This is a genomic window from Desertibaculum subflavum (assembly GCA_003576705.1).
Lineage (GTDB): Bacteria > Pseudomonadota > Alphaproteobacteria > Ferrovibrionales > Ferrovibrionaceae > Desertibaculum > Desertibaculum subflavum.
Genome location: QOZS01000021.1, coordinates 1 through 88,375, shown reverse-complemented (window position 1 = coordinate 88,375; position 88,375 = coordinate 1). Strand labels below are relative to the sequence as shown.

General features: G+C 67.8%; 86 protein-coding genes, 1 tRNA gene, 1 pseudogene and 1 riboswitch. Of the genes and pseudogenes, 43 read left to right on the top strand and 45 right to left on the bottom strand.

Translation table 11 applies throughout. The annotated features are described in order from the left end of the window. Together DT074_RS13180 and argS are read right to left on the bottom strand one after the other, a co-directional pair. Nucleotides 1–519, bottom strand: a pseudogene (locus DT074_RS13180) (hypothetical protein); the annotation flags it as partial. Beyond that, nucleotides 519–2,276, bottom strand: a complete 1,758-nt coding sequence (gene argS, locus DT074_RS13175; protein WP_119420314.1) for an arginine--tRNA ligase — start codon at nt 2,274–2,276, stop codon at nt 519–521. The gene argS and the pseudogene DT074_RS13180, both read right to left, overlap by 1 nt. Nucleotides 2,277–2,375: 99 nt before the next feature. On the opposite strand from argS, the gene DT074_RS13170 reads away from it, so the two are divergent. Beyond that, a complete protein-coding gene (locus DT074_RS13170) occupies nt 2,376–3,530 on the top strand; it encodes a GNAT family N-acetyltransferase (RefSeq protein WP_162914875.1) in 1,155 nt (384 codons plus the stop codon). Here the strand turns inward: DT074_RS13170 and DT074_RS13165 are convergent. From DT074_RS13165 to DT074_RS13145, 5 genes are read right to left on the bottom strand one after another with little or no spacing between them, the layout of a single operon-like run. Continuing rightward, a complete protein-coding gene (locus DT074_RS13165; protein WP_119420312.1) occupies nt 3,511–4,122 on the bottom strand; it encodes a 2-hydroxychromene-2-carboxylate isomerase in 612 nt (203 codons plus the stop codon). The two genes, DT074_RS13170 and DT074_RS13165, sit on opposite strands and share 20 nt — an antisense overlap. A 3-nt stretch (nt 4,123–4,125) precedes the next feature. Continuing rightward, nucleotides 4,126–4,734, bottom strand: coding sequence for a thiamine pyrophosphate-dependent enzyme (locus DT074_RS13160; RefSeq protein ID WP_119420323.1), 609 nt, complete (start codon nt 4,732–4,734; stop codon nt 4,126–4,128). A gap of 28 nt (nt 4,735–4,762) precedes the next feature. Next, on the bottom strand, nt 4,763–5,284 hold the full coding sequence (locus tag DT074_RS13155; protein ID WP_119420311.1) for a thiamine pyrophosphate-binding protein: 522 nt from the start codon (nt 5,282–5,284) through the stop codon (nt 4,763–4,765). After that, entirely contained in the window at nt 5,284–6,213 is a 930-nt protein-coding gene (locus DT074_RS13150; protein ID WP_368744649.1) for an NAD(P)-dependent oxidoreductase, read from the bottom strand. Before DT074_RS13150 ends, DT074_RS13155 begins: the two co-directional genes overlap by 1 nt. Beyond that, a complete protein-coding gene (locus DT074_RS13145) occupies nt 6,213–6,869 on the bottom strand; it encodes an NIPSNAP family protein (protein ID WP_162914874.1) in 657 nt (218 codons plus the stop codon). The genes DT074_RS13150 and DT074_RS13145 overlap by 1 nt, the downstream gene beginning before the upstream one ends. Nucleotides 6,870–6,957: 88 nt before the next feature. Between DT074_RS13145 and DT074_RS13140 the strand changes: the two genes are divergently transcribed. Then, entirely contained in the window at nt 6,958–8,109 is a 1,152-nt protein-coding gene (locus tag DT074_RS13140) for a M20 family metallopeptidase (protein ID WP_119420309.1), read from the top strand. On the opposite strand, the gene DT074_RS13135 is transcribed toward DT074_RS13140, so the two are convergent. The 4 genes from DT074_RS13135 to DT074_RS13120 form a co-directional block, all read right to left on the bottom strand. Next, nucleotides 8,110–9,000 (bottom strand): S1 family peptidase, encoded by an 891-nt coding sequence (locus DT074_RS13135; RefSeq protein ID WP_119420308.1) that lies wholly within the window; start codon nt 8,998–9,000, stop codon nt 8,110–8,112. Nucleotides 9,001–9,007: 7 nt separating this feature from the next. Continuing rightward, nucleotides 9,008–9,424 carry a DUF350 domain-containing protein gene (locus DT074_RS13130; RefSeq protein WP_119420307.1) on the bottom strand — a complete coding sequence of 139 codons (417 nt, stop codon included), beginning with the start codon at nt 9,422–9,424 and terminating at the stop codon, nt 9,008–9,010. Between the two features lie 127 nt (nt 9,425–9,551). After that, nucleotides 9,552–9,628: transfer RNA gene (locus DT074_RS13125), tRNA-Pro, on the bottom strand. A 101-nt stretch (nt 9,629–9,729) separates the two neighbouring features. Continuing rightward, on the bottom strand, nt 9,730–10,746 hold the full coding sequence (locus DT074_RS13120; RefSeq protein WP_119420306.1) for a polyprenyl synthetase family protein: 1,017 nt from the start codon (nt 10,744–10,746) through the stop codon (nt 9,730–9,732). A gap of 192 nt (nt 10,747–10,938) precedes the next feature. Here DT074_RS13120 and DT074_RS13115 point away from each other — a divergent pair, with 192 nt between their 5' ends. Beyond that, nucleotides 10,939–11,556: a cysteine hydrolase family protein gene (locus tag DT074_RS13115; protein WP_119420305.1), complete on the top strand. Its 618-nt coding sequence runs from the start codon at nt 10,939–10,941 to the stop codon at nt 11,554–11,556. A 125-nt stretch (nt 11,557–11,681) separates the two neighbouring features. Here the strand turns inward: DT074_RS13115 and DT074_RS13110 are convergent, their stop codons facing one another. From DT074_RS13110 to DT074_RS13080, 7 genes are all read right to left on the bottom strand, one after another. Continuing rightward, complete coding sequence (locus DT074_RS13110) at nt 11,682–13,196, bottom strand: amidase (RefSeq protein ID WP_119420304.1); 1,515 nt, start codon at nt 13,194–13,196, stop codon at nt 11,682–11,684. A 52-nt stretch (nt 13,197–13,248) separates the two neighbouring features. Beyond that, nucleotides 13,249–13,962, bottom strand: coding sequence for an ABC transporter ATP-binding protein (locus tag DT074_RS13105; RefSeq protein WP_119420303.1), 714 nt, complete (start codon nt 13,960–13,962; stop codon nt 13,249–13,251). Then, on the bottom strand, nt 13,959–14,678 hold the full coding sequence (locus DT074_RS13100) for an ATP-binding cassette domain-containing protein (protein ID WP_119420302.1): 720 nt from the start codon (nt 14,676–14,678) through the stop codon (nt 13,959–13,961). The genes DT074_RS13105 and DT074_RS13100 overlap by 4 nt, the downstream gene beginning before the upstream one ends. Further along, on the bottom strand, nt 14,675–15,718 hold the full coding sequence (locus DT074_RS13095; protein WP_119420301.1) for an ABC transporter permease subunit: 1,044 nt from the start codon (nt 15,716–15,718) through the stop codon (nt 14,675–14,677). The genes DT074_RS13100 and DT074_RS13095 overlap by 4 nt, the downstream gene beginning before the upstream one ends. Then, complete coding sequence (locus tag DT074_RS13090) at nt 15,718–16,584, bottom strand: branched-chain amino acid ABC transporter permease (protein WP_119420300.1); 867 nt, start codon at nt 16,582–16,584, stop codon at nt 15,718–15,720. The genes DT074_RS13095 and DT074_RS13090 overlap by 1 nt, the downstream gene beginning before the upstream one ends. Nucleotides 16,585–16,609: 25 nt before the next feature. After that, nucleotides 16,610–17,866, bottom strand: a complete 1,257-nt coding sequence (locus DT074_RS13085) for an ABC transporter substrate-binding protein (protein ID WP_119420299.1) — start codon at nt 17,864–17,866, stop codon at nt 16,610–16,612. 103 nt (nt 17,867–17,969) lie between these two features. Then, a complete protein-coding gene (locus DT074_RS13080) occupies nt 17,970–19,031 on the bottom strand; it encodes a substrate-binding domain-containing protein (RefSeq protein ID WP_119420298.1) in 1,062 nt (353 codons plus the stop codon). Between the two features lie 340 nt (nt 19,032–19,371). Here DT074_RS13080 and DT074_RS13075 point away from each other — a divergent pair, with 340 nt between their 5' ends. Together DT074_RS13075 and aceB are read left to right on the top strand one after the other, a co-directional pair. Next, nucleotides 19,372–19,800 carry a MarR family winged helix-turn-helix transcriptional regulator gene (locus DT074_RS13075; RefSeq protein WP_119420297.1) on the top strand — a complete coding sequence of 143 codons (429 nt, stop codon included), beginning with the start codon at nt 19,372–19,374 and terminating at the stop codon, nt 19,798–19,800. An 83-nt stretch (nt 19,801–19,883) separates the two neighbouring features. Continuing rightward, nucleotides 19,884–21,485, top strand: a complete 1,602-nt coding sequence (gene aceB / locus DT074_RS13070) for a malate synthase A (RefSeq protein WP_119420296.1) — start codon at nt 19,884–19,886, stop codon at nt 21,483–21,485. Nucleotides 21,486–21,617: 132 nt separating this feature from the next. Here aceB and DT074_RS13065 read toward each other — a convergent pair whose 3' ends face one another. The 3 genes from DT074_RS13065 to DT074_RS13055 all read right to left on the bottom strand — a co-directional run bounded on the left by DT074_RS13065 (nt 21,618) and on the right by DT074_RS13055 (nt 25,731). Next, nucleotides 21,618–23,045 (bottom strand): aldehyde dehydrogenase family protein, encoded by a 1,428-nt coding sequence (locus DT074_RS13065; RefSeq protein WP_119420295.1) that lies wholly within the window; start codon nt 23,043–23,045, stop codon nt 21,618–21,620. 64 nt (nt 23,046–23,109) lie between these two features. After that, on the bottom strand, nt 23,110–24,345 hold the full coding sequence (locus DT074_RS13060) for an MFS transporter (protein ID WP_119420294.1): 1,236 nt from the start codon (nt 24,343–24,345) through the stop codon (nt 23,110–23,112). Nucleotides 24,346–24,381: 36 nt separating this feature from the next. Further along, nucleotides 24,382–25,731, bottom strand: a complete 1,350-nt coding sequence (locus DT074_RS13055) for a nucleotide sugar dehydrogenase (protein WP_119420293.1) — start codon at nt 25,729–25,731, stop codon at nt 24,382–24,384. Nucleotides 25,732–25,932: 201 nt separating this feature from the next. On the opposite strand from DT074_RS13055, the gene galU reads away from it, so the two are divergent. From galU to DT074_RS13000, 11 genes are all read left to right on the top strand, one after another. Then, nucleotides 25,933–26,811, top strand: coding sequence for a UTP--glucose-1-phosphate uridylyltransferase GalU (gene galU, locus DT074_RS13050; RefSeq protein WP_119420292.1), 879 nt, complete (start codon nt 25,933–25,935; stop codon nt 26,809–26,811). 15 nt (nt 26,812–26,826) lie between these two features. After that, nucleotides 26,827–28,155 carry a UDP-glucose dehydrogenase family protein gene (locus DT074_RS13045; protein WP_119420291.1) on the top strand — a complete coding sequence of 443 codons (1,329 nt, stop codon included), beginning with the start codon at nt 26,827–26,829 and terminating at the stop codon, nt 28,153–28,155. Nucleotides 28,156–28,160: 5 nt separating this feature from the next. Beyond that, nucleotides 28,161–29,561, top strand: a complete 1,401-nt coding sequence (pgmG, locus tag DT074_RS13040) for a phosphoglucomutase/phosphomannomutase PgmG (RefSeq protein ID WP_119420321.1) — start codon at nt 28,161–28,163, stop codon at nt 29,559–29,561. Between the two features lie 111 nt (nt 29,562–29,672). Continuing rightward, entirely contained in the window at nt 29,673–29,945 is a 273-nt protein-coding gene (locus DT074_RS13035) for a helix-turn-helix domain-containing protein (protein WP_119420290.1), read from the top strand. Next, nucleotides 29,942–31,951 carry a hydrogenase 4 subunit B gene (hyfB, locus tag DT074_RS13030; RefSeq protein ID WP_119420289.1) on the top strand — a complete coding sequence of 670 codons (2,010 nt, stop codon included), beginning with the start codon at nt 29,942–29,944 and terminating at the stop codon, nt 31,949–31,951. The genes DT074_RS13035 and hyfB overlap by 4 nt, the downstream gene beginning before the upstream one ends. Continuing rightward, entirely contained in the window at nt 31,942–32,898 is a 957-nt protein-coding gene (locus DT074_RS13025) for a respiratory chain complex I subunit 1 family protein (RefSeq protein WP_119420288.1), read from the top strand. The genes hyfB and DT074_RS13025 overlap by 10 nt, the downstream gene beginning before the upstream one ends. Next, entirely contained in the window at nt 32,899–33,561 is a 663-nt protein-coding gene (locus DT074_RS13020; protein ID WP_119420287.1) for a hydrogenase-4 component E, read from the top strand. It abuts the gene before it with no gap. Then, a complete protein-coding gene (locus DT074_RS13015; protein ID WP_119420286.1) occupies nt 33,558–35,009 on the top strand; it encodes a hydrogenase 4 subunit F in 1,452 nt (483 codons plus the stop codon). Before DT074_RS13020 ends, DT074_RS13015 begins: the two co-directional genes overlap by 4 nt. A gap of 19 nt (nt 35,010–35,028) precedes the next feature. Further along, nucleotides 35,029–36,540, top strand: a complete 1,512-nt coding sequence (locus tag DT074_RS13010) for a hydrogenase large subunit (protein WP_119420285.1) — start codon at nt 35,029–35,031, stop codon at nt 36,538–36,540. 12 nt (nt 36,541–36,552) lie between these two features. Continuing rightward, complete coding sequence (locus DT074_RS13005) at nt 36,553–37,086, top strand: NADH-quinone oxidoreductase subunit B family protein (protein ID WP_119420284.1); 534 nt, start codon at nt 36,553–36,555, stop codon at nt 37,084–37,086. Between the two features lie 32 nt (nt 37,087–37,118). Then, nucleotides 37,119–38,030 (top strand): pseudouridine-5'-phosphate glycosidase, encoded by a 912-nt coding sequence (locus DT074_RS13000; protein WP_119420320.1) that lies wholly within the window; start codon nt 37,119–37,121, stop codon nt 38,028–38,030. 27 nt (nt 38,031–38,057) lie between these two features. On the opposite strand, the gene DT074_RS12995 is transcribed toward DT074_RS13000, so the two are convergent. Then, nucleotides 38,058–39,236 carry a D-alanyl-D-alanine carboxypeptidase gene (locus DT074_RS12995; RefSeq protein ID WP_119420283.1) on the bottom strand — a complete coding sequence of 393 codons (1,179 nt, stop codon included), beginning with the start codon at nt 39,234–39,236 and terminating at the stop codon, nt 38,058–38,060. 155 nt (nt 39,237–39,391) lie between these two features. On the opposite strand from DT074_RS12995, the gene DT074_RS12990 reads away from it, so the two are divergent. The 4 genes from DT074_RS12990 (at nt 39,392) to clpA (ending at nt 43,864) form a co-directional block, all read left to right on the top strand. Then, a complete protein-coding gene (locus tag DT074_RS12990; RefSeq protein ID WP_162914872.1) occupies nt 39,392–40,102 on the top strand; it encodes a hypothetical protein in 711 nt (236 codons plus the stop codon). A gap of 308 nt (nt 40,103–40,410) precedes the next feature. Further along, on the top strand, nt 40,411–40,914 hold the full coding sequence (locus tag DT074_RS12985) for a phasin family protein (protein ID WP_162914871.1): 504 nt from the start codon (nt 40,411–40,413) through the stop codon (nt 40,912–40,914). Between the two features lie 209 nt (nt 40,915–41,123). After that, complete coding sequence (clpS, locus tag DT074_RS12980) at nt 41,124–41,450, top strand: ATP-dependent Clp protease adapter ClpS (protein ID WP_119420280.1); 327 nt, start codon at nt 41,124–41,126, stop codon at nt 41,448–41,450. A 56-nt stretch (nt 41,451–41,506) separates the two neighbouring features. Next, nucleotides 41,507–43,864, top strand: coding sequence for an ATP-dependent Clp protease ATP-binding subunit ClpA (gene clpA, locus DT074_RS12975; protein ID WP_119420319.1), 2,358 nt, complete (start codon nt 41,507–41,509; stop codon nt 43,862–43,864). A 10-nt stretch (nt 43,865–43,874) separates the two neighbouring features. Here the strand turns inward: clpA and DT074_RS12970 are convergent, their stop codons facing one another. Continuing rightward, a complete protein-coding gene (locus DT074_RS12970) occupies nt 43,875–44,690 on the bottom strand; it encodes an undecaprenyl-diphosphate phosphatase (protein ID WP_368744648.1) in 816 nt (271 codons plus the stop codon). Between the two features lie 164 nt (nt 44,691–44,854). Between DT074_RS12970 and DT074_RS12965 the strand changes: the two genes are divergently transcribed. Genes DT074_RS12965 through DT074_RS12935 form a run of 7 tightly spaced genes read left to right on the top strand, consistent with a single transcriptional unit; the run spans nt 44,855 to nt 49,618 of the window. Next, nucleotides 44,855–45,145: a YggT family protein gene (locus DT074_RS12965; RefSeq protein WP_119420279.1), complete on the top strand. Its 291-nt coding sequence runs from the start codon at nt 44,855–44,857 to the stop codon at nt 45,143–45,145. Nucleotides 45,146–45,162: 17 nt separating this feature from the next. After that, a complete protein-coding gene (locus DT074_RS12960; RefSeq protein ID WP_368744647.1) occupies nt 45,163–45,462 on the top strand; it encodes a DUF167 domain-containing protein in 300 nt (99 codons plus the stop codon). Then, nucleotides 45,459–46,334: a bifunctional methylenetetrahydrofolate dehydrogenase/methenyltetrahydrofolate cyclohydrolase FolD gene (gene folD / locus DT074_RS12955; RefSeq protein WP_119420277.1), complete on the top strand. Its 876-nt coding sequence runs from the start codon at nt 45,459–45,461 to the stop codon at nt 46,332–46,334. Before DT074_RS12960 ends, folD begins: the two co-directional genes overlap by 4 nt. Before the next feature lie 43 nt (nt 46,335–46,377). Then, nucleotides 46,378–46,776, top strand: a complete 399-nt coding sequence (locus DT074_RS12950) for a YybH family protein (RefSeq protein ID WP_119420276.1) — start codon at nt 46,378–46,380, stop codon at nt 46,774–46,776. Further along, the gene (gene hemB / locus DT074_RS12945; RefSeq protein WP_119420275.1) at nt 46,773–47,837 is read left to right on the top strand and encodes a porphobilinogen synthase; all 1,065 of its coding nucleotides are present in this window, start codon (nt 46,773–46,775) and stop codon (nt 47,835–47,837) included. The genes DT074_RS12950 and hemB overlap by 4 nt, the downstream gene beginning before the upstream one ends. A 33-nt stretch (nt 47,838–47,870) precedes the next feature. Continuing rightward, nucleotides 47,871–49,043: a CaiB/BaiF CoA transferase family protein gene (locus DT074_RS12940; RefSeq protein ID WP_119420274.1), complete on the top strand. Its 1,173-nt coding sequence runs from the start codon at nt 47,871–47,873 to the stop codon at nt 49,041–49,043. Between the two features lie 8 nt (nt 49,044–49,051). Then, nucleotides 49,052–49,618 carry a DedA family protein gene (locus DT074_RS12935; protein ID WP_119420273.1) on the top strand — a complete coding sequence of 189 codons (567 nt, stop codon included), beginning with the start codon at nt 49,052–49,054 and terminating at the stop codon, nt 49,616–49,618. Here the strand turns inward: DT074_RS12935 and DT074_RS12930 are convergent. The 3 genes from DT074_RS12930 to hppD are packed head-to-tail and all read right to left on the bottom strand — an operon-like array spanning nt 49,602 to nt 52,845. After that, nucleotides 49,602–50,591, bottom strand: coding sequence for a fumarylacetoacetate hydrolase family protein (locus tag DT074_RS12930; protein WP_119420272.1), 990 nt, complete (start codon nt 50,589–50,591; stop codon nt 49,602–49,604). The genes DT074_RS12935 and DT074_RS12930 overlap by 17 nt on opposite strands. A 4-nt stretch (nt 50,592–50,595) precedes the next feature. Next, on the bottom strand, nt 50,596–51,741 hold the full coding sequence (locus DT074_RS12925; RefSeq protein WP_119420271.1) for a homogentisate 1,2-dioxygenase: 1,146 nt from the start codon (nt 51,739–51,741) through the stop codon (nt 50,596–50,598). Between the two features lie 36 nt (nt 51,742–51,777). After that, nucleotides 51,778–52,845 carry a 4-hydroxyphenylpyruvate dioxygenase gene (gene hppD, locus DT074_RS12920; protein WP_368744646.1) on the bottom strand — a complete coding sequence of 356 codons (1,068 nt, stop codon included), beginning with the start codon at nt 52,843–52,845 and terminating at the stop codon, nt 51,778–51,780. Nucleotides 52,846–52,914: 69 nt separating this feature from the next. On the opposite strand from hppD, the gene DT074_RS12915 reads away from it, so the two are divergent. Together DT074_RS12915 and DT074_RS12910 are read left to right on the top strand one after the other, a co-directional pair. After that, the gene (locus DT074_RS12915) at nt 52,915–53,400 is read left to right on the top strand and encodes a MarR family winged helix-turn-helix transcriptional regulator (RefSeq protein ID WP_119420270.1); all 486 of its coding nucleotides are present in this window, start codon (nt 52,915–52,917) and stop codon (nt 53,398–53,400) included. A gap of 25 nt (nt 53,401–53,425) precedes the next feature. Beyond that, nucleotides 53,426–53,905 (top strand): PAS domain-containing protein, encoded by a 480-nt coding sequence (locus tag DT074_RS12910; protein ID WP_119420269.1) that lies wholly within the window; start codon nt 53,426–53,428, stop codon nt 53,903–53,905. A gap of 21 nt (nt 53,906–53,926) precedes the next feature. Here DT074_RS12910 and thiS read toward each other — a convergent pair whose 3' ends face one another. From thiS to DT074_RS12880, 6 genes are all read right to left on the bottom strand, one after another. Further along, nucleotides 53,927–54,925, bottom strand: a complete 999-nt coding sequence (thiS, locus tag DT074_RS12905; RefSeq protein ID WP_119420268.1) for a sulfur carrier protein ThiS — start codon at nt 54,923–54,925, stop codon at nt 53,927–53,929. Between the two features lie 60 nt (nt 54,926–54,985). Next, nucleotides 54,986–55,094: riboswitch (TPP riboswitch) on the bottom strand. A gap of 38 nt (nt 55,095–55,132) precedes the next feature. Continuing rightward, a complete protein-coding gene (locus DT074_RS12900) occupies nt 55,133–55,942 on the bottom strand; it encodes an enoyl-CoA hydratase/isomerase family protein (protein ID WP_368744645.1) in 810 nt (269 codons plus the stop codon). Then, nucleotides 55,929–56,822: a 3-hydroxyisobutyrate dehydrogenase gene (mmsB, locus tag DT074_RS12895; protein ID WP_119420266.1), complete on the bottom strand. Its 894-nt coding sequence runs from the start codon at nt 56,820–56,822 to the stop codon at nt 55,929–55,931. Before mmsB ends, DT074_RS12900 begins: the two co-directional genes overlap by 14 nt. A 20-nt stretch (nt 56,823–56,842) precedes the next feature. Next, a complete protein-coding gene (locus tag DT074_RS12890) occupies nt 56,843–57,904 on the bottom strand; it encodes an enoyl-CoA hydratase/isomerase family protein (RefSeq protein ID WP_119420265.1) in 1,062 nt (353 codons plus the stop codon). Further along, nucleotides 57,901–59,055 carry an isobutyryl-CoA dehydrogenase gene (locus DT074_RS12885; protein ID WP_119420264.1) on the bottom strand — a complete coding sequence of 385 codons (1,155 nt, stop codon included), beginning with the start codon at nt 59,053–59,055 and terminating at the stop codon, nt 57,901–57,903. Before DT074_RS12885 ends, DT074_RS12890 begins: the two co-directional genes overlap by 4 nt. Before the next feature lie 23 nt (nt 59,056–59,078). After that, nucleotides 59,079–59,987: a helix-turn-helix transcriptional regulator gene (locus DT074_RS12880; protein ID WP_368744644.1), complete on the bottom strand. Its 909-nt coding sequence runs from the start codon at nt 59,985–59,987 to the stop codon at nt 59,079–59,081. Between the two features lie 103 nt (nt 59,988–60,090). Here DT074_RS12880 and DT074_RS12875 point away from each other — a divergent pair, with 103 nt between their 5' ends. The 3 genes from DT074_RS12875 to DT074_RS12865 are packed head-to-tail and all read left to right on the top strand — an operon-like array spanning nt 60,091 to nt 62,220. Continuing rightward, nucleotides 60,091–60,564, top strand: coding sequence for a flavodoxin domain-containing protein (locus DT074_RS12875; protein ID WP_119420262.1), 474 nt, complete (start codon nt 60,091–60,093; stop codon nt 60,562–60,564). After that, complete coding sequence (locus DT074_RS12870; protein WP_368744642.1) at nt 60,561–61,334, top strand: alpha/beta fold hydrolase; 774 nt, start codon at nt 60,561–60,563, stop codon at nt 61,332–61,334. The genes DT074_RS12875 and DT074_RS12870 overlap by 4 nt, the downstream gene beginning before the upstream one ends. Before the next feature lie 19 nt (nt 61,335–61,353). Continuing rightward, entirely contained in the window at nt 61,354–62,220 is an 867-nt protein-coding gene (locus DT074_RS12865) for a DMT family transporter (RefSeq protein WP_162914869.1), read from the top strand. On the opposite strand, the gene DT074_RS12860 is transcribed toward DT074_RS12865, so the two are convergent. Together DT074_RS12860 and DT074_RS12855 are read right to left on the bottom strand one after the other, a co-directional pair. Next, entirely contained in the window at nt 62,217–62,945 is a 729-nt protein-coding gene (locus DT074_RS12860) for a class I SAM-dependent methyltransferase (RefSeq protein WP_119420259.1), read from the bottom strand. The two genes, DT074_RS12865 and DT074_RS12860, sit on opposite strands and share 4 nt — an antisense overlap. Before the next feature lie 88 nt (nt 62,946–63,033). After that, nucleotides 63,034–63,303, bottom strand: coding sequence for an HU family DNA-binding protein (locus DT074_RS12855; RefSeq protein WP_368744641.1), 270 nt, complete (start codon nt 63,301–63,303; stop codon nt 63,034–63,036). A gap of 79 nt (nt 63,304–63,382) precedes the next feature. On the opposite strand from DT074_RS12855, the gene denD reads away from it, so the two are divergent. Beyond that, complete coding sequence (gene denD, locus DT074_RS12850) at nt 63,383–64,360, top strand: D-erythronate dehydrogenase (RefSeq protein ID WP_119420258.1); 978 nt, start codon at nt 63,383–63,385, stop codon at nt 64,358–64,360. A gap of 2 nt (nt 64,361–64,362) precedes the next feature. Here the strand turns inward: denD and DT074_RS28055 are convergent, their stop codons facing one another. Both DT074_RS28055 and acdA read right to left on the bottom strand, forming a co-directional pair. Next, nucleotides 64,363–64,926, bottom strand: coding sequence for a hypothetical protein (locus DT074_RS28055; protein ID WP_162914868.1), 564 nt, complete (start codon nt 64,924–64,926; stop codon nt 64,363–64,365). A 69-nt stretch (nt 64,927–64,995) separates the two neighbouring features. Beyond that, nucleotides 64,996–66,192, bottom strand: coding sequence for a 3-sulfinopropanoyl-CoA desulfinase (gene acdA, locus DT074_RS12845; RefSeq protein ID WP_119420257.1), 1,197 nt, complete (start codon nt 66,190–66,192; stop codon nt 64,996–64,998). Nucleotides 66,193–66,271: 79 nt separating this feature from the next. On the opposite strand from acdA, the gene DT074_RS12840 reads away from it, so the two are divergent. The 4 genes from DT074_RS12840 to DT074_RS12825 all read left to right on the top strand — a co-directional run bounded on the left by DT074_RS12840 (nt 66,272) and on the right by DT074_RS12825 (nt 70,477). Then, nucleotides 66,272–67,087, top strand: a complete 816-nt coding sequence (locus DT074_RS12840) for an enoyl-CoA hydratase/isomerase family protein (RefSeq protein ID WP_119420256.1) — start codon at nt 66,272–66,274, stop codon at nt 67,085–67,087. Between the two features lie 114 nt (nt 67,088–67,201). Further along, a complete protein-coding gene (locus DT074_RS12835) occupies nt 67,202–68,716 on the top strand; it encodes a flavin-containing monooxygenase (protein ID WP_119420255.1) in 1,515 nt (504 codons plus the stop codon). A gap of 86 nt (nt 68,717–68,802) precedes the next feature. After that, a complete protein-coding gene (locus DT074_RS12830; protein WP_119420254.1) occupies nt 68,803–69,150 on the top strand; it encodes a RidA family protein in 348 nt (115 codons plus the stop codon). Nucleotides 69,151–69,310: 160 nt separating this feature from the next. Next, a complete protein-coding gene (locus DT074_RS12825) occupies nt 69,311–70,477 on the top strand; it encodes an acyl-CoA dehydrogenase family protein (protein WP_162914867.1) in 1,167 nt (388 codons plus the stop codon). Nucleotides 70,478–70,504: 27 nt separating this feature from the next. Here DT074_RS12825 and DT074_RS12820 read toward each other — a convergent pair whose 3' ends face one another. Then, nucleotides 70,505–71,026 (bottom strand): hypothetical protein, encoded by a 522-nt coding sequence (locus DT074_RS12820; protein WP_119420252.1) that lies wholly within the window; start codon nt 71,024–71,026, stop codon nt 70,505–70,507. 275 nt (nt 71,027–71,301) lie between these two features. Here DT074_RS12820 and aroQ point away from each other — a divergent pair, with 275 nt between their 5' ends. The 4 genes from aroQ to aat are packed head-to-tail and all read left to right on the top strand — an operon-like array spanning nt 71,302 to nt 74,227. After that, a complete protein-coding gene (gene aroQ / locus DT074_RS12815; RefSeq protein WP_119420251.1) occupies nt 71,302–71,739 on the top strand; it encodes a type II 3-dehydroquinate dehydratase in 438 nt (145 codons plus the stop codon). An 11-nt stretch (nt 71,740–71,750) separates the two neighbouring features. Next, entirely contained in the window at nt 71,751–72,221 is a 471-nt protein-coding gene (locus DT074_RS12810; RefSeq protein WP_119420315.1) for an acetyl-CoA carboxylase biotin carboxyl carrier protein, read from the top strand. A gap of 12 nt (nt 72,222–72,233) precedes the next feature. Next, nucleotides 72,234–73,577 carry an acetyl-CoA carboxylase biotin carboxylase subunit gene (gene accC, locus DT074_RS12805; RefSeq protein WP_119420250.1) on the top strand — a complete coding sequence of 448 codons (1,344 nt, stop codon included), beginning with the start codon at nt 72,234–72,236 and terminating at the stop codon, nt 73,575–73,577. Further along, the gene (gene aat / locus DT074_RS12800; RefSeq protein ID WP_119420249.1) at nt 73,574–74,227 is read left to right on the top strand and encodes a leucyl/phenylalanyl-tRNA--protein transferase; all 654 of its coding nucleotides are present in this window, start codon (nt 73,574–73,576) and stop codon (nt 74,225–74,227) included. The genes accC and aat overlap by 4 nt, the downstream gene beginning before the upstream one ends. On the opposite strand, the gene DT074_RS12795 is transcribed toward aat, so the two are convergent. The 4 genes from DT074_RS12795 to DT074_RS12780 are packed head-to-tail and all read right to left on the bottom strand — an operon-like array spanning nt 74,220 to nt 79,441. Continuing rightward, nucleotides 74,220–76,052: an adenylate/guanylate cyclase domain-containing protein gene (locus DT074_RS12795; RefSeq protein ID WP_119420248.1), complete on the bottom strand. Its 1,833-nt coding sequence runs from the start codon at nt 76,050–76,052 to the stop codon at nt 74,220–74,222. The genes aat and DT074_RS12795 overlap by 8 nt on opposite strands. Continuing rightward, nucleotides 76,053–77,600 (bottom strand): acyl-CoA carboxylase subunit beta, encoded by a 1,548-nt coding sequence (locus DT074_RS12790; protein ID WP_119420247.1) that lies wholly within the window; start codon nt 77,598–77,600, stop codon nt 76,053–76,055. A 42-nt stretch (nt 77,601–77,642) separates the two neighbouring features. Continuing rightward, nucleotides 77,643–78,920 (bottom strand): acetyl-CoA hydrolase/transferase family protein, encoded by a 1,278-nt coding sequence (locus DT074_RS12785; RefSeq protein ID WP_119420246.1) that lies wholly within the window; start codon nt 78,918–78,920, stop codon nt 77,643–77,645. Next, the gene (locus tag DT074_RS12780; protein WP_119420245.1) at nt 78,917–79,441 is read right to left on the bottom strand and encodes a SixA phosphatase family protein; all 525 of its coding nucleotides are present in this window, start codon (nt 79,439–79,441) and stop codon (nt 78,917–78,919) included. The genes DT074_RS12785 and DT074_RS12780 overlap by 4 nt, the downstream gene beginning before the upstream one ends. 108 nt (nt 79,442–79,549) lie before the next feature. Here DT074_RS12780 and DT074_RS12775 point away from each other — a divergent pair, with 108 nt between their 5' ends. Together DT074_RS12775 and DT074_RS12770 are read left to right on the top strand one after the other, a co-directional pair. Next, the gene (locus DT074_RS12775; RefSeq protein ID WP_119420244.1) at nt 79,550–81,718 is read left to right on the top strand and encodes an RNA degradosome polyphosphate kinase; all 2,169 of its coding nucleotides are present in this window, start codon (nt 79,550–79,552) and stop codon (nt 81,716–81,718) included. Nucleotides 81,719–81,721: 3 nt separating this feature from the next. Further along, on the top strand, nt 81,722–83,233 hold the full coding sequence (locus DT074_RS12770; RefSeq protein ID WP_119420243.1) for a Ppx/GppA phosphatase family protein: 1,512 nt from the start codon (nt 81,722–81,724) through the stop codon (nt 83,231–83,233). A gap of 11 nt (nt 83,234–83,244) precedes the next feature. Here DT074_RS12770 and DT074_RS12765 read toward each other — a convergent pair whose 3' ends face one another. The 4 genes from DT074_RS12765 to DT074_RS12750 form a co-directional block, all read right to left on the bottom strand. Beyond that, nucleotides 83,245–83,715, bottom strand: a complete 471-nt coding sequence (locus DT074_RS12765) for a nuclear transport factor 2 family protein (protein WP_119420242.1) — start codon at nt 83,713–83,715, stop codon at nt 83,245–83,247. After that, the gene (locus DT074_RS12760) at nt 83,712–84,095 is read right to left on the bottom strand and encodes an EthD domain-containing protein (protein WP_119420241.1); all 384 of its coding nucleotides are present in this window, start codon (nt 84,093–84,095) and stop codon (nt 83,712–83,714) included. The genes DT074_RS12765 and DT074_RS12760 overlap by 4 nt, the downstream gene beginning before the upstream one ends. 45 nt (nt 84,096–84,140) lie before the next feature. Further along, nucleotides 84,141–87,380, bottom strand: a complete 3,240-nt coding sequence (locus DT074_RS12755) for an error-prone DNA polymerase (protein ID WP_119420240.1) — start codon at nt 87,378–87,380, stop codon at nt 84,141–84,143. Then, a partial coding sequence (locus DT074_RS12750; protein WP_162914866.1) for a Y-family DNA polymerase occupies nt 87,377–88,375 on the bottom strand: 999 nt, incomplete at its 5' end. The genes DT074_RS12755 and DT074_RS12750, both read right to left, overlap by 4 nt.

The following is an 88,375-nucleotide window of genomic DNA, read 5'->3' as shown; positions in this document are numbered from 1 at the left end:
CGCCGGCGTCGGGCGCGGCGCCACCTCCACGGTGGCCACGGGCGGCGGCGCGGCGCTCGGAGTCTCGACCTTGGGCGCCTCGGCCTTGGGCGGATCGACCTTGGGCGGATCGGACGGCAGGGCGGCGAGCGGCTTGGGCGGCTCGACCGGCGCCGCGCGCTCGGCAAGCTTCCGTTCCGCGGGCGCGCGCTCGGCCAGCGGGCGCTCCGGCGGCGGCAGAATGTCCTCGACCTTGCTGCCGCGGCCGGCGGAGGCGCGCGGCATCTCGCCATCCACATGCGGCACTTTCAGGCCGCCGGCATCGGCGGGCGAGGTCTTCACCGGCCCGCCCTCGGCGGTGATGACGGGCAGAGCTTTCAGGTCGCCGCGGCGGACGCCGCGGTCATACACGTACCAGATGCCGGCGACGAAAGCGGCGATCACCACGGCCGCGACCGCAATCCCGATGCGTGGGCTGCGCCGCTGGTCCTCTACCGCTTCTCCCAAACCGAACACCGGCCGATCGGCCAGATCGGGCATCAGCGCATCTCCTCCAACGGCTCGACCCCGAGGACGGCGAGGCCGGACGCGATGGTCGTGGCGAGCGCCCGCACGAGCGCGAGCCGCGCCAGGGTGACAGCACGATCCTCGCGGCGGATGAACCGCAGCGAATCGTCGTCCTTCCCCTGATTCCACAACCCATGGAAGGCGGCTGCAAGCTCGGTGAGATAAAAAGCGATTCGGTGAGGCTCGTGCGCCAGCGCGGCCGACTCGACCGTGCGCGGCCAGCCGGCGATCAGCTTGATCAGGGCGAGCTCGGCCGGGTGCGCCAGCGGCGACAGGTCCTGGCTCGCCAGGGCGGCGGCGGAAACGTCTATTTCCGGCAGCTCCGCCACCGCGCCGCGCAGCACCGAATGCGCCCGGGCATGGGCGTATTGCACGTAGAAGACCGGATTGTCCTTCGACTGCTCGGTCACCTTGGCGAAGTCGAAATCCAGCGGTGCGTCATTCCGCCGCGTCAGCATGATGAAGCGGACGACGCCGCGGCCGACCTCGTCGACCACATCGCGGAGGGTGACGAAGCTGCCGGAGCGCTTCGACATGCGGACCGGCTGGCCGCGGTCCAGCAGGTTGACCAGCTGGCACACCTTGATGTCGAGATCGACCTTGCTCTCCGACAGGGCGGCGACCGCGGCCTTCAGCCGCTTCACATAGCCGCCGTGATCGGCGCCGAAGACGTTGATCAGCGAGGTGAAGCCGCGCCCGATCTTGTCGGCGTGATTGGCGACGTCGCCGGCGAAATAGGTCCAGCTGCCGTCCGACTTTCTCACCGCGCGGTCGACATCGTCGCCGAACCTGGTGGAGGCGAAGAGCAGCTGCGGGCGCGGCTCCCAGTCCTCCACCGTCTTGCCCTTCGGCGGCTCCAGCACGCCGGTATAGAGCAGGCCCCGGTCCTCCAGGATCTTCAGGCCCTTCTCGACGCCGCCGGCCTCCTGCAGGGCGCGCTCGGAGGTGAAGACCTCGTGGGCGATGCCGAGCACGGCGAGATCCTCGCGGATCAGCGCCATCATCGCCTCGATCGCCCTGGCCCGGAAATGGTCGAGCCAGGCGCTCTCCGGCTGATCGTGCCATTTGGCGCCTTCCTCGGCCGCGATGGCGGCGCCGACCGGCTTCAGGTAGTCGCCGGGATAGAGGCCCTCCGGAATGGTGCCGATATCGTGGCCGAGCGCCTCGCGGTAGCGGAGATAGGTCGAGCGCGCCAGCACGTCGACCTGGGCGCCGGCATCGTTGACGTAGTACTCGCGGACGACGCCATAGCCGGCCTTCTCCAGCAAGGCCGAGAGCGCGTCGCCGAACACCGCGCCGCGGCAATGGCCGACATGCAGCGGCCCGGTCGGATTGGCCGAGACATATTCGACATTGACCCGCTGGCCGCGCCCGATCGCGGCATCGCCATAGGCAACGCCCTGGCGCAGCGGCGCGCGCAGGGTCTCGCGCCAGACCTGATCGGTCAGGCGCAGGTTGATGAAGCCGGGGCCGGCGATCTCGACCTTGGTGACGCCGGGAACAGCGCGGAGCTCGGCGGCGATGCGCTCCGCCAGATCGCGCGGCTTCTGCCCGGCCGGCTTGGCCAAGACCATCGCCGCGTTGGTCGCGAGGTCGCCATGGGACGGGTCGCGCGGCGGCTCGACCGCGACATGCGCGGTGTCGAGCCCGGCCGGGACAGCGCCGGCGGCCCCCAAGCGGGTCACCGCCTCGACCACATGGCCACGGAAGAGTTGATAAGGATTCTGCATGCTATTGTAGTCCGAATGCGGGGCGGACCCTAGTCGTGGTGCCGGAGAGGGGCAAGACGGCGATCGGCCGCCCCGCTTGCGCCGTCAGCCCGCGTGATCATGCCTTCGCCTGAGAAAATCGCCGTCAGCGTCGAGCCGTTCCCCGGCCTTGCCACCATGACCGCGTGGTGGACCGGGCTGGAGCCGCGCGCGGCGCACAATTTCTATCTCACCTGGCACTGGATCGGCGCGCTGCTGGCCGAGGCCGCGATCCAGCCCCGCGTGGCGGTGGCGCGCGCCGGCGGGCGCATCGTCGGCCTCGGCCTGCTGCCGGCCGGCGAAGAGCGCCGCCACCGCGGCCTGCTCAAGCTCGGCAAGGTCTATCTGAACGAGACCGGCGATCCCGAGCAGGACATCAACTGCATCGAGTACAACGGCTTCCTGGTCGATGCCGCGCTGGGCGAGGCGGTGGAACGGGCCATGCTGCGCCATGTCGCGCTCGGCGATCCGGCGACGGTCGGCCTGCCCGCGTGGGACGAGTTCCGCTTCGGCGGCGTGCCGGTGCGCTACCGGGAACTGGCCGCCGAAACCGGGCTCCGCCTGCATCTGGTCGGCGAGCGGCCGACGGCGCGGGTCGACCTCGCCGCCATCCGCGCCTCCGGCAAGGGCTATCTCGACTGGCTCAGCTCGAACACGCGCTATCAGGCGCGCCGTGCCATGAAGCTCTATCGCGAGCGCGGGCCGCTGGCGCTCGACGTCGCGGCCACGGTCGAGGAGGCCTATGCCTTCCTCGACGGCATGGCGACGCTGCACCAGCCCTACTGGATCGCGCGCGGCAGCCGCGGCGCCTTCGGCTATCCGTTCCTGGTCGCCTTCCACAAGCGGGTGATCGCGACGGCGCTGCCTATGGGCGAAGTGGAGCTGCTGCGCATCCGCGTCGGGGATGAGCCGATCGGCTTCCTCTACAACTTCGTCCATCGCGGCTGGGTCGGCACCTATCTCTCGGGCTTCACCTACGAGGAGGACTCGAAGCTGAAGCCCGGCTATGTCGCCTATACGCTCTGCGTCGAGCGGCATCTCGGCCTGGACACGCAGGTGGTCGATTTCCTGGCCGGGGAGAACCGCTACAAGATGAGCCTCGGCCGCCGGGCCGAGGACATCGTGCATTTCGACCTGCAGCGCCCGCGCCTCAAGCTTCGCGTCGAGGACGCGGCGCGCGTGATCCGCAACCGCTATCTGCGGAAGGACACGGCGACTACGCCGGAGCCCGCCTGAGCGCGGCCGCGACGAGGTCGAGCCGGTCGTTGCCGAAATACATGTCCGTGCCGTCGACAAAGACGGTCGGCGAGCCGAAGCCGCCGCGCGCGATCAGCTCGTCGGTATTGGCGCGGAGCCTCGCCTTGGCGTCGTCGCCGGCCGCCGCCGCGAGAATCGCAGCCGGATCGAGACCGGCCTTCGCCGCCACATCGGCCACCACGTCGTCCTGGCTGATGTCCCGCATTTCACCCCAATAGGCCTCGAACGCGGCGCGGGCAAAGGGAACCAGGCGGCCCTGCGCATCGGCGAAGAAGCAGGCCCGCATCGCCTTCACGCTGTTGACGGGGAAGATCTTCTGCGGCCAGCGGATGGCGAGGCCGTAATGCCGCGCCCAGTCGGCCAGGTCCTTCAGCATATAGGCCTGCTTGGCCGGCACCGGCGTCTCGCGCGAGCGATAGACGGAGGGGTTCACGGTGTTGAACACGCCGCCGACCAGGAACGGCCGCCAGGTCACCGGCTGATCCAGCTCGGCCGAGAGCTGCACCATCCGGTGGAAGCCGAGATAGGTCCACGGGCTGGAACAGTCGAAGAAGAACTCGACTGTCGCCATCACTTAGAGCTTCGCCGCCTCGGCACCGAGAACCGCGGTGCGGAAGCGGTCGCGGAGGTAGTGGCCGTCCTTCGGCGGCAGGATCATCTCTTCCTGCTCCGCCTTCACCTTGATGACATGGAAGCAGGGACCGGCGAATTCGAGGATGGCGGGCTTGGCCGCCTCCAGCTCCGCCGCCGTCACCACTTTGCCGACGACCCGGATGCCGCAAGCTTCGGCGACGCCACAGAGGTCGACCCGGGCGGATGTGTGTGTGGTCTGGCCGCCGGTCTCGCCATAGCGCTCGTTGTCGAGCACGACGATGGAGAGGTTACCGGGCGCCTTCACTGCGATGGTGGCGAGCGCGCCCATGCCCATCAGCATCTCGCCGTCGCCGGTGATCACCAGCACGCGCTTGGAAGGCTGCGCCAGCGCGAGGCCCATGCCGATCATCGCGGCACCGCCCATGGCGCCCCAGAGCGGCATGAAATTGGGCCGGTCGCCGACCGCGGCGATGTCGTTCGACGGCGCGCCGAGGCCGCCGACAAGAAGGAGATCGGTGCGCTGACCGATCAGGCTCGCCACCACCTCGCGGCGGCGCAACGGATAGGCTTCGGCGCGAGCACGGTCCATGGTCATCCGATTATCTCCCAAAGCCCAATTAACGACCAAAACTCTTCGCGCCGATGACGCGCTGGCCGATCTGCACCGCACCGATGGCGCAACCCTCGAACACCATTCGACAGGCGCCGTCGACCACGTCGGCGGTGTCCTTGGCGTCGTCGATGCGGAAGACCAGCGAGCCGGATTGCTGCAGCACCGGTGCCGTCCCCTGCCCCATCGGGATCTGCCAGGGATTGAACTCCTTCCACTCGCCCCGCATGGTCACCAGCATCAGCAGTGGCAGGCCGCAGGTGCGCGGCAGGCTCAGCATGTTGATGCAATTGCCGACGCCGCTCGACTGCATAAGCAGCACGCCGCGCTCGCCGCCGAGCCAGGCGCCAGCCAGCATGGCGACGCCCTCCTCCTCGGTCGACAGCACCACCGTCTTCATCCGGTTGTCGGCCGCGCAGAGATCGATCAGCCCGGCATGGCCGGCATCCGGCACATAGGCCACCTGCTTCACGTCATAGGCCTTCAGCACGCGATAGATCTCGCGCTGCCAGGGCGTCGCTTCTGCCATCACTTCTTCTCCGGACCGGATTCTTTCAGGCGCGGCGGGCTCAACCCCGCCAGTGAACAGACATGATCGAGCAGCGCAGAGAAATCGCGCCCGGCGAAATCGCCGCTGCCCTTGGCGAGGCCCAGGCATTCGCGGATGGCCGCACCGGCGAAGACCGGCACGCCGGCCTTGCGCGCCGCCTCGACGCCGAGCGACATGTCCTTGTGCGCCAGCGCTATCTTGAAGCCGGGCGCGGTATCGCCGACCAGCACCTTGTTCGGCCAGGCCGTCTTCAGGTGGCCGTTGGTCGCGGTGGTGCCGTTGACGACATCCAAGGTCGTCGCGAGGTCGAGGCCGAAGGCACGCGCCAGCGCGAAGGCCTCGGCGTCGATCTGGCAGACAGCGATGGCGATGTAGTTGTTGACCAGCTTGGTGCGGATGCCGGTGCCGGGCGCGCCGCAATGGTGGATGGTGGTGCCCATCGCCTCCAGCAGCGGCCTGATGCGGCCGAAATCGTTGCCGCTGGCGCCGACCATGAACAGGCTCTCGCCGCGCTCCGCATGCATCACCAGCCGGCCGACCGGGGCGTCGGCAAAGCCGACGCCCTTCTCGCCCAGCGCCGCCGCGACCTTGTCGGTGGTCGCCGGGTCGACGGTACTCATGTCGACCACCAGCAGCCCGTCGCGGCCGGCACCGGCGATGCCGCCCTCGCCCAGCGCCACGGCCTCCACATCGGGCGAATCCGGCAGCATGGTGAAGACGATGTCGGCGCCCTCCACCACGTCGGCCACGCTCTTTGCCGCCTTGGCGCCGGCGGCGACCAGCGCCTGCACCGGCGCCGGGTTGACGTCGAACACGGTGAGCGCGAAGCCCTTGCGCACCAGGTTCGACGCCATGGGCCGCCCCATGGCGCCGAGCCCGATGAAGCCGATCCGCTCCATCGCTGTCATCAGCCCTTCGGCTGGGTGAAGCCGGCCGGTACGATCAGCGCGTTCTCCATGCTGGTGAGCAGGGCCGAGCTCTTCTTGCCGTATGCCTGCCAGGCCGGATCGGCGACCATGGCGGCGCGGCGCTTGGCCCGCTCCTCGACGCTCGGATAGGCCCAGAGGTGCAGCACTTGGTTCTGCATGCCGATATGGCTGGTGAACCAGCCGATATTGTGGCCGAGATGGCCGTTCTGGATCGCCATTCCCTCTTCCTGATAGAGCTTGACGAATTCCGGCAGCCGGCCGTGCTTGACGTGATAGGTGCGGAAATCGACCACGCCGATCGGGCCCGGATTGGTGTTCTTCATCGGGTAGAACGGCGCCGAGACCAAGATCTTGTTTTCCTGGGCGACCAGGGCGTCCTTGTTGCCGCCGATATAGGCCTGCCAGGCCGGGTCCTTGCCCATCGCCGCCCGCTTCTCCTCGCGCTCCGCCACGCTGTCCCAGGCCCAGAGATGGATCGAGCGGTTCAGGACGCCGACCTCGGTCGTGTAATAGCCGAGGCAGTTGAAGCCGTGCTTCTGCTGCACCGGAAAGCCTTCCTTGGCATAGCGCGCGACATAGCCCGGCAGCGCCCCCGGCGGCAGCGAATAGATCCGCACGTCCACGAACATCGTCATTCCTCCCCTGCACGGCGGCCCATATGGCCGGCGCGGAGTTTGCTTTAGAACCTGCCCCGAGACAACGCGCAGCTGATCAGGACCACCCATGCAGAAACCCGCCGTCAACGAGCCCCGCATCGACCCCGAGGAGATCCTGGAGGGCATCCGCCGTTGGGTGGAGGTCGAGACCCCGAGCCATGACGGCGTGGCGGTCAACAAACTGAACGACATTGTCGAGGCGGAGTTCGTGGCGCTCGGCGCCAAGGTCGAGCGGGTGCCCGGCCGCGACGGCTTCGGCGATGTGGTGATCGCCCGCAGCCCCTGGGGCGGCGACGGCCCCGGCATCCTGGTGCTGAGCCATCTCGACACCGTGCACCCGCATGGCTCGATCGACACGCCCGAGCTCAAATGGCGGCGCGAGGGCGACAGCGTCTTTGGCCCCGGCATCTACGACATGAAGGCCGGCGCCCATATGGCCTTCTATGCCTATCGCCACCTGCTGCGCCTGAACGAACAGAGCCAGCTGCCGATCACCTTCTGCTTCGTGCCCGAGGAAGAGGTCGGCAGCCCGACCTCGCGCGCCACCATCGAGCGCCTCGCCCGCAATGCCAAGCACGTGCTGGTCACCGAGCCCGCGCGCGACGGCGGCAAGATCGTGACCAGCCGCAAGGGCGTCGGCCGCTTCGTCATCAAGGCGCGCGGAAGGCCCGCCCATGCCGGCGTGCGCCACCAGGACGGCCGCAGTGCCATCCGCGAGATCGCCCATCAGATCCTCGCCGTCGAGGGCATGACGAATTACGACCGCGGCATCACCACCAATGTCGGCCTGATCACCGGCGGCACCGGCGTCAACGTGGTGCCGCAGGAATGCACGGCGGAAGTGGATCTCCGCGTGCCGGATCCGACCATCGCCGAGGAGATGTGCGCCCGTATCGGCGCGCTCACGGCGCGCGACCCGGACGTGCAGCTCAAGGTCGAAGGCGGCATGAACCGCCCGCCCTATACCAAGGATGCCGGTATCGCCGCCCTGTTCGACCACGCCAAAGCATTGGCGGCCGAGGTCGGCTTCGACCTGCAGGACGTGCCGCTCACCGGCGGCGGCAGCGACGGCAACTTCACCGCCGCGCTCGGCGTGCCCACGCTCGACGGGCTCGGCGCCGACGGCAAGGGCGCCCATACCGACTACGAGCAGATCTATTTCTCGTCGCTGGAGCCGCGCACCCGGCTGTGGGTGAAGCTGTTCGAGACGCTGAAATAGCTATCCGAAGGGCCGCGGCCGGCGCGGCGCCGGCGCGCCGGCATCGAGCCGGCAGTAGACCTGGCTGACGGTATCGGCTTCGCGCGTCCGGGTGGCGACCGCGCCGAAACTGGCGGCGTCCAGCCGGATCGGCGCGGTGCTCTGGCGTTGCGGCAGCGGCGGCGCGATCTCGCGCAGGCTTTCGGAGACCGCCGTGGTGACCCGACCGCGGCGCGGCGAGGCGGCCGTGGTGACGCCGACGATCCGGCCCGCGTTGTCCAGCACCGGCGCGCCGCTGATGCCGCCGATCGGCCCGTCGAATTCCGGCACGCGCGCGACTTCAGCCCAGACCAGCGCACGTTCGGGACGCGCGAGCCTTCGCCAATGCACCGTGGCGCGGCCGAGCAGCTCGGTTTGCACGCTGCCCGGCCGCGATTGCGGGTAGCCGATATGGAAGCCGTGCTGCGGCAGGCCGAGCGGCCGGTCGGAGAAGGCGAGCGCCGGGGCCGCGGCGTCCAGGCGGATGACGGCGACATCCGCGGCCACATGCGCCCGGATCTCCCGCGCCGGCTGCCACCTTCCATCGACGCTGACAAAAACGCGCCCGCATTCCTCGACGACATGCCGCGCCGTCGCCCAGATTCCCGGTCCGATGGCGAAGGCGGTGCCGGTGCTGTCGCCGGTTCGCGGTCCGCTGTCGCTGATTGCCACCGTCGGATCCGCCGGCGAGGGCGGCGGCAGCGGGCGGAGGCCTTGGGGCAGCGGCGGCGCGACAGCGATCTCGGTGCTGGCGGGCGGCACCGGTGGCGGCGCCCGGCGTGGTGCCTCGGGCCGGTTCTCCTCCGGCATCTGGAACCAGAGGAACAACAGGAAGACGCAAACGAAGACGATCTCGCCGAGCCAGCGCGACACCCCTGCCTCAGCCGGAGATCGCCGCCGCGTTGAGCGCGGCGGTGGCGAGGTTGGTCGAGGCAAGCGCGATAGCCGCCGCCACGTCGCCGGATCTGATCTTGTCTTCCAGGTTGCGGAAGACGAAGGCGGTCACGAGATAGGCGCCGATCTGCAGCACCAGCGCCACGACGCCCCAGACCGCGATGTCGAGCACGTTGACGCTGGCCTTCAGGCAGAAGGCGAGCGGAATGGCGAGGCCGAGCACCGCCGCGCCGAAGGCGATCGCGGCGGCGACATTGCCCTGCCGAATCAGCTCGGTCTCATGCACGGGCGTGACCCGGATATAGACCATCACCCCGATCACCAGCATGCCGAGCGCGGTGCCAAAATGGCTCAGGAAGACCGGCAGCGAGTTCCAGGCATTGGCGATCAGGGTTTCCAGCATCCGTTCCTCATGGGGCCACACGACCCGATTCCGGCGGACCGGAAGCTAACACAGAAAATTTGTGCGGAACGGGAACGGCAGATCCGGCCATTAAAAAGGCAGCCATGCGGCTGCCTCGCGCAAGGAATGGTCGGAGTGAGAGGATTCGAACCTCCGGCCCCTACGTCCCGAACGTAGTGCTCTACCAGGCTGAGCTACACTCCGGCATTCGGGATCCGACATCGCTTGCCGGCGGCCCTCGGGAAGGCGGTTCGTATAGCCGCTTCGCTTGCGGCCTTCAACGGGTTTCCGGGGGCTTTACCGGCTCAGTGCGCCCGATCGATGGAAAAGTCGATCGCCTCGATCATCGCGCTCTTCAGCTCGCCGTCCGGGAACAGGCCGAGGGCATCGCGCGCCATGGCGCCGTAATGCCGGGCCCGCTCGATGGTGGCGCGGAGCGTGCCGTGCCGCTCCATCAGCGCCAGCGCCTGTTCGAGGTCGCCCTCCTCCTGCTGGCGGCGTTCCAGGGTGCGCTTCCAGAAGGCCCGTTCCTTCGCGTCACCGCGGCGGAAGGCCAGGATCACCGGCAGGGTGATCTTGCCCTCCTTGAAATCGTCGCCGACATTCTTGCCGAAACTGGCGCTTCGCCCGGCATAGTCGAGCGCGTCGTCGACCAGCTGGAAGGCGATGCCGAGATTGCGGCCGTAGCTTTCCAGCGCGTCGCATTCGGCCTTGGGCCGGTCGGCGATCACGGCACCGACCCGGCAGGCGGCGGCGAACAAAGCCGCGGTCTTGGCCGCGATCACTTCGAGATAGGCGTCCTCCGAGGTCGCCGTGTCGTTCGAGGTGGTGAGCTGCTGCACCTCGCCCTCGGCGATCACCGCGGAAGCATTGCAGAGGATGCGCAGCACTTCGAGCGAACCGTCCTCGACCATCAGCTGGAACGAGCGGGTGAACAGGAAGTCGCCGACCAGCACCGAGGCTTCGTTGCCCCAGACGGTGTTGGCCGTCTTCTTGCCGCGGCGGAGCTCGCTCATGTCCACCACGTCGTCGTGCAGCAGGGTCGCGGTGTGGATGAATTCGACGCAGGCGGCGAGCAGCACCTGGCGGCTGCCGCGATAGCCGCAGAGCCGCGCGGCCGCGAGCGTGAGCATGGGGCGCAGCCGCTTGCCGCCGGAGGCGATGATATGGCCGGCGAGCTGCGGGATCAGCGGCACCCGGCTTTCCATCCGCTTGACGATCTCGACATTCACCCGGTCGAGATCGTCGCGCACCAGCGCGACCAGCGGCTCCAGCGAGGGCTTGCGTTCCGCCCCGCGATCCAAGGCGACGATAACGGCCACCCGCCCGACCTCTCCGGCTGTTGTGGCCGCGGCCGGAAAGCCGCGGACCTGACACTTCGGCCGGAGCATAGGCGCCGGCCCCGGGGGGTCAAGGCGCGGGGCGGAGGGGCCGGCCGGTACGGCATCACCGTTGCATGAGGGACGCCGGACCGAGAGGATCACCGGGTCGGGGTCCGGCTCCGGGAGGACGGCATGGATTGGGGCGAGGCACGCTTTCGCAACCACGCGCTGCTGGTGGTCGACATGCAGAACGACTTCGTGCGGGTGGGCGCGCCGCTCGAAGTGCCGGAGGCGCGGGCGACCATCGCCGCCAACCGCCGGCTGATCGATGCCTTCCGCGCGGCCGGCCGGCCGGTGGTGTTCACCCGCTTCCTGGCGACGCCGGAGCCGAGCCTGCTGTGGAACTGGTCGCCGGTCTGCGCGCCGCCGGTCAAATGCTGCTGGTCCGGGCATATGCGGCACTATCCCGATATCGACGGCACCCGCGACTGCGCGGCGGTGATCGACGAGCTGGCGCCCGCGCCGGGCGAGCTGGTGATCGACAAATACGGCTATGGCGCCTTCCACGGCACGCGGCTCGCCGGCGGCTTGCGCGAGCGCGGCATCGCCTCGCTCTTCGTCACCGGCACGGTGACCCAGATCTGCGTCGAGGAAACCGCGCGGGAGGCGTTCCACGAGGGCTTCCTCACCACCATCGTGTCGGACGCCGTCTCCACCTATCTCCCGCATCTCGGCGCCGCCACGCTGGAGAATTTCGGCCGCAAGTTCGGCTGGGTCGAGGCAAGCGCGGCGGTGCTGCCGCGCATCTGAGAGCCCCTCCCCCGACGAAGTCGGGGGAGGCTGGGTGGGGGTTTTCTTTTTTCTGAAGACTGTGCGGCGGCAAACCCCACCCCGGCCCTCCCCGTCCGGCGACGGGGAGGGAGAGGCAGAGGCGATCAGAACGTCTTCCAGTCGCCGGACTGCTCGAAGGCGAAGGCGGCGCGGTAGATGGTCGGCTCGTCGAAATGCTTGCCGATCAGCATGCAGCCGGCCGGCAGGCCGTCGATCATGCCGCAGGGGATCGACATCGCCGGATGGTGCGTCAGGTCGAACGGCGCCGTGTTGCCGATCATCTCCAACGCGCGCGCGACATATTCCTCGCGGCTGCAGCCGGGCTCCGGCAGCCTGGTCGCCTTCATCGGCGTGGTCGGCATCAACAGCAGGTCGTAGCTTGCCAGCGCCTTCTCGTAGGCGGCGGTGAGGCGGCGCACCAGGTTGATCGCCTTGCCGTAATAGCGCGAGCCGTGCTGGTTGCGGATATAGGTGCCGAGCATGGTGAAGAGCTTGGTCGTCTCCGACAGCTCGTTCGCCCGGCTGCGCCAGCCATGGTGCTTGTCCATCAGCGAGGTGACGTAGAGGTCCGGGCGGCTGACGCCATAGCCGTCGCCCCACATCATGGTCTGGGCCAGGCCCTCGGTGCCGATGGGCGTCCAGATCGCCGGGCCGACCAGGTGCATCGGGATCGACACTTCCTCCACCGTCGCGCCAAGCTTGGCGAAGCGCTTGGAGGCTTCCATCACCTTGGCGTCGACCGCCTTCTCGGAGACGGGAAGGCCGAAGCCTTCCTTCACCACGCCGATCTTCAGGCCCTTGATGTCGGCTTCCAGCGCCTTGGTATAGGGCTTCACCTTCGGCGCCTTGATGCGCGGGTCGTAGCCGTCGTCGCCGGCCAGCACTTCCAGCATCAGCGCGTTGTCGGCCACCGTCGCCGTCATCGGCCCGGTGTGATCGACGAAGATCTCGATCGGCATGATGCCGGTATAGGGAACCAGGCCCCAGGTCGGCTTCATGCCGTAGATGCCGCAGAACGAGGCGGGCATGCGGATCGAGCCGCCCTGATCGCCGCCGATCGCCATGTCGACCTCGCCGAGGCCGACCAGGGTGCCGGAGCCGGAGGACGAGCCGCCGGCCGAATAGCCCATCTTATGCGGGTTGTGCACCGCGCCGGTCGAGTTCGTGTGGCTGCCGCCGGAGAGGCAGAAATGCTCGCAATGCGCCTTGCCGAGGATGGTCGCGCCCTCGTCCAGCATGCGCGTCACGATGGTCGCGTCGATCTCCGGCACATAGCCTTCGAGCGTCGCGGCGCCGTTCATCATCGGCACGCCGGCCAGCATGACGTTGTCCTTCAGCGCCACCGTCTTGCCCTTGAGCTTGCCGGATGACGCGCCCTTGACCTCCGACTTCCAGTACCAGGCGTTGTATTTGTTCTCCTCCGGCGCCGGGCGGTAACCGGGCGTGCGCGGATATTTCACCGGCGGCAGCTCGTCCGGCATGGCGTCGACGATGTTGTAGGCCTCGACCGAGCCGGCAATGAGGCCGATGAAGGAGGCGATGTCGGTGTCGGTCAGGGACAGGCCCACCTCGGTCGCGACGGCTTTCAGCTGCTCCGGTGTCGGCACCTTCACGGTCATGCTGGCTCTCCCTTGCGGTTTGCCGCCGGCCGCAGCCGGCGGGTTGCGGTTGTCAGTGTCCGAAGCCCACGAATTCGCCGATCATGGCGGTGTCCTTCATCGCCGCCGCCTCGACCTCGCGGGTGATGCGGCCCTTCTGGATCAGCAGCACGCGATCCGACAGTGCCGAGATGAAGTCGAGATTCTGTTCGACCAGCACCAAAGTGAAGCCGGCGCGGCGATGGCGCAGCGCCAGCAAGGTGTCGATGATCTCGTCGATGATCGAGGGCTGGATGCCTTCGGTCGGCTCGTCGAGCAGGATCAGGCGCGGATCGGCGCAGAGCGAGCGCGCCAGGGCGAGCAGCTGCTGTTCGCCGCCGGAGAGCGCGCCGCCGGGGCGGTCGAGCAGCCGCTCCAGGCGCGGAAAATCCGCCAGCACGGCATCGAGTGCCTGGCTCTCGTTGCCCTGCCGCGCCGCGAAGCCCATGCGCAGGTTGTCGCGAACGGTCAAGGTCGGGAAGATCTCGCGCCCCTGCGGCACGAAGCCGAGGCCCGCCCGCGCCCGGTGATGGGTCGGCGCATGGGTGATATCGGCGCCGGCAAAGCGCACCTCGCCGGCGGTGGCCGGCAGATAGCCCATCAGAGTGCGCAACAGCGTCGTCTTGCCCATGCCGTTATGGCCGAGGATGCCGACGAACTCGCCTTCGCGGACCGCGAAGCTGATGCCGGCCAGGATCGGCACCTTGCCGTAGCCGGAAGCGAGACCCTGCACCGCGAGCAGGGTCATGCCGCCACCCGCTTGCCGAGATAGACGTCGCGCACGCGGGCGTCGCGCATCACCGCCTCGACATCGTCTTCCACCAGCACCGCGCCCTGATGGAAGACGGTGACCTTGCGCGCGATCATGCGGACGAACTGCATGTCGTGTTCGACCACGATCAGCGCCTGGGTGCGATTGATCTCGCGGATGATCGCCGCCAGTCGCTCGGTCTCCTCGTGCGTCATGCCGGCGGCCGGCTCGTCGAGCAGGATCAGCGCCGGCTCCGCCGCCAGCACGATCGCCAACTCCACCAGCTGGCGCTGACCGTGGGCGAGCTCACCGACGGCTCGCGCCGCGAGATCGGCGATGCCGACCCGGGCCATCGCCTCCTCGACGATCCGCGCGGTCATGCGGGGCGTGCGCCCGCGCCGGGCCGAGACCCAGATGTTCTCCTGCACCGAAAGCCCGTTGAAGACGTTGGGCACCTGGGTCTTGATGCCGACGCCGAGGCGGGCGATGTCGTGGCTGTTGAGGCCGGTGATTGGCTTGCCGCGGAACAGGATCTCCCCCGCCGTGGGGATGTACTGCCCGGTCAGGCATTTGAAGAAGGTGCTCTTGCCGGCGCCGTTCGGGCCGATCAGGCAGCGGAGCTCGCCTTCCTCCAGCAGGAAATCCACCTCGTTCACTGCGGTGACGCCGCCGAACCGCATCACCAGGTTGCGGGTCTCGAGCAGCGGCTTCATGCCCGCTTGCCTTCCGGCGCCGGCAGGATCACTTCCGGTGGCGTCCGTCGCCGGGCGCGAGCCATCAGCCAGGTCGAGAGATCGGCGAGGCCCGGCAGCAATCCCTTCGGCAGCAGCAGCACGACGAAGCAGAGGATGCCGCCCAGCACCAGCAGTGAATTGGCCCAGGGCACGGTCGAGATCCAGATCGACAGCGCCTGCAGGCCGAAGCACGCGAGCAGCGGACCGACGAAAGTGCCGACCCCGCCCGCCATCACCCAGATCAGCACCTTGGCCGACATCTCGAGCGAGAAGGCGTTGGGGTCGATGAACGACTGATAGGCGGCATAGAGCGCGCCGCCGAGGCCGGCAATGGCGCCGCCGATGGTGAAGACCAGCAGCTTGATCATCCGCACGTCGTAGCCGAGCAGCGAGGCGCGGACCTCGTTCTCCTTGACCGCCACCGAGAGCCGACCGAATCGCGTCGCCTGGATGAACTTGAGCAGCAGATAGGTTGCGATCAGGAAGAAGGCGGCGATGTAGAACACCTCGACCGGATCGAACATGCGGCTCGGATCGCCGGGCACGTTGAGCGGCGGCACCGATGGTATGCCGTTGAAGCCGCCGAGCCGCGCCGTGCCGATCATGTACTCCGGGCCTGCGGTGGAGTTGATCAGCTTCCAGATGATCAGGGTGAAGACGAGCGTCACTACGCCCAGATAGACGTCCGACAGCCGGCCATAGAACATGAAATAGCCGAGCGCCGCGGCGACGGTGGCCGCAATGAAGATCGCCATCAGGAATGGCACCGTCGTCTCGTTCATGTTGATGGCGGCGATGGCGAAGGTGTAGCCCCCGAGGCCGAAGAACGCGCCCTGGCCGAAGCAGAGGATGCCGCCGAGCCCCCAGATATAGGCGAGGCTGAGCGTGTAGATCCCGAGCACGACGTAGAGCGTGTACTGCATCACCTCGAAAGCATCGGCCACCATCGGAATCAGGATCGTGATGGCGATCCCGGCCGCGGTGGTCGCAAGCGTGCCGAGCAGAAAACGAGGGACCATCAGAGGCTCCTCCGGAAGAACCGACCGGTAATGCCCTGCGGCAGGATGCGGAGCAGCACCACGGCGATGAACAGCAGGGCCACGTCGCCGATCACCGGCGTGGTGGCGAAAGTGGTGAGCTGGCTGACGCTGCCGAGCAGGGTCGAGGCCGATCCGGTGCCGGCGACGATGGCGGCGCCGCCGGTGATCACGGTGATGAAGGCCTGCGCGATGAAGGCGATGCCCATGGTGGGCACCACGCCGGTGATCGGCGCCAGCACGCCGCCGGCGAGCCCGGTCAGCGCCGCGCCGATGCCGAAGGTGACCATGTAGATCCTGGGCGGACTGAGGCCCAGCGCCGCCGCCATGTTGGGGTTCTGCATGGTGCCGCGGGCGATCAGCCCGAGCCGGGTGAAGCGGAGCACGGCGACGGTGGCGGCGAGCAGCACCGCGCCGACCAGGATGATGAAGAGCGAATAACCGGCCACGCGGAAGCGGCCGATCTCGAACGAGCCGACCGAGACCGAGACGCCCTCCAGCGTGTTGCCGAACACCACGGTGACGAAGCCGACGATGAACAGCGACAAGCCCCAGGTGGCGAGCAGGGTGTCGAGCATGCGGCCGTAGAGGAAGCGGATGAAGCAGCGCTCAATCGCCACACCGACCAGTCCGACGACCAGCGGCGCCAGCACCAGCATGGCGACCCAGGTGTTGATGCCGGCCTTGGCCGAGAGCACCACCGTGTAGCCGCCCAGCATCAGGAACTCGCCATGGGCGATGTTCACGATGCGCATCATGCCGAAGATGATCGCGAGCCCGATGCTGATCAGCACCAGGCCCGCAATCGCGCGGAGCACCTCGATCAGGACGACCAGCCCGTAATCCATGCGTGGGGCTCCGGTTACTCTGGACTTACAGCTTGATCTGGTAGTGCTGGTTCTCGTTTGGGTTCTTCTTCAGGTCGCAGACCGCCTGCGTATCGGCCGGCGGCTGCTGCGCGAAGCTCTCCAGGATGACGAATTCCCGGTTCTTCAGGTCGGCGAGGTAGACGTCGCGCGTCACGTGGTGGGTGACGGGATCGATCGTCACCTTGCCGGAGGGCATGTCGAGGCTGATGCCGCTTTCCAGCGCCTCGATCACCTTCATGCGGTCGAGCGTGCCGGCCTTCTTCACCCCGGCGGCCCAGAGCATCATGCCCTCGTAGGTGCAGACCGAGAGCTCGGTCAGCAGCGGGCCGTTGCCGGCCGGCGGCGCGGCGCCGAGCTTGGCCTGCACCTTGGCCTTGAACGCCTTGTTGGCCGGCGTGTCGATGGTCGGGTAGTAGCCGTAGCAGGAGATGATGCCTTCGCTCTCCTCCGGGGTGATCAGGATCGGCTCCGTCCCGCCGGCGCCGAATGTGGTGGAGGCGATCGGGATCTGCTTCTTCATGCCGGCGGCGGCCCATTGCCGGTAGAAGCCGAGATGGGCGGCGCCGACCAGGACCGACATGACAAGGTCGGGCTTGGCCGCCTGGATCTTCTGAATGGTCGGGCCGAAATTGGTGACGTCGAGCGGGAAGAAGTCGGTCGACAGCACCTGACCGCCATTCTCCTCGACATACTTCTTCACCCAGGCCGAGGTGATCTGGCCATAATTGTAGTCGGCCGCGATGGTGTAGACCTTCTTGCCCCATTTCTTCATCACGTGCGGCACCAGCTTCTGCACGGTCTGCGCCGGCGTGGTGCCGGTGCAGAAGCAGTTGCGGTCGCAGACGCCGCCCTCGTAGAGGGTGTTGTAGAAATAGAGCGTATTGAAGCGGCGGAGCGCCGGGCGGATCACTTCGCGGCTGGCCGAGGTGATGCCGCCATGCACCACCGAGACCTTGTCCTTCAGCGCCACCTGCTGGGCGAGCGACGCATAGAGCTGCATGTTCGATTGCGTGTCGGCGCCGATCAGCTTGAGCTTGCGGCCGAGCAGACCGCCCTGCGCGTTGATCTCGTCGACCGCGAAGCCCAGCACCTGTTGCATCGGCTTGCCGGCGAAGTCGAGACCGCCGGTCTCGTCATGCAGGCCACCCACCAGAATGTCGGCGCCTTGCGCCGTCGCAAACTTCGGCATCAACGCGGATGCGCCGAGCATCGCGCCCGATGCTGCCGATGCCTTCAGAAATCCCCTGCGGTCGATGCCCATACGTCACCCGTCCCCTTGTTGGTCGCGCCTTGCACCTCCCTGATCATGATTCGTCATTTGTTGCTTTTTCAAGTATATTCTTTTCGGTCCTTCCACGGCGAGGCTAGTAGCTCGCAACAACCCTGAAATCGAAGTCATCCGCAGCCGCAAGGTGCACGACGTGACGCTCGCCCATCTCGATGGCCGGCCGCTGGCGCCGCGCCGTGCGCACGCGCGTTCGTCGCATTCCGCTGGCATGCAGGACGCGCGCGCCGATATACCCGTTCGCATTGGCGATGGCGGCGAGCGTGTGGAAGCCCTCGTAGCAGGATTGCCCGAAGGCGTTCGGCGGCGGCGCCGCTTCGCCGAAGCAATCGTGATAGCTCTCGAGAAAGCTCGCATTGGCGGCCGAGCGCACGGTGGAGAAATAGCTGGAGGCGACCAGCAGGCCCTCCACGTTCTCCGGGCCGAGCGCGTAGAGCACCGTCTCGTCGGTCGCGAGGGCGAAGCGCCGCACCTGGCCGGCCAGGCCGGCAGCGACGAAGGCCCGGTGGAACCGCACACCTTCCAGGCCGAGCAGCAGCATGATGACGGTATCGGCGCGCCGCCGGCGGATAGCATCGAAGATCGGCTCGTAATCCGTGGTGTCGAACGGCAGGAGCTGCTCGCCGACCACGCTGCCGCCCAGCGACTGCACGATCGAACGGATCTTCGGCAGCGACACCCGCGGCCAGACATAGTCGTTGCCGAGCAGGAAGAAGCGGGAGGCGCCGCGATGCTCGCGCAGCCAGGCAATGCCGGGACGTCCCAGATCGGCCGCCGTGTCGCCGATCGCCAGCACGCCGGCGCCGATATCGCCGCCTTCATGCTGCGGCGTGTAGATGTAGGGCACGCGGCCGCGCAAGGTGGCCATCACGCTCTGGCGGATGTCGCTCGGATGCATGCCGACGATGGCGGTGACCTCGTCGAGCTCGACCAGCGACGCCGTCTCGATCGCCGCCGCTTCGGCCGTGGCGCCGCAATCGCCGATCACGAGGTCGATGGCACGCCCGAGGATGCCGCCGCGGGCGTTGATCTCGGCCACGGCGAGCATCGCGCTGGCCTCGCAGGATTCCGACCAAATGCCGGCCGGCCCGCTTCTCGGAATGAGCAGCCCAATCTTGGTCCGACGCACGACCGCCTCCATGCAGGGCTACGCGGCGTCTACAGCCTGCGGATGGTCAGAGCTCGCCTGAATCCAGACCCAAGAACCGTGCCAATTTGCCGACCGTGTCGGCGCGGCGCGCTGGTCGCTCCCCGCTTCCTCTTGATTTCTCGCGCGCGGACCAATTCTGCACCCCGGCGGTGCGCTGCGCCGGACAAGGACGCTGCCCCATTTCGCGCCGCTTGAGAATTGCCGGCCCAGAAACTGAGCAAACAGCAAGCCGACTGACGATGTAAGGGCGAATCAGTTGAACCGGGCGGCCTCCCTCCGCTATCTACTTTCCGGGGAAACCAATGAAACACCAACAGTTGGGAACGGCACCGTGGGTACCGATAGCTTGCAGGATCACCTCGCCTACCTGATCGCCAGCGTCAATCGGCAGCTCGAGGAGGAGCTGGTCGAGAAGCTGCGCCCGCAGGGCATTCCGCTCGAACAGTCGCGCATTCTCGGGATTCTGGCCGACGGCAAGGGACGGCCGATGACCGAGCTCGCTGCCCAGGTGCTGGTGGAAGCGCCGACCCTGACCAAGATCATCGACCGCATGGTCGCCCAGTCGCTGGTCTACCGCGCGCCCGACCCGGCCGACCGCCGCCGCGTGCTGATCTTCCCGACCCGGCGGGGCGTCACCACCTGGCGGCGCATCCGCGACATCTCGCGCGCCCAGCAGCAGCGCATCATGGGCCGGCTGAAGCCCGCCGATGCCCAGCGGCTCGCCACGCTGCTGCGAGGTCTTGTCCCCCCGGACGCATGAAGGCGCCGCCGTTGCGCCCGGCGCCGCTCGACCGCTAAGGTCCGCCCAGGCCGCAGGCCATTATCGATAACGGGGAGAGAGCAATGAACGATCTGCCGGGCGTGCGGCTGACGGGCGCGATGAAGCCGGGTTACGACACGGTGCTGACGCCGGAAGCCCTCGCCTTCGTGGTTGCCCTTCAGCGCAAGTTCAATGCCCGCCGCCTCGCCCTGCTGGAGCGCCGCGCCACCCGCCAGGCTCGGCTGGATGCGGGCGAGAAGCCGGATTTTCTGCCCGAGACCAAGGCGATCCGCGAGGCCGACTGGACCGTGGCGCCGCTGCCGCCCGACCTGCTGGACCGCCGGGTCGAGATCACCGGGCCGGTCGACCGCAAGATGATCATCAACGCGCTGAATTGCGGCGCCAATGTCTTCATGGCCGATTTCGAGGACGCGACCACGCCCTCCTGGTCAAACCAGGTCGAAGGCCAGATCAACCTGCGCGACGCGATCAAGCGCCAGATCGACTTCACCGAGGCCTCGACCGGCAAGGCCTACAAGCTGAACCCGAAACATGCCGTGCTGCTGGTCCGCCCGCGCGGCTGGCACCTGCCGGAGCGGCATGTCGAGGTCGACGGCCAGCCGATGTCGGGCTCGCTGTTCGATTTCGGCCTCTACTTCTTCCACAATGCGCGGCAGCTCGTCGCCAACGGCACCGGGCCGTATTTCTACCTGCCGAAGATGGAGAGCCATCTCGAGGCCAGGCTCTGGAACGATGTGTTCGTGGAGGCGCAAGGCCGGCTCGGCATCCCGCGCGGCACCATCAAGGCGACGGTGCTGATCGAGACCATCCTCGCCACCTTCGAGATGGACGAGATCCTGTACGAGCTGCGCGACCACTCCGCCGGCCTGAATTGCGGCCGCTGGGACTACATCTTCTCCTTCATCAAGAAGTTCGCCGAGGCGCCCTGGGCGGTGATGCCCGACCGCGCCCAGGTGACCATGACGACGCATTTCCTGCGCTCCTACAGCCAGCTCGTCATCAAGACCTGCCATCGCCGCAATGTGCATGCGATGGGCGGCATGGCGGCGCAGATCCCGATCAAGGACGATACCGCCGCCAACGACGCGGCAATGGAGAAGGTGCGCGCCGACAAGAAGCGCGAGGCCGGCGACGGCCATGACGGCACCTGGGTGGCGCATCCCGGGCTGGTCGCCATCGCCAAGGCCGAGTTCGACGCCGTGATGAAAACGCCGAACCAGCTCGCCAAGAAGCGCGAAGACGTGAAGGTGACGCCGGCCGACCTGATCAAGGTGCCGGAAGGCCAGATCACCGAGGCGGGCCTGCGGCAGAACATCAATGTCGGCATCGGCTATACCGAAGCCTGGCTGCGCGGCGTCGGCTGCGTGCCGCTCTACAACCTGATGGAAGATGCGGCGACGGCAGAGATCAGCCGCGCGCAAGTGTGGCAGTGGGTGCGCCACAAGGCCAAGCTCGCCGACGGCCGCCCGATCGATCTCGCACTGTGTCGGCAGGTGATCAAGGAAGAGCTGGAACGAACCCGCGGCCAGGTCGGCGACAACCGCTACAAGGCCGGCCGCTACGAGGACGCCGCCAAGCTGCTCGACAACCTGATCGCCGGCGAGAAGTTCACCGAGTTCCTGACGCTGCCGGCCTACGACAGGATCGTCAGCGAAGGCGCGTAGTCGCCGCTACTCCTCCCCCGACGAAGTCGGGGGAGGTTGGGTGGGGGTTTTCTCTTTTCCGCTATCGGCGGCGCGGCCGCAAACCCCACCCCGGCCCTCCCCGCCTGTCGGCGGGGAGGGGGAGTAAAAACGTCAGGCCGCCTGATAGCCCAGGACCGCCTTCACTTCGAGGAATTCCTCGAACCCGTACTTGCCCCATTCGCGGCCGTTGCCGGACTGCTTGTAGCCGCCGAACGGCGCCGAAAAATCGGGCGCCGAGCCGTTCAGGTTGATCTGGCCGGCGCGGAGCTGGGCCGCCACCTTGCGGGCATGCTCGCGCTCGCCCTGCACATAGCCGGCGAGGCCGTAGACCGTGTCGTTCGCCATGTCGACCACCTGCTCTTCGCTCTCGTAGGGCAGGATCGACAGCACGGGGCCGAAGATCTCCTCGCGCGAGATCGTCATCTCCGGCTTCACATTGGCGAACACCGTCGGGCGGACGTAGTAGCCGCGGTTCAGGCCTTCCGGACGGCCGGTGCCGCCGGTGACCACCGTCGCCCCTTCCTTGATGCCGGCCTCGATCAGCGCCTGGATCTTCTTGAACTGGGTCTCGCTGACCACCGGGCCGATCACCGTGTCCTTGGCCTGCGGATCGCCGACCTTCACCTTCTCCGCCGCCGCCTTGGCGATGGCGACCGCCTGGTCGTGCTGCGAGCTGTGCACGAACATGCGGGTCGGCGCGTTGCAGGACTGGCCGGAATTGGTGAAGCAGGCGGTGACGCCGCCCGCCACCGCCTTCTGCAGGTCGGCGTCCTGCAGGATGATGTTGGCCGACTTGCCGCCGAGCTCCTGATGCACGCGCTTCACCGTGTCGGCGGCCGCCTTGGCGACCAGGATGCCGGCGCGCGTCGAGCCGGTGAAGGAGACGAGGTCGACATCCGGGTGCGAGGCGATCGCCTGGCCGACGGTCGGGCCGTCGCCGTTGACGAGATTGAACACGCCCTTCGGCACGCCGGCCGCGTCCAGCACCTCGGCGAACAGGATGGCGTTGAGCGGCGCGATCTCGCTCGGCTTCAGCACCATGGTGCAGCCGGCGGCGAGCGCCGGCGCGACCTTGCACATGATCTGGTTGATCGGCCAGTTCCAGGGCGTGATGAAGCCGCAGACGCCGATCGCCTCGCGCGCGATCAGGGTCGAGCCCTCGACATGCTCGAACTGGTAGTCCTGCAGCACCTTGATCATCGAGTTCAGATGCGCCAGGCCGGTCGCGGCCTGGGCCTTGGTGGCGAGCCAGGCCGGCGCGCCCATCTCCGACGAGATCGCACTGGCAATATCGGCGTAGCGCGACTGGTAGACCTCCATGATCTTCTTCAGCAGGGCGACGCGCTCGTCCTTGCTGGTCTTGGAGAAGGTGGCGAAGGCCTTCTTCGCCGCCTTGACGGCGCGGTCGACATCGGCGGCCGAGCCCATGCTGATCTGGGCCACCGGCTCCTCGGTCGCCGGGTTGATCACGTCGAGCGTCTTCGGCTGGATCGGGTCGACCCAGGCGCCGTCGATATAGAACTGCTTGTTATGGCTCATTCGGGGTTCCTCCCAGGTGCGGATGAGATGGCCGGCATGCTATCGCAGGCCCGGCCGGATGGCATCAGGCGCCGCGCGGCTCCCTGAGGCAGATTGCCGCGACAAAGCCGGCAAAGCCGAGAATGGTCAAGCTCGCGAAGGCGAACAGATAGGTATCGGGCTGGTAGATCCGGATACCGGCCGACATGGTGCCCGCCCAGCGCAGGTCAAGCAGGGTCCCGATGACGAGCTGCATCACGCCGCCGATGCCGACGACGCAAGTGTTCACCAGGCCATAGGCGGCACCCGAAGCCGAAGCCGGGTTCTGCTCGCGCGCCACAATGAACCCGGTCAGCATCACGCCCGCCGAAAGGCCGTGCAGGGCGAGCAAGGCCTCGACCGCCCCGATCGGCAGGCGCTCCGGCCAGAACAGGACGGCCGCCATGGTCGCCGTGGCGAAGAACGAGCCGGTGGCCGCCACCGGCCGCCGCCGCCCGATCCAGTTGATGACGAAGCCGACGCTGATCGCGCCGGCCATCCAGCCGTAGAACATGAAGGTGGTGACCTGGCCGGCCGATGCCTTGTCGATTCCGTAGGCGATCTGCAGATACGGCACGCCCCACAATCCCGCGAAGGCCTGGATCGGCGCCGTCAGCGACATGCTGAACAGCGCGCAGATCCAGGTCTGCGGGTTGCGCGCGACCAGCTTCAACCCGAGCAGCAGGCCGTGCGACGTTTCCGCCGGCCTGACGCGGTCGCGCACCAGGATCCAGAACCCGGCGGCCAGCGCGAGCCCGACCAGGCCCAGCACGGCGTTGGTCTGCTGCCAGCCGATCGCGCCGATGGCGACCGCCAGCGGCACCTGGCCCAGCACCGCACCCGCCACGCCGACGGTCTGCGCGATGCCGGTCAGCAGCGGAAAGCGGCGCGGCTCGAACATCTGGGTGGCGACGGTCAGGCAGCCGACCCAGCTGAAGGCGGCGCCGATGCCGATCAGCAGCCGGCCGACCGACAGGCCGAGGAGCGAGCCGCCATAGGCGAAGACGATGCTGCCGATGCCGATGATCGCGAGCGCCGCGCTGACCAGCCGGCGCGGCCCCAGGCGATCGAGCAGCACGCCGACCGGAATCTGCAGGCCGGCATAGGCCCAGAAATAGAGCGCTGCCAGATTGCCCAATGCGGCAGCGCCGACACCGAGGTCGCGCATCAGCTCGGCCACCATCACCGATGGCGCCACGCGATGCACGAAGCCGTAGCAGAAGAAGGCGGCGGCGAGCGCGAAGGCCACAACCGCCCGCCAGGGCTGCACGCCCTGCCCCATCCGTTTCCTCTCCCGCCCTCCCCCTCGCGAGCGGGATCAGGCCTTCACGATCTTGTCGCGGCCGCGCGGCACCGCTTTCGTCGCATTGCGCGCATCGATCACCAGTTTCGACCACTCTACCAGCGCCGCGTAGTCGATGCCGTCGTGGTCGGTGCAGATCAGGGCTGCGTCATGCGCGGCGATCGCCGCCTTGCCCCAGGCAACGGACCGGCGACCGATCAGGGTCGGATGCTCGCGCAGGCGCGGAATGACCGGGACGAAGGGATCGAAATACTCGACCTTGGCGCCCTGCTTCTCCAGCAGCTCGGTCAGCTTGAAGGCCGGGCTCTCGCGACAATCCTCGACGTTCTTCTTGTAGGCGACGCCGATCAGCAGGATGCGGGCGCCCTTCAGCGCCATCGCGAAGCGGTCGTTCAGCGCCTCGGCCAAGCGGCCGACGACATAGGCGGGCATGGCGGTATTGACCTCGCCAGCGAGCTCGATGAAGCGGGTCGCGACATCGTATTCGCGCGCCTTCCAGGTCAGGTAGAAGGGATCGATCGGGATGCAATGCCCGCCGAGACCGGGCCCCGGATAAAACGGCATGTAGCCGAACGGCTTGGTCTTCGCCGCCTCGATGACCTCCCAGACATCGATGCCCATGCGCTCGAACACGACCTTGAGCTCGTTCACCAGCGCGATGTTGACGGCGCGGAAGATGTTCTCGGTGATCTTCACCGCCTCCGCCGCGTCGGGGCTGGACACGGGCACGACCTTGACCACCGCCTCGCCGTAGAGCGCGAGCGCGGCATCCAGCGCGCCCGTGCCGTCACCGCCGACGACCTTCGGGATGGTCGAGGTCTCGTAGTCGATATTGCCGGGATCCTCGCGCTCGGGCGAATAGGCGAGCAGGAAGTCGGCGCCGGATTTCAGGCCCCCCGCTTCCAGCAGCGGCCGCACCACCTCGCGCGTGGTGCCGGGATAGGTGGTCGATTCGAGCACCACCAGCTGGCCGCGCCGCAGGTGGCGGCCGATCTCGGCCGCCGTCGCCTCGACGAAGGTCATGTCGGGCTCGCGCTGGCGGGTCAGCGGCGTCGGCACGCAGATCAGGATTGCATCCGCCTCGCCCAGGCGGGAGAAGTCGGCGCTTGCCTCGAAGCGGCCGGTCGCGCGCATGGCGGCGACCTTGGCGTCGGGAATCTGCCGGATGTAGGAGCGCCCGCCGTTCAGCGCCGTGACCTTTTCGGGATCCACGTCGAATCCCAGGACCGGGAATCCCTTGTCGTTGAAGGCGCACACCAGCGGCAGTCCGACATAGCCGAGCCCGATCACGCCGATCCGCGCGGTATGCGCGCGGATCCGTTCGACCAATGCCGCGACGGGAAAGGTGGTAGTCGATTCATCCATGTTAACGCAGCCCAGAATCCGGCCCCGATCCGCCATCTGGAGGCCGCAAAGAGCCTTCTTATAGCGGGCTGTCCGGGGCATCAGTCACGGAAAATTCACCCGCCGGCAGCGACGGTTGCGCTTAAGCGCGCCGACGTGGCACAACCGCCCCGTTGCGCGCACCGGCGAACAACAGGCCAACGCCCGAACAGGTAGAACGCCATGAGAAAACCGGTCCGTAAGGCCGTATTCCCCGTCGGCGGCATGGGAACCCGCTTCCTCCCCGCCACCAAGGCGATGCCGAAGGAAATGCTGCCCGTCGTCGACAAGCCCTTGATCCAGTACGCGGTCGAGGAGGCGCAGGCGGCCGGCATCGAGCAGCTGATCTTCGTCACCGGCCGCGGCAAATCGGCCATCGAGGACCATTTCGACCATTCCTTCGAGTTGAGCCACCTGCTCGGCTCGCGCGGCAAGGAAGAAATGCTGAATTCCATCACCAGCTGGGTGCCGGGTCCCGGACGGGTGTCCTATACCCGCCAGCAGGAACCGCTCGGCCTCGGCCATGCCGTCTGGTGCGCGCGCGACCTGGTCGGCGACGAGCCCTTCGCCGTGCTGCTCGCCGACGACCTGATCCTGTCCCGCACCCCGTGCCTGAAGCAGATGACCAACGCCTATGCCGAGACCGGCGGCGTGATGATCGCCACCATGGACGTGCCGAAGGAACACGTCTCGCGCTACGGCATCATGAAGGTGAAGCGCGACGACGGGCGGCTCGCCGAAGTGAGCGGCATGGTGGAGAAGCCGTCGCCCGACAAGGCGCCGTCGACGCTCGCCGCAATCGGCCGCTATATCCTGCACCCCGAAGTTTTCGATCATCTGGAGAAGGTCGAGCGCGGCGCCGGCGGCGAGATCCAGCTGACCGACGCGCTGGCGCGCATGATCTCGACGCACCCCTTCCACGGCTTCCGCTTCGAGGGCGAGCGCTTCGATTGCGGCGACAAGGTCGGCTTCCTACAGGCCAACGTCGCCTTCGCCCTGGCCCGCGAGGACATGCGCGGGGAGGTCGCCGACTTCGTCCGCAATCTCTCCAACACGCTCTGAGCCGGAGGCGCGGTCATGGAAGTCGCGATGATCGGGACGGGCTATGTCGGCCTCGTCTCCGGCGCCTGCTTCTCCGAGTTCGGTCACACGGTGGTTTGCGTCGACAAGGAGGCGGCCAAGATCGAGAGCCTGAAGCGGGGCGAGATTCCGATCTACGAGCCCGGGCTCGACACGCTGGTGAAGAAAAACGTCGAGGCCGGCCGGCTGCGCTTCACCACCGATCTGAAGGACGCGATCAAGGCGGCCGACGCGGTCTTCATCGCCGTCGGGACGCCGTCGCGCCGCGGCGACGGCGAGGCCGACCTGACCTATGTCTATGCGGCGGCGAAGGAGATCGCGCAGTCGCTCGATCACTACGCCGTGGTGGTGACCAAGTCGACCGTGCCGGTCGGCACCGGCCGCGAGGTCAAGCGCATCCTGAAGGAGGCGCGGCCCGATCTGGAGCTCGATGTCGCCTCCAACCCGGAATTCCTGCGCGAAGGCTCCGCCATCGAGGATTTCATGCGGCCCGACCGCGTGGTGGTCGGTGCCGAGACCGATCGCGCAAAGGAAGTGATGCGCCGGCTTTACCGCCCGCTGTTCCTGCTCGAGACGCCGGTGCTGTTCACCGCGCTCGAGACATCGGAGCTGATCAAGTACGCTGCCAACACGTTTCTGGCCACGAAGATCACTTTCATCAACGAGATCGCCAACCTGTGCGAGCGGGTCGGCGCCAATGTCGATGACGTGGCGCGCGGCATCGGCCTGGACGGGCGCATCGGCAAGAAATTCCTGCATGCCGGGCCCGGCTATGGCGGGTCCTGCTTCCCGAAGGACACCCGCGCCCTGGTCGGCACCGCGCGCAAGCACGGTGCGCCGATCAAGATCGTCGAGACGGTGGTCGCCATCAACGACGCGCGCAAGCGCGAGATGGCGGAGCGCATCATCGAGGTCTGCGGCGACAACGTCGCCGGCAAGACCATCGCGGTGCTGGGTCTGACCTTCAAGCCGAATACCGACGACATGCGGGAAAGCCCGAGCCTCGATATCGTCCCCGCGCTGGTCGGCAAGGGCGCGACGGTGCGCGCCTACGACCCCGAGGGCATGAAGGAGGCACAGAAGGTGATGCCGCACATCACCTATTGCACCGATGCCTACGACGCGATGAAGGGCGCCGATTGCGTGGCGCTGATCACCGAATGGAACCAGTTCCGCGCCCTCAGCTTTGAACGCATGAAGCAGCTGGTGAAGCAGCCGGTGCTGGTCGATCTCCGCAACGTCTACAAGCCGGCGGAGATGGCCGCAGCGGGCATCGAGTACCACAGCATCGGGCGCCCGCACGTGCCGGTCGCCCCGAAGGGGTGACCGACATGGCGGCCTACAAGTTCCACCCCACGATCCTGCGCGAATACGACATCCGCGGCATCGTCGGCGAGACGCTGCACGAGAGCGATGCGGAGGCGATCGGCAGAGCCTATGCCACCATTGTGCGGCGCGGCGGCGGCAAGACCATCGCGGTCGGCCGCGACGGCCGCATGTCGTCCCCCGCCCTGGAGGCGGCGCTGGTGAAAGGCCTGACCGCCGCCGGCGCGGACGCGGTGCGGATCGGCGTCGGTCCGACGCCGATGCTGTATTTCGCCGTCCACCATCTGAAGGCCGATGCCGGCATCATGGTGACGGGCTCGCACAACCCGCCGACCCATAACGGCTTCAAGATGATGGTCGGCAAGCGGCCATTCTTCGGCGAGGACATCCTGGAGATCGGCACGATCGCCAATGCCGGCGCCTTCGCCGAAGGCCAGGGCAAGGCCAGCGAGAAGCCGGTCTTCGACGACTACATCGCCCGGCTGGCGCAGGACTACATCCCCGGCAAGGAACTGAAGATCGCCTGGGACGCCGGCAACGGCGCCGCCGGACCCGCCATGGCGGCGCTCGGCAAGAAGCTGCCGGGCCGCCATTTCATGCTGTTCGCCGAGATCGACGGCACCTTCCCGAACCACCATCCGGACCCGACGGTGCCGAAGAACCTGGAGGCGCTGCAGGCCACGGTTCAGCGGGAGAGATGCGATCTCGGCGTCGCCTTCGACGGCGATGGCGACCGCATCGGCGTGGTCGACAGCGAAGGCAGCATCCTCTGGGGCGACCAGATCCTGGCCTTCCTCGCCCGCGAGGTGCTGGGCGAGCATCCCGGCGCCACCATCATCGCCGACGTCAAGGCGAGCCAGATCCTGTTCGACGAGATTGCCAGGCTCGGCGGCAAGCCGCTGATGTGGAAGACCGGCCATTCGCTGATCAAGGCCAAGATGGCGGAGGCGAAGAGCCCGCTCGCCGGCGAGATGAGCGGGCATATCTTCTATGGCCACAAGTTCTACGGCCATGACGACGGCCTCTACGTCGCGGTCCGGCTGGCCAGCCTGCTCGCGCGCAGCGACTTTTCGCTCGCCGACTACCGCAAGCGCCTGCCCAAGGCGATCAACACGCCGGAGCTGCGCTTCGATTGCGCCGAGGAGCGCAAGTTCAAGGTCGTGCAGGAGGTCGCCGCCCGCCTCGCCAAGGAAGGCGCAGAGGTCGATGCGGTGGATGGCGTGCGGGTCAAATCGGCCGATGGCTGGTGGCTGCTGCGCGCCTCCAACACCCAGGCGGTGCTGGTCGCGCGCTGCGAATCCACCACCGAGGCCGGCCTCCAGCGGCTCAAGGCGACGCTCGCCAAGCAGCTGGCGGCGAGCGGGCTCAGCTTCCCGGAGGAAGGCGCAGCGTCCGGCCATCATTGAGCGGCTCCAAGTATGATGCGCAACACCGCCTAACTGATGCTTGACACATCACTAGAGATTGCTGAATGCTAACCTGACGTTGTTCAGGTCGGCATCGATGGCATTCCCGTCATGATCACCGCGGCGCAGCTGCGGGCCGCGCGCGCCCTGCTCGGCATCGACCAGCGCCAGCTGGCCGGCCTCGCCGGCTTGTCGGTGCCGACCATCCAGCGGATGGAGGCGAGCAACGACGTCATCCGCGGCAACGTCGACTCCCTGATGAAGCTGATCGCCGCCCTCGACGGCGCCGGCATCGAGCTGATCGGCGAGGGCGCCGCCAGTTCGTCCGGCGGTCGCGGCGTGCGGCTGAGATCGTCCGCGGCGGAGCCGAAGGACCGCCCATGACGCCGGCCGCGACCTCGCTGCTCTGCGTCGCGGCACTGCTCGCGACCGCGCTGGTTGCGGTGCCGTTCGGGCGGCGGGCCCGGGCGACCCCGGCGATCTACGGCGCCAGCCTGGCGGCCACCGTCGTCGCCCTCGCCGGCGCCCTGCTCCACCTGGTTGCCGGCGGCACTTCAGAGGTCGTGCTGCCGCTCGGCTTGCCCTGGCTCGGCGCGCATTTCCGACTCGACGCGCTGGCCGCCTTCTTCCTCGTCGTCGTCAATTTCGGCGGCGCGGCCGCCAGCCTCTACGGCCTGGGCTATGGCCGCCACGAGGAGGCGCCGCACCGCGTGCTGCCGTTCTTCCCGGCCTTCCTGGGGGCCATGAACCTGGTGGTGCTGGCCGACGATGCCTTCAGTTTCCTGCTGTGCTGGGAGTTCATGTCGCTCGCCTCCTGGGCGCTGGTGATCGCGCACCACCGCGCAACCGACAACACCCGGGCCGGCTACATCTACCTGGTGATGGCGAGCTTCGGGACGCTGGCCCTGCTGCTCGCCTTCGGCCTGCTCGCCGGGCCGCAGGGCGGCTACGGCTTCGCCGCGATGCGCGCCGCCGAGCACCCGCCGCTGGTCGCCGCCCTGGTGCTCGGACTGCTGATCCTCGGGGCCGGCTCCAAGGCTGGCCTGGTGCCGCTGCATGTCTGGCTGCCGCTCGCCCACCCGGCGGCGCCGAGCCACGTCTCCGCCCTGATGAGCGGGGTGATGACCAAGGTCGCGATCTACGGCTTCGTCCGCGTCGTGTTCGACCTGCTGAGCGAGCCGAGCTGGTGGTCCAGCATGGTGGTGCTGGCGCTCGGCGGCGCCACCGCCGTGCTCGGCATTCTCCACGCCTTGATGGAGCGCGACCTCAAGCGGCTGCTGGCCTACAGCACGATCGAGAATATCGGCGTGGTGTTCGTCGGCCTCGGCCTGGCCCTCGCCTTCCGCGCCGAGGGCATGGGCTGGGCGGCGGCGTTGGCGCTGACCGCGGCGCTGTTCCACGTGCTCAACCACTCACTGTTCAAGAGCCTGCTGTTCTTCGGCGCCGGCGCCGTGCTGGGCGCGACGGCGACGCGCGACATGGACCGGCTCGGCGGCCTGATCCACCGCATGCCGCGGACCAGCTTCGCCTTCCTGGTCGGCTGCGCCGCGATCTCGGCGCTGCCGCCGCTGAACGGCTTCGCGTCGGAATGGCTCGCCTTCCAGGCGATCCTACAGAGCCCCCAGCTCTCGGCCTGGGGGCTCAAGATCATGGTGCCGGCGGTCGGCGGCCTGCTCGCCCTGTCGGCCGCGCTCGCCGCGGCCTGCTTCGTCAAGGCCTTCGGCGTCACCTTCCTCGGCCGGCCGCGCTCCGACGCCGCGGCCGCGGCGCACGAGGTCGACCGCTTCTCGCAGGCCGCGATGTTCATCCTCGCCGGCCTCTGTCTCGCCGCCGGCATCCTGCCCGGCTTCGTGATCGATGCCGTGGCGCCGGTGACGCAGGCCCTGGTCGGCGACCGCATGCCGCGGCAGACCGGCGTCGAGTGGCTGTCGATCGTGCCGATCGCCGAGGGCCGCAGCTCCTATAACGGCCTGCTGGTCTTCCTGTTCATCACCATCTCGGCCTCGCTCGCCGTCGTGGTGATCCACCGCTTCGCCTCGCGGGCACTGCGTCGCGGCCCGGCCTGGGGTTGCGGCTTCGTCGAGCCGAGCCCGATGACGCAGTATTCCGGCGTGAGCTTCGCCCAGCCGATCCGCCGGGTATTCGGCACGCTGGCGTTCCGCGCCCGCGAGCATGTCGAGATGCCGCCGCCCGGCGACATGCGGCCGGCCCGCCTGACGGTGCAGATGCACGACCTGGTCTGGGACGCGCTCTACGCGCCGATCGCCGGCGCCATCGGCTTCGCCGCCGATCGTCTCAACACGCTGCAGTTCCTCACCATCCGCCGCTATCTCAGCCTGGTGTTCCTCGCCCTGGTCGGCCTGCTGCTGGTGCTGGCGATATGGCCCTGATCCTCGACCTCCTGGTGCAGGGCGGGCAGATGGCGCTGGTGCTGGCGCTGTCGCCGCTCCTGACCGGGTTCGTGCGCAAGGTCAAGGCGCGGCTGCTGCGCCGGCGCGGCCCCTCGATGCTGCAGCCCTACCGCGACCTGCTGCGCCTGCTGCGCAAGGAGGTGGTGCTGGCGGACAACGCCTCCTGGCTGTTCCGCGTCACGCCCTACCTGATCTTCGCCGCGACCTGGGTCGCCGCCGCGCTGGTGCCGACCTTCGCCATCGGCCTCAAGTTCAGCTGGACCGCCGACCTGATCGCCATCATCGCCCTGCTCGGCAGTGCCCGCTTCTTCCTCGCCCTCGCCGGCATGGATGTCGGCACCAGCTTCGGCGGCATCGGTTCCAGCCGCGAGGTGATGATCGCGACCCTGGCCGAGCCCGCCATGCTGCTGATCGTGTTCACCCTGGCGCTGGTCGCCGGCTCGACCCAGCTCTCCATGGTGGCGGTGATGATGTCCCAGCCGGAGGTCGGCCTCAGGGTGTCGCTCGGCCTCGCCCTGATCGGACTGATCATGGTGGCGATCGCCGAGAACGCCCGCATCCCGGTCGACAACCCGACAACCCATCTCGAGCTCACCATGGTGCATGAGGCTATGGTGCTGGAGTATTCCGGCCGGCACCTCGCCATGATCGAGTTCGCCGCCTCGCTCAAACTGCTGCTCTACATCTCGCTGATCGCCTGCGTGTTCGCGCCCTGGGGCATCGCGGCGCCAGATTCCGCGCCGCTCGCCTATGCGATCGGCACCGCGGCCTATCTCGGCAAGCTCGCCCTAGGCGGCGCCCTGCTCGCGCTGTTCGAGACATCGATCGCCAAGATGCGCGTGTTCCGCGTGCCCGACTTCCTGGGCGCCGCCCTGATGCTAGGGCTGCTCGGCACGCTTCTGCTGTTCGTCTCGCGGAGCCTGTAGATGGACGGCCTCATCTTCGATATCGCCCATCTGTTCGCCGGCGGCCTGGTGCTGGTCAGCTTCATGCTGCTCTACCAGGACCGGCTCTATGCGCTGCTCAACATCTTCGCGCTGCATGCCTTCGTGCTGGCGCTCTCAGTCGCCTGGCAGGCGCTGGTGCAGGCGGCGCCGCATCTCTACGTGACGGCGGCGATCGCGCTGGGGTTCAAGGCGATCGTCATCCCGGTGGCGCTGCACCGCATCATCCAGCGCCTCGGTATCCATCGCCAAGTGGAGACGGTAGTCGGCATGGGGCCGACCATGCTGGCCGGCATGGGCCTGGTCGCGCTCTCCATGGTGGTCATGCTGCGCGTCACGCCCGAGGCCGATCCGCTGGCCCGCGAGGACCTCGCCTTCGCGCTCTCCGTCGTGCTGCTCGGCCTCCTGATGATGGTGACGCGGCGCAATGCGGTCAGCCAGGTGATCGGCTTCATGTCGCTGGAGAACGGCCTGATCCTGGCCGCTACCGGCGCCAAGGGCATGCCGCTGGTGGTCGAGATCAGCGTCGCCTTCTCGGTGCTGATCGCCTTCATTGTGATCGGCATCTTCCTGTTCCGCATCCGCGAGCGCTTCGACACCGTCGATATCGGCGCGCTCGACGACTTCCGGGGCGAGCGCAAATGAGCCTCGCCGCCCTCGACGCCGTCACCCTGGTGCTGCTGCTGCCGATCGCGGCGGCGGCGCTGCTGGCGGTGCTGCCCGGCTATCGTTTCTCCGCCCGGCTCAATGTCGGCGCCAGCCTGCTCACCCTGTTCGCCGCGCTTTCGCTGTTCGTCAGCGAGCGGCCGCCCGTCGGCCAGTTTCTGTTCGTCGACGACCTCAACATCGTCTTCATCGTGCTGAACACCTTCGTCGGCTTCACCACCAGCGTGTTCAGCGCCAGCTATATCGGGCACGAGCTGGAGACCGGACGGCTAACGCCGGCCCACCTGCGATTCTACCACGCGATGTACCAGGTGATGATGTTCGGCATGAACCTGGCACTGGTGTCGAACAATATCGGACTGATGTGGGTGGCGGTCGAGCTCGCCACCCTCACCACCGTCCTGATGGTGGGCATCTACCGCACCCATGAGGCGCTGGAGGCGGCCTGGAAGTATTTCATCCTGGGCAGCGTCGGCATCGCGCTCGCGCTGTTCGGCACCATCCTAGTCTACATGGCGGCGCGGCCGGCGATCGGCGAGGGCCTCGACGCCATGATTTGGACGGTGCTGATCGAGCACGTCGCCGCCTTCGATCCGGCCCTGCTCAACCTCGCCTTCGTGTTCCTGCTGCTCGGCTACGGCACCAAGGTCGGCCTCGCGCCGCTGCATGCCTGGCTGCCGGACGCCCATGCCGAGGGCCCGACGCCGATCTCGGCGGTGCTGTCGGGCCTGCTGCTCAACGTCGCGCTCTATGCCGTGCTGCGCTTCAAGATGCTGCTGGCGCAGAGCCCGGATGCCATCGCGCCCGGGCCGCTGATGATCAGCATGGGTCTGACCTCGCTGATCTTCGCCGGCTTCATGCTGTACCGCCGGCGCGACATCAAGCGCATGTTCGCCTATTCCTCGATCGAGCATATGGGCATCATCACCTTCGCCTTCGGCATGGGGGGCCCGCTCGCCAATTTCGCCGGCCTGCTGCACATGGTGATGCACAGCCTGACCAAGTCGGCGATCTTCTATGCCGTCGGCCATATCGCGCAGATCAAGGGCACGCAGAAGATCGCCGAGATCCGCGGCCTGACTGAAACGCATCCCTGGCTCGGCTGGGGCCTCGTCATCGGCGTCGTCGCCATCGCCGGCCTGCCGCCGCTCGGCATCTTCATGAGCGAGTTCCTGCTGGTCAGCTCGACCTTCGCCCGCCAGCCGCTGCTCGCCATACCTCTGGTGTTCGGCCTGCTGGTCGCCTTCGGCGCCCTGCTGCTGCGCCTCAGCAGCATCGCCTTCGGCGAGCCGAAGGGCAGCGCAGCGCCGGCGGAAGCGTCCTATGTGCCGATGTACGCGCATCTCGCGCTGGTGTTGGGCGCCGGCCTCTATCTGCCGCCGCCGCTGGTGGTCTGGTTCCAGCACGTCGCTCGCGTGCTCGGATGATCGCGAGGAGGAGCCTGCAGTGCCGACCCTCGACGAGCTGATGCGGCAAGGCCGCCCGGTGGCACGGCACCGGCCTTGGCCGCGCACCGTGGTCGATGCAGCGGCCTGGAACGCCGCAGCCGGCCGCCTGAGCGACGGCGACTGGACCCTGCTCGGCCTCTGGGGCGAGGCCGGGGCGGTGCACATGGCGCTGCTCGACGGCACCGGCGGGATCGGCGTCGTCAGCCTCGATTGCGCCGATGGGCGCTATCCTTCAATCGGACAGCGCCATCCGCCGGCGCTGCGCCTCGAGCGCGCCGCGCGCGACCTGTTCGGCCTGCAGCCGCTCGGCTTGCCCGACATCCGGCCCTGGCTCGATCACGGCGGCTGGGGCCTGCGCCACCCGCTGGCCGCCCGCACCGAGGCGACCGAGCCGGCGCCGTCCTACGTGTTCCTGCCGGGCGAGGGCGAGGGCCTGCACCAGATCCCGGTCGGCCCGGTGCATGCCGGCATCATCGAGCCCGGCCATTTCCGCTTCACCGCCAGCGGCGAGACCGTGGTCCGCCTTGAGCAGCGGCTCGGCTACGTACACAAGGGCATCGAGGGGCTGATGGCCGGCGCCGACCTTGACCGCGCCGCGGCGCTTGCGGGGCGCACCTCCGGCGACAGCACGGTGGCCTATGCCCTCGCCTTCGCCCGAGCCGCCGAGGCGGCGACCGGCGCGACGGCACCGCCGCGCGCGCAATGGCTGCGCGCGCTCATGGCGGAGCTGGAGCGGCTGGCTAATCATTTCGGCGATATCGGCGCCATCTGCAACGACGCCTCCTTCACCCTGATGCATGCGCATTGCGGCATCCTGCGCGAGCGCGTGCTGCGCGCCGCCGATGCCTGTTTCGGCCACCGGCTGATGCGCGACCGCATTCTGCCCGGGGGTGTCGCGGTCGATCTCGCCAATTCAGGCGTGGCGGCCCTGCGGGCGTTGATCGCCGAATGCCGCGCCCGCTTCCCGGCCCTGACCGAGCTTTACGACAACACGGCGTCGCTGCAGGACCGAACGGTCGGCACCGGCATCCTGTCGGCCGCGCTCGCGCGCCAATATGCCGCCGGCGGCTATGTCGGTCGGGCCTCCGGCCGCAGCTTCGACGCCCGCCGCACGCCCGGCTATCCGCCCTACGACACCCTCCGCTTCGATGTGCCTAGCCTGGATGCCGGCGATGTCGATGCTCGTGTCTGGGTCCGCATCCGCGAGGCCGAGCAGAGCCTGTCGCTGCTCGAGCAGATCCTGCACCAGCTGCCGGAGGGACCGCTACGCGCGGAGCCCACCCCACCAAGTGAACCCTGCGAGGGCATGGCACTGACCGAAAGCTTCCGCGGCGACGTGCTGGTCTGGCTTCGACTCGCGGCCGACGGCACCGTCGCGCGCTGCCACTTGCGAGATCCGTCGTGGTTCCAGTGGCCGCTGCTGGAGGCGGCGATCCACGGCAACATCGTCGCCGACTTCCCGCTCTGCAACAAGTCGTTCAACTGTTCCTATTCCGGCCACGATCTCTGAGGGCAGCCGGTCATGCGCAAGCTCCTGTTCAGCGGAATGTTCCGGGCGCCGGTGACCGAACCCCGGCCCCCCACCGACGACGCCGCGCTGCGCGAGCTGGCCCAGGCGGTCGACCGGTCTGCCCGGCGGCGCCTCGGCCACAGCCTGTCGATCCGTGAGGTGGATGCGGGCTCCTGCAACGGCTGCGAACTCGAGATTCATGCGCTCAACAACGCCTTCTACGATCTGGAGCGCTTCGGCATCCGCTTCGTCGCGTCGCCGCGGCACGCCGACGTGCTGCTGGTTACCGGCCCGGTAACCGCCAACATGCGCGACGCTCTCGAGCGCACCTTTCAGGCAACGCCGGACCCGAAATGGGTGGTCGCCGTCGGCGACTGCGCGGTTGACGGCGGCTGCTTCGCCGGCAGCTATGCCGTGGTCGGCGGCGTGGCGAGGGTGGTGCCGGTCGACCTGCACATCCGCGGCTGCCCGCCAAATCCGAACGCCTTGCTGCAGGGCCTTCTCGCCCTGCTCGACCGTGTCGGCGAGGGCGGCCGCAGCGCGTGAGATCGCACAACCGGCCGGCTATCATGCCGGCCATGTCGCCCTCCCCGTTGGTTCACCTCGCGCCCGCCGTCGCCGATGCGTTGGCGGCCGGCAGGCCGGTGGTGGCGCTGGAATCCAGCATCATCGCGCACGGCTTCCCGCCGCCGCAGAACCGCGCCTTGGCCGACGAGCTTGCGGCGACCGTGACCGCCGCGGGCGCCGTTCCCGCCATGATTGCCGTGATCAGCGGCGAGCTCCGCGTCGGCCTCGATGCCGATGCGCTCGACCTTCTGGTAAGGGGGAATCTCGCCAAGGCCTCGGCCCGCGACCTCGGCCCATTGATCGCCGCCGGCGTCACCGCCGGAACCACGGTCGCCGCCACGGCGCGGATCGCCGCGCTCGCCGGGATCAAGGTCTTCGCGACGGGCGGGATCGGCGGCGTGCATCGCCGCCTGCCGAACGACAGCGGGCCTCCCGACATTTCGGCGGATCTGGCTGAACTCGGCCGCACCACGATCGCCGTGGTCACGGCGGGCGCGAAGTCGATCCTCGACCTGCCGGCGACCGTCGAGATGCTGGAAACGCTCGGCATCGGCGTCATCGGTTACGGCACGGCGGAATTCCCGGCTTTCCACAGCCGCGAAAGCGGCCTGCCGCTTGCGCACCGGGTGGACGGCATCGCGCCGCTCGCTGCGGCGGTCCGGGCCCATCTACATGTCGCCGGCACGGCCATGCTGGTGTGCAATCCCCCTCCCGCCGCAATTGCCGTCCCCTGGGCGGAGTTGTCCGGCTGGATCGAGGCGGCCCTGCAATCGGCCGGCCGCGAAGGCGTCAGCGGCCAGCGCGTGACGCCCCATCTGCTGGCCGCGCTCAATCGCTTCTCCGGCGGCCGCAGCCAGGCAGTCAACCGCGCATTGGCGCTGGACAACGCGACCTTGGCGGCAAAACTCGCCGTCGCGCTCTGAACCGGCTATCGGGAGATCAGCGAACCGTCAGGTGCCGACGACGAGGCAGTCCTGGCCCTTGGACTTGAGGACGCGGCAGGCCTCACGCGCCTCGTTCAGCGAGAGACCGCCGACCCGGGCCCGGAAATACTTGCTGCGCCCGTCGCGGTCGACATAGGCATCCTTCTCGTCCAGCTGCGGCACCAGCTTCGCCGCCTTGCGCGCCACCTGTTCGGCGGCCTGGGCGCGGCCGAACGCGCCGACCTGGACCGCGTAACCGCCACGACCCGACGCCTTCTCGTCGGTCGCCGCCTGGGCGGTGGAAATCGGATTCACCGCCTTGGCCGCCCGGGCGACCACGGCCCGCAGCTTGCTGGAATTGCCGGCGACCATGGTCGAGGAATCGCGGAACCCGGCATCCAGCAACTTGACCATCTGGGCGTCGCGCACCGAGGCCGTGTTGCCGCCGAACACCACGCCGACCAGGCGCCGACCATCGCGCACGGCGGAGGCGACCAGGTTGAAACCGCTCGCGCGGATGAAGCCGGTCTTGATGCCGTCGACGCCATCGTACCGGCTCAGCAGCTTGTTGTGATTGGCGTGCGCCACGCCGTCGAAGGAAAAGCTTTCGCGCGAGAAGTAGGGGTAGTAGCGGGGATGGTCGCGCACCATCGCCGCGCCGAGCGCCGCCATGTCGCGCGCGGTCGTCTGCTGCGCGGAGTTGGGCAGTCCGGAGGCGTTCTGGAAAACGGTGCTCGACATGCCGAGCTCGCGCGCCTTCGCCGTCATCAGTTCGGCGAAAGCGCTTTCCGACCGCGCCACGCCTTCGGCCAGCACCACCGCCGCATCGTTGGCGGACTTGGTCACCACGCCGAGGATGGCGGCTTCCACGGTGATCGTCTCGCCCGGCTTGAGGCCGAGCTTCGACGGCTCCTGCCCCGCCGCGAAGCCGGATACGTGCAGGCGCTGATGCAATTTGAGCCGGCCGCTTTCCAAGGCCTCGAACACGAGGTAGAGCGTCATGATCTTGGTCAGCGAGGCGGGATAGCGGAGCTCGTCCTCCCGGTCGCCATGCAGAACCGCGCCGGTCTCCGCGTCGATCAGGATCGAAGCGGTGCGATTGTCGACTTGAGGCCGCGCGGAGGACTTTTTGGAGGGCGCGCTTTTCGCCCAGGCGCCGGAAGCGGCCAGCAACGTAACCAGCAAGGCCACCATCAAACGACGCATACTAGGGTTCCCCCTTAATCCGTGGCAGCATTCCGCCGATGGCTTCCCGCACAGCGAATCGCGCCTCGATCAATGACCAAAGGCTAAGGTTGCCGGAATCGGCTGTCCAGCCAATATCCGCTTACATCCTTAAGAAAACCCCAATGATTCACCACATGCAAACATCGATTAACCAGTTCTGTCGGCGCGCCGCCTCGTACTCGACAGCAATTCTCGTCTTGTTCTTGTTGGGCTGTGCCGCTGCCGGCCCCGACGACAATCCGCTGACCCGCAGTTTCACTTGGTTCAGCTATCTGGGTGGCGACGATATCCGAAGCAGCTGCAACGCCGGCGGGCCGGATGCCATGCGTTTTGTCTACAATGCGCAGTGGCACGATCAGGTCCGGACCTACGAAGTGCGCCCAGGCTTCGGCGGCCGGGCCGGCACGGTGGAAGCCCGGGTGCTGGGGCAAGGGGACGTGGCGACGATCAACGTGTACGACCCGCTGCGTCCGTGGCGCGGCGATCGCGCCGACAGCCCGATCACCCCGGCCGAGTTCGACCAGCTGGCGGCCGCGCTGGACCAGGCGGTCGCCGGCCCGCGCATGCGTCCGGGCCAGTTCCTGCGCTCCGACGCATATTATTGGGTCGCCGCCGCCTGCCGCGACGGCAAGTTCCGCTTCGCCGCCTGGCAGGGCGGCGACCAGGACCTGCGCCGGCTGCCCTTCCCGCCCCTTCTGCAGCGCCTCGATGCGACCGGGATCGCGTTGCGTGCGCCGCGCGACATAGCGCTCGGCCCGTTCCGTCGGCACGACCCGATGACCGATCGCGACCATTTCCAGCTGCAGCTCGGCGAGAACGGCCTGCGCGTCGGCCCCCGGCTTTAGCGGGCGCCTGCGACGCGGCATTGTGCATCGCAACATCAGATGCCTTGTGCGGCGCCCTGCAGGCGGCGGAGACGTGATCGCCGCCGGGTCGGCCGGCTCGCCCGAATCAGCGACCGCATCGGCATTCTCATGGTTAACACCCTGAATTTGGAGTGTTTCTCAGCCGCTTCCAAAATTCTCTTGTGCAGCGCAGCAATTCCCCTTGACGCGGCGCAGCAGAAAGCTTAATTATGCGCCATGCTGCATTGCAGCAATGGACAAGGCGACCAGATTTGCAACGCGCAACCAGCGCAACGGAGGATCGATCTATGGCTGTGAAGGCGAAGGCGGCGGACGCCGCGAAGTTCGGCGACGAAGCGATGACCGTGGGCAAGGATGCCATCGAGGCCGCGATGAAGGCCGGCGAAGAGGCCGCAACCAAGGCTTATTCCATGGGCAAAGAGCGTTTCGACGCGGCGACCAAGAGCTTCGGCGAGCTGACGGCGTTCAATCAGGAGACCGTCGAGATGATGGTGCAGACGTCGACCAGGACCGCCAAGGCCTTCGAGGCGCTGAGCGCCGAGATGGTGGCCTTCTCCAAGGCCCGGGTCGACGAGGGCGTCGCCGCCGCGAAGGCCGCGATGACGGCCAAGACGCTGAAGGAGCTGCTCGACATCCAGACCGGCTTCGTGAAGGACTCGGTCGAGACCCTGGTCGCGCATTCGACCAAGATGGGCGAGATGGGCCAGAAGGCCGTGCAGGAAGCGATCGAGCCGGTCGGCGCCCGCTTCAAGCTGGCGGTGGAGAAGTTCGGCAAGCCGCTGGCGGCGTAAGCCAGGGGGCATCAGCCCGATTTCAGTCCTGAGTTCGCGTGGTTGCGGAGCCCGGCTGTCAAGGCCGGGCTCTTTGCTTTTGTGCCGCGGCTTGAAATTCAACGCTCCTTGAACCACCTGCTGCTAAGTCAAGTCTGGCGAAACCGCCCGCAACTCCGATATTCTGTCCGGGCACGGCGGTGGCTTGCAGCGTGCCCCTGGAGCTGTGGATGAGTGAGGAGCGTAGAAACGGAGAGAACGGCACGTCGACCGGCGTCGTCACCAAGACGCGGCCGAAGACGAAGAAGCCGCCTCTCTACAAGGTCCTGTTGCTCAACGACGACTACACGCCGATGGAGTTCGTCGTCCACGTGCTCGAGCGTTTCTTCAGCAAGAACCGCGAGGAAGCGACGCGGATCATGCTGCATGTGCACCAGAAGGGCATCGGCGTCTGCGGCGTCTTCACCTACGAGGTGGCGGAGACCAAGGTGGCGCAGGTGATCGATCTCGCCCGCCAGAACCAGCACCCGCTGCAATGCACCATGGAGCGCGACTGAGTGTGAGTTTGCCGATCGACGACGTCTCTTTGCCGATGACCTGAGGAGTGGAGCGCTTGCCCGGTTTCTCCCGCAATCTCGAACAGACCCTGCATCGCGCGCTCGCCCTTGCCACGGCCCGGCGACACGAATTCGCCACGCTCGAGCATCTGCTGCTCGCGCTAGTCGACGACAACGACGCGATGTCGGTCCTGCGCGCCTGCAATGTCGATCTGGAACGGCTGCGCACGCGCGTCACCAAGTTCGTCGACGAGGACCTGCGCGATCTCGCGCTCGATCGCCGCGAGGAGGCGAAGCCGACCCTGAGCTTCCAGCGCGCCGTGCAGCGCGCGCTGTTCCATGTGCAGTCGTCGGGGCGCGAGGAGGTCACCGGCGCCAACGTTCTGGTCGCCATCTTCTCCGAGCGCGAGAGCCATGCCGTCTATTTCCTGCAGGAGCAGGACATGTCGCGGCTGGACGCGATCAGCTTCATCAGCCACGGAATCGCCAAGACGCCCGGCCGGGCCGAGAGCCGCCCGGTGCGCGGCGCCGATCCCGAGCAGCCGCAGGAGCCGCGCGGCGGATCAGGCGCCGGCCAAGGCCAGGCCCAAGGCAAGAACCAGGAGGCGCTGGCGAATTACTGCGTCAACTTGAACGAGAAGGCCAAGGCGGGACGGATCGATCCGCTGATCGGCCGCGAGCTCGAAATTGAGCGCACCATCCAGATCCTGTGCCGCCGGTCGAAGAACAACCCGCTCTTCGTCGGCGACCCCGGCGTCGGCAAGACCGCCATCGCCGAAGGACTGGCGCGCCGCATCGTGCTGGGCGAGGTGCCGGAGGTGCTGAAGACCTCGGTGATCTACGCCCTCGACATGGGCACGTTGCTCGCCGGCACCCGCTATCGCGGCGATTTCGAGGAACGGCTGAAGGCCGTGGTCGCCGAGCTCGAAGCGATCAAGGGCGCCATCCTGTTCATCGACGAGATCCACACCGTGATCGGCGCCGGCGCCACTTCGGGCGGTGCGATGGACGCGTCGAACCTGCTGAAGCCGGCGCTGGCTTCCGGCACGATCCGCTGCGTCGGCTCGACTACCTACAAGGAATACCGTTCCTATTTCGAGAAGGACCGCGCGCTGCTGCGCCGGTTCCAGAAGATCGACGTCAACGAGCCCTCGGTCGAGGACGCGATCAAGATCGTCAAGGGGCTGAAGCCCTACTACGAGGAATTCCACAAGGTCCGCTACACCAACGAGGCGATCCGCGCCGCGGTGGAGCTCGCCGCCAAGTACATCAACGACCGCAAGCTGCCCGACAAGGCGATCGACGTGATCGACGAGGTCGGCGCGGCCGAGATGCTGAAGCCGGAGAGCAAGCGGCGGAAGACCATCAGCGTGCGCGAGATCGAAGGCATCGTCGCCAAGATCGCCCGCATTCCGCCGAAGAGCGTCTCCAAGCGCGATACCGAGAACCTGCGCAACCTGGAGAAGGAACTGCAGCGCGTGGTGTTCGGCCAGGACAACGCGATCACCGCGCTCTCGGCGGCGATCAAGCTTGCCCGCGCCGGCCTCCGCGAGCCGGAGAAGCCGATCGGCTGCTACCTGTTCTCCGGCCCGACCGGCGTCGGCAAGACCGAGGTCGCGCGCCAGCTCGCCTCGATCATGGGCGTCGAGCTGATCCGCTTCGACATGTCGGAGTACATGGAGCGCCACACCGTCTCGCGGCTGATCGGCGCGCCGCCGGGCTATGTCGGCTTCGACCAGGGCGGCCTCTTGACCGACAAGGTCGACCAGCACCCGCACGCGGTGCTGCTGCTGGACGAGATCGAGAAGGCGCATCCCGATCTGTTCAACATCCTGCTGCAGGTGATGGATCACGGGAAGCTGACCGACCACAACGGCAAGGCGATCGATTTCCGCAACGTGGTCCTGATCATGACCACCAATGCCGGCGCCACGGAATCGGCCAAGAACGCCATCGGCTTCGGCCGCGGCCTCAAGGAAGGCGAGGACGAGGAAGCGATCAAGCGCATGTTCACGCCGGAATTCCGCAACCGGCTGGACGCGGTGATTCCCTTCGACGCGCTGTCGCCCGAAATCATCGCCCGCGTGGTCGACAAGTTCGTGGCGCAGCTCGAAGCCCAGCTCTCCGATCGGAACGTCACGATCTCGTTGACGGACGAGGCGCGGACCTGGCTCGCCGAGCGCGGCTACGACCGCCTGTTCGGCGCGCGGCCGCTGGCCCGCGTGATCCAGGAGAACATCAAGAAGGGCCTGGCCGACGAACTCCTGTTCGGCAAGCTTTTGAAGGGCGGTCACGTCAAGGTGCGGGTCGAGGCGGGCAAGCTCGCCTACGACATCACGCCGAACGATGTCGCGCCGCCGCGGCCGGACGACGGCGAGCGTTCCGCCGAGCAGGACGCCGAGGTTACGACCTAGGCGGCCGGCGTCAGCGCATCAGCAGGATCGCCAGCATCGCCGTGCCCACGGCGATGCGGTACCACGCGAAGGGCTGGAAGCCGTAGCGCGAGATGAAGGCGATGACGCTGCGCACCACGATCAGCGCGGCGATGAAGGCCGTCACGAAGCCGATGGCGATCAGCCCCGCCCCGTCGAAATCCAGCACCGCGCGGTTGCGATAGAGGTCGTAGACGCAGGCCGCCAGCATGGTCGGCACCGCCAGGAAGAACGAGAATTCCGTCGCCGCCTTGCGCTCGGTCCCGAGCAGCAGCGCGCCCATGATGGTGGCGCCGGAGCGCGACACGCCCGGCACCATCGCCACCGCCTGGCAGAGCCCGATGCGAAAGGCGAGCCAGGGGGTGAAGGCGTCGACCTGATCGATCCGGGGCTTCGGCTTGAACCTCTCGATCGCCAGGATGGCGATGCCGCCCAGGATCAGGGTCGTGGAGACGACCCAGGGCGAGAACAGCAGGTCCTTGATCTTGCCGCCGAACGCCGCCCCGATACCGAGCGCGGGAATCAGTGCCGCGAAGATGTTGATCGCGAAGCACCGCTGCACCGGGTCGTTCGCCAGGCCCAGCAGCGCGGCGATGAAGCGCTGCCGGTACAGCCAGAGAATGGCCAGGATGGCGCCAAACTGGATGACGATCTCGAACACCTTGCCTGGCGGGCCCTGGAACCCCATCAGATCGATCAGCAGGATCAGGTGGCCGGTGGAGGAAACCGGGATGAACTCGGTCAATCCTTCGACCACCCCGAGCAAGCCGGCGGCGACCATGGTTCCGATGTCGAGGGTGACCGACATGCGGGCGCGACTCCTTCGAGCTTGGGGGGTGGATTCGTGCGGCGAGGGAGACTAGAGGCGCCGGATCGGCCGCGGCAAGGCGGCAATTGCACGCGCCGTCGCAAGCTTGCCTAAGACGGCCCGACCCGCTACCAGTGGCCGCCTCCCGCCCGCCAGGAGCAGAGATGGCCAGAATCATCGGCAACTTGTTGATCGAGGTACTGAGTATCTACAGCTACTTGGTCCTGGCCTCGGTCATCTTCAGCTGGCTGATGGCTTTCAATGTCGTCAACACGCAGAACCGCATCATCTATGCGATCTGGGATTTCCTGAACCGCATCACCGAACCGGCGCTGCGCCCGATACGCCGCATCCTGCCGAATCTAGGCCCGGTCGACATTTCGCCGCTGGTGCTGCTGCTCGGTATCCAGCTTCTGCTGATCCCGGTCGTCGGCTACATCTTCTTCGGCTATTGAGCGCGCGAAGCCCGCTCGTGACGACGACCGCCCAGGGCATCCGCATCGCCGTGCGCGCCCAGCCCAAGGCCGCATGCGATGCCATTGATGGCGTGCGAGGCTTTCCCAGTGGCGAACGCCTTGCGGTCAAGGTCACCGCGGCGCCCGATCGCGGCCGCGCCAACGCCGCCATCGTGGCGCTGTTGGCCAAGGCGCTTGGCGTCGCGCCTACCGCGGTGACGGTCGCCGGCGGCGAAACCGGCCGCGACAAGATCATGGCCGTCGCCGGCGATCCGGCCGCCCTGCTTTCTCGCTTCCACATGCTGGCCCGCCCATGACCGCCAAGCGCATCGACGGAAAGATTATCGCCGAGGCCCTGCGCGCCAGGGTGGCGAAGGAAGTCGCAGAGCTCGCCGCAGCGCACGGTGTCGTGCCCGGCCTGACGGTGGTGCTGGTCGGCGACGATCCGGCCAGCCAGGTCTATGTGCGCAACAAGGGCAAGCACACGGCCGATGCCGGCATGCGGTCCGACACCATCCGCCTGCCGGCCGAAACCGATCAGCAGACGCTGCTCGCCACCATCGGCCGCCTCAATGCCGATCCGGGGGTGCACGGCATTCTGGTCCAGCTTCCCCTGCCCGCGCAGCTCGACAGCCTGGCGGTGATCCAGGCGATCGATCCGGACAAGGATGTGGACGGCCTGCACCCCGTCAATGCCGGCCGCCTGGCGCAGGGCCTGCCGGGGTTCGTGCCCTGCACGCCGCTCGGCTGCATGATCATGCTGGAGGGTGAGATCGCCGATTTTTCCGGGCTGGAGGCTGTGGTGGTCGGCCGTTCCAACCTGGTCGGCAAGCCGATCGCGCAACTGCTGCTCGCGAAGAACTGCACGGTCACCATGGCGCATTCGCGGACCCGCGACCTGCCCGCGGTCTGCCGCCGGGCCGACATATTGGTTGCGGCGGTGGGCAAGGCCGAGTTGGTGCGCGGCGACTGGATCAAGCCCGGCGCCGTGGTGATCGATGTCGGCATCAACCGCTTTCCACTGCCCGACGGCAAAAGCCGCCTGATCGGCGACGTCGCCTATGCGGAGGGGGTCGAAGTCGCCCGGGCCATCACGCCGGTGCCGGGCGGCGTCGGCCTGATGACGGTCGCCTGCCTGCTGGCCAATACGCTGACGGCAGCCCGGCGCAGGCTCGGCCTTTCGGGCTGATTCGGGTTAGAATGCCGGGTTCCCGCGGTCGGAGGGATGGGTCATGGATCGGGCGTCTCTGGAAAAGCTGGTGCTGGATTTCACCGCCGCGTTCAACCGCGACGATCTCGACGCGGTGATGTCCTATTTCGCCGAGGACGGCGCCTATGACGAGTTCAACGGTGCCCGCTCGGTCGGAAAGGCAGCCATCCGCGCCGCCTTCGAGCCGCAGTTCTCGGGCAAGTTCGGCACCATCCGCTTCCTGCAGGAAGATCTGTTCGTCGATCCCGACGCGGCCAAGGCCATGATCAGCTGGGAATGCACGCTCACCTCCAAGGACCGGGCCGGCGGCTGGCGCGGGCTGGACCTGATCCATTTCGACAAGCAGGGCTGCATCACCCTGAAAGAGACTTATGCCAAGGCGGAGAAGCCGCTGATGCGCAAGCGCGAGAGGGTGGCATGAGCGAGAAGCCGATCCCGTTCCGCAAGGCGCCGAAGCCATCGGCCCCGGCCGCCGCACCGCTGACCGACTATGCCGGCTTCCCGCGCATCCGCATGCGCCGCAACCGGCGGCACGACTGGTCGCGCCGGCTGGTGGCGGAGAACGTGCTGACCGCGGCGGATCTGATCTGGCCGGTCTTCATCCACGACGGCGACAATCTCGCGACCGACATCCCCTCCATGCCCGGGGTTCAGCGCCTGTCGATCGACCTGCTGGTCGAGCGCGCCGCCGCGGCGCGCGATCTCGGCATCCCGGTGATCGCGCTGTTTCCGGCCCTCGACCCAAGCCTGAAGACCCCGGACGGCGACGAGGCGATCCGGCCCGACAACCTGGTCTGCCGCGCCATTCGCGCGGTGAAGCGCGCGGTGCCGGAAATCGGCATCCTCTGCGACGTGGCGCTCGATCCCTTCACCAGCCACGGGCAGGATGGGCTGGTGCGCGACGGCTATGTGGTCAACGACGAGAGCGTCGAGGTCCTGGTCAAGCAGGCATTGGTGCAGGCGGAAGCCGGCTGCGACATCATCGCGCCGTCGGACATGATGGACGGCCGCGTCGGCGCGATCCGATCGGCGCTCGAAGGCGCCGGCCTGATCAACGTGCAGATCATGGCCTATGCGGCGAAATATGCCTCCGGGTTCTACGGGCCGTTCCGCGACGCGCTCGGCTCCGGCGCCAGTCTGGGCAAGGGCGACAAGCGCACCTACCAGATGGACCCGGCCAATGGCGACGAAGCCCTGCGCGAAGTCGCGCTCGATATCGCCGAGGGCGCCGACATGGTGATGGTGAAGCCCGGCATGCCCTATCTCGACCTCTGCTGGCGGGTGAAGGAGACGTTCGGCCTGCCGACCTTCGCCTATCAGGTATCGGGCGAGTACGCGATGCTGAAGGGCGCGGCGCTGAACGGCTGGCTCGACGGCGACAAGGTGATGCTGGAGAGCCTGCTCGGTTTCAAGCGCGCCGGCTGCGACGGCATCCTCACCTACTTCGCCGTCGATGCCGCGAAGCGGCTGAAGGCCGGCTGATCCACCCGGGTTCCTGGAGAGAGCCGACCGACGATGAAGCCCAGTTCCGTTGCGGGCCCGCTCAATGGCGTGACCGTGCTCGACCTCACGCGCGTGCTCGCCGGTCCCTATTGCGCGATGGTTCTGGCCGATCTGGGCGCCCGGGTGATCAAGATCGAGGTTCCCGGAACAGGCGACGACAGCCGCCAGGTGGGTCCGTTCATCAATGGCAAGTCGGCCTATTTCATGTCGATCAACCGCGGCAAGGAAAGCATCGCGCTCGACCTCAAGGCGCCGGCCGACCGCGCGATCTTCGAGCGCCTTCTGGCGCGCGCCGACGTGCTGCTGGAGAACTACCGCGGCGGCACCATGGAGAAGCTGAACTACGGCTTCGACGTGCTGCACCAGCGCTTCCCGCAGCTGATCTATGCCGCCTGTTCCGGCTTCGGCCATTCGGGGCCGTACAAGACCCGCGCCGCCTACGACATGGTGGTGCAGGGCATGGGCGGCGTGATGAGCCTGACCGGCCATTCGGGCGGCCCGCCGACGCGCGTAGGCACTTCCATTGGAGATCTGGCGGCAGGTCTGTTCACCGCGATCGGCATCAATGCCGCGCTGTTCGAGCGCCGCGCCACCGGCCAAGGCCGCAAGATCGATGTCAGCATGCTCGATAGCCAGGTGGCTTTCCTCGAAAACGCCATCGCGCGCTATGCCGCGACCGGCGAGGTGCCTGGCCCGCTCGGCGCCCGGCACTCGACCATCACGCCTTTCGCCGCGTTCTCCACCAAGGACGGCCACATCATAATCGCTGCCGGCAATGACGGCCTGTTCGCCGCGCTCGCCAAGGCGCTCGGCCATCCGGAATGGACGACCGATCCGCGCTTCAGGACCAATCCGGACCGCACCGCCCATCATGCCGAGCTGACGGCGGCGATGGAGGCGGTGCTGCTTACCAACATCACCGCGCACTGGCTCTCCGTGCTCGACAAGGCGAGCGTGCCCTGCGGGCCGATCAACAACGTGGCGCAGGTGCTGGCCGATCCGCAGGTGATGTCGCGCAACATGGTGGCGAGCGCCGAAGATCCCGTCGCCGGGCGGATCACCATGGCCGGCAATCCGATCAAGCTGTCGGGCGTGCCCGACCCGGTGGAGCGGCCCTACGCGCCCGGTCTCGACGAGCATCGCGCCGCCATCCTGGCCGAGCTGGACATGCTCGACCGGGAGTAGCGCCGCCCGTGCTCGTCGATCTCATCGAACGGTTCGGCTATCTCGTCATCTTCGTGGGGACGTTCTTCGAAGGCGAGACGGTGCTGGTGTTCGGCGGCTTCGCCGCGCATCAGGGACACCTCACGCTGGCCGGCGTCATTGTCACCGCCTTTCTCGGCTCGTATGCCGGCGATCAGGTGTGGTTCCACCTGGCGCGACGCTATGGCCGGCTATGGCTGGCGCGCCGTCCGAAGCTGCTCGGCCGGGTGGAACGGGTGCGCGTCCGGCTCGGCGGCCATGCCGACTGGTTTGTCCTCACCTTCCGCTTTCTCTACGGCATCCGCAGCGTCGGCCCCATGGCGCTCGCCATGAGCGGCTATCCCGCGCGGCGCTTCCTTGCGCTCAACGGGATTGCCGCCGCGGTCTGGGCCATCGTCGTCGGTACCGCCGGATATCTGTTCGGCGAGGCCTTCGAGCTGATGCTCGGCCAGGTCAAGGACATGCAGATCAAGATCCTCGGGGCCATCGCGGCGGCGGTCGTTGCCGCCCTGATCGGCCACTGGCTCTATCGCCGCTGGCTCAAGCGGCAGGCTTGAACCGCACCACCTTCTGATCGATCGCGCCGAAGATGCTGCGCCCGCCTGAATCCAGCATCTCGATGCGGATGCGGTCGCCGAATTTCATGAACGGTGTCGTAGGCTTGCCCTGCTCGATGGTCTCCAGCATGCGCCGCTCGGCGATGCAGGCGGATCCCTTGGAACGGTCCAGATTGGAGACCGTGCCGGAGCCGACGATCGTGCCGGCGGAAAGGCGGCGCGTCGTGGCCGCATGCGCGATCAAGGTCGGGAAATCGAACGTCATGTCGGTGCCCGCGTCCGGCGCGCCGAACAATTCACCGTTCAGGGTCGAGCGCAGCGGCAGGTGCAGCTTGGCGCCGTCCCAGGCGGCGCCCAGCTCGTCCGGCGTCACCGCCACCGGCGAGAAGGCGGTCGAGGGCTTGCCATGGAAGAAACCGAAACCCTTGGCGAGCTCGTTCGGGATCAGGTTCCGGAGGCTGACATCGTTGACCAGCATGACGAGCTTGATGTGCCACGCCGCCGCCTGGCGGGTGGCGCCCATCGGCACGTCGTCGGTGACGACGGCAACCTCGCTCTCGAAATCGATGCCCCAGGCTTCGTCCGCCATTTCGATGTCGTCGGTCGGTCCGAGCATGACATCGGACCCGCCCTGATACATCAGGGGGTCGGTCCAGAAGGATGGCGGCATCTCGGCGCCGCGTGCCTTCCGCACCAGCTCGACATGGTTCACATAGGCCGAGCCGTCGGCCCATTGAAAGGCGCGCGGCAGGGGTGCCGCGAGCTGCGCCGGATCGAAGGCGAAGGCGTCGCGATAGTGTCCCTCCTCCAGAAGCCGCGCGATCGAGCGCAGCTCGGGCTCGACCTCGTGCCAGTTGTCGAGCGCCGCCTGCAAGGTCGGCGCCGCGGCCTTCGCTTCGACGGCACGGGTGAGATCGCGGCTGACGACGGCGAGACGCCCGTCGCGGCCGCCCTTGAGCGAGGCGAGCTTCATCGCCCTACTCCGCCGCCTTCGCCTGCGGCGTCAGCCAGGAGCGGACATAGGCGGCGTTCTCCACCGAAGCCGCCGCAGGGGCGATCTCCAGCGCATCGCGCGCGTCCAGCATCACCGCCACCTCGTCGGTCTCAGGCTTGGCCGAGGCGAAGGCATGCTTCAGCGCTTTCGGATGCGGCCCATGGGTGAAGCCGCAGGGGTGCAGGGTGATCATCCCAGCATGGATGTTGTCGCGGCTGAAGAAATTGCCCTGGTGATAGAACAGCACCTCGTCGTAATCGTCGTTGTTGTGGAAGAACGGCACCTTCAGCGCCGCCGGATCGGTCTCAAACGGGCGCGGCACGAAGGTGCAGACGACGAAGCGCGACGCCACGAAGGTCGAATGCGCCGAAGGCGGCACGTGGTAGCGCGCGCTCAGCACCGGGCGGATGTCGCGCCAGTTGATCTTGACCGGCGCCAGGTTGCCCTTCCACCCCGTGGCATCCAGCGGGTTGAACGGATAAGTGATGGTCGAAATCTGACCGCGCCGCTTCACCCGCACGGCCCAGGCATCTTCGGTCTGCTGGGCGCGGAAGGCCGCGTCCATTGCCGGCGTGTCGAGCATGGCCGGATCGAAGATCGCGTGCTCGCCCAGGATGCCCTTGTCGGGCAGGCGGAAGCTGTCGTTGGTCGCCTCGATCAGCAGCGCCGTCACCGGCGCCGACGGCTCGATCCGCCACATGGTGGAGCGCGGCAGCATGATGTAGTCGCCATCGCGGAAGGCAAGGCGCCCGTAGTCGCAGTAGAGGTCGCCGGCACCTTCGTGGATGAACAACAGCTCGTCGCCATCGGCATTGCGCACCAGGTGGTCCATCGCCTTGGGCTGGCGCCAGAGGCGGAACTGCAGATGCGCATTGTGCAGCATCAGCTCGGCCGACCACGGCCCACTCTCGCCGCCCTTCAGCTGCACCGTGTCGAAGGCGCGGGGCTTGAGCGGCCCCTCGAACTCGACCCAGCCGGTCGGCGGATGCCGGTGATACATGTGGGTGGCCGGGCCGAAGAAGCCCTCCTTCCCCATCTCGCGCTCAAAGGTACCGGGCGGCAGATTGACATGCGCCTGGCGCGAGGCCGTGCCTTCGACGCGCGGCAGCGAGATCCAGTTCTTCGCCATTGTTGTCCTCCCGTGGCCTTCCGGCCGTCGGCCGCCTCAGGCGGCCGGGTTCAACACGCCGCGGCGGATCTGGTCGAGCTCGATCGATTCGAACAGCGCGCGGAAATTGCCTTCGCCGAAGCCTTCGTCGCCCTTGCGCTGGATCAGCTCGAAGAAGATCGGGCCGATCACCGTCTTGGTGAAGATCTGCAGCAGCTTGCCGCCTTCGGGTGTGGGGGCGCCGTCGATCAGCACGCGGTTCTTCTTCAGCCTCGCGAGATCCTCGCCGTGTCCCGGCAGGCGCTTGTCGATCAGATCGTAATAGGTGTCGAGCGTGTCCTGGAACGGCACGCCCTTGGCGCCCAGCGCCTCCACCGTCGCATGGATGTCGCCGGTCGACAGCGCGATGTGCTGGATGCCCTCGCCGTGATAGGCGCGCAGATATTCGGCGATCTGCGACTTGTCGTCCGAGCTCTCGTTGATCGGGATGCGGATCTTGCCGCAGGGGCTGGTCATTGCCTTCGACTTGAGGCCGGTCAGCTTGCCCTCGATGTCGAAATAGCGGATCTCGCGGAAATTGAAGAGCCGCTCGTAAAATTCCGACCATTCGTCCATGCGGCCGCGATGCACGTTGTGAGTCAGGTGGTCGATCGAGACCAGGCCGACGCCTTTCGGGTTCTGGTCGACACCCGGCAACGGCTCGAAATCGACGTCGTAGATCGTCCCCTTGGGCCCATAGCGGTCGACCAGATAGATCAGCGAATCGCCGATGCCCTTGATCGCCGGGATGTTGAGCTCCATCGGGCCGACCCGGCTCTGCACCGCCCAGGCGCCGAGCCCGGTCGCCCGCTCATAGGCGCGCGCGGCGTTCTGCACTCGGAAGGCGATGGCGCAGACGCTCGGCCCATGCACGCGGGCGAAGGCCTGGGCGAAGCTCTCCGGCTCCGCATTCAGGATGAAGTTGACGTCGCCCTGACGGAACAGGGTGACGTTCTTGGAGCGATGTTTCGCGACGGCGGTGAAACCGAGCTGTTCGAACAGCCGGCCGAGCTCCGCCGGATCCGGCGCCGTGTATTCGACGAATTCGAAGCCGTCGGTGCCCATCGGGTTGACGCTGTCGTCCATGGGACCTCCCGTGCCGGGCGCCCGGGGCGCCCCTTGATCGAGGATGCTTACCCGCGATATTAGTTACATATGAAACCAAATCAAGCCGCCGCCGCTCCTACAACCGACGACGACGCGGCGCCGTTGCAGTTGGAACGTTTCCTCCCGTATCGACTCGCGGTATTAACGAACCTGGTCAGCAGCAAACTGGCTGCGGCATATGCCCGGCAATTTAATCTCACGGTTGCAGAATGGCGCATTATTGCGATTGTCGGCCGATTTCCGAACACCACGGCCAGCGAGATCGCCGAGCGAGGTGCGCTGGACAAGGTCGCGGTCAGCCGCGCCATCGCCTCGCTCGTCGCCACCGGCCGGCTGGTGCGGGTGATCGATCCGGCCGACCGCCGACGCGCCCGGCTCGCCATGAGCACGGCCGGCTACAATGTCTATCGCAAGATCGTTCCGTTGGCACGCGACTACGAACGGCAACTTCTCGCCACGCTCGCGCCGGAAGACCTGCAGGCGCTCGATCGCCTGCTGGAGAGCCTGACCGCCCGCGTGCGCCAGCTGCCCTAGCAACGCGCGATGCCGGTGTCGCCCGATGACGGGCGGTCCGATCACATTGCCGGAGCGTCCGGCCCTGACCCGGCTGCGCCGTCTCCATCAGCATTGGGTTCAGTTGTGCGGCGACAGACCGCTGCCGTCACCCGATCAGTTCGACATCCTGACCCTGCCCCAGTTGATGGGCTATCTGCACATCGTGGAGGTCGAGGGCGAGCCGCCGCGCTTCCGCTTCCGCCTGTTCGGCACCCGGATCGCCGAGATCGGCGGCCGCGATCTCACCGGCAGATGGGTCGACGATATCGAGCCGCCGCGCTGGGCCGAAGCGGTGCAGGCCGCCTTTCTGCAACCGCTGACGCATCGCCTGCCCTGCTACAGCCGCTCCGACGACGCCTACGATCTCGGCGCCATCGAAATGCACCGGCTGGCCTGTCCGTTCTCCAGCAACGGGCACGACATCGACCGCCTGCTCGTCGGCGTCGAGGCGATCCCCCGGCCGCACTTCACCGGCAAGACCTGAGCCCAGTCGGATCAGCGCGGATCAGATCAGCCCGGCCAGCGGCGAGGACGGATCGGCATAAAGCCGCCTCGGCATGCGCCCGGCCAGATAGGCGAGCCGGCCGCTTTCGACCGCGAGCTTCATGGCCCGCGCCATCAGCACCGGGTTCTTGGCTTCCGCGATCGCCGTATTCATCAGCACGCCATCGCAGCCGAGTTCCATGGCGATCGCCGCATCCGACGCGGTGCCGACGCCGGCATCGACCAGCACCGGCACCTTGGCGTTCTCGACGATGATGCGGATGCCGACCGGGTTCTGCACGCCGAGACCGGAGCCGATCGGCGCCGCCAGCGGCATGATGGCCACGCAGCCCATCTCCTCCAGCTTCTTCGCCATGATCGGGTCGTCGCTGCAATAGACCATGACCTCGAAGCCCTCGGCGATCAACACCTTGGCGGCGGCGAGCGTCTCGGTCATGTCGGGATAGAGCGTCTTCTGGTCGCCCAGGACCTCGAGCTTCACCAGCTTCCAGCCGCCGGCCTCGCGCGCCAGGCGCAGCGTTCGCAGCGCGTCCTGCGCCGTGTAGCAGCCGGCCGTGTTCGGCAGATAGGTGAACTTCTTCGGATCGACATAATCCATCAGCATCGGTTGCTTGGGATCGCTGACATTGACCCGGCGAACCGCGACGGTGACGATCTCGGCGCCGGATGCCTCGATGGCGCGCGCCGTCTCCTCGAAATCCTTGTACTTGCCGGTGCCGACCAGCAGGCGGGAGTTGAAGCGCCGGCCGGCCACGACCAGCGCGTCCTGCTTCTCGCGTGCCGCGAGCGGCACGCCGTCATCGCCGCCGCCGATGAAATGCACGATCTCCAGCCGGTCGCCGTCGCCAACTCTGATCTCGCCATAGGTCGAGCGCGGCACGATCTCGAGGTTGCGCTCGACCGCGATCTTGCGCGGGTCCAGGCCCAAGCTCTCCAGCAGCTCCTTCACCGTCATCGGCGCCTGAATCTGCTTGGCCTCGCCGTTCAGCATCACCTGCATGGCACATCCTCGCGCGGGGCCACGGCGATCCGACCGAGTCTGGAGAGCACACGCATCCCCGGGATGCGCAAGTTCCATTCCCTTCGCCGGCATGACCCGGATCAGGTTCGAAGGGTCACCGCATGCCGCGGTCTCTCAGCCCCCACACGGGGCTCCCCTTGGAACAGCAATATGATTGGGCGGCGGGCGCCCTACGTCAAGTTCGGCTCAGCGTCCGGTGAACTTGGCCGGCCGGCGCTCCAGGAAGGCGGCGACGCCCTCCTGGTAGTCCTCGGCGCCCTGGCAGAGGGCGTACTGGTCCAGGTCCATCTGGCTGGTGGCGGCGCCGAGCGCGTTGGCATAGGCGTTGATGTCGGCCTTGATCATGCGGACTGGCACCGGCGGCAGCGACGCCACCCGCTCGGCCAGTTCCATGGCACGGCCGAAGGCGTTACCCGCCGGCACCACTTCCTGCACCAGACCGAAATCCAACGCCGACTGCGCCGGCACCTTCTCGGCCAGGATGGCGAGCTGCTTGGCCCGCGCCGGGCCGACCAGGTTGACGATGCGCGGCAGGCTCTGCCAGCTCATGTTCATGCCGCGCTCGATCTCCGCGACATAGAAGCGACTGGTGCCGCCGCAGACGCGGAAGTCGAGCGAGACCGCGAGCGCCACGCCGCCGCCCACGCACCAGCCCTCGATCGCCGCGATGGTGAACGGCGCGAGATCCTCCCAGGCCTTGCACATGCGCGGCCCCGCCAGCAGGTGCCGGCGGCGTTCAGCGAGGCCCATGTCAGACAGCTTCTGCGTCTCGGTGTCCTTGAGGTCGTAGCCGAGCGTGAACACCTCCGCCGTGCCGGTCACCACGATGGCGGAGGTTTCGATATCGTCCTCGAAGCTGCGCGCGACCTCGGTCAGCTCGCGCATAACAGCGCGCGACATGGCGTTGCGGCCATCGCCGCGGTCCAGGCGGACGATGGCTATGCGGCCGCGCTTCTCGACGGTGATGCCGGAGGCTGCCATGTCAGCGGCCCGCATCGCGGATCATGTTGATGATGCCGGAGAAGTCGAGCCCGCCCTGCCCGGCCTTGGCGTAGCGCTCGTAGATCGCCGCCGCATCGGCGCCGAGCTCCGTCGTTGCGCCGGCCGCCTTGGCCGCTTCCTGCGCCAGCTTCAGGTCCTTCAGCATCATGTCGGCGGTGAAGCCCGCCTGGTAGCCGCGATTGGCGGGCGAGGTCGGCACCGGCCCCGGCACCGGGCAATAGGTGGTCAGCGACCAGCACTGGCCGGAGGATTTCGACGAGATGTCGAACAGCTTCTGATGGTCCAGGCCGAGCTTCTCCGCCAGCACGAACGCCTCGCTCACCGCGATCATCGAGATGCCGAGCACCATGTTGTTGCAGATCTTCGCCGCCTGGCCGTTCCCCGCCGGACCGGCATGCACGATGGTCTTGCCCATCGCCTCCAGCAACGGCTTCGCCTTGGCGAAAGCTTCCTCCGGCCCGCCGACCATGAAGGTGAGCGTGGCCGCAGCCGCGCCGCCGACGCCGCCCGAGACCGGCGCGTCGATCATCGGCATGCCGGCCTCGGCCGCCGCCTTGGCGACGGCGCGCGCGCTCTCGACATCGATGGTGGAGCTGTCGATGAACAGCGTGCCCTTCGCCGCCGCCTTCAGGATGCCGTTGTCGCCGAGATAGACGGCGCGGACATGCTGGCCTGCCGGCAGCATTGTCACCACGACATCAACGCCTTTGGCGGCTTCCGTTACGCCGGCGGCGCTCGTCGCGCCGGCTTCCTCGCAGACCTTCACCGCGGCGGCGGCAAGGTCGAACACCTTCACCTTGTGGCCGGCCTTCAACAGGTTGCGGGCCATCGGCCCGCCCATGTTGCCGACGCCGATGAAGCCGATCGCGGCCATCTTGTCCTCCCTCGGAAAACTCAATCCCAATCGTAGCGCAGGTCACCGTCGGGCAGCGGCGCAAAATAGGCGTCGATATCGGCGTCGCTCACTTCGCCCAGGCTCGCCGGACGCCATAGCGGCTTCTGGTCCTTGTCGACGACGACGGCGCGCGTGCCCTCGTAGAAGTCGTGGCCCTTGATGACGCGGTTGACCATGCGCCATTCCATGCGCATGCACTCGTCCATCGAGCGCTTGGCGCCCTCGCGGATCTGCCGGAAGGTCAGCTTCAGGCTGGTCGGCGATTTGGTGCGGATGGTCGCGGCCTGCTTCGCGGCGAACTCGCTGCCATCGGCGTCCAGCGCCGCGAGCACTCCCTCGACGCTGGCACCCGCAAAGCAGCGGTCGATCACCGCGCGATGCGCCGGCAGGGTCGGCGTGCCGGCCTCGGCCGTGAAGCCGGCAACCACCTTGTCGGCGACGCGCATCGCGTCGCCCGACCAGTCGGCCGCCTTCAGCGCCGCCAGCAGCTCGTCGCGCTTCGTCGCGGGGACGAAAGCAGTGCAGATGCCGGCAGCCACCGAATCCGCTGCCCTCAGCCGCTCGCCTGTCAGCGCCAGATATTGGCCTATTTCGCCCGGACAGCGCGGCAGGAAATGGCTGCCGCCGACATCGGGGAACAGGCCGATGCCGGTCTCCGGCATGGCGAACAGCGTGTTCTCGGTCGCGATGCGATGCGAGCCGTGCACCGAGACACCGACGCCGCCGCCCATGGTGATGCCGTCGAGGAATGCGATATAGGGCTTCGGGAACCGCTTGATGCGCGCGTTCATCACGTATTCGTCGTGATAGAAATCGTACGGGTAGCGCCCGCCGGCGCGGCCCTCGTCATAGAGCTTGCGGATATCGCCGCCGGCGCAGAAGGCGCGGCCGCCCTCGCCCAGGATCACCAGCGCCTTCACATCCGGATCAAGGCTCCACGCCTTCAGCTTGGCATCAAAAGCGACCACCATCTCATGCGTCAGCGCGTTCAGCGCCTTCGGCCGGTTCATCCGGACGATGGCGATGCCGCTCTCGACGGCGAACAGGATCTCCTCGCTCATGGGTCGAGCGAGCCGCCGCTCAGCAGCCGGCGGGCGATGATGACGCGCATGATCTCGTTGGTTCCTTCCAGAATCTGGTGCACGCGGAGGTCGCGCAGATAGCGCTCCACCGGGAAGTCGCGCAGATAGCCGTAACCGCCATGCAGCTGCAGCGCCTCGTTGACGACATGGAAGCCGGCATCGGTGGCGAAGCGCTTCGCCATCGCGCAATGGGTTGTCGCATCGGCATGGCCGGCATCGAGCGAGGCGGCGGCGCGCCGGATCATCAACCGCGCGGCCTCGAGCTCGGTCGCCATGTCGGCGAGCTTGAACTGCAGCGCCTGGAACTCGGCGAGCGGCTTGCCGAATTGTTGACGCACGCCCATATGCTCACGCGCAAGGTCGAGGCAGGCACGCGCGCCGCCGATCGAGCAGGCTCCGATGTTCAGTCGGCCACCGTCGAGCCCCATCATGGCGATCTTGAAGCCCTCGCCCTCGGCGCCGATCCGGTTCGCCACCGGCACCCGGCAATCCTCGAACATCACCGCCGCGGTCGGCTGCGAGTTCCAGCCGAGCTTCTTCTCCTGCGCACCGAACGACAGCCCCGGCGTGCCGTTCTCGACCACGATGCAGGAAATGCCCTTCGGCCCGTCGGCGCCGGTGCGCACCATGCAGACATAGATGTCGGAGCGGCCGCCACCGGAGATGAAGGCCTTGGAACCGTTCAGCACGTAGTGGTCGCCGTCGCGCACCGCGCGGGTCTTCAGCGCGGCGGCGTCGGAGCCTGAACCAGGCTCGGTCAGGCAGTAGCTGGCGAAATGCTCCATCGAGCAGAGCCTGGGCAGGAACCTGCGCCGCTGCGCCTCGGTGCCGAAGCGATCGATCATCCACGACGCCATGTTGTGGATCGAGATATAAGCGGCGGTGGAGGTGCAGCCGGCAGCCAGCTCTTCGAAGATCACCGCCGCATCCTGCCGCTTCAGGCCGGAGCCGCCCATCTCCTCCGACACGTAGATGCCGGCGAAGCCGAGCGCCGCGGCGCCACGCAAAGCCGCCTCCGGAAACACTTTGCCCTCGTCCCAAACGGCCGCATGCGGCGCCATCTCATCGCACGCGAAACCGCGCGCCGCGTCGCGAAATGCCCGCTGCTCTTCGGACAGCTCGAAATCCACCGCATTCCTCCCGTATTCGGGCGTTATGGATGAAGCGCCGGGGCGGCGGCGTCAACCAGCCTGCCCAGCTCGGCCGTGGACTCCTGGATCGTGCGGCCGGTGGTGTCGAGCACCGCGTCGGCCTTGCGGTAGAGCGCCTCGCGCTGCACGAGGATGCGGCGCAAATCCTCCATCGCCTCGGCATTGCCGGCCATCGGCCGGCGGTCGCCCTGGGCCAGCACGCGGGACATGTGCTCCTCGGGCGAGGCCTTGACCCAGACCGTCCAGCAACCTTCCAGCAGCCGCTGGAAGGTGGCCGCTTCCGTCACCAGGCCGCCACCGGTCGAGATCACCGCCTTGCGGTTCATGGCGATGACCCGCTCCAGCGCGCGCAGCTCGTGCCGGCGGAACGCCGCCTGGCCGGACAGGGCGAAGATTTCGTCGAGGGCCATGCCGGCTTCCGTCTCGATGGCGCGAGCCAGTTCGATGAAGGGAATCGAGAGCTTCTCGGCCAGCAGACGCCCGAGCGTGGTCTTGCCGGCACCGCGCAAGCCGATCAGCGCGATGCGCAGCCGCCGATCCCCGGTCTGCGCAAAGCGCTCGGCGACGAAACCGGCAACCTCCTCCAGCTCGCGCGGGTTCAGCCGGTCCAGCTTGGCGACCAGCAGGTTGCGCTCGACCGAACGGTCGGGCCCGTCATCGGTCAGCTCGGCCAGCGGCACGCCCATGGCGCGGGCAACCTGGCGCAGCAGAGCGATCGAGATGTTGCCGCGTCCGGCCTCCAGCTCCGCCAGATAGCGCTCGGAAACGTCGGAATCGCGCGCCAGCAACCGGCGGGTCATGCCGCGGCGAGCCCGCAGGTTGCGCACCCGCTCGCCCAGGCGCGTCAGGTATTCCTGGGTCCCGGTCTCGCGGGGCTCGGGCGTGTCGGCGGGTGCGGTGCGAAGCGCCACGGGAAGGGCTCCAGGTGCGAATTCCCGTGCATTATAATGCATCCAGGCTTGGCATCCAGTCCCGCCGGAATTATATTGCATACGACTTCCAAGGAGCGGGCGTATGGCCGTCGCTATTTCCATTCTGGTCGGCACCATGACCGGCAATGCCGAACTGGTCGCCGACGCCGTGCGCGACGTGCTTGCCGGCGCCGGCCATCCGGTCGAGATCCTGCCGATGGACAGCCTGCGCCCGGACGTGTTCGGCCGCGGCGGCGTTTTCCTGATCTGCACCTCGACCTATGGCCAGGGCGACGTGCCGGATAATGCGCGCGACCTGTACGAGGCGCTGCAAGCGGAGAAGCCCGACCTAGGCGCCATCCGCTATGGCGTGATCGGGCTCGGCGACAGCACCTACCAGGACACCTACAACAACGGCGGCAAGCTGTTCGACACCTTGCTGGCCGGGCTCGGCGCCAGCCGCGTCGGCGCCCGCATGGAGCACAATGCGAGCGGCGGCAGTTTCGCCGAGGACGATGCCGTGGAATGGGCCAAGGGCTGGATCGGCGCATTGAAGGCCCTTACCGTCGCGGCGTGAGCGCGACGGACTTTCTCGACATTCCGCAAGGCCGGTTGGAGATCCGCCGCATATCCGAGGCGCGCGCCGGCGCGCCGACGCTCGTCTTCCTGCATGAAGGTCTCGGCTGTGTCGGCATGTGGCGTGACTTCCCCGACCGCGTCGCCGCCGCGACCGGCTGTGGAGCGCTGATCTACAGCCGCTTCGGCTATGGCGCCTCCGATCCGGTCGCCCTGCCCCGCCCGCTCCGCTACATGCACGACGAGGCACTCGCCGTGCTGCCGGCGCTTCTTCGTGCCGCCGGCATCGGCCCGCATGTGCTGATCGGCCATTCCGACGGCGGCTCGATCGCGCTGATCCATGCCGGTGGCGGGGCGACGCCGAATCTCAAAGGCGTGGTCACTCTCGCGGCGCATGTCTTTGTCGAGGACATTTCCGTCACCTCGATCGCGGCGGCGCGCGAGCAATGGGAGCAAGGCGACCTGCGCGCCCGCCTCGCGCGCTGGCACCGCGACAACGTGGATGCCGCCTTCCTCGGTTGGAACCGCGCCTGGCTCGATCCCGCCTTCCGTGCCTGGAACATCGAAGCGTTCCTTCCGGGCATCCGCGTGCCGGTCCTGGTGATCCAGGGCGAGGACGACGAGTACGGCACGCTCGAGCAGGTCGAGAGCATCCGAAAGGGTTGCGGCGCCGAGCCGCTGGTCCTGCCGGAAAGCGGCCACTCGCCCCAGCGGGACCGGCCGGAAGCGGTGGTTGCCGCCATCGGCCGCTTCCTCGCGCCGCTGCTCTGACGCCGCGCGCCAGCCGCCCATGGTGCCGATAGCCGAGAGCGGCGCATCCTCCCGCTGGACCGGGATCCTTGCCGCCAACGCCGCGGCGTTCCTGTTCGGCAGCATCGCGCTGTTCGGCAAGCTGCCGCTGTCGCCGGTCTGGATCGTGGCGGTTCGCGCCGTGTTCGCGGTGCTGGTGCTGGCGCTGCTGGCTCGACTGCTCCGCAACCCCCTGGTCCCGCCGACCGCGATGCTCGGCCGGATCGCGGCGAGCGGCGCCCTCCTCGCCGGCCATTGGGTGTTGTTCTTCGTCTCGGTCCAGCTCGCCAGCGTCGCCGTGGCGACCTTGACCATCGCGAGCTTTCCGCTCTTCACCATCGTGATCGAGGCATTCTGGCAGCGCCGCCGGCCACGGCTGGGGGAGCTCGCCGCCGGCCTCGCCATCGTGCTCGCGATCTTCCTGCTGGTGGGCGAAGGCGCCGCCATCGACGGGGACGCGATCTGGGGCGTGCTGGCCGGGCTCGCCGCCGCCGCGACCTTCGCCGTCTTCGCGTTGGCGAGCCAGGCGATGGCGCGGCGCATCGATACGGTCCGCCTCTCGCTGACGCAATACGCCGCAGCCGCTGCGGTGCTGATGCCCTTGTTGCCCTTCGCCGGGGCGCCTCCGACCGGATCAGACTGGCTGTGGCTCGCCATCCTCGGCGTCGCCGGCACCGCCGTTGTGCACCAGCTCTATCTGTTCAGCCTGCGTCGCCTGCCGGCTTCGGTCTGCGGCGCCATCGTCTCGGTGGAGCCGATCTATGCCGTGCTGCTGGCGGCGGCCTTGTTCGGCGAGCCGGTCGGTCCCGCCATTGCGGTCAGCGCCGCGCTGGTGATCGGTGCGACGCTCGTCCTGTTGCGCCGCTAGGCGCGCGTGGCGGCGATCAGCAGGAAAGGCGGCCGGTCCCGCTCGACCGCCCATTCCGGATGCGCCGCGATCTGCTCGGGCGTCGGCCCCCATTCCTCGACATGGTCGATGCGGAAGCCGGCGCCGATCAGCAGGTTCAGATAGGTGGCGATGGTGCGGTGCTGCTTCACCACGCCGGGCGCCAGCCAATCGGTCACGCGCGGGCCTTCGTCGAGATAGCGGTCGAGCGGCCAGATCTTCCCGCCCGCCGCCTCCATCCAGCCGGGGCGCGACGGCGCGGTGAACAGCGGATGCTCGGCCGAGAAGATGAACCGCCCGCCCGGCGTCAGCGCCCGGGCGATGTTCGCGACCAGCCGGTCCAGATGCACCAGGTAGTGCAGCGCGAGCGCACTGTAGGCGAGATCGAAGATCTCATCCGGCAGAGCGACGCTGTCGAGATCGGCGTGCTCGTATTGTACGGCGGGATCGCTCGTCTCGGCGCGCGCCCGCGCCAGCATCTTGTCGGAGACGTCGAGGCCGAGCACCGCCGCCGCCCCCTGTTCGCGGGCGAAGCGGCAGAACCAGCCGAAGCCGCAGCCGAGATCGAGCACGCGCTTGCCCCTCAGGTCCGGCAGCAGTGCGCGCAAAGCCGGCCATTCCGGCGCGCCGTCCAGCCCCTCGACCGAGCGCGGCAGGCGGCTGTAGCCGGCGAAGAACGCATCGTCGTCGTAGATGTTCTGCGTCATCGCCTCTCTCTAGCGACGGCGCCCCGAAAAGCGAAGGGCCCGCGCTGCCCATCGGCGTCGCGGGCCCCTGCCATCTGGAGATCCCCGATCAGAGATCGCGCAGGGTCGCCGCCGGCTTGAAGCGCAGCGACTTGCGCGCCTTGATGGTGATCTTGGCCCCGGTTTTCGGGTTGATGCCCTTGCGCGATGCGCGCTTCACGACCGCGAAGGTGCCAAAGCCGGGCAGGGAAATCTTGCCCTCCTTCTTGGTCGACTTCACGATTGTCTCGAACAAAGAACCAATGGTGGCTTTCGCGGCAGTCTTGGTGCAGCCGGTCTCTTTCTCGATAACCGCCGCGAGAACATCACGAGCAGACACGATCTAGTGCTCCTAGGTTGACAGAAACACCAGATGTATGGCCGATGCGGCCAGGTCGTGCAAGGCGGGAGAGGTTAACATGCGGGTGGTGATCACGGGCGGCGGCGGGTTCCTGGGCCAGAAGCTGGCGCGGCGCCTGCTCGACAAGGGCACGCTGGCCGGGCCGGACGGCCGGCAGACGGAGATCGGCGAGCTCATCCTGTTCGACCAGGTGACGCCGCGGCCGATCGCCGATCGCCGCGTGCGCGGCATCCCCGGCGACGTCGCCGATGCGAAGCAGATCGCGAACCTGATCACGCCCGCCACCGCCTCGATCTTCCATCTCGCCTCCGTGGTCAGCGCCGGCGCGGAGGCGGATTTCGATCTCGGCTATCGCGTCAACCTCGACGGCACGCGCAATGTGCTGGAAGCCGCGCGCGCCACGTCAGCGAAGCCACGCCTCGTCTTCACCTCCTCCATCGCCACCTATGGCGGCGGCCTGCCCGACGTGGTGACCGACGAGACGCCGCAGCGCCCGGAGACCTCCTACGGCACCCAGAAGGCGATCGGCGAGGCGCTGGTCAACGATTACAGCCGCAAGGGCTTCATCGACGGCCGTTCGGTCAGGTTGCCGACGATCACCATCCGCCCCGGCAAGCCGAACAAGGCGGCCTCGACCTGGGCCAGCTCGATCATGCGCGAGCCGCTGCAGGGCGAGGACGCGATCTGCCCGGTGACGCCGGAGACGCCGATGGCGTGTTTGGGTCCACGCCGCTGCGTCGAGAACCTGATCCGCGTGCACGAAGTGGCGGCGGAGGCGTTGGGCTCGCACCGCTCGACCCTGCTCACCGGCATCCCGGTGACGGCGGGCGAGATGGAGAAGGCGCTGCACCGCAACGCCGGCAACCGCAAGCTCGGCCGCGTGATCTGGCAGCACGACCCCGACATCCAACGCATCGTCGACGGCTGGCCCAAGGCCACCCGCTCCGACAAGGCTGCCAAGCTCGGCATGGAAGTGCAGCCCGACGTCGACACCATGATCCGGGAGTTCATCGAGGATGAGCTGACGACGGGGTAATCCTATTGAGGGAATTGATGCTCGTTGATCGGTATCCTGGTGCTATCTGGAAGCGGTGACGGCACAACCAGATAGCGGAGCTGCAACACGAGAGGGAATGTATCGGCCTCCGCAATTAGCTCAGCACCACGTGAACTTCTCAAACACACACCACAATCAACCAACGCTGGTCCCGAACCGCCTTCTTCGTCCAAAGTCGCAAAGGTCTGCGACAGCGGATGCGAGCCGACTGGTCCTTTCACGCCCTTCGATGACTCGCCTATCCATTCCTGCCGGCGCAGCACAGAGACGCCGGCGACAATGAAATCACCGAACTCAAACTTATCCCACTCATCCATTGAATCGGGTAACTCGGCAAGACGAAGGCGGGCGACACAAACTTCGAACTTTGGTGCAACAGCAACGCAATCGAGGTCAATGCGAGCCTGGAGTTCGCCGGCAAACAAAACGACTAGCTCGCTGTAAGCCGGATACCCTGGGTACCTTCGGGCATAGACCCTTCGCACATTCATCCCAACGATGCGGCGGAGCACATCTATGGTCGTCGCGTCGCATGTCTTGTGCATTCGGATTCTCGGAACACGTGGCGGGCCATGTGCGCTCTTAGCCGGAGCAAGAAGCCCTGAAGTAGCAGTTTAGTCTCCGTACCCGCCGCGATGCTGCGGCAGCTTCTGGCCCAGCAGCTTCGAAGCCACGAGCGTCCGCAGCACCTGCGCCGTGCCGCCGGCGATGGTGAACATGCGGACGTCGCGGGCCATGCGCTCGAGCGGGTAGTCGCGGGAATAGCCGCGGGCGCCGAAGATCTGCAGCGCGTCGTTGACGATCTTGATCGCCGCTTCGGAGGCGATGATCTTCGCCTGCGCCGCCAGCGCCGGATCGGGGAACGGGCTGCCGCCCGGCCCGCGCGAGCGCGCCGCGGCGTGCAGCATCAGGCGCGAGGCGGTGAGGGCCACGTCCATATCGGCCAGCATCCATTGCAGGCCCTGGAACTCGGCGATCGGCCGGCCGAACTGCTCGCGCTCCTTGGCGAAAGCCACGGCATGGTCGAGCGCGCCGGCGGCGATGCCCATCGCCACCGTGCCGGCGCCGACGCGCTGGCTGTTATAGGCGTTGATCAGGTCGGCGAAGCCGCGCTTGAAGCCGGACGGCGGCAGCAGCACCATGTCGCCCGGGATCTCCAGATCCTCGAAGACGAGCTCGCCCTCCGGCATGCCGCAGAGGCCCATGGTCGGCTCGCGCTTGGAAACGCGAAGCCCCGGCCGGCTGTCCTTCACATGCAGGAAGCCGCCGATGCCCTGGAACTCGCCCATCGCGTCGTAGACGCGGGCGAAGATCAGGTGGAGCTTTGAGATGCCGGCGCCGGTGATCCAGTGCTTGCGGCCGTTGATGACATAGCCGTTGCCGCGCTGGCGCGCCTCGGTTGTCATCGCCATGGCGTCGCTGCCGGCTTCCGGCTCGGTGATGCAGATGGCGGGCTTGTCGCCGGCCAGCACGAGGTCGGCGGCGAGCTTCTTCTGCGCCTCGGTGCCATAGGCCATCACCGCCGAAATCGCGCCCATATTGCACTCGACCACGATGCGGCCCGAGACGGTGCAGCTCTTCGCCATCTCCTCGATCACCAGCGCGGCGTCGAGGAAGCTCCGCCCCTGCCCACCCCACTGCTTCGGCACCGTCATGCCGGTGAAGCCGGCTTCGGAGAGCTGCTTGACGATATCCCAGGGATATTCTCGGGCCTTGTCGATCTCCGCCGCGCGCGGGCGCACGACGCCTTGGGAGAACTCCCGCGCCTTGTCGCGCAGCGCCAGTTCTTCTTTCGACAGGCCGATCGACATCGGTTTCCTCCACGGCAAGGCTTGACCATTGCGCGGGAGGCGCTTCCTGGCAAGCTGCCGGGAACGGAGGAAGCCCAAAATGGCCGAGTACCAGTTCATCCAGGTGGAGCGCGACGACGCGGTTGCCATCCTCACCTTCAACCGCCCGCAGGTGTTGAACGCCTTCCACAACGAGGCGATGCAGGAGACGCTCAAGGCCGTCGCGGCGCTGAATGCCGACGACGCGGTGCGCGTCATCCTGGTGCGCGGCGCCGGCCGCGCCTTCTCCGCCGGCTTCGACCTCAAGGCCTCGGCCGAGCGCAAGATGGAGGACGTGTCGGACTGGGAGCGACAGATGCAGCTGCAGTTCGATTTCATCATGCAGTTCTGGCACTCCCCCAAACCTACAATCGCGGTGGTGCACGGCTTCTGCCTCGCCGGCGCCTTCGAGCTGATGTTGGCCTGCGACGTGACGGTGGCGGCCGAGGGCACCCGCTTCGGCGAGCCCGAGGTGCGCTTCGGCACCGGCATCGTCGCCATGCTGCTGCCCTGGATCACCGGCCCGAAACAGGCGAAGGAGCTGCTGCTCACCGGCGACGACAAGATCGACGCCGCCGACGCGCTGCGCATGGGCATCGTCAACCACGTCGTCCCGGCCGATCAGGCCCTGGCCAAGGGCCTGTCGATCGCCCGCCAGATGGCGCGGGCGGCGGAGCGCTCGGTCCGCCTGACCAAGCGCGCCGTCAACGCCTCCTACGAAGCGATGGGCTTCTCGACCGCGATGCGCACCAGTCTCGATATCGACGTCCTGCTCAACGCGGGCACCAGCCCGGAAAAGCAGGAATTTGCCCGCCTGCGCAAGGAACAGGGCCTCAAGGCAGCGATCGCCTGGCGCGACGCCCGGTTCCGCGACTGACCGGCTTCCTTGATCGATGTCAAGGCTGTAAAGGAGGCCGGCCCGAGAGTTGCGGGCCGGGAGTGAACGCAAGCCGCCGCCAGCGGCCCAGAAGATGCCCATTGCAGGTGACCGATGAACGAGTCCGTCGCGATTTCCAGGACTGCCCTCGCCGAATCAAGCCAGGCCGCCGGGCATTTCGATGTCCTGATCGTCGGCGCCGGCATTTCCGGCGTCGGCGCCGCCTATCACCTGACCACGCAATGCCCGGACAAGCGCTACGTCATGCTGGAAGTGCAGGACACGTTCGGCGGCACCTGGGCGACCCACCGCTATCCCGGCATCCGCTCCGACAGCGACCTGCACACCTTCGGCTATCGCTTCAAGCCCTGGACCGGCAAGCCGATCGCGACGGCGGCCGAAATCAAGAGCTACATGAACGAGGTGATCGAGGAGAACGATATCGGCCGTCACATCCGCTATCGCCACCGCATCGACGCGGCGCGCTGGTCGAGCGAGGCGAAGCGCTGGACGATCGAGGCGACCCGCGCCGATACCGGCGAACGGCTCAGCTTCACCGCGGACTTCCTCTGGATGTGCCAGGGCTATTACCGGCATTCGGAGGGCCACACGCCGGAATGGCCGGGCATGGCCGAGTTCAAGGGCACCATCGTGCATCCGCAGACCTGGCCCGAGAACCTCGCCTATCAGGGCAAGAAGGTCGTCGTGATCGGCTCCGGCGCCACCGCGGCGACGGTGATCCCGGCCATCGCCGAGGATGTCGACCATGTCACCATGCTGCAGCGCTCGCCGACCTATTTCATCCCCGGCCGCAATGCCATCCAGATCGCCGAGGAGCTGCGCGCCCTGCAGGTCGACGAGAGCTGGATCCACGAGATTACCCGCCGCAAGATCCTGTTCGACCAGGCCAACTTCACCCGCCGCTCGTTCGAGGAACCGGACAAGGTGAAACAGGAGCTGCTCGGCGGCGTGCGCGCCTTCCTCGGGCCCGATTTCGACATCGACAAGCATTTCACGCCGAGCTACCGGCCCTGGCGCCAACGCATCGCCTTCGTGCCCGACGGCGACCTGTTCCGCGCGGTGCGCAGCGGCAAGGCGAGCGTGGTGACCGACGAGATCGAGCGCTTCACGCCGAACGGCATCCTGCTGAAGTCCGGCGACGAGCTCGAAGCCGACATCATCGTGACGGCCACCGGCTTCAACATGAACGTGCTGGGCGATATCGCCTTCGAGATCGACGGCAAGCCGCTCGATTTCGCCGAGACGGTCACCTATCGCGGCATGATGTTCACCGGCGTGCCCAACATGGCCTGGGTGTTCGGCTATTTCCGGGCGAGCTGGACCTTGCGGGCCGACTTGGTCGGCGATTTCGTCTGCCGCCTCCTTAAGCACATGGATGCGAAGGGCGCCAAGCAGGTGGAGGTCAAGCTCCGCCCGCAGGACAGCAACATGCCGCTGCTGCCTTGGATCGACACGGAAAACTTCAATCCGAACTACGTGATGCGCGCCATGCACCTGTTGCCCAAGCGCGGCGACAAACCGGAATGGCAGCACAACCAGGATTACTGGGCCGAGAAGGACGAGTTTCCCGCCATCGACCTCGACGATAAGGCCTTCGCCTACAGCTGAGGCACCGGCCGGCGGAAACGCGGTTCGACGAAGGCGCGCGAGACGCTAAACTCGCGCGCCTTTGCGTTTCCACAAGGAGAGCGAACGTGAGCATCAAGCGCATCAATGCCGGCCCCCGCATGTCGAGCGCCGTCGTCCATGGCGACACCGTCTATCTCGCCGGCCTGACCGCCGACGACAGCAAGGCCGATGTGAAGGGCCAAACCAAGCAGATCCTCGACAAGATCGACAAGTTCCTGGCCGAGGCCGGCACCGACAAGTCGAAGGTGCTTTCCGCCAATATCTGGCTGACCGACATTTCGACCTGGAGCCAGATGAACGAGGTGTGGGATGCCTGGGTGTCGCCCGGCAACACCCCGGCCCGCGCCACCGTGGAGGCCAAGCTCGCCGCGCCGGGCCTCAAGGTGGAGATCATGGTGCAGGCAGCGAAGTAAGCGTCACTTTTCCGGATCAACAGCAGGGCCGGCCGATGCCGGCCCTGCCCTTTTTCTCGGCTCCGCCGGGCTGCGCCGGTTCGGAATACGGACTGGCGGCAAAGTACGGCATCCGGATGACTGCTCGCGACACGGCCAATCCCGGTCCGAGGAGCACCCGATGAACACCCATCCCGGCAGCCTGCACAGCGTGCTGCGCGGCGCCCTGCCTGCCCTGGCGGAAGAGGCGAGGAGCCGCGCGGAAGAGTTCGAAGGCGCGCGTCGCATCGCCTTCGACTATGTCGACCGCCTCAAGGCCGCCGGCCTCTATCGCCTTCTGGTCGCCCGCGAACAGGGTGGCCTCGGCGCGCCGCCCAACGAGTGGCTCCGCGTCATCACGACGCTCGCCTATGCCGATGCGTCCACCGGCTGGACGGTGGCGCATGGCGCGGCCTGCAGCGCGCTGATTGCCAATCTTGCGAACGAGGGCCTGCTGGGGGAGTTCCTCGCCGATCCGATGGCGAGCGCGGCCTGGAGCAACCAGGGCAAGGTCAAGGCGCGCGAGGTGGCGGGCGGGCTCATCATCAGCGGGCGCTGGGGCTTCGGCACCGGCTGCACCGCCGCGACCCATCTCGGCGGCATGCTGCGGCTGGCCGCGACCGATGGCGAGGCGGCGGCGCGCTTCGTCGTGGCCTTGGCCCGGCGCGAGCAGGTCCGGATCGACGAGGTCTGGGATCCGGTCGGCCTCGCCGGCACCGGCAGCCACGACATCGTCTTCGACGACGTCTTCGTGCCCTGGAGCCACACCTTCACCTGGCCCGATTGCACGCCGAACAGCCGGCGGCCGACCGGCATCTTCGTCTCCGGGACCTGGTTCATCACGCTCTGCGCGGCCGGCACGCAGCTCGGCCTCGCGCGGCGAGCGCTGGACGAGGTGCGCCAGGAGCTGGGCCCTAAGCTCGACATCTATTCCCGCCAGCCGCTGCTGACCAAGGCGGCCGTGCTGCACACGCTGGAGGAGGCCGAGGGCCTGCTCCTCGCCGTGCAGGCCGGGCTCGAGACGGTGCTCGAGGAAGTGTGGGACATCGCCTGTTGCGAGGAGGCGCTGAGCCAGGATCTGCGGCTCAGGGCGCGGCTTGCCGCGGTGACCGCCGTGCATCAATGCGAGCGCATCGTGCGCGCCGCCTACGACGCAGCCGGCGCGGGGGCGATCCGCCGCGCCGGCGCGCTGCAGCGCGTTTATCGCGATGCGAGCTGCCTCACCCACCACGTCGCGGCGAATGCCGACAGCTTCGAGATCGTCGGCCGCGTTCGCGGCGGCTTCGACAAGCTGACCTTCCGAGTGTGATCGCCGTGCGGAGGCGGGCGGCGGGAGCTACTTCCTCGCCACCGCCTTCTGCATCTTCGACCAGTCGAAGCGCTCCGCGATGGCGAAGCCTTCGGCGGAATCGAGCTCGGAGAACTGCACGATGAGCGAGGCCGGCAAGGCGCCCGAGTTCAGCGCCACCAGCAGAAAGCCTGTCTTTTCGTCCTTGCTGTAGAAGCGCACCACCGGAAAGCCCTTCACGGTCGCGGTCTCGTACACCACACCTCCGGCCTGATACTGCATCTTGCCGCCCTGCCCCATGGCTTCGGCCTGGCTCGCCATGGGATGGCCGACGCCGAGAATCACCGAGATCTCCGCATCGCCTTTCCGGTAATTCCGTGCGGCCCAGACGATTTCCTGGCCATCGGAGGCCATGGTCATGCCTTCCGGCGCTTCCGCTTCCCATTGCGGAATGTCGACGAGCAACGGCATCAGCGGCTTATAGGTCTGTGCCTGCGTCGAGAGCGGCAGCAAGACGGCCGCCAATCCGAAGGCGACGAGAATGACAAATCGATGCAGCTTCCACGGCACGACGGATCTCCAGGGACAAGAATGGTCGGACGTGAGCATCGCCGGCCGGGATTTAATAAATCGCTCGAGCAAAGTTCACTTCGGGCCCGCATCGGCGCGCAGCGTGGGATTTGCACGAAGCGGGAGTTCCGTCGCGGGATTGCGTCAACTCGATCGCTGCCTCGCCGGCGCCGGGGCGAAGTCGGGTCGATCGTACCGGCGCTCGGCACCCTCGGCTTTCCCGCCCTGGCCCAACCCGATATAAGGCCCCTCTTTCGTGAGGCCCGAATCGCGCGATGGCGAAGACCGTCCTGATCCTGAACGGCCCCAATCTGAACATGCTGGGCCTGCGCCAGCCGGAGATCTATGGCCGTGAGACGCTCGCCGATGTGGAGCAGCTCTGCCAGGCGCGCGGCAAGGCGCTCGGGCTCGAGGTCGATTTCCGGCAGTCGAACGCTGAAGGCGAGCTGATCACCTGGGTGCAGGAGGCGCGCGCCAAGGCCGATGGGCTGATCGTCAACGCCGGCGGCTATTCGCATACGTCCGTCGCGCTGATGGATGCGCTGCTCGCCTGCGACAAGCCGGTGATCGAGGTGCATATTTCCAACATCTTCCGGCGCGACCAGTTTCGCCATCATTCCTATGTCTCGCTCGCCGCGCGCGGGGTGATCTGCGGGCTCGGCCCCAAGGGCTATGCGCTCGCGCTCGAGGCGATGGCCGATCTGGTCGGATGACGAAGCAGGGCATGACAAAACAGGAGAACGGATTGCCGAAATCCAAGCTCGACAAGGAAGCGATCCGCGAGCTCGCCGAGCTCCTCGCCGAGACCAACCTGTCGGAGATCGAATGGTCCGACGGCACGGTGCGCATCCGCGTGGCGCGTGGCGTACCGGGAGCCACCGTCGCCGTCGCGCCGTCGCTCACCGCAATGCCGTCGGCGATCGCGGCGGCGCCTGCGGGGGACGAGGACCTCGCCAAACTGCCGGGCGCGCTGAAATCGCCGATGGTCGGCACCGCCTACGTGGCGCCGGAGCCGGGCGCCGCCTCCTTCGTCCAGGTCGGCGACAATGTGCGCGAGGGCCAGACGGTGATGATCGTCGAAGCGATGAAGACGATGAACGCCATCCCCGCGCATCGCGCCGGCCGGGTGACCCGCATCCTGGTCGAGAACCAGACGCCGGTGGAGTTCGGCCAGGTTCTCATGCTGATCGAATAGCCGGGCCGCCCGGTGTTCGAAAAGGTCCTGATCGCGAACCGCGGCGAGGTGGCGCTCCGCATCCTGCGCGCCTGCCGCGAGATGGGCATCTCCACGGTGGCCGTGCACTCGACCGCCGATGCCAATGCCATGCATGTCCGCCTCGCCGACGAGAGCGTCTGCATCGGCCCGCCGCCGCCCGGCGACAGCTATCTCAATATTCCCTCGATCATCGCCGCGGCCGAGATCACCGGGGCCGACGCGATCCATCCAGGCTACGGCTTCCTGTCCGAGAACGCCCGTTTCGCCGAGATCGTCGAAGCGCATGACATCGTCTTCATCGGACCGCGGCCAGCGCAGATCCGCCTGATGGGCGACAAGATCGAGGCCAAGGCAGCGGCCCGCCGGGTCGGTATTCCCGTCGTCCCCGGTTCCGACGGCGGCATCACCAGCGACGACGACGCGCGCCGCATTGCCGAGGCGATGGGCTATCCGGTGCTGATCAAGGCCTCGGCCGGTGGCGGCGGCCGCGGCATGAAGGTGGTGCGCTCCTCCGCCGAGCTGCCGCAGGCGCTTTCGCAGGCCCGCTCGGAAGCGCGCAACGCCTTCGGCAACGACGCTGTCTATATCGAGAAGTACCTGACCCGGCCGCGCCATATCGAAGTGCAGGTGATGGCCGACAGCCACGGCAATGTCGTGCATCTCGGCGAACGGGACTGCTCGCTGCAGCGGCGGCACCAGAAGGTGCTGGAGGAGGCGCCCTCGCCCGCGCTCAACGCGATGCAGCGGCAGCAGATCGGCAAGACCGTCACCGACGCGCTGAAGGAACTCGGCTATCTCGGCGCCGGCACCATCGAGTTCCTCTACGAGGACGGCAAGTTCTACTTCATCGAGATGAACACCCGTCTGCAGGTGGAGCATCCGGTGACGGAGGCGGTCACCGGCATCGACATCGTGCGCGAGCAAATCCGCATCGCCCAGGGCGCGCCGCTCAGCTTCAAGCAGGAGGAAGTGCGGATCGAGGGCCATGCCATCGAATGCCGCATCAATGCCGAGAACCCGGTCAGCTTCGCGCCGTCGCCGGGCAAGGTGGTCGAGTACCACGCGCCGGGCGGGCTCGGCATCCGGGTCGACAGCGCGCTCTATGCCGGCTGCGTGGTACCACCCTATTACGACAGCCTGATCGCCAAGCTGATCGTCACCGGACAGACGCGCAACGAATGCCTGATGCGGCTGAAACGTGCGCTCGGCGAGTACGCTATCGGCGGCATCGAGACCAATATCCCGCTGCACCTCGCGCTGTTGCAGCAGCCGGATTTCGTCAACGGCGCCTACGACATCCACTGGCTCGAGGAGTTCATCGCCAACAAGGGATGAGCGACACCTTCCTCCCCGTCACGCCCGAGATCGTGCTGCGCGCCTATATGCACGGCATCTTCCCGATGGCGCACAGCCGGACGGATCCCCAGCTCGAATGGTTCGACCCGATCCGGCGCGGCGTGTTGCCGCTGGACGGCTTTCACCAGCCGAGGCGACTGCGTCGCACGGTGAAACAGAACAGGTTGCAGGTCACCGTCGACCACGATTTCCGCGGCACGATGGAGGCCTGCGCCGACGAGGCGGAGGACCGCAAGTCCACCTGGATCAGCGACAGAATCATCGAGCTCTATACCGAGCTTAACCGCATGGGCCATGCCCATTCCGTGGAGACGCGGCTGGACGGGCGGCTGGTCGGCGGGCTCTACGGCGTTTCCATCGGCGGCGCCTTCTTCGGCGAGAGCATGTTCAGCCGGGTGACCGACGCCTCCAAGGTGGCCCTGGTCCACTTGGTCGCCCGGCTCCGCATCGGCGGCTATGCGCTGCTCGACTGCCAGTTCCAGACCGAGCATCTGGCCCAGTTCGGCACCGTGGAGGTTCCGCGCCTTGCCTATCGGCGCCAGTTGGCCGCCGCGCTGAAGGTGCGCGGCAATTTCCACGCCGCGCCCGCGGACTGGCCGCCGGACGCGGTGCTCGACGCACTTACCTGAGCCGCCAGACCTGAACCGTGCCCTCGCGACCGGTCAGGTGATGCTCGCCGACCGGCTCACCCGTCGCCGCCTCGCCCGCGGCGCGATGCGTGGCCTCGGAGCAGAGCACCACCACCTGCTCGTCCTCCTTGAGGAACAGCTTGCCGAGCACTTCGAGGCGTTGTGCGGCGTTCACCGTGTCGCCCACCACGGTGAAATTGATGCGGCCGGGCGATCCGATATTGCCGACCACGACCGGCCCCGAATGCAGCCCGACTCGGACACGAATTGGCGGCAACCCCTCCGCCATGCGCTTCGCATTCTGCTCGACGACCGCCTTGGCGATGCCCTGCGCGGCGCGGCATGCCTGGGCGGCATGCTCCTCGGTACGCTTGATCGCGCCCCAGGTCGCCATGACCGCGTCGCCCATGAACTTGTCGATCACGCCACCTTCGGCCTCGATGAAGCGCGCGAGCAGCGCGAAGTGCTCGTTCAGCAACTCGGCCGTCTCCTTCTCGCCAAGCTGCTCGGCCATCGGGGTGAAGCCGACGATGTCGGTGAACATCACCGTCACCTGTCGCCGGCGCGATACCATGGTCGCCTCGCCCTCGGCCAGCAGACGGGTGACCAGGCGACGCGGCACGTAGAGACTGAACCAGCGCAGCGCCTGGCGGCTGGCATTGAACGCCGTCGCCGCCGCGTCGATCTCGCGGAGCACACTGCGGGGCAAGTCCGGCCCCTCGAAGTCGAGGCTGCGGATCTGATGCGCGGCTTCCGCAAGCCCGGCCACGGGGCGTCCGATCCAGCGGCCGATGCGCCAGGCGAACACGCCGGCGGCCAGCAGCAGCACGATGGCGGCGAGCCCGCCAAAGGCGATGCCCCGGGTCAGCGGCAGGATATCGGTCAGTGGGAGGTACTGGCCGACGACCCAGGTCTGCGGCCCGAAGCCGAGAAACTCGCGATAGATGAAGATGTACTCCACCCCGTCCACGCTGACGCGATGGCCAAGCCCGCCGGCCAGTACCTTGGCCGAGATCCACGAGCGCGCCCGCGGCCCCCACATCGCGGCAAGGACCGGATCGCCCACTTCCGCGATGGTGGGCAGGCGCTGCTGCACCACGTATTCATGCCAGCGGTCCACCAGGGCGGGATGCGCCAGTACCTGGTCGTGATTGACCAGGATAAAGGCGCGCTGGCCGGGCCCGTCGCCGAAATTGGCGACCAGCCGCGACAGCTCGCCGAGCGACACGACCGCCGCCAGCGCGGCGCCGGTCCCGACCCGCTGGCGGACGTTCAGCACCGGCTCGTTCAGCAGCGGGCTGTAGATCAGGTCGCCCCAGAACAGGCCGTCCTGGGACACCGTGTTGATGAACTCCTCTTCCGCCCCGGGCACCGTGCGCATGTCGACGCGCTTCAGCCTGAGCTCGCTGTCCTGACGCACGACGGCGAGCGAGAGCTTGCTCGAGGGCATGTAGGATATGCCGTCGATCTGCGGTGCCGCCGCCAGCGCGCCGACGAAGGCGGCGGACAGACGGGCTGTGTCGGCAGGGTCGAGATCGCCTTCTGCAATACGGTCGCCAAGGAAGGCGATCACATCCTCGGCCGGCCGCAGATGCAGCGACACCCGGGCAATCAGGGTGTCGACCGTGGCGAGGCTGTGTTGGCGCAGCAGTCGCACGCTGGCATCGATCCCGCCAAAGATCGCCATGCCGATGGCAACCAGCCCGAGCAAGGCCATCGCGCCGGCCCCGAAGCCGAGCAGCGACACGATCGATACGCGACGCTTGGCGACGAGAGGCGTGTCGAGCTCGGGGGGCCCGCTTGGCGCCGCCGTGGTGTCAGCCATTCACGGCCGCATGTGGAAGCTGCGGGGACCAGCTTCCCGCAGCGGCGCAGCGATGGCAGCAAATTCGCAGAGCAGCGGCCGGGTCTCGCGCGGATCGATGATCTGCTCGATCAGGAATGCCTCGGCGGTGCGGAACGGCGAGCGGTACTGGTTCAACCTCTCCTCGATCGCGGCGCGATGGGCGGCGGGATCGGATGCGGCGGCGATCTCGGCGCGGTAGGCGGCCTCGACCCCGCCTTCGATGGGCAGCGAGCCCCAATCGCCGGACGGCCAGGCGTAGCGGTACTTGAACCGCTTGGCATTCATATGCGCGGCGCCGGCGACGCCGAAGGCCTTGCGCACCACGATCGAGCACCACGGCACCGTCGCCTGATAGACCGCCGCCAGCGCGCGGGCGCCGTGCCGGATGGTCGCCGTCCGCTCCGCTTCCAGGCCGATCACGAAGCCCGGGATGTCGACGAGATGCACGACCGGCAGGTGGAAGGTCTCCGCCATGTCGACGAAGCGCGTCACCTTCAGCGAGGCATCGGCGGTCCAGCCGCCGCCATAGACCCGCGGGTCGCTCGCCAGAACGGCGACCGGCCAGCCGTCCAGCCGCGCCAGGCCCGCGATCACCGAACGGCCTGACATCCTGCCGATCTCGAAGAAACTGTCCTGGTCGAAGATCGAGCGCAGGATCTTGCGCATGTCGTAGACCTTGCGCCGGTCCTTCGGCACCGCCTCGATAAGCCATTCGTCGCGCCGGTCCGGGTCAGCCGCCGGCGCACCGCGCGGCGGCAGGCCGTAGACCGAGGACGGCAGGTAGGAGAGGAAGCGCCGTGTGCGCTCGAAGGCTTCCGCCTCGCTCTCCACCGCATCGTCGACGGCGCCATTCCGCGTATGAATATCGGCGCCGCCGAGCTCCTCCTTGGTCAGGTCCTCGCCGATGCGGGCGACCACCGGCGGCCCGGCGATGAACATCTGGCTGATGCCCTTGACCATCAACGAATAGTGGCTGGTCACCGCGCGGGCGGCGCCGAGCCCGGCGACGGAGCCGAGCGCCAGCGCCACCACCGGCACCGTGCCCATATTGGCGACCACCCATTCCCAGCCCGGATTGGCCGGGACGTAGGTGCGGCCGTCGATCTCCAGCGACTTCACCGAGCCGCCGCCGCCGGTGCCGTCGACCAGCCGGACGATCGGCAGGCGCAGCTCGTTCGCCATCTGCTCCGATTGCACCTGCTTGGCCCAGATCGAAGCATCGGCGGCACCGCCCCGCACGGTGAAGTCGTCGCCGCCCACCACCACGTGACGGCCGTCGATTTTGCCGCGGCCGAAAACGAAGTTGCTCGGCGAGAGCTCGACGAATTCGTTGGAACCGTCGTAGTTGCCGCGCCCGGCGATGGCACCCACCTCGCGGAACGATCCCTTGTCGAGCAGCGCCTCGATCCGCTCGCGGACGGTGAGCTTGCCGCCGTCATGCTGGCGCTTGATCTTGTCCTCGCCGCCCATCCGGTAGGCCATCGCCTCGCGGCGGCGCAGTTCCTCGATCTCGGCTTCCCAGCTCATAGGCGCGTTTCCTCGCACTTTTTGTATCGGCGGCGGGCAAGCTTACAGCCGCGCCCGGCGTTCGCGCCATTGCTGCGCCAGATCGCCGCGAAAGGCCGGATCGGCGACCGCGATCAGGGCCTCCGCCCGCTCGTCGACCGATTTCGCACGGAGATCCGCCACGCCCTGCTCGGTCACAATGCAGTCCACATCCGAGCGCGCGCCGGTGACGACGGTGCCCTCGCTCAGATTCGCCACGATGCGCGACGCCTTGGCGCCGGCCCGGGACGGCAGCGCCACGATGGAACGGCCGCCCCGCGACAGCCGCGCACCGCGCACGAAATCCGCGAAGCCGCCGGTGCCGCTCACCTGTCGCCCTGCCACCATCTCGGCATTGCACTGGCCGAACAGGTCGACCTCGACAGCCGAATTGATCGAGACGAAGTTGTCGAGCCGGGCGATTACCGGCGTCGCATGCGTGTGGTTGGCGGCACGCAGCGCCGCCTGCGGCGCCTGCCACATCCAGTCGTAGAGCCGCCGCGTGCCGACATAGAGGCCGCCCACGATCAGACCCTTCTCGAACGTCTTGGCCGCGCCGGTCACCGCGCCGGCCTCGACGAGATCCAGCACGGCGTCGCTGATCAGCCCGGACTGGAAGCCAAGATCGCGGCGGTCCTTCAGCTCGCCCAGGATCGCCGATTGCACCTTCCCGATGCCGATCTGCAAGGTGTCGCGGTCGCGGATCAGGCCGGCGGCGTGGCGGGCGATCGCCCGCATCGTCGCGTCGGGTGCGCCCACTTCCTGCTCGATCGGCGGCCCTTCCGCCTCGATCACCGCGTGCAGACGATCCCACGGCACGCCCGGATCGTCGGCGACCTGCGGCAGCGCCGGGTTGATCTGCGCCACGATCAGCTTCGCCCGCGGCCAGACGGCGGAGGGAAAGTCGGCGCCGAGGCCAAGCGAGCAGCGGCCGCCCGCATCCGGCGGCGCCAGGTTGAGGAAGGCGATATCGACCGGCGGGCTTGCGGCCAGATGCTCCCAGATCAAGCAGTAGTTGATCGGCAGGAAGCGCAGCTTGCCGGCCGCGAACGAATCCCGCTGCGAGGGCGCGACGAAATAGCCCTCCATCCGGGTCGTCGGGTGCAGCGCCGCATAGTCGAAATCGTTCACGCCCGGCGTCAAAGCCGCAACGTACTCGACGCCGGCGCTGGCCTCGGGATCGGCGCGCAGCGCAGCCTGAATCAGCAGCGGCTCGCCGGCACCGCCGTGCACGAAGACGCGCATCCCGGGCCTGAGCAGGCCCGGAACCTCCGCGGCCTTCAGGCGCCGCGGACCGCTCATCCCTCCTCCAGCCGCTTCGGCGTCTCGAACGCGACGAGCCGCGCTGCGCCAAAGGCGAGATCGGACCAGGCGGCAAGCGGCGCCGCGAAGGCGGCAAAGCCGCCGGTCGGATATTTCTCCGCCAGGCGCGCCAGCGCCGCCGCGTCGGAGCCGCGGCCCGCCAGCGCACGGGCAAGCTCCTCCATGCCCGGGTTGTGCCCGACCAGCAGCACGGCCGCGGTCGAGCCGGGCAGCCGCCGCACCGCGTGCAGCAGCTGGTTCGCCGTGGCCAGATAGAGGTCGTCGCGGAAGCTCGTCGGCCAATCGAGGCCACCCGCCTTCGCACAGCCCTCCCAGGTCTGCCGCGCCCGCACGGCGGTGGAGCAGAGCACCTGATCCGGCGCCGGGTCCAGGGCGGCGAGCAGGCGCCCCATCGGCCGGCAGGCCTTGCGGCCGCGCGGGGCCAGCGGCCGCTCCTTGTCGCTCTGCCCCGGCACGTCCCAGGCCGACTTGGTGTGGCGCAGAAGGTAGAGGTGCCTCATCCTGCCGGCCGTAACAAAATGGACATTTTGACCTGTTGTATAGTCCGTCCAGAATCACCCCGCCGGCCCCGAGATATACGCGTCGGGCCGGGCCACAGGAATAGCAGCATGGCGGAAACCGCAGCAGCGTTGAAACAGGCCGGCTTGCCGATGATCGCCGAGAGCTATCTCGGCTTCGCGCCGAAGGACCGCTTCATCAATCGTGAGCTGTCCTGGCTGGCCTTCAACAAGCGGGTCATGGAGGAGGCCTACAATACCCACCACCCGCTGCTGGAGCGGCTGCGCTTCCTGTCGATCTCGGCCAACAACCTGGACGAGTTCTTCATGGTGCGCGTCGCCGGCCTTTGGGGCCAGGTCCGCGCCGGGGTCCAGGTGCAGAGCCCGGAGGGCCTGACCGCGGCCCAGCAGCTCGCCCTGCTCACCGAGGCTGCCGGCGAGCTGATGGCCGAGCAGCAGCGCTGCTGGAACGTGCTGGTGCCGGAGCTGCGTGCCGCCGGCGTCGTCGTCGTCCAGCCGGACGAGCTTTCCGCCGCCGACAAAGACTGGCTCGAGACCTTCTTCCTCGAGCACGTCTTCCCGGTACTGACGCCGATGGCGATCGACCCGGCGCATCCGTTCCCGTTCATGCCCAATCTAGGCTTCGCGCTCGTGCTGGAGCTGAAGCGCATCCGCGACGGCAGGCCGATGAACGCCCTGCTGATGCTGCCGAGCCAGGTCGGGCGCTTCTTCCGCCTGCCGGGCGAGACGCTCCGCTTCCTGCCGCTCGAGACGCTGGTCGAGCTGTTTCTGGCCCGACTGTTCCCGGGCTATGGCGTGGTCAGCCGCGGCCTGTTCCGCATCACCCGCGACAGCGACATCGAGATCGAGGAAGAGGCCGAAGACCTGGTGCGCGTGTTCGAGACCGCGCTGAAGCGCCGCCGCCGCGGCAGCGTGATCCGCCTCAAGGTCGACGCGGCGATGCCCGAAGGGCTCCGCCGCTTCGTCATGGACGAGCTCGAGGTCAAGCCCGAGAACGTCACCATCGTCGACGGTATTCTCGGCCTTGCCGACATCAAGCAGCTGATCGTCGACGAGCGTCCGGACCTCAAATTCTCGCCCTATGACCCGCGCTTCCCGGAGCGCATCCGCGATTTCGGCGGCGATTGCTTCGCGGCGATCCGGCAGAAGGACATCATCGTCCATCACCCCTACGAGAGCTTCGACGTGGTGGTGCAGTTCCTGCGCCAGGCAACGGCCGACCCCAATGTCGTCGCCATCAAGCAGACGCTGTACCGCACCTCCGACGACAGCCCGATCGTCAAGGCGCTGATCGAGGCGGCGGAGGCCGGCAAGACGGTCACCGCCCTGGTCGAGTTGAAGGCCCGCTTCGACGAGGCCGCCAATATCCGCTGGGCGCGCGACCTGGAGCGCGCCGGCGTGCAGGTGGTGTACGGCTTCATCGAACTCAAGACGCATGCCAAGGTATCGCTGGTGGTCCGCCGCGAGGGCGCCTCGCTCCGCACCTACGTGCATTTCGGCACCGGCAACTACCACCCGATTACCGCGCGCATCTATACGGACCTGTCGTTCTTCACCTGCGACCCGGAGCTCGGTCACGACGCGTCGCGGCTGTTCAACTACATGACCGGCTATGCCGAGCCGGAAGCGATGACGCAGATCGCGGTGTCGCCGATCTCGCTCCGCCCCACCCTGCTCCGCCTGATCGACGAGGAGATCGAGCATGCCAAGGCCGGCCGCCCGGCCGCGATCTGGGCCAAGCTGAACTCGCTGGTCGACGCCACCTCGATCGATGCGCTCTATCGCGCCAGCGCGGCGGGCGTACAGATCGACCTGATCGTGCGCGGCATCTGCTGCCTGCGTCCCGGCGTGCCAGGCTTGTCCGAGAACATCCGCGTCAAGTCGATCGTCGGCAGGTTCCTCGAACATTCGCGCATTGTCTGCTTCGGCGCCGGGCACGGGCTGCCTTCGCCCAAGGCCAAGGTGTTCATTTCCTCCGCCGATTGGATGCCGCGGAACTTCGACCGCCGCGTCGAGGTTCTGGTACCGGTACGGAATCCGACCGTCCACGAGCAGGTGCTGGATCAGATCATGGTGGCCAACCTGAAGGACACGGCACAGAGCTGGCGCCTCAACTCGGACGGGACCTATGACCGGATCGATGCCGGCGCCGCTTCGTTCAGCGCCCACACCTACTTCATGACCAATCCAAGCCTTTCCGGCCGGGGCAAGGCGTTGCAGACTCGCTCGGTGCGTCGACTCGATCTCAAATCGCGTTAAGGAATGCCCCCAGCATCGACGGCGGGTTCGCCCGCCGGCACTTACATAGCGGTCGTCGATGTCGGGTCGAACTCGGTCCGTCTGGTCGTGTTCACCGGCCCCGACCGCTCACCCACGCCGATCTTCAACGAGAAGGTCCTGGCGGGGCTCGGCCGCAACCTGGCGGAGACCGGCAAGCTCGACCCGCAGGGCGTGGAAACGGCGGTCGCCGCGATCCGCCGTTTCGTCGTACTGGCCGAGCGGATGAAGGTCACGACCTTCGACCTGGTCGCCACCGCCGCCGTGCGCGAGGCGAGCGACGGCGCCGCCTTCATCGATCGCATCAAGCGCGAATGCGGCGTGATCCCGCGCATCCTGAGCGGCGGCGAGGAGGCGCGACTGTCGGCGCTCGGCGTGGTGTCCGCCATCCCCGATGCCGACGGCATCATGGGCGATCTCGGCGGCGGCTCGCTCGAACTGGTCGCCCTCGACAAGACGAAGCTCGGCGACCACGCGACCCTGCCGCTCGGCCCCTTCCGCCTCGCCCACCTCTCCATGCCGGCGGCGCGCGACCGCGCCGACGAAGCCCTGGCCTCGCTCGCCTGGCTCGATCAAGGGCGCGGCCGCTCGCTCTATCTGGTCGGCGGCGCCTGGCGCGCCATTGCCCGCGTACACATGGCCCAGAACGACTATCCGCTACACATCATTCACCACTACCAGGTGCCGGCGGACGAGATCGCCGATATGGCGCGGCTGCTCTCGCGGCAGAGCCGGGAATCGGTCGCCCGCATGGGCGGCGTGCCGAAGCGGCGGCTCGAGACGGTGCCGCTTGCCGCGCTGGTGCTGCGGCGGCTGATCAAGCGGGCGAAGCCCGCGCAAGTGATCTTCTCGGCCAATGGTGTTCGCGAAGGCCTGCATTTCGACATCCTGGCCCCGGCCGTCCGGGCCGAGGATCCGTTCCTCGCGCTCTGCCGCGACATGGGCGAGCGTGAGAACCGCTTCGGCATGCATGGCGACGATCTCGACCGTTTCGTCCAGCCGGTCTTCCCCGATGCCAAGGCGGACGAGGCACGGCTCAGGCTCGCGGCCTGCCTGCTTGCCGACGTTGCCTGGCGGGTCAATCCGGACTACCGCGGCGAGCAGGCGTTCCGCCGCATCCTGCGCGCGCCCTTCGTCGGCATCGACCATCCCTCGCGCGCTTTCGTCGCCCTCGCCGTCCACGCGCGCTACGAAGGCCATATCGACGGGCCGGCGGTGGAACCCGGCCTGCCGCTGGTCAGCGATGCCGGGCAGCAGCGGGCGCTCGCCATCGGGCTTGCCATCCGGCTCGGCGAGGCGCTGACCGGCGGCACCAATGCGCTCGACGAGGTGGCCGAGCTCTCGGTCGACGGCAAGGACCTCGTCCTGGCGGTCCGGCCCGCCGGCCGGGCGGTCCTGGGCGAGGCGGTCGAGCGACGCTTCGAGGCGCTGGCGCAGGCGCTCAACCTGCGGCCGACGACCGTCGAAACGGGACGCCGCGGGCGGGCGAAGGGCTGATCCTGCCCGCCCTACGCGGTGAGATGCGGCCGCACTTCGGGTTTGGCGTTCTGCCGCTCCGCCGCGCGATGCACCGCCTTGGCGATACGCTCCGGCGGGAAGCCGAGCTGGGCCAGCGCGAGGCCGCGGTCGAACTGCTCGGTGTAGCGGCGGATCAGATCGCCTTCGAGTTCGAACCGGCTCATGCCCTCGAACACGACCCGGCGGCCCTGCGCCTCCGGCAGCACCGAGGTGTAGCTGAAGATCCAGTGGACATAGCCGTTCGCGCCCTGCTGCACCGGGTCCAGCATCTGCCAGCGGAATGCCTTCGCATGACCCCAGAAATGATCGCGCAGCATGCCGGCGATGGCGGGGCGGCCGATGAACGCGCCGTAGAAGCCGTCGACATAGGTGCCGTCCGGCAGGAACAGGTTGGCCAGGCCCTCGTGATCGGCGGTCTCGACCGCCTTGGTGAAGTTCGACAGCAGCTCGACGAAGCTCATGGCGGCGTTTCCTTGCCCACGATGACATGCTCGCGATTGAACCACAGCGGCGAGCGCGCGAGATCGATGAACTTGCGCTCGTCCTCCAGCAGGGTGCGCCCGGCGCGCCGCCCCTCCGGCGTCGCGAATCCGGCGGCCAGCGCCTCGAGGCTCTCCCACCAGAGCTCGGCGATGCCGTCGAACGGCTCCGGCGCGCCGCGGTTCTCGCGGATCGACTGATCATAGGGCGTATCTATCGCATGCGTCTGCACGTAGCGGCGCATGCCGAGCGCCGGCTGAAGCGAGGCGACCAGCGGCCCGTGGCTGTTCAGCCAGTACTCGTGAAATGTCGCCGCGCTCATCCCGGCCTTGCGGCGCAGGCAGAAGGTGATCTTGATCATCGCGCTTCCTCCGCGCGGAAGCTTAGCGCTTTCGTGGATCCGCCTTCAGTGAAAATTCCGCCCCTTCGGCATGGCGCCGCGGGCGTCGGTGCCGGGATGGCGGATGTGATCCGCACGGGTCAGCGGCGGCTCGAAGGGGCTGTCGATCGTGGTCAGGCGGTCGAGATGGCGGGAGAGGTCGTCGAGCCGTTCGGCGATCACGTGCACGACCAGGCCTTCCCGCTGCAGCTTGCCGTGCACGCCGAGCAGGCGAGCGCCGAGCACGGTGCGGCGATAGCGCTCGAACACCTTGGGCCAGACAATCACGTTGGCGATGCCGATTTCGTCCTCCAGGGTCGCGAAGATCACGCCGGAAGCGGTGCCCGGCCGCTGGCGCACCAGCACGATGCCGGCGACCGAAATCCAGCTGCCGTCCGCCGTCTCGGCCAGGCGCGCGGTCGGCACATAGCCTTCGGCGGTGAGTGCGCCACGCAGCAGCGCGGCGGGATGCGATTTCAGGCTGAGGCCCAGGCTGCCGTAATCCTCGACCAGTGCCTCGCCGAGCGGCATGGCCGGCAGCGCGACCTCCGGCTCCTCGGCCAGGTCGGGCGGCGGCAGGTTGCTGCCTGGCCGCACCATGCCCTCCACCACCGCGAAGAGCGGCAGCGGCTTGTCGCCGAGCGCGCGGATCTCCCAATGCGCCTTGCGGCGGTCGAGGCCCATCGAGGCGAAGGCGTCCGCCGCCGCCAGCGCCTCGAGCGATAGGCGTGATAGCTCGGCCCGCCGCCAGAGCTCGCGGATCGAGCTGTAGCCCGCACCCCGACGCTCCACCAGACGCGTCGCCGCATCCTCCGCCAGGCCCTTGACCAGGCGGAGCCCGAGCCGCAGCGCGACGCGGTTCGCGCTGCCGCCTGAAGGTTCGAGCGTGCAGTCCCAGTCGCTGCGGTTGACATCGACAGGGCGCGCCTCGACGCCATGCGCTTGCGCATCGCGCACGATCTGCGCCGGCGCGTAGAAGCCCATCGGCTGGCTGTTGATCAGGGCGCTCGCGAAGGCGGCCGGATAATGCCGCTTCAGCCAGGCCGAGACATAGACGAGCAGCGCGAAGCTCGCCGCATGGCTCTCCGGAAAGCCGTATTCGCCGAAGCCCTCGATCTGCTTGAAGCAGCGCACCGCGAAATCGCGCGGATAGCCGTTCTTCACCATGCCGTCGATCATCTTCTTCTCAAAATGGCCGATCGTGCCGGTGCGCTTGAAGGTCGCCATGGCGCGGCGCAGCTTGTCCGCTTCGCCCGGGGTGAAGCCGGCGGCCACGATGGCGATGCTCATCGCCTGTTCCTGGAACAGCGGCACGCCGCAGGTCTTGGCCAACACCGCGGCGAGCTCGGGCCGCGGATATTCCACTCTCTCCTTGCCTTCGCGGCGGCGGAGATAGGGATGCACCATGTCGCCCTGGATCGGGCCGGGGCGCACGATCGCCACCTCGATGACGAGGTCGTAGAAGGTCCGGGGCTTGAGGCGCGGCAGCATCGACATCTGCGCCCGGCTCTCGACCTGGAACACGCCGATCGAATCCGCCTTCTGCAGCATCTCGTAGACTTGCGGATCCCCTTGCGGCACGGAGGCCAAAGTCACCTCGCGGCCGTGATGCTGCTGCAGCAGGCCGAAGGCCTTGCGGATGCAGGTCAGCATGCCGAGGCCGAGCACGTCGACCTTCAGCATGCCGAGCGAATCGATATCGTCCTTGTCCCATTCGATCACGGTGCGGTCTTCCATCGCCGCGTTCTCGATCGGCACGCTCTCCGAGAGCGGGCCGCGGGTAATGACGAAGCCGCCGACATGCTGCGACAGATGGCGCGGGAAGCCGATCAGCTCCAGCGCCAGGCCGATGGCGCGGATCAGGTTGGCGTCGTCCGCGTCGAGGCCCGCCTCGCGCGCCACCTTGGGCGCATCGTCGATCGTCTCCCAGCCCCAGGTGACGCGCGCCAAAGCCGCCACGGTGTCGAGCGAGAGCCCCATCACCTTGCCGACATCGCGGATCGCACTGCGCCAGCGATAGCTGATGACGACGGCCGTCAGCCCGGCACGATCGCGGCCGTATTTCCGATAGATGTACTGGATCACCTCCTCGCGCCGCTCGTGCTCGAAATCGACGTCGATATCCGGCGGCTCCTTGCGCTCCTCGGAGACGAAGCGGGCGAACAGGAGGTCGACCTGCATCGGGTTGACCTCGGTGATGCCGAGGCAGAAGCAGATCACCGAATTCGCCGCCGAGCCGCGGCCCTGGCAGAGAATCCGCTGGCTGCGGGCGAAGCGCACGATGTCGTGCACGGTGAGGAAATACGGCGCATAGCCGAGCCGGCCGATCAGCGCGAGCTCGTCGGCCAGTGATTTCCGCACCTTGTCCGGCACGCCTTCCGGATAGCGCATGGCAGCACCTTCCCAGGCGAGGCGCTCCAGCACCGCCTGCGGATCGCCGGCTTCCGATTCCGCCGGATAGACATAGGCCAGCTCGGCGAGCGAGAAGCGGCAGCGCCCGGCGATCTCGACCGTGCGCGCCAGCGCCTCCGGCCAGGCGCGGAACAGGCGCGCCATCTCCGCCGCCGGCTTCAGATGCCGCTCGGCATGGGGATGCAGCAGCGAACCCGCTTCCGCGAGCGTGGTCTTGGCGCGGATGCAGGCCAGCACGTCGGCGAGCGGCCGGCGCGCGCGGCCGTGATAATGCACGTCGTTCGAGGCCACGAGCGGCACGCCCGCAATGTCAGCGAGCCGCGCCAGGCGGGCGATGCGCCTGGCGTCATCGCCGCGATACAGCGCCTGCGCGGCGAGATAGAGCCGGTCGCCGCAGACGATCCGGAGCCGGCGGAGATGGCGCAGGAAGGTGTCGTCGCTCCACTCCCTTTCTTCCGGCGCCAGGGCGACGACGACCTGGCCTTCCGCCTGGTCGCAGAGATCGGCCACGGTGAGATGGCATTCGCCCTTGGGCGCGCGCCGCCGCCCGGTGGTGAGCAGGCAGCAGAGCCGGCCATAGGCGCGCCGGTCGGCCGGATAGCACAGCACCGAAGGCGCATCGGAGAAGTCGAGCCGGGCGCCGACCACGATCCGGATGCCCTGCTCCTTCGCCATCACATGCGCCCGCACCACGCCGGCGAGCGAGTTGCGGTCGGCGATGCCGATCGCGGGGTGGCCGAGAGCCGCCGCCGCCACCACCAGCTCCTCCGGCTGCGAGGCGCCGCGCAGGAAGCTGAAATTGGTAGTGACCTGCAGCTCGACATAAGCGGGCGCGGCCTGCTCCGCGGCGGTCATGCGAACAACCCCTGCAGGTACCAGCCGGCGACGTCGCGATAGACCCAGTAGCGGCGGCCGGCCGCATCCTCGATGCGCCAGTAATCGCGCGTGCGCTGGGTGCCCGACATACGCCACCATTCCGGCGCGATGCGCTCCGGCCCTTCCGCCCGCACCACCTCGCGCATCACGCGGCGCCAGGTGAAGCGCTGCGGCGGCTCCGCTGCCGCTTCCGCCGGCTCGGCCTCGATCCGCTCCGGCGCGGCGAGCAGCGCGAGGGGCCGCTCGCCCCTCTCTGGCCAATTACTGGCCGGCCAATCGCCGCCACGCCAGCTACCACCTTGGGCGACAACCGCCGCATCGGCAGGACGCACCACCACGGCATGTTCCGGCACATGACTGTCGGCCGGCAACAGCGACACCACGCGGTCCGGTCCGAGGCGGTTCTGCAGCCGGTCGATCAGGTCGCCGAGGCCGATGCCGCCGGCGCCGAGCTGCTGCGGCTCGAGCGGATCGATCGCCGCCGCCTCCAGCGCCAGCACCTCGATGCCGAAGCCGGGATCGATGTGCTCGAAATGCTCTGCCAGCAGGCGGAAGAGATGCGGGGCGGAACGGCTCGGCGCCGCCGTGCCGATGCCGACGCGCTGGCAGCCGCCATCGACCCGGTAGGCGACGAGGTCGAGCCGGCGCACGCCCTTGCCGGCATCCTCCAGCTCGGCCATCAGGGGTCTGAGCAGGCGGCGCACCGCCTCCTCGATATCCTCGCGCCGGCCGATCGCCTCGGCGAAGGCGATGCGGGCGCGGAACTGTGCCGGCGGCTGCTGCGGCGAGATCGGCTCCCTGACGCGGCCGAAAGCCTGGTCGAGCCGCTGCACCACATCGGGCCCGAAGCGGCGCGCCAGCGGCGCCCGCGGCAGCGCGGCGAGCTCGCCGACCGCGCGCAGGCCGACCCGCGACAGCGCCTGCACGGTCTCGGGCGGCAGGCGCAGGGCACCGAGCGGCAGCGATGCCAGGGC

Coding starts and splice junctions, on each gene's coding strand:
- argS (WP_119420314.1), bottom strand. CDS start 2,276: ATGCAGAATCCTTATCAACTCTTCCGTGGCCATGTGGTCGAGGCGGTG.
- DT074_RS13170 (WP_162914875.1), top strand. CDS start 2,376: ATGCCTTCGCCTGAGAAAATCGCCGTCAGCGTCGAGCCGTTCCCCGGC.
- DT074_RS13165 (WP_119420312.1), bottom strand. CDS start 4,122: ATGGCGACAGTCGAGTTCTTCTTCGACTGTTCCAGCCCGTGGACCTAT.
- DT074_RS13160 (WP_119420323.1), bottom strand. CDS start 4,734: ATGGACCGTGCTCGCGCCGAAGCCTATCCGTTGCGCCGCCGCGAGGTG.
- DT074_RS13155 (WP_119420311.1), bottom strand. CDS start 5,284: ATGGCAGAAGCGACGCCCTGGCAGCGCGAGATCTATCGCGTGCTGAAG.
- DT074_RS13150 (WP_368744649.1), bottom strand. CDS start 6,213: ATGACAGCGATGGAGCGGATCGGCTTCATCGGGCTCGGCGCCATGGGG.
- DT074_RS13145 (WP_162914874.1), bottom strand. CDS start 6,869: ATGACGATGTTCGTGGACGTGCGGATCTATTCGCTGCCGCCGGGGGCG.
- DT074_RS13140 (WP_119420309.1), top strand. CDS start 6,958: ATGCAGAAACCCGCCGTCAACGAGCCCCGCATCGACCCCGAGGAGATC.
- DT074_RS13130 (WP_119420307.1), bottom strand. CDS start 9,424: ATGCTGGAAACCCTGATCGCCAATGCCTGGAACTCGCTGCCGGTCTTC.
- DT074_RS13115 (WP_119420305.1), top strand. CDS start 10,939: ATGGATTGGGGCGAGGCACGCTTTCGCAACCACGCGCTGCTGGTGGTC.
- DT074_RS13110 (WP_119420304.1), bottom strand. CDS start 13,196: ATGACCGTGAAGGTGCCGACACCGGAGCAGCTGAAAGCCGTCGCGACC.
- DT074_RS13105 (WP_119420303.1), bottom strand. CDS start 13,962: ATGACCCTGCTCGCGGTGCAGGGTCTCGCTTCCGGCTACGGCAAGGTG.
- DT074_RS13100 (WP_119420302.1), bottom strand. CDS start 14,678: ATGAAGCCGCTGCTCGAGACCCGCAACCTGGTGATGCGGTTCGGCGGC.
- DT074_RS13095 (WP_119420301.1), bottom strand. CDS start 15,718: ATGGTCCCTCGTTTTCTGCTCGGCACGCTTGCGACCACCGCGGCCGGG.
- DT074_RS13090 (WP_119420300.1), bottom strand. CDS start 16,584: ATGGATTACGGGCTGGTCGTCCTGATCGAGGTGCTCCGCGCGATTGCG.
- DT074_RS13085 (WP_119420299.1), bottom strand. CDS start 17,866: ATGGGCATCGACCGCAGGGGATTTCTGAAGGCATCGGCAGCATCGGGC.
- DT074_RS13080 (WP_119420298.1), bottom strand. CDS start 19,031: ATGGAGGCGGTCGTGCGTCGGACCAAGATTGGGCTGCTCATTCCGAGA.
- aceB (WP_119420296.1), top strand. CDS start 19,884: ATGAACGATCTGCCGGGCGTGCGGCTGACGGGCGCGATGAAGCCGGGT.
- DT074_RS13065 (WP_119420295.1), bottom strand. CDS start 23,045: ATGAGCCATAACAAGCAGTTCTATATCGACGGCGCCTGGGTCGACCCG.
- DT074_RS13060 (WP_119420294.1), bottom strand. CDS start 24,345: ATGGGGCAGGGCGTGCAGCCCTGGCGGGCGGTTGTGGCCTTCGCGCTC.
- DT074_RS13055 (WP_119420293.1), bottom strand. CDS start 25,731: ATGGATGAATCGACTACCACCTTTCCCGTCGCGGCATTGGTCGAACGG.
- galU (WP_119420292.1), top strand. CDS start 25,933: ATGAGAAAACCGGTCCGTAAGGCCGTATTCCCCGTCGGCGGCATGGGA.
- DT074_RS13045 (WP_119420291.1), top strand. CDS start 26,827: ATGGAAGTCGCGATGATCGGGACGGGCTATGTCGGCCTCGTCTCCGGC.
- pgmG (WP_119420321.1), top strand. CDS start 28,161: ATGGCGGCCTACAAGTTCCACCCCACGATCCTGCGCGAATACGACATC.
- DT074_RS13035 (WP_119420290.1), top strand. CDS start 29,673: ATGATCACCGCGGCGCAGCTGCGGGCCGCGCGCGCCCTGCTCGGCATC.
- hyfB (WP_119420289.1), top strand. CDS start 29,942: ATGACGCCGGCCGCGACCTCGCTGCTCTGCGTCGCGGCACTGCTCGCG.
- DT074_RS13025 (WP_119420288.1), top strand. CDS start 31,942: ATGGCCCTGATCCTCGACCTCCTGGTGCAGGGCGGGCAGATGGCGCTG.
- DT074_RS13020 (WP_119420287.1), top strand. CDS start 32,899: ATGGACGGCCTCATCTTCGATATCGCCCATCTGTTCGCCGGCGGCCTG.
- DT074_RS13015 (WP_119420286.1), top strand. CDS start 33,558: ATGAGCCTCGCCGCCCTCGACGCCGTCACCCTGGTGCTGCTGCTGCCG.
- DT074_RS13005 (WP_119420284.1), top strand. CDS start 36,553: ATGCGCAAGCTCCTGTTCAGCGGAATGTTCCGGGCGCCGGTGACCGAA.
- DT074_RS13000 (WP_119420320.1), top strand. CDS start 37,119: ATGTCGCCCTCCCCGTTGGTTCACCTCGCGCCCGCCGTCGCCGATGCG.
- DT074_RS12995 (WP_119420283.1), bottom strand. CDS start 39,236: ATGCGTCGTTTGATGGTGGCCTTGCTGGTTACGTTGCTGGCCGCTTCC.
- DT074_RS12990 (WP_162914872.1), top strand. CDS start 39,392: ATGCAAACATCGATTAACCAGTTCTGTCGGCGCGCCGCCTCGTACTCG.
- DT074_RS12985 (WP_162914871.1), top strand. CDS start 40,411: ATGGCTGTGAAGGCGAAGGCGGCGGACGCCGCGAAGTTCGGCGACGAA.
- clpS (WP_119420280.1), top strand. CDS start 41,124: ATGAGTGAGGAGCGTAGAAACGGAGAGAACGGCACGTCGACCGGCGTC.
- DT074_RS12970 (WP_368744648.1), bottom strand. CDS start 44,690: ATGTCGGTCACCCTCGACATCGGAACCATGGTCGCCGCCGGCTTGCTC.
- DT074_RS12965 (WP_119420279.1), top strand. CDS start 44,855: ATGGCCAGAATCATCGGCAACTTGTTGATCGAGGTACTGAGTATCTAC.
- folD (WP_119420277.1), top strand. CDS start 45,459: ATGACCGCCAAGCGCATCGACGGAAAGATTATCGCCGAGGCCCTGCGC.
- DT074_RS12950 (WP_119420276.1), top strand. CDS start 46,378: ATGGATCGGGCGTCTCTGGAAAAGCTGGTGCTGGATTTCACCGCCGCG.
- hemB (WP_119420275.1), top strand. CDS start 46,773: ATGAGCGAGAAGCCGATCCCGTTCCGCAAGGCGCCGAAGCCATCGGCC.
- DT074_RS12940 (WP_119420274.1), top strand. CDS start 47,871: ATGAAGCCCAGTTCCGTTGCGGGCCCGCTCAATGGCGTGACCGTGCTC.
- DT074_RS12930 (WP_119420272.1), bottom strand. CDS start 50,591: ATGAAGCTCGCCTCGCTCAAGGGCGGCCGCGACGGGCGTCTCGCCGTC.
- DT074_RS12925 (WP_119420271.1), bottom strand. CDS start 51,741: ATGGCGAAGAACTGGATCTCGCTGCCGCGCGTCGAAGGCACGGCCTCG.
- hppD (WP_368744646.1), bottom strand. CDS start 52,845: ATGGACGACAGCGTCAACCCGATGGGCACCGACGGCTTCGAATTCGTC.
- DT074_RS12915 (WP_119420270.1), top strand. CDS start 52,915: ATGAAACCAAATCAAGCCGCCGCCGCTCCTACAACCGACGACGACGCG.
- DT074_RS12910 (WP_119420269.1), top strand. CDS start 53,426: ATGACGGGCGGTCCGATCACATTGCCGGAGCGTCCGGCCCTGACCCGG.
- thiS (WP_119420268.1), bottom strand. CDS start 54,925: ATGCAGGTGATGCTGAACGGCGAGGCCAAGCAGATTCAGGCGCCGATG.
- DT074_RS12900 (WP_368744645.1), bottom strand. CDS start 55,942: ATGCGGGCCGCTGACATGGCAGCCTCCGGCATCACCGTCGAGAAGCGC.
- mmsB (WP_119420266.1), bottom strand. CDS start 56,822: ATGGCCGCGATCGGCTTCATCGGCGTCGGCAACATGGGCGGGCCGATG.
- DT074_RS12890 (WP_119420265.1), bottom strand. CDS start 57,904: ATGAGCGAGGAGATCCTGTTCGCCGTCGAGAGCGGCATCGCCATCGTC.
- DT074_RS12875 (WP_119420262.1), top strand. CDS start 60,091: ATGGCCGTCGCTATTTCCATTCTGGTCGGCACCATGACCGGCAATGCC.
- DT074_RS12865 (WP_162914869.1), top strand. CDS start 61,354: ATGGTGCCGATAGCCGAGAGCGGCGCATCCTCCCGCTGGACCGGGATC.
- DT074_RS12860 (WP_119420259.1), bottom strand. CDS start 62,945: ATGACGCAGAACATCTACGACGACGATGCGTTCTTCGCCGGCTACAGC.
- denD (WP_119420258.1), top strand. CDS start 63,383: ATGCGGGTGGTGATCACGGGCGGCGGCGGGTTCCTGGGCCAGAAGCTG.
- DT074_RS28055 (WP_162914868.1), bottom strand. CDS start 64,926: ATGCACAAGACATGCGACGCGACGACCATAGATGTGCTCCGCCGCATC.
- acdA (WP_119420257.1), bottom strand. CDS start 66,192: ATGTCGATCGGCCTGTCGAAAGAAGAACTGGCGCTGCGCGACAAGGCG.
- DT074_RS12840 (WP_119420256.1), top strand. CDS start 66,272: ATGGCCGAGTACCAGTTCATCCAGGTGGAGCGCGACGACGCGGTTGCC.
- DT074_RS12835 (WP_119420255.1), top strand. CDS start 67,202: ATGAACGAGTCCGTCGCGATTTCCAGGACTGCCCTCGCCGAATCAAGC.
- DT074_RS12825 (WP_162914867.1), top strand. CDS start 69,311: ATGAACACCCATCCCGGCAGCCTGCACAGCGTGCTGCGCGGCGCCCTG.
- aroQ (WP_119420251.1), top strand. CDS start 71,302: ATGGCGAAGACCGTCCTGATCCTGAACGGCCCCAATCTGAACATGCTG.
- DT074_RS12810 (WP_119420315.1), top strand. CDS start 71,751: ATGACAAAACAGGAGAACGGATTGCCGAAATCCAAGCTCGACAAGGAA.
- aat (WP_119420249.1), top strand. CDS start 73,574: ATGAGCGACACCTTCCTCCCCGTCACGCCCGAGATCGTGCTGCGCGCC.
- DT074_RS12795 (WP_119420248.1), bottom strand. CDS start 76,052: ATGGCTGACACCACGGCGGCGCCAAGCGGGCCCCCCGAGCTCGACACG.
- DT074_RS12790 (WP_119420247.1), bottom strand. CDS start 77,600: ATGAGCTGGGAAGCCGAGATCGAGGAACTGCGCCGCCGCGAGGCGATG.
- DT074_RS12785 (WP_119420246.1), bottom strand. CDS start 78,920: ATGAGCGGTCCGCGGCGCCTGAAGGCCGCGGAGGTTCCGGGCCTGCTC.
- DT074_RS12780 (WP_119420245.1), bottom strand. CDS start 79,441: ATGAGGCACCTCTACCTTCTGCGCCACACCAAGTCGGCCTGGGACGTG.
- DT074_RS12775 (WP_119420244.1), top strand. CDS start 79,550: ATGGCGGAAACCGCAGCAGCGTTGAAACAGGCCGGCTTGCCGATGATC.
- DT074_RS12770 (WP_119420243.1), top strand. CDS start 81,722: ATGCCCCCAGCATCGACGGCGGGTTCGCCCGCCGGCACTTACATAGCG.
- DT074_RS12765 (WP_119420242.1), bottom strand. CDS start 83,715: ATGAGCTTCGTCGAGCTGCTGTCGAACTTCACCAAGGCGGTCGAGACC.
- DT074_RS12760 (WP_119420241.1), bottom strand. CDS start 84,095: ATGATCAAGATCACCTTCTGCCTGCGCCGCAAGGCCGGGATGAGCGCG.
- DT074_RS12755 (WP_119420240.1), bottom strand. CDS start 87,380: ATGACCGCCGCGGAGCAGGCCGCGCCCGCTTATGTCGAGCTGCAGGTC.